The 115,343-nt window shown below is 39.7% G+C and carries 101 protein-coding genes and 1 tRNA gene (1 of these 102 running past the window's edge); 51 read left to right on the top strand and 51 right to left on the bottom strand.

All coding sequences use genetic code 11. The features are described 5' to 3' along the window. A protein-coding gene (locus ACFSR6_RS13670; protein WP_379079820.1) for a RagB/SusD family nutrient uptake outer membrane protein crosses the window boundary here: on the top strand, positions 1 to 1,023 show its 3' portion. 690 nt of this gene lie to the left of the window's left edge; only the last 1,023 of its 1,713 coding nucleotides appear in the window; the start codon falls outside the window, past its left edge; it ends in the stop codon at positions 1,021 to 1,023. Between the two features lie 447 nt (positions 1,024 to 1,470). Here the strand turns inward: ACFSR6_RS13670 and ACFSR6_RS13665 are convergent, their stop codons facing one another. Both ACFSR6_RS13665 and ACFSR6_RS13660 read right to left on the bottom strand, forming a co-directional pair. Further along, positions 1,471 to 2,805 (bottom strand): MFS transporter, encoded by a 1,335-nt coding sequence (locus tag ACFSR6_RS13665; RefSeq protein ID WP_379079818.1) that lies wholly within the window; start codon positions 2,803 to 2,805, stop codon positions 1,471 to 1,473. A gap of 211 nt (positions 2,806 to 3,016) precedes the next feature. Then, positions 3,017 to 4,351: an APC family permease gene (locus ACFSR6_RS13660; protein WP_379079816.1), complete on the bottom strand. Its 1,335-nt coding sequence runs from the start codon at positions 4,349 to 4,351 to the stop codon at positions 3,017 to 3,019. A gap of 364 nt (positions 4,352 to 4,715) precedes the next feature. On the opposite strand from ACFSR6_RS13660, the gene ACFSR6_RS13655 reads away from it, so the two are divergent. Further along, positions 4,716 to 6,584, top strand: coding sequence for a DNA topoisomerase IV subunit B (locus ACFSR6_RS13655; protein ID WP_183768223.1), 1,869 nt, complete (start codon positions 4,716 to 4,718; stop codon positions 6,582 to 6,584). Between the two features lie 179 nt (positions 6,585 to 6,763). Here ACFSR6_RS13655 and ACFSR6_RS13650 read toward each other — a convergent pair whose 3' ends face one another. The 3 genes from ACFSR6_RS13650 to ACFSR6_RS13640 are packed head-to-tail and all read right to left on the bottom strand — an operon-like array spanning position 6,764 to position 15,081. After that, positions 6,764 to 7,786 (bottom strand): YihY/virulence factor BrkB family protein, encoded by a 1,023-nt coding sequence (locus ACFSR6_RS13650; protein ID WP_379079814.1) that lies wholly within the window; start codon positions 7,784 to 7,786, stop codon positions 6,764 to 6,766. 7 nt (positions 7,787 to 7,793) lie between these two features. After that, positions 7,794 to 10,106 carry a translocation and assembly module lipoprotein TamL gene (gene tamL / locus ACFSR6_RS13645; protein WP_379079812.1) on the bottom strand — a complete coding sequence of 771 codons (2,313 nt, stop codon included), beginning with the start codon at positions 10,104 to 10,106 and terminating at the stop codon, positions 7,794 to 7,796. Beyond that, positions 10,090 to 15,081, bottom strand: a complete 4,992-nt coding sequence (locus tag ACFSR6_RS13640; protein WP_379079811.1) for a translocation/assembly module TamB domain-containing protein — start codon at positions 15,079 to 15,081, stop codon at positions 10,090 to 10,092. Before ACFSR6_RS13640 ends, tamL begins: the two co-directional genes overlap by 17 nt. 149 nt (positions 15,082 to 15,230) lie before the next feature. On the opposite strand from ACFSR6_RS13640, the gene ACFSR6_RS13635 reads away from it, so the two are divergent. From ACFSR6_RS13635 to ACFSR6_RS13610, 6 genes are all read left to right on the top strand, one after another. After that, positions 15,231 to 15,719 (top strand): cytidine deaminase, encoded by a 489-nt coding sequence (locus ACFSR6_RS13635; RefSeq protein WP_379079809.1) that lies wholly within the window; start codon positions 15,231 to 15,233, stop codon positions 15,717 to 15,719. A gap of 472 nt (positions 15,720 to 16,191) precedes the next feature. Further along, positions 16,192 to 17,877, top strand: coding sequence for a PNGase F N-terminal domain-containing protein (locus tag ACFSR6_RS13630; RefSeq protein ID WP_379079807.1), 1,686 nt, complete (start codon positions 16,192 to 16,194; stop codon positions 17,875 to 17,877). 201 nt (positions 17,878 to 18,078) lie between these two features. Continuing rightward, positions 18,079 to 20,886: a DNA gyrase/topoisomerase IV subunit A gene (locus ACFSR6_RS13625; protein ID WP_379079805.1), complete on the top strand. Its 2,808-nt coding sequence runs from the start codon at positions 18,079 to 18,081 to the stop codon at positions 20,884 to 20,886. 11 nt (positions 20,887 to 20,897) lie between these two features. Then, complete coding sequence (locus tag ACFSR6_RS13620; protein ID WP_379079804.1) at positions 20,898 to 21,296, top strand: hypothetical protein; 399 nt, start codon at positions 20,898 to 20,900, stop codon at positions 21,294 to 21,296. A 287-nt stretch (positions 21,297 to 21,583) separates the two neighbouring features. Further along, positions 21,584 to 22,210 (top strand): nicotinamide riboside transporter PnuC, encoded by a 627-nt coding sequence (gene pnuC / locus ACFSR6_RS13615; protein ID WP_379079802.1) that lies wholly within the window; start codon positions 21,584 to 21,586, stop codon positions 22,208 to 22,210. Positions 22,211 to 22,222: 12 nt separating this feature from the next. Further along, on the top strand, positions 22,223 to 23,314 hold the full coding sequence (locus ACFSR6_RS13610; protein ID WP_379079800.1) for an acyl-CoA dehydrogenase family protein: 1,092 nt from the start codon (positions 22,223 to 22,225) through the stop codon (positions 23,312 to 23,314). Here the strand turns inward: ACFSR6_RS13610 and msrA are convergent, their stop codons facing one another. The 7 genes from msrA to ACFSR6_RS13575 all read right to left on the bottom strand — a co-directional run bounded on the left by msrA (position 23,315) and on the right by ACFSR6_RS13575 (position 28,213). Then, positions 23,315 to 23,857, bottom strand: a complete 543-nt coding sequence (msrA, locus tag ACFSR6_RS13605; protein ID WP_379079798.1) for a peptide-methionine (S)-S-oxide reductase MsrA — start codon at positions 23,855 to 23,857, stop codon at positions 23,315 to 23,317. It lies immediately after the preceding gene. A 198-nt stretch (positions 23,858 to 24,055) separates the two neighbouring features. Then, positions 24,056 to 25,105 carry a hypothetical protein gene (locus ACFSR6_RS13600; RefSeq protein WP_379079796.1) on the bottom strand — a complete coding sequence of 350 codons (1,050 nt, stop codon included), beginning with the start codon at positions 25,103 to 25,105 and terminating at the stop codon, positions 24,056 to 24,058. 88 nt (positions 25,106 to 25,193) lie between these two features. Continuing rightward, complete coding sequence (locus tag ACFSR6_RS13595) at positions 25,194 to 26,075, bottom strand: class I SAM-dependent methyltransferase (protein ID WP_379079794.1); 882 nt, start codon at positions 26,073 to 26,075, stop codon at positions 25,194 to 25,196. Continuing rightward, positions 26,076 to 26,462, bottom strand: coding sequence for a type II toxin-antitoxin system VapC family toxin (locus tag ACFSR6_RS13590; protein WP_379079793.1), 387 nt, complete (start codon positions 26,460 to 26,462; stop codon positions 26,076 to 26,078). After that, positions 26,462 to 26,707 carry a type II toxin-antitoxin system VapB family antitoxin gene (gene vapB, locus ACFSR6_RS13585; RefSeq protein ID WP_379079791.1) on the bottom strand — a complete coding sequence of 82 codons (246 nt, stop codon included), beginning with the start codon at positions 26,705 to 26,707 and terminating at the stop codon, positions 26,462 to 26,464. Before vapB ends, ACFSR6_RS13590 begins: the two co-directional genes overlap by 1 nt. Positions 26,708 to 26,726: 19 nt before the next feature. Next, entirely contained in the window at positions 26,727 to 27,479 is a 753-nt protein-coding gene (locus ACFSR6_RS13580; RefSeq protein WP_379079790.1) for an ABC transporter ATP-binding protein, read from the bottom strand. Beyond that, a complete protein-coding gene (locus ACFSR6_RS13575; RefSeq protein ID WP_379079788.1) occupies positions 27,479 to 28,213 on the bottom strand; it encodes an MlaE family ABC transporter permease in 735 nt (244 codons plus the stop codon). Before ACFSR6_RS13575 ends, ACFSR6_RS13580 begins: the two co-directional genes overlap by 1 nt. A gap of 146 nt (positions 28,214 to 28,359) precedes the next feature. On the opposite strand from ACFSR6_RS13575, the gene ACFSR6_RS13570 reads away from it, so the two are divergent. The 6 genes from ACFSR6_RS13570 (at position 28,360) to ACFSR6_RS13545 (ending at position 35,303) form a co-directional block, all read left to right on the top strand. Continuing rightward, entirely contained in the window at positions 28,360 to 29,049 is a 690-nt protein-coding gene (locus ACFSR6_RS13570) for an SDR family oxidoreductase (RefSeq protein ID WP_379079786.1), read from the top strand. 19 nt (positions 29,050 to 29,068) lie between these two features. Next, a complete protein-coding gene (locus ACFSR6_RS13565; protein WP_379079784.1) occupies positions 29,069 to 29,758 on the top strand; it encodes a PspC domain-containing protein in 690 nt (229 codons plus the stop codon). 5 nt (positions 29,759 to 29,763) lie between these two features. Further along, positions 29,764 to 30,741 (top strand): LiaF transmembrane domain-containing protein, encoded by a 978-nt coding sequence (locus ACFSR6_RS13560; protein ID WP_379079782.1) that lies wholly within the window; start codon positions 29,764 to 29,766, stop codon positions 30,739 to 30,741. A gap of 111 nt (positions 30,742 to 30,852) precedes the next feature. Further along, on the top strand, positions 30,853 to 31,464 hold the full coding sequence (locus ACFSR6_RS13555; protein ID WP_379079780.1) for an RDD family protein: 612 nt from the start codon (positions 30,853 to 30,855) through the stop codon (positions 31,462 to 31,464). 347 nt (positions 31,465 to 31,811) lie between these two features. Further along, a complete protein-coding gene (ispG, locus tag ACFSR6_RS13550) occupies positions 31,812 to 33,791 on the top strand; it encodes a (E)-4-hydroxy-3-methylbut-2-enyl-diphosphate synthase (RefSeq protein ID WP_379079778.1) in 1,980 nt (659 codons plus the stop codon). Between the two features lie 237 nt (positions 33,792 to 34,028). Beyond that, positions 34,029 to 35,303, top strand: coding sequence for a mechanosensitive ion channel domain-containing protein (locus ACFSR6_RS13545; protein ID WP_379079776.1), 1,275 nt, complete (start codon positions 34,029 to 34,031; stop codon positions 35,301 to 35,303). 126 nt (positions 35,304 to 35,429) lie between these two features. Here ACFSR6_RS13545 and ACFSR6_RS13540 read toward each other — a convergent pair whose 3' ends face one another. Further along, positions 35,430 to 36,254: an alpha/beta hydrolase family protein gene (locus ACFSR6_RS13540; RefSeq protein ID WP_379079774.1), complete on the bottom strand. Its 825-nt coding sequence runs from the start codon at positions 36,252 to 36,254 to the stop codon at positions 35,430 to 35,432. A 274-nt stretch (positions 36,255 to 36,528) separates the two neighbouring features. Then, on the bottom strand, positions 36,529 to 36,912 hold the full coding sequence (locus ACFSR6_RS13535; protein ID WP_379079769.1) for a DoxX family protein: 384 nt from the start codon (positions 36,910 to 36,912) through the stop codon (positions 36,529 to 36,531). Between the two features lie 138 nt (positions 36,913 to 37,050). On the opposite strand from ACFSR6_RS13535, the gene hemA reads away from it, so the two are divergent. From hemA to ACFSR6_RS13455, 16 genes are all read left to right on the top strand, one after another. After that, positions 37,051 to 38,277: a glutamyl-tRNA reductase gene (hemA, locus tag ACFSR6_RS13530; RefSeq protein WP_379079767.1), complete on the top strand. Its 1,227-nt coding sequence runs from the start codon at positions 37,051 to 37,053 to the stop codon at positions 38,275 to 38,277. Between the two features lie 363 nt (positions 38,278 to 38,640). Continuing rightward, positions 38,641 to 40,221, top strand: a complete 1,581-nt coding sequence (hemC, locus tag ACFSR6_RS13525; protein ID WP_379079765.1) for a hydroxymethylbilane synthase — start codon at positions 38,641 to 38,643, stop codon at positions 40,219 to 40,221. A 190-nt stretch (positions 40,222 to 40,411) separates the two neighbouring features. Next, on the top strand, positions 40,412 to 41,380 hold the full coding sequence (gene hemB / locus ACFSR6_RS13520) for a porphobilinogen synthase (protein WP_379079763.1): 969 nt from the start codon (positions 40,412 to 40,414) through the stop codon (positions 41,378 to 41,380). A 147-nt stretch (positions 41,381 to 41,527) separates the two neighbouring features. Beyond that, on the top strand, positions 41,528 to 42,898 hold the full coding sequence (gene hemL, locus ACFSR6_RS13515; RefSeq protein WP_379079761.1) for a glutamate-1-semialdehyde 2,1-aminomutase: 1,371 nt from the start codon (positions 41,528 to 41,530) through the stop codon (positions 42,896 to 42,898). Between the two features lie 101 nt (positions 42,899 to 42,999). Further along, positions 43,000 to 43,866, top strand: coding sequence for a sensor histidine kinase (locus ACFSR6_RS13510; protein ID WP_183768277.1), 867 nt, complete (start codon positions 43,000 to 43,002; stop codon positions 43,864 to 43,866). 8 nt (positions 43,867 to 43,874) lie between these two features. Further along, complete coding sequence (locus ACFSR6_RS13505) at positions 43,875 to 44,579, top strand: response regulator transcription factor (RefSeq protein WP_379079759.1); 705 nt, start codon at positions 43,875 to 43,877, stop codon at positions 44,577 to 44,579. Then, positions 44,579 to 45,094: a hypothetical protein gene (locus ACFSR6_RS13500; RefSeq protein WP_379079757.1), complete on the top strand. Its 516-nt coding sequence runs from the start codon at positions 44,579 to 44,581 to the stop codon at positions 45,092 to 45,094. Before ACFSR6_RS13505 ends, ACFSR6_RS13500 begins: the two co-directional genes overlap by 1 nt. 202 nt (positions 45,095 to 45,296) lie before the next feature. Then, complete coding sequence (gene hemE / locus ACFSR6_RS13495) at positions 45,297 to 46,322, top strand: uroporphyrinogen decarboxylase (RefSeq protein ID WP_379079755.1); 1,026 nt, start codon at positions 45,297 to 45,299, stop codon at positions 46,320 to 46,322. Between the two features lie 45 nt (positions 46,323 to 46,367). Beyond that, the gene (locus ACFSR6_RS13490) at positions 46,368 to 46,601 is read left to right on the top strand and encodes a hypothetical protein (RefSeq protein WP_379079753.1); all 234 of its coding nucleotides are present in this window, start codon (positions 46,368 to 46,370) and stop codon (positions 46,599 to 46,601) included. After that, a complete protein-coding gene (locus ACFSR6_RS13485; protein WP_379079751.1) occupies positions 46,601 to 47,347 on the top strand; it encodes a hypothetical protein in 747 nt (248 codons plus the stop codon). The genes ACFSR6_RS13490 and ACFSR6_RS13485 overlap by 1 nt, the downstream gene beginning before the upstream one ends. Then, positions 47,344 to 47,904 carry a CopD family protein gene (locus tag ACFSR6_RS13480; RefSeq protein ID WP_379079749.1) on the top strand — a complete coding sequence of 187 codons (561 nt, stop codon included), beginning with the start codon at positions 47,344 to 47,346 and terminating at the stop codon, positions 47,902 to 47,904. The genes ACFSR6_RS13485 and ACFSR6_RS13480 overlap by 4 nt, the downstream gene beginning before the upstream one ends. Positions 47,905 to 48,093: 189 nt before the next feature. After that, entirely contained in the window at positions 48,094 to 49,251 is a 1,158-nt protein-coding gene (locus tag ACFSR6_RS13475) for a hypothetical protein (RefSeq protein ID WP_379079747.1), read from the top strand. A 356-nt stretch (positions 49,252 to 49,607) separates the two neighbouring features. Next, a complete protein-coding gene (locus ACFSR6_RS13470) occupies positions 49,608 to 50,177 on the top strand; it encodes an RNA polymerase sigma factor (protein WP_379079746.1) in 570 nt (189 codons plus the stop codon). After that, positions 50,158 to 50,919: a hypothetical protein gene (locus ACFSR6_RS13465; protein WP_379079744.1), complete on the top strand. Its 762-nt coding sequence runs from the start codon at positions 50,158 to 50,160 to the stop codon at positions 50,917 to 50,919. The genes ACFSR6_RS13470 and ACFSR6_RS13465 overlap by 20 nt, the downstream gene beginning before the upstream one ends. A 65-nt stretch (positions 50,920 to 50,984) precedes the next feature. Continuing rightward, entirely contained in the window at positions 50,985 to 51,800 is an 816-nt protein-coding gene (locus ACFSR6_RS13460) for an outer membrane beta-barrel protein (protein ID WP_379079742.1), read from the top strand. Positions 51,801 to 51,978: 178 nt separating this feature from the next. Then, positions 51,979 to 52,971 carry an ABC transporter ATP-binding protein gene (locus ACFSR6_RS13455; protein WP_379079740.1) on the top strand — a complete coding sequence of 331 codons (993 nt, stop codon included), beginning with the start codon at positions 51,979 to 51,981 and terminating at the stop codon, positions 52,969 to 52,971. Positions 52,972 to 52,984: 13 nt separating this feature from the next. Here the strand turns inward: ACFSR6_RS13455 and ACFSR6_RS13450 are convergent, their stop codons facing one another. Continuing rightward, on the bottom strand, positions 52,985 to 53,398 hold the full coding sequence (locus ACFSR6_RS13450; protein WP_379079738.1) for a hypothetical protein: 414 nt from the start codon (positions 53,396 to 53,398) through the stop codon (positions 52,985 to 52,987). Positions 53,399 to 53,533: 135 nt separating this feature from the next. Between ACFSR6_RS13450 and ACFSR6_RS13445 the strand changes: the two genes are divergently transcribed. Continuing rightward, on the top strand, positions 53,534 to 54,094 hold the full coding sequence (locus tag ACFSR6_RS13445; RefSeq protein WP_379079736.1) for a DUF4230 domain-containing protein: 561 nt from the start codon (positions 53,534 to 53,536) through the stop codon (positions 54,092 to 54,094). Positions 54,095 to 54,247: 153 nt separating this feature from the next. Here ACFSR6_RS13445 and ACFSR6_RS13440 read toward each other — a convergent pair whose 3' ends face one another. The 16 genes from ACFSR6_RS13440 to ilvE all read right to left on the bottom strand — a co-directional run bounded on the left by ACFSR6_RS13440 (position 54,248) and on the right by ilvE (position 71,076). Next, complete coding sequence (locus tag ACFSR6_RS13440) at positions 54,248 to 54,598, bottom strand: cupin domain-containing protein (protein WP_379079734.1); 351 nt, start codon at positions 54,596 to 54,598, stop codon at positions 54,248 to 54,250. Between the two features lie 170 nt (positions 54,599 to 54,768). Continuing rightward, entirely contained in the window at positions 54,769 to 56,019 is a 1,251-nt protein-coding gene (ilvA, locus tag ACFSR6_RS13435; RefSeq protein ID WP_379079732.1) for a threonine ammonia-lyase IlvA, read from the bottom strand. 230 nt (positions 56,020 to 56,249) lie between these two features. Continuing rightward, complete coding sequence (locus tag ACFSR6_RS13430) at positions 56,250 to 57,410, bottom strand: 2-isopropylmalate synthase (RefSeq protein WP_183768304.1); 1,161 nt, start codon at positions 57,408 to 57,410, stop codon at positions 56,250 to 56,252. A 10-nt stretch (positions 57,411 to 57,420) separates the two neighbouring features. Further along, entirely contained in the window at positions 57,421 to 58,512 is a 1,092-nt protein-coding gene (gene leuB, locus ACFSR6_RS13425) for a 3-isopropylmalate dehydrogenase (protein WP_379079730.1), read from the bottom strand. A 4-nt stretch (positions 58,513 to 58,516) separates the two neighbouring features. Further along, a complete protein-coding gene (locus ACFSR6_RS13420; RefSeq protein ID WP_379079728.1) occupies positions 58,517 to 59,977 on the bottom strand; it encodes an ATP-binding cassette domain-containing protein in 1,461 nt (486 codons plus the stop codon). Then, the gene (gene leuD / locus ACFSR6_RS13415) at positions 59,977 to 60,561 is read right to left on the bottom strand and encodes a 3-isopropylmalate dehydratase small subunit (RefSeq protein WP_379079726.1); all 585 of its coding nucleotides are present in this window, start codon (positions 60,559 to 60,561) and stop codon (positions 59,977 to 59,979) included. Before leuD ends, ACFSR6_RS13420 begins: the two co-directional genes overlap by 1 nt. Before the next feature lie 121 nt (positions 60,562 to 60,682). Then, positions 60,683 to 60,985, bottom strand: coding sequence for an antibiotic biosynthesis monooxygenase family protein (locus ACFSR6_RS13410; RefSeq protein WP_379079724.1), 303 nt, complete (start codon positions 60,983 to 60,985; stop codon positions 60,683 to 60,685). A 97-nt stretch (positions 60,986 to 61,082) separates the two neighbouring features. After that, positions 61,083 to 62,495: a 3-isopropylmalate dehydratase large subunit gene (leuC, locus tag ACFSR6_RS13405; RefSeq protein WP_183768314.1), complete on the bottom strand. Its 1,413-nt coding sequence runs from the start codon at positions 62,493 to 62,495 to the stop codon at positions 61,083 to 61,085. 109 nt (positions 62,496 to 62,604) lie between these two features. Beyond that, positions 62,605 to 64,086 carry a ketol-acid reductoisomerase gene (ilvC, locus tag ACFSR6_RS13400; RefSeq protein ID WP_379079722.1) on the bottom strand — a complete coding sequence of 494 codons (1,482 nt, stop codon included), beginning with the start codon at positions 64,084 to 64,086 and terminating at the stop codon, positions 62,605 to 62,607. A 103-nt stretch (positions 64,087 to 64,189) separates the two neighbouring features. Then, entirely contained in the window at positions 64,190 to 64,651 is a 462-nt protein-coding gene (locus tag ACFSR6_RS13395) for a DinB family protein (RefSeq protein ID WP_379079720.1), read from the bottom strand. A gap of 7 nt (positions 64,652 to 64,658) precedes the next feature. Beyond that, a complete protein-coding gene (locus ACFSR6_RS13390; protein WP_379079718.1) occupies positions 64,659 to 65,036 on the bottom strand; it encodes a glyoxalase superfamily protein in 378 nt (125 codons plus the stop codon). A gap of 116 nt (positions 65,037 to 65,152) precedes the next feature. Then, complete coding sequence (ilvN, locus tag ACFSR6_RS13385; RefSeq protein WP_379079716.1) at positions 65,153 to 65,791, bottom strand: acetolactate synthase small subunit; 639 nt, start codon at positions 65,789 to 65,791, stop codon at positions 65,153 to 65,155. Positions 65,792 to 65,830: 39 nt separating this feature from the next. Next, positions 65,831 to 67,579, bottom strand: coding sequence for a biosynthetic-type acetolactate synthase large subunit (gene ilvB, locus ACFSR6_RS13380; RefSeq protein WP_379079714.1), 1,749 nt, complete (start codon positions 67,577 to 67,579; stop codon positions 65,831 to 65,833). Positions 67,580 to 67,600: 21 nt separating this feature from the next. Continuing rightward, positions 67,601 to 68,167, bottom strand: a complete 567-nt coding sequence (locus ACFSR6_RS13375; RefSeq protein ID WP_379079712.1) for an ORF6N domain-containing protein — start codon at positions 68,165 to 68,167, stop codon at positions 67,601 to 67,603. A 47-nt stretch (positions 68,168 to 68,214) separates the two neighbouring features. Then, entirely contained in the window at positions 68,215 to 69,897 is a 1,683-nt protein-coding gene (ilvD, locus tag ACFSR6_RS13370; RefSeq protein ID WP_379079710.1) for a dihydroxy-acid dehydratase, read from the bottom strand. A gap of 288 nt (positions 69,898 to 70,185) precedes the next feature. Then, the gene (gene ilvE / locus ACFSR6_RS13365; protein WP_379079708.1) at positions 70,186 to 71,076 is read right to left on the bottom strand and encodes a branched-chain-amino-acid transaminase; all 891 of its coding nucleotides are present in this window, start codon (positions 71,074 to 71,076) and stop codon (positions 70,186 to 70,188) included. 690 nt (positions 71,077 to 71,766) lie between these two features. On the opposite strand from ilvE, the gene ACFSR6_RS13360 reads away from it, so the two are divergent. Continuing rightward, entirely contained in the window at positions 71,767 to 72,729 is a 963-nt protein-coding gene (locus ACFSR6_RS13360) for an alpha/beta fold hydrolase (protein WP_379079706.1), read from the top strand. 66 nt (positions 72,730 to 72,795) lie between these two features. Here the strand turns inward: ACFSR6_RS13360 and atpC are convergent, their stop codons facing one another. Both atpC and atpD read right to left on the bottom strand, forming a co-directional pair. Next, a complete protein-coding gene (gene atpC, locus ACFSR6_RS13355; RefSeq protein WP_121950542.1) occupies positions 72,796 to 73,041 on the bottom strand; it encodes an ATP synthase F1 subunit epsilon in 246 nt (81 codons plus the stop codon). An 81-nt stretch (positions 73,042 to 73,122) separates the two neighbouring features. Continuing rightward, positions 73,123 to 74,625: a F0F1 ATP synthase subunit beta gene (atpD, locus tag ACFSR6_RS13350; protein ID WP_113950938.1), complete on the bottom strand. Its 1,503-nt coding sequence runs from the start codon at positions 74,623 to 74,625 to the stop codon at positions 73,123 to 73,125. Between the two features lie 161 nt (positions 74,626 to 74,786). Between atpD and ACFSR6_RS13345 the strand changes: the two genes are divergently transcribed. From ACFSR6_RS13345 to ACFSR6_RS13330, 4 genes are all read left to right on the top strand, one after another. Continuing rightward, on the top strand, positions 74,787 to 75,695 hold the full coding sequence (locus ACFSR6_RS13345) for an SDR family oxidoreductase (RefSeq protein ID WP_379079703.1): 909 nt from the start codon (positions 74,787 to 74,789) through the stop codon (positions 75,693 to 75,695). An 85-nt stretch (positions 75,696 to 75,780) separates the two neighbouring features. Further along, a complete protein-coding gene (locus ACFSR6_RS13340) occupies positions 75,781 to 76,245 on the top strand; it encodes a redoxin domain-containing protein (protein ID WP_379079701.1) in 465 nt (154 codons plus the stop codon). 99 nt (positions 76,246 to 76,344) lie between these two features. Beyond that, positions 76,345 to 76,418 (top strand) — tRNA-Arg (locus ACFSR6_RS13335). A gap of 436 nt (positions 76,419 to 76,854) precedes the next feature. After that, positions 76,855 to 77,649 carry a hypothetical protein gene (locus tag ACFSR6_RS13330; protein ID WP_379079699.1) on the top strand — a complete coding sequence of 265 codons (795 nt, stop codon included), beginning with the start codon at positions 76,855 to 76,857 and terminating at the stop codon, positions 77,647 to 77,649. Positions 77,650 to 77,811: 162 nt separating this feature from the next. Here ACFSR6_RS13330 and ACFSR6_RS13325 read toward each other — a convergent pair whose 3' ends face one another. From ACFSR6_RS13325 to ACFSR6_RS13310, 4 genes are all read right to left on the bottom strand, one after another. Further along, the gene (locus ACFSR6_RS13325) at positions 77,812 to 80,913 is read right to left on the bottom strand and encodes an efflux RND transporter permease subunit (RefSeq protein WP_379079697.1); all 3,102 of its coding nucleotides are present in this window, start codon (positions 80,911 to 80,913) and stop codon (positions 77,812 to 77,814) included. 107 nt (positions 80,914 to 81,020) lie between these two features. After that, positions 81,021 to 82,079, bottom strand: coding sequence for an efflux RND transporter periplasmic adaptor subunit (locus tag ACFSR6_RS13320; protein ID WP_379079695.1), 1,059 nt, complete (start codon positions 82,077 to 82,079; stop codon positions 81,021 to 81,023). Positions 82,080 to 82,088: 9 nt separating this feature from the next. Then, entirely contained in the window at positions 82,089 to 83,342 is a 1,254-nt protein-coding gene (locus ACFSR6_RS13315) for a TolC family protein (protein ID WP_379079693.1), read from the bottom strand. A 198-nt stretch (positions 83,343 to 83,540) separates the two neighbouring features. Further along, the gene (locus ACFSR6_RS13310; protein WP_379079691.1) at positions 83,541 to 83,984 is read right to left on the bottom strand and encodes a hypothetical protein; all 444 of its coding nucleotides are present in this window, start codon (positions 83,982 to 83,984) and stop codon (positions 83,541 to 83,543) included. Between the two features lie 701 nt (positions 83,985 to 84,685). Between ACFSR6_RS13310 and ACFSR6_RS13305 the strand changes: the two genes are divergently transcribed. Both ACFSR6_RS13305 and obgE read left to right on the top strand, forming a co-directional pair. After that, on the top strand, positions 84,686 to 85,261 hold the full coding sequence (locus ACFSR6_RS13305) for an adenylate kinase (protein ID WP_379079689.1): 576 nt from the start codon (positions 84,686 to 84,688) through the stop codon (positions 85,259 to 85,261). A gap of 163 nt (positions 85,262 to 85,424) precedes the next feature. Next, on the top strand, positions 85,425 to 86,420 hold the full coding sequence (obgE, locus tag ACFSR6_RS13300; RefSeq protein WP_379079687.1) for a GTPase ObgE: 996 nt from the start codon (positions 85,425 to 85,427) through the stop codon (positions 86,418 to 86,420). Between the two features lie 74 nt (positions 86,421 to 86,494). On the opposite strand, the gene ACFSR6_RS13295 is transcribed toward obgE, so the two are convergent. From ACFSR6_RS13295 to ACFSR6_RS13250, 10 genes are all read right to left on the bottom strand, one after another. Then, positions 86,495 to 86,914 (bottom strand): thiol-disulfide oxidoreductase DCC family protein, encoded by a 420-nt coding sequence (locus ACFSR6_RS13295; RefSeq protein WP_379079685.1) that lies wholly within the window; start codon positions 86,912 to 86,914, stop codon positions 86,495 to 86,497. Further along, a complete protein-coding gene (locus ACFSR6_RS13290) occupies positions 86,899 to 87,720 on the bottom strand; it encodes a hypothetical protein (RefSeq protein ID WP_379079683.1) in 822 nt (273 codons plus the stop codon). Before ACFSR6_RS13290 ends, ACFSR6_RS13295 begins: the two co-directional genes overlap by 16 nt. Positions 87,721 to 87,727: 7 nt before the next feature. Then, the gene (locus ACFSR6_RS13285; protein WP_379079681.1) at positions 87,728 to 88,279 is read right to left on the bottom strand and encodes a hypothetical protein; all 552 of its coding nucleotides are present in this window, start codon (positions 88,277 to 88,279) and stop codon (positions 87,728 to 87,730) included. A 54-nt stretch (positions 88,280 to 88,333) separates the two neighbouring features. Beyond that, complete coding sequence (locus tag ACFSR6_RS13280; RefSeq protein WP_379079679.1) at positions 88,334 to 88,636, bottom strand: hypothetical protein; 303 nt, start codon at positions 88,634 to 88,636, stop codon at positions 88,334 to 88,336. A 276-nt stretch (positions 88,637 to 88,912) separates the two neighbouring features. After that, entirely contained in the window at positions 88,913 to 89,566 is a 654-nt protein-coding gene (locus ACFSR6_RS13275) for a response regulator (protein ID WP_379079678.1), read from the bottom strand. A 126-nt stretch (positions 89,567 to 89,692) separates the two neighbouring features. Then, the gene (locus ACFSR6_RS13270) at positions 89,693 to 90,490 is read right to left on the bottom strand and encodes a sensor histidine kinase (RefSeq protein WP_379079676.1); all 798 of its coding nucleotides are present in this window, start codon (positions 90,488 to 90,490) and stop codon (positions 89,693 to 89,695) included. Further along, on the bottom strand, positions 90,474 to 91,136 hold the full coding sequence (locus ACFSR6_RS13265; protein ID WP_379079674.1) for a hypothetical protein: 663 nt from the start codon (positions 91,134 to 91,136) through the stop codon (positions 90,474 to 90,476). Before ACFSR6_RS13265 ends, ACFSR6_RS13270 begins: the two co-directional genes overlap by 17 nt. A gap of 14 nt (positions 91,137 to 91,150) precedes the next feature. Continuing rightward, the gene (locus tag ACFSR6_RS13260) at positions 91,151 to 91,645 is read right to left on the bottom strand and encodes a hypothetical protein (protein WP_379079673.1); all 495 of its coding nucleotides are present in this window, start codon (positions 91,643 to 91,645) and stop codon (positions 91,151 to 91,153) included. A gap of 184 nt (positions 91,646 to 91,829) precedes the next feature. Then, entirely contained in the window at positions 91,830 to 92,576 is a 747-nt protein-coding gene (locus ACFSR6_RS13255; protein ID WP_379079671.1) for a YdcF family protein, read from the bottom strand. A gap of 99 nt (positions 92,577 to 92,675) precedes the next feature. Further along, a complete protein-coding gene (locus tag ACFSR6_RS13250) occupies positions 92,676 to 93,041 on the bottom strand; it encodes a YtxH domain-containing protein (protein ID WP_379079669.1) in 366 nt (121 codons plus the stop codon). 186 nt (positions 93,042 to 93,227) lie between these two features. Here ACFSR6_RS13250 and ACFSR6_RS13245 point away from each other — a divergent pair, with 186 nt between their 5' ends. The 3 genes from ACFSR6_RS13245 to ACFSR6_RS13235 all read left to right on the top strand — a co-directional run bounded on the left by ACFSR6_RS13245 (position 93,228) and on the right by ACFSR6_RS13235 (position 95,616). Continuing rightward, a complete protein-coding gene (locus ACFSR6_RS13245) occupies positions 93,228 to 93,608 on the top strand; it encodes an OsmC family protein (RefSeq protein ID WP_379079667.1) in 381 nt (126 codons plus the stop codon). An 87-nt stretch (positions 93,609 to 93,695) separates the two neighbouring features. After that, entirely contained in the window at positions 93,696 to 94,949 is a 1,254-nt protein-coding gene (locus tag ACFSR6_RS13240; RefSeq protein WP_379079665.1) for a DUF2130 domain-containing protein, read from the top strand. 190 nt (positions 94,950 to 95,139) lie between these two features. Then, complete coding sequence (locus ACFSR6_RS13235) at positions 95,140 to 95,616, top strand: acyl-CoA thioesterase (RefSeq protein ID WP_343523192.1); 477 nt, start codon at positions 95,140 to 95,142, stop codon at positions 95,614 to 95,616. 213 nt (positions 95,617 to 95,829) lie between these two features. Here ACFSR6_RS13235 and ACFSR6_RS13230 read toward each other — a convergent pair whose 3' ends face one another. From ACFSR6_RS13230 to ACFSR6_RS13215, 4 genes are all read right to left on the bottom strand, one after another. Then, positions 95,830 to 97,581, bottom strand: coding sequence for a HAMP domain-containing sensor histidine kinase (locus tag ACFSR6_RS13230; RefSeq protein ID WP_379079663.1), 1,752 nt, complete (start codon positions 97,579 to 97,581; stop codon positions 95,830 to 95,832). A 665-nt stretch (positions 97,582 to 98,246) separates the two neighbouring features. Further along, positions 98,247 to 98,378, bottom strand: coding sequence for a hypothetical protein (locus tag ACFSR6_RS13225; RefSeq protein WP_379079661.1), 132 nt, complete (start codon positions 98,376 to 98,378; stop codon positions 98,247 to 98,249). A gap of 446 nt (positions 98,379 to 98,824) precedes the next feature. Next, on the bottom strand, positions 98,825 to 98,956 hold the full coding sequence (locus ACFSR6_RS13220) for a hypothetical protein (RefSeq protein WP_379079659.1): 132 nt from the start codon (positions 98,954 to 98,956) through the stop codon (positions 98,825 to 98,827). A gap of 143 nt (positions 98,957 to 99,099) precedes the next feature. Further along, positions 99,100 to 99,621, bottom strand: coding sequence for an NADPH-dependent FMN reductase (locus tag ACFSR6_RS13215; RefSeq protein WP_379079657.1), 522 nt, complete (start codon positions 99,619 to 99,621; stop codon positions 99,100 to 99,102). 180 nt (positions 99,622 to 99,801) lie between these two features. Between ACFSR6_RS13215 and ACFSR6_RS13210 the strand changes: the two genes are divergently transcribed. From ACFSR6_RS13210 to ACFSR6_RS13165, 10 genes are all read left to right on the top strand, one after another. Then, positions 99,802 to 100,605: a ParA family protein gene (locus ACFSR6_RS13210; RefSeq protein WP_379079655.1), complete on the top strand. Its 804-nt coding sequence runs from the start codon at positions 99,802 to 99,804 to the stop codon at positions 100,603 to 100,605. A gap of 7 nt (positions 100,606 to 100,612) precedes the next feature. Beyond that, positions 100,613 to 101,521, top strand: a complete 909-nt coding sequence (locus tag ACFSR6_RS13205) for a ParB/RepB/Spo0J family partition protein (protein ID WP_183768387.1) — start codon at positions 100,613 to 100,615, stop codon at positions 101,519 to 101,521. Continuing rightward, on the top strand, positions 101,521 to 102,231 hold the full coding sequence (locus ACFSR6_RS13200) for a DUF5683 domain-containing protein (RefSeq protein WP_379079653.1): 711 nt from the start codon (positions 101,521 to 101,523) through the stop codon (positions 102,229 to 102,231). Before ACFSR6_RS13205 ends, ACFSR6_RS13200 begins: the two co-directional genes overlap by 1 nt. 117 nt (positions 102,232 to 102,348) lie before the next feature. Further along, on the top strand, positions 102,349 to 103,083 hold the full coding sequence (gene dapB / locus ACFSR6_RS13195; RefSeq protein WP_379079651.1) for a 4-hydroxy-tetrahydrodipicolinate reductase: 735 nt from the start codon (positions 102,349 to 102,351) through the stop codon (positions 103,081 to 103,083). 149 nt (positions 103,084 to 103,232) lie between these two features. Continuing rightward, complete coding sequence (gene lepB, locus ACFSR6_RS13190; protein WP_379079649.1) at positions 103,233 to 104,426, top strand: signal peptidase I; 1,194 nt, start codon at positions 103,233 to 103,235, stop codon at positions 104,424 to 104,426. Positions 104,427 to 104,571: 145 nt separating this feature from the next. Beyond that, positions 104,572 to 105,762, top strand: a complete 1,191-nt coding sequence (locus ACFSR6_RS13185; protein ID WP_379079647.1) for an ROK family protein — start codon at positions 104,572 to 104,574, stop codon at positions 105,760 to 105,762. Between the two features lie 124 nt (positions 105,763 to 105,886). Continuing rightward, positions 105,887 to 109,153 carry a SusC/RagA family TonB-linked outer membrane protein gene (locus ACFSR6_RS13180; protein WP_379079645.1) on the top strand — a complete coding sequence of 1,089 codons (3,267 nt, stop codon included), beginning with the start codon at positions 105,887 to 105,889 and terminating at the stop codon, positions 109,151 to 109,153. Between the two features lie 19 nt (positions 109,154 to 109,172). Further along, positions 109,173 to 110,765, top strand: a complete 1,593-nt coding sequence (locus ACFSR6_RS13175) for a SusD/RagB family nutrient-binding outer membrane lipoprotein (RefSeq protein WP_379079643.1) — start codon at positions 109,173 to 109,175, stop codon at positions 110,763 to 110,765. A gap of 55 nt (positions 110,766 to 110,820) precedes the next feature. Further along, positions 110,821 to 112,242: an alpha-L-fucosidase gene (locus tag ACFSR6_RS13170; protein ID WP_379079641.1), complete on the top strand. Its 1,422-nt coding sequence runs from the start codon at positions 110,821 to 110,823 to the stop codon at positions 112,240 to 112,242. A gap of 2 nt (positions 112,243 to 112,244) precedes the next feature. Then, complete coding sequence (locus ACFSR6_RS13165; RefSeq protein WP_379079639.1) at positions 112,245 to 114,923, top strand: glycoside hydrolase family 3 N-terminal domain-containing protein; 2,679 nt, start codon at positions 112,245 to 112,247, stop codon at positions 114,921 to 114,923. The last annotated feature ends 420 nt before the right edge of the window (positions 114,924 to 115,343 follow it).

Raw genomic sequence — 115,343 nt, 5'->3', positions numbered from 1 at the left:
TTATATCAAAAGAAATACCCTGAAGCTTACGATTTGTTGAATGCCGTAATTTTGGCAAAACCATCCCTGATTGATATGCCCTATTCGGATAACTTTGATATTACCAAAGAAGACGGACCAGAAACCATTATGTCTGTGCAACATTCTGTTGGAACAGATGGCACCGGGGGCGATAATGGCAATGTAGGCGATATGCTTAACTTTCCGTATGGTAATGCCCCGATTAACTGCTGCGGTTTCTTCCAGCCGACTATAGATTTAGCCAATTCATTTAAGGTTAATGCGGCAGGTTTACCGCTATTAGATGGCAGTTACCGGAATAATCCATATAAATCTGATTTTGGATTAACCGGGGCAGACAAAGCTAACTATGCAGTGGATAAAACTTTGCCTTTGGACCCAAGAATAGAATCGACACTGGGAAGACGAGGTGTTCCATACCGAGATTGGGGTTTAATGCCTGGCGATACATGGATTCGTGATGCCAGTAATGGAGGCCCCTTCCTGGCCGTTAAAAATACCATTGATGCTGCTCAGATTTCGAGCGGGACAGCACCTGGCAATACCAATGTAACCGGACTGAATGTAAACCTGATCCGTTTGGGCGATGTTTACCTGATGGCGGCTGAATGTGCGGTCGAAAAAGGTGATTTAGACAGGGCCTTAACATTGGTGAATGCCGTGAGGGCAAGGGCGGCCAAAATAACGCCACAATCTATAAACGGGGCACCTGCTGCAGCTTATAAAGTTAGCCCGTATGTGTCATTTCCAAATGATACCTATGCCAGAAACGCGGTACGTTTTGAACGCAGGTTAGAATTAGCCATGGAAGGCCACCGGTTTTTTGACCTTGTGCGTTGGGGCATAGCCAAACAAACTCTCGAAAGTTATTTTGCTTTTGAAGGGAACTACTTCAGCTATTTAAAAGGCATTACCATCGAAGCCAGAGATGATTATTTCCCTTTACCGCAGGATCAGATCGATAGGAGTAAGGGGCTGTTAAAACAAAGTCCTGGATATTAGTTTGTAAATGAGTGTATTACGGCGGAGCGATGTTTGTGAGCATTGCTCCGCTAATGTATTTTTACGCTATGAGTATACTAAGTTTTGATGTGTTTTATGCGGTTAAAATCATTTTAGCAGATCCCGCATTTCTTTGCCATCCTATCGGGATGGAGTGAACCTACGGTACTCTTATTTTTTAGCAAGCAATTGGAGTATTCTCCTTTAATATGGATTAGGTGGCTGAAATATTGCTGCTACCAGTAGTAAAATAAACCCGACCAACAGCGTTATCCCGATTTAAGAATGGTTTAACTTACAGTTTTACTTTATCGGGATTAAGCAAAGGGCGGGACTGCTGTAACCTAAGCAGCACAGAAATTGCTTTCCAAAAAAAAATCAGAACTGTGAATAATACAGTAACTGCTTGGCTAAGGATCTTCGGTTGTTTATTCTTCCGGCTCTAGACTATTTCTCCTCTTTAAACCTGCTAAAAACCAACAGCGCAATTAAACAGAGCCCAAAACCTACCACGCCGTTTAACCTTAATCCATAATCATTGCCGGGATCTTTGCCATAAACGGTAAGCATGGCGAAAATGGCAATGCCCAATGTTTGGCCGAGTTTTACAAAAAGGTATTTCACGGCAAAGAACATTCCTTCGTGGTTTTCACCTGTTTTTAAAGTATCTTTCTGGGCAATATCGGCCAGAATCGCTGTGGGTAAAATGCCAAGTGCCGCTAGGGGAAAAGAGGCCGATAATACCAGCATATAAATCTGTGTGTACGGACCAAAGGGTAATTTACCTAAAAAGAAAATGGTCACAAAGATTAAGCACAACACACCAAAGGCAAGCAATACAAAAGGTTTTTTACCAATTTTAGCAGAACCAAAATTAACTAGTGGATAAAACAACAGGGAAGCCATAACCATGGCACCCATAAATTTACCTCCTTCTGATTCCGGTAAACCCAGTAAAACAGTACAAAAGAATAATAAACCGCTCGATATAATGCTCAATGCGGTATAAAAGGCAAAATCAGATATTAAGTAATATTTAAAATTGCTGTTTTTAAAGGTACTTTTAATTGCCGGCCACAAAGGCACATGCGTAGGTTTAGCAACTGAGAATTCCTTTTCGTTGATGAAAAAAATGGGCAATAACATCATCAGACCAGATAAGGCACATAAACCCCAAATTGCAGTCTGGATGGCTTCACTGCGGTTGGCTACATGAAAATGGGCTTCAACCAGATCGGCAAAGTTATTGGTACAGGCTGATAAAATAATCCCGATTACAAAGCCCACCTGTTGGTAACTGGACAGCTTAACTTTCTGTTTTGGTGTATTGGTTACTTCGGCCAGTAAAGCATTATAAGGAATAATATAGGTAGTAACCGATATGAAAAATAAGCAAAGCGTAATGGTTAACCACCAGGCATTATGCAGGCTTTCTGTTTTTTGGATAGGGTAAAAAACCAGTCCGCAGAAAAGCATTGCCGGAACAATAGCCCATTTCATAAAAGGCATCCTGCGGCCGTTTTTATTGATGCTGGCATCGCTTTTAGACGCAATAAAGGGATCGTAAATGGCATCTACCAATCTGCCCGAGGCAGCAATAATAGAAAGGATATTAAATGCACCCAGTAAAACAAGCTGTGGCACCAAAGGAGGCAAGCCGGCATTACTAGGCGGCAGATAGAAATAGGGAAGCATAACGATGATAATATTGGTCATCGTGCTCCAGCCAATCATACCGGCAGCATAAGCAATTTCTTGTTTTGGCGAGAGTGTTTTGTTCATTGAAAAACTTAAAATTAATTCATTTCTTTTTTTGAAAAGCAGGTTCCTGTGTTTATAGGTTCAATCAGCCCTGCTTTCCATTTTATTTCGCTTCGCTTCATGTTCATTCCAATCAGGTTTATTGACTAAGGCCTGTGGTCCAAACTTAAAACCCTATTCGCTATGCAGAGCAGCTCAAAGGTAAATCGTCAGTTTCAAATAAAATATACCTTTATTTTTTAAGCCATCTGCTCACAAAATAAATCGCCAGAAAGCCGATAAAAATATATAAACCATTTAATGCAGCATCGGGATCGTCGGCGTAAATGCTCAGGGCCACAAAAGTATAAGCGGCAATAAATATAATAGGCAATATAGGATATAAAGGCACAGTATAGATGGTTTTTTTATCAAGATGTGCAGTTCTTTTACGCAGAATAAAAATGGTGGCTGCCGAACTGGCCATGCTAATACTTTCTAAAAAGATGGTATAGTTTAAAATCTTATCAAAAGTTTTGGCATAGAAAATAATCACCACGGCAACAACAGTAAAAACACTCAGGCTTAAGGTTATGACTTCCGTTTTTTTATTCATACGGCTGAAAATCCTGGGTAAGGCACCTTCTTCACCCATAGCAAACATTGCCCGCGGGTTACTCAGCAAGTTTACATTAACATAGCCCATTACCGAGAAAAAAATAATAATTGAAAGCACATTAAAACCTGCTGGTCCGAATATTTTGGCGGCCAGTATAGCTGCTATACTTTCTGCCGATTTCAGTTCTTCGAAACCAATAACCTGAACATATATGTAATTAATGGCCAGGTACAGGATAACAATTATGGTTAAACCGATAATAATTGCCCGCGGAATTACCTTTTTGGCTTCTCTAACCTCGCCGCCAAAATTGATGGTTTGGGCGTAACCCGCGTAAGAGAAAGAAACGGCAATTAAGCAAAGACCAAGCGCTTTGCCATAATTGGTCCAGTTGGGTGATGTACCGTTTATGGCTTTAAAAACCGGAGTAGTAGTTTGGGTGTTCCCGACAAAAAATATGGCACAGATAAGGGTTAGAATCATCCCGATTTTAATAATCGTTAATACATTCTGGGTTTTGGAACTGGCCTTTAAACCCAGCAGGTTAATGAAATAAAATACCAGGATAGTAGTAATGGCAATGGCCACCCGGTAGGTTTCGTTTTGCATGGCCGGGGGTAGAATAATCTTGCTCAGGTACTCCGCCCCGATAATGGATATGGCGGCTACCGATGCGGCGCTCGAAATAATAACAATGCAGTTAATGGCAAAGGCAATGGAAGGATGATAGGCTGCTGAGAATATTTTGTAATAACCACCGGTTACCGGAAAACGTGAGCCGATTTCGGCATAGGTTAATGCCCCGCAAAAAGCTACAAAACCTCCGATGAACCAGGCAAGGTAAAACAACTCCGGAATTTGCGCCTTGGCGGCCACATTTACCGGTGTGCGGAAAACCCCCATGCCAATAACCAGGCTTACCACAATCATGGATAAATCGAATAGCGAAAGCTGCTTTTTCTGTTGCATGAATAAGGATATTTAAATTTAAGTGATGAAGATAGGGAAATTATAAGGTAGATGATGTAAAAAGGAAAATGAAGAATATTAACGATTGGTTATTTATCACTAAACTATAAACCATTAAACATCATGTGATCTACCGGTCCATTATCCATTTTCATATTCCAGCCTCCATGTTTGTATGTTGAAACTTTCTTTTGCTTGCCTCGCAGAATAAATCTATTATTGTATAATATTTCTGAAAACTGTAAAAACAGCATCAGATCTATTCCTACAAAAATTATCAATTTGATTAAAAAGTAACTGGGCCACTGGGCGCTGTTGCAGTATAGCCCGAAACGGGTTTTGATTGATAAACAGATAACACATTATGGCAGAAGTAATTTATAACGACGACAGTATCCGCTCATTGGATTGGAAAGAGCACATCAGGTTACGTCCGGGTATGTATATCGGTAAACTTGGTGATGGCTCGGCACAGGATGATGGCATTTATGTTCTGTTAAAGGAAATTGTAGATAACTCTATCGATGAGTTTGTGATGGGGACGGGAAAAACCATCGAAATTACACTATCTGAGCAAAAGGTAAATGTTCGCGATTATGGCCGGGGTATTCCATTGGGTAAAGTGATCGATTGCGTAAGTAAAATCAATACCGGTGGTAAATACGATAGCAATGCCTTTCAAAAATCTGTTGGTTTAAACGGGGTAGGTACCAAGGCCGTTAATGCGCTTTCTACCAGTTTTACCGTTCAATCGTACCGCGATGGAAAAACTAAAAAAGTAGAATTTTCTAAAGGCGAAATTGTAAACGAAAATCCGGTAATCGATACCACGCAGCGTAATGGTACGGCGATTACTTTTTATCCCGACGAAAGTATTTTCAGAAATTACCACTACATTCCTGATTTTGTAGAGAGCATGGTTTGGAACTATGTTTTCTTAAATACAGGTTTAACCATAAATTTCAATAACCAGAAATATTTTTCGGAAAGAGGTCTGTACGACCTGCTTTCTAAATTTAATAAGCCGGAGGAAATCAGGTACCCGATCATTCACATGGTTGGTCCCGATATCGAAATCGCCATGACCCACGGTCAGCAGTACGGCGAAGATTACCATTCGTTTGTTAACGGACAACACACCACACAAGGCGGAACCCACCAGGCAGCTTTCAGGGCGGCAGTGGTGAAAACTGTCCGTGAGTTTTTTAAGAAAGAGTTTGAGGCATCGGATGTTCGCTCGTCGATCATTGCCGCCATTTCTATCCGTGTGCAGGAGCCGGTATTCGAATCGCAGACCAAAACTAAACTGGGTTCACAAAACATGGGGCCTGAAGGGCCATCTGTAGCTACTTTCATTAACGATTTTGTTAAAAAAGAACTTGATGATTACCTGCATAAAAATCCTGATGTTGCCGATGCCTTATTAAAAAGGATTATGCAATCGGAACGCGAGCGTAAAGATATTGCGGGCATTAAAAAACTGGCTAACGACAGGGCTAAAAAGGCTTCGTTGCACAATAAAAAACTTCGCGACTGCAAGGTTCACTTCAACAGCACGCACGAAAAACGTTACGAAACCACTTTATTCATTACCGAGGGGGATTCGGCTTCCGGCTCAATCACCAAATCGCGTGATGTAGATACCCAGGCGGTGTTCAGTTTAAAGGGTAAACCGTTAAACTGTTACGAGCTGACCAAAAAAGTGGTATACGAAAATGAAGAGTTTAACCTGCTGCAGCACGCCTTAAATATTGAGGATGGCTTGGATGGCCTGCACTATAACAATATCGTAATTGCTACAGATGCCGATGTGGATGGTATGCACATCCGTTTGCTGATGATGACTTTCTTCCTGCAGTTTTTCCCCGATCTGGTAAAAGCGGGGCATGTTTATATTTTGCAGACACCACTTTTCAGGGTGCGTAATAAGAAAGAAACGATTTATTGTTACAGTGATGAGGAGCGTAAAAATGCAATAGAGAAATTGGGCAATAAACCTGAAATTACACGCTTTAAAGGACTGGGAGAGATTTCGCCGGATGAGTTTGGCCTGTTTATCGGAAAAGACATTCGCCTTGATCCTGTAATTTTAAAAGATCAGACCATTAAAAGCCTGTTAGAATATTACATGGGTAAAAATACACCAGACAGGCAGCAGCATATTATCAAGAACCTGCGTATCGAGAAAGATGAGGTGACGGAAGAGCCTAAGGTAATTACAGAAGTAGCATAATAATAGAGTCAGGTTTTTTAAACCTGACTTTTTAGTGTTACGTCACACTGAATTTATTTCAGGGGCTCTCGATCATTAGATGCTGAAATAAGTTCAGCAGGACGATCATGGATGAGATAAATTTCTTTACTGGTCGATGAGATACCAACCAATAGGATACGTTGGCACAATTCTATTTACTATTTTGGCAGGTTAACCGTATCTTCAGGGTGCTGCGGAGGTAATACATCCACCTTTTTCTCTACAATGGTAATCTTGGTAAATACAGCATACTTACTTGGCGATATGCCGCCGTCGAATTTTTCGGCGTAGGCTTGTGTAAATTCTGCCCCAAAATAGAGGATGATAGAAGTATAGTAAATCCACAGGAGGATAATGATAATAGAGCCTGCTGCACCAAATGCCGAAACGGTACTTCCTTTTTCGATATAGATGCCTATTAAATATTTGCCCAGACTAAACAACACGGCAGTAAATAAAGCGCCAATGATGGCCGATTTCCATTTGATATTTACATCTGGCAGTACCTTAAAGATTATGGTAAATACTGCGGTAACCGCCGAAAGTGTGAGCGCATTGTTTAAAATGTAAATAAGCAGGGCCATGGTATCATTGGCAACAGGGATCACATCCTCTACTTTGCTCTCCGAAATGAGTGAAACCAGTTTATCGCCAAGTCCTACCACAATACTGTTAATCACCAATGAAACAAGCAGCAAAAAGCCCATCGATACAATGAGTGAGAAAGAAAGTAACCGGTTGGTAAGCATTTTGATCCAACCCTTTTTAGGCATGGCTTTTACTTTCCAGATCAGGTTAATACTGTCTTGTATTTCAATAAAAATAGCGGTTGCACCTATAATTAAAGTACCAATACCGATAATTAAACCGATGGTAGACTGGCCTGTTTTATTCGCATGGTCAACAAAACCCTGTATCTGGGTAGCTGCAGGTTTTCCAACCAGTTCGGTAACTTCCGTAAAAAACTTGTCTCTGGTTTGCATTTTATCGCCAAAAAACAAAGTAGCGGCCGAAAGTACAATAATAATAAGCGGTGTAAGTGAAAAGATGGTGTAATAGGCTAGCGAGGCACTTAATTTCATTACCCGATCTTCCATAAAGCCTTTACCAGCAGCTATAAAGAGGTGATAAATGGCAACAAAAAAATATTTGATTTTATGTAATACTCTTGTTCTTTTCATCTTAAAACTAGAACGGATATCCTATCCCAATATTAAAAATTAAATTTTGCCTGCGCCAGTCTTTATTTCCAAAATTTATATCGTTAAATACCCAGCGTTGTCCTTCCGGTAAATACGGTTTACGTACGGGAAAGGCCACATCCAGGCGTACTACAAAAATGCTGGCATCAACTCGTAAACCTGCCCCTGTACCCACTGCAAGTTCGTTCAGTGCATTTTTAAGTTTAAAGCCTGATCCAAGTCTGGCCGTTTCCGGTTTGCCAGGTTCTCCCAAATCTTCTTTCCTAAGCCAGATATTACCTGCATCTACAAATAATGCGCCATAGAGGATACTTACAATTTTAAAACGGAGTTCTGAATTAAGCATCAGCTTAATATCACCACCCTGATCGGCAAAAATGGCATCATCCGGAACCTTATAGGTACCCGGACCCAGGGTGCGGGCTGGGAAAGCCCTTACATCATTGCTACCACCGGCAAAAAACTGCCTTACAAAAGGTAGCGATGTGCTGTTGCCATAAGCAAAGCCATAACCTAAATTTAAGCGGTTGGCCCAGATCAGTGTTTTGGTAATTTTATAATAATCCCTTAAATCGGCCTCCGCCCTGATAAACTGGTTGAGCGGGGTATTAAAAATGGTCCGTTTCCCTTCTTCATTTTTGGAGGTAAACAATCCCCAAACATTTCCGCCGGTTTCTAAAGCCCCATAAAAATAGGTGTTATTCCGGCGGTTATCTTCCATCTGGTTGGTATAGGTGAAGTTGTAATTGCTGCCGACGATAAACTGGTTTTCTAAAGTTGATCTTAAGAGAGGATTTTTAAAAAAAAGGGTGTCTCTGGTATTGCTATCAGGAAACCCTGTTGATACGTAACTAATCGAAATCGGGTTAAAATTATGCTCCTTATACTGGTTTTCCTTAAAGTTATAACCATACTCCCCTTTGATGGCATGTAAGGTATATTCAGAGCCCCTGTTCAGCATCTGGTATGAAAGGGAAGTAATGGTTCTCGGAATAAAGGCATTGGTGCTATTCGGTTTGTAAAAAGGAACAATTAACCTCGGGAAGGTTAGCTTTCCTTCGGCCGTAAACGACAATGAATTTTTGCCCAACGAGGTTCCTTTGGTCTGTGTTTCAAAACCACCGCTCACACTGATATCAAGCTGTTCGGCATTTCTGAACAGGTTGCGCGTGGTTTGGGTAACCTTCACTTCAGAACCTACAAAATTATTCGATTTACTGGTTCCGGTAACGGAGAAAGAAAGCGAGTTTTTCTTTAAAGGGGTTAAATAAATATTCAGGTCAAGCTGGTTGTTCCTGAAACTATCTACCGGTAAAAACTCGGCCCTTACATCCTGAAACGCACCCACATTTACCATCCGGTTTAACGATTGGTTATGGTCTCTGCGGTTGTAAGCTTCACCTTTTTGAAAAAACACCAGGCGATCAAAAAGTTTAGGTTTAAAGGTATTGCGGTTGTCGTAAATGTTAAAATCGTTATATACCTGGGGTTTTAGTTTTCTTAAAACACTATCTCTCCTCAAGGAATAATTAGGGTAGATATTGATATTTTTAATGGTATAGGGTTTCAATGCAGCATCAGGAGCAATATCTTTTACCTTTAAGGTTACATTTACCAGGTTTTTGCCTATGGTACTGTCAACCTGTATAATTAAATAATCAGGACTGAAATAAAAATAACCGATTTCTTTGAGGTCGTTATCAATCCTGATCCGCTCGTTTTTATAGGTATCAATATCGTAATAGTCGCCAACCTTTAGCAAAGTTTTATCTTTATTGGCATTGATGTTTTGTGTTAAAACACCGGTATCGGGCGGAAAGGTTACCCGATTGATTTTATAGCGTTGCCCGGTAACGGCGGTATAAATGGCCTTACCCTTTTTATCTTTAACTACGGTATCGCCAGTAACATTGGCCTGCAGGTAGCCTTCGCTAATGAGGTAGCTGGTTAATACATCGTTGTTGTACTTCAGTTTTACATCATTCAGCAGCACGGGGGCCTCTCCCTTTCTGCGCAGCCAGTTCCTGAAGCCTTTGGGCTTTTTAGGCTCACCTGCCAGGTTGTAAAGGCCAAGTTTGAATTTGATCCCTAAGATAGAGCTGTTGGGGCGTGGCCTGGTTTTCGCTTCAAGGTCGTTTTTAATTTGCTTTTCGTTATCAATTTTGCCTGAAGAATCGGGATTGATTTTTACTTCGGCACCCGTGTACAAAATCTGTCCTGGTTTTAAAGATTTGGTACTGCTGCAAGCCCAAACTAAACAGGCCAATACAAATAAAAGTGGTCTAGTTAGTTTTTTCATCCTGTGCTTTCTGTTCAATGTTTCTTATTCTTCTGATTCGTTTCTTCTGGAATATCTCTCTAAATTTATTGTAATCTACCACAAGGGTAAAGCCTAATCCGGTTTCGATAATCTGACCTTGTACAATAACATCGTTCTGGTTACGGCGATAAGCCCTTAAGCGGTAGCGCCCATCGGCCGAGAGGGCATATTCTACATTCACATTTCCGGCTATATTGGTCGATTTTTCTCCTGCAGCCTGTGGACCTTCCAGGGCAAATGAACTACCTACAGTAACCGTTAAGCGATCGTTCAGTAATTTTTTAGATAAGCCCACTTCTAAATCGGTTTTTTGTTGCATCGAACCGGTTGAGTAATCTTCTGATGAGTTTACCCCGAAGTTGAGGTTTACACCCTGTATTAAATCGGAGGTTAAGTTATTGAGCTGCTCGGTTAAAAGCTGGCTTACACTCGAACGTGCGAGGGTAGAAACCCCTCCACCTCCACCGGCCAGACTCTGAAACGGATTATTGGCAATAAACCGGTTTAAGGCCAGCAAGGCAAAAACCTGTTTGTTCAGTTCACTCTCATCGCGGTTTACATTAATCAGCTTAGTGTACACCTGACCGCTCAGGGCGCCACGCTCGTTTTCAGGTAAATCGAGTTTAAATGAAATGGTGGGTTTTAACAGTTCGCCTTTCATCATTAAATAAACCTGAAAAGGTAATTTCGTTCTGGCTTCATAAAGATCTGGCTGATTAAGCAAATCGATGGGAGCGGCATTTACTTCGTATAAAGCGGTGATGTTAGCATTGGCTGATGTAGGCTCACCAGTCCAGATAATGGTACTGCCCTTAACCAGTTTAAATTCTTTTTTAACCACAGCCAGGGTAAGGTTGTACGAACCATCAACAATTTCGTAACGGCCTGTCATGCTGATTTTACCGCTGGGATCCATCGTCACATTTAAATCGGCATCGCCCTTAACGTTCAGGTTATCGCCATTGGCCGGATCTACCACTACGTTAAGTTCAGCTTCAGGATCTATATTTACTGAAGCAACCAAATTTAAACCTTTAATAGGTGCCTTGCTGATACTGTCTACTTTCAATGCTCTTTTACCATTAAACGGCGGTGCGTCTTCATCTATAAACTGAACAATGCCTTCCTGATCGATGATGGATGGATCGTTAGCCGGCAGGGCAAAGAAAAATTTGGTTCCCTTGTTTACCCTGATGTTCATGTTTACATCGGGTTGGTTAAGATCACCGCGCACTTTAATGTTGCTGGTTAAGAAAACCGTTCCGTAAATCATGTCGTTATCTGCTGCGGTCGAATTCAGCGCCCTGAAATTATTGGTTTTGATATCCAGGCCGAAACGGTAACTTTTAAAATCGCTTGTGTAAACTTTTCCGTTAATGGTAGCTTTCTGGTTTAAAGAATCGATTAGCGTAAAATTGTTAAAGCTAACCCCTTCTTCGGTGAATGAAATCTTCTCGTTTGGCATCCGGAAATAAGAATTTACGTAAGCTACATTAAAACCAGCGTTATTGAAGGTTAAATCGCCCAATATTTTTGGTGCTGTTAATGCCCCCTTAACAGTTAATGCCCCGGTTAAGGTACCTGTACCTCGTTTAAGCTGACCTGCTGATAAACTTTCAATGTTTTTCATTTCAATCTTATCGATATTAACAGTCAGGTCAAGCGCGCTCTGGGGAGCGGTGTAATAAAAACCATTGACCCGAAGTTCATGCACACCTGTTAAGGCTACATTCACCTCGAAGGCATTTTCGGTATTGTTGTTTACGGCTAAACGTAAAGTGCCCAATTCGTCTTTTTGGTAGCGCAGCCGATCGATAGTCAGGTTGGCCTCAAATTTTGGGGTTGTTGCCAGGTCTTTCACATTGGCAGTACCATTTAGACGGCCGCCTACCAAAGTGGTATCGGTTTCGGCAAATTTAGTAAGTGTTTCCAGTTGGAAATCCTTAAACTCAACCGCTAAAGGTGCATTTGGCTCGGTAGGGTTGCTGTTAATCGCAAGCGATTGGCCGCTGTTGCTGATCTGAAACTGGTTGACCAAAATTCCCGAAGCGCCAAATTGGATGTAATTGTCTTGCGAAACCACCCATTTCTGGTAATCGAGCAGGAGTTTTTGCGGGTCGAGCGTGAATTTAAAATCTTTGTTAATCGATTGGAAATTGCCACCAATTACATATTTGTTTTTACGCTGCCTGTCGCGTAAGAAAACATTTATACCTAAATTGTTGTTAGCAGCATCGCCATTTACTTCTGTATTAAAAAGTGCAACAGATGGACTTTGTAAGCTTTTAACTGTTAAGCTGTAATCTAATTTATTATTATCGTTATTGATATTTAAAACCGTGGTATCTACTTTGAAATCGCCATATACTACCTGCGGGAAGTTACCCTTAATCTGCAGGCTGTCTTTCTGGGTATCAATTAAGCCATAAAACTGCGATTGTTTAAACACAGTTAATTCGGGCACAAAGCTCTTTAGCAGTTTTGAATCGTAGATACGTACAAAGAACCTTAAACGCTGATCGGGAACTTTGGTAACCGTACCGAAAGCGTAATATTTGTTTATTTCGTTAATAATGGCATTACTGACCTTGGTTAGCTGGTATTTGCCATCAATTTTGGCCGATAGGATTTCCGATTTCAGCGTGAGTTCATTTTCCGTAGCCGTACTTTTGGCACGTACAAAAATGGTATCTACATTAATTCGCTGTTTATCTTTAACTACCTGCAGACCGGTAACATCAACTGATCCATTTAAATAATCGGCATCGGCAGTAGCTAAATCTACTTTAATCAAACCAGCCGCACTCAACACTGTAGGGCTAAAGTTTAAAGCCTGCAGGTTAAGCTGCTTTAAATTTAAATCGGCTTTTACACTTGGGTATTTACCAGCCAGGTTAACTTTTGCATCAAGGGCGAAATTGGCATTACTATCAGGCATGCTGCTTTTTACTGTTACATTCTGGTTGGCATAGGTACCGGCTACGTTTAAGTTGCGGTAGGTATATTTATTGTAATAAGCGCTTAACACTTTTGCATTAAACTTCGCATTAATTTTTTTGGGGTCTAAACCAGTACCCGCTACCCGTGCTTTTGCTGAAACACGACCTAGTTTAGGTTGCATTTTTAACAAACGGCCTACATTAAAATTGTTCAGGCTAACATCGGCCTGGTAACTTTCTCGGCCTTTAGGACCTTTCATTCCTGCCACAACATTGGCACCGCCCATATCTGTTAGGATATTCATGTTGGTGTTAAAATCAGTCATCGATCCTTTAAAATTACCTTTTGCATCGATCACATTGGGTAATTCGAGAGTAGGAGGGAGCGATTTTTTAGGAACAGCCACCAGGATATCACTTTTGGTAACGTGTAATTTCTTGATGTTTAAATCGAGAAAGGTTTTCTTAACATCGGGCAATCCTTTTGCCTTTCCGCTAATGTCAATCTGCGTGTTTTTTAATCCGCTAATTTGTAAACTCGGAATGTTTAGGTTGTTTAAATAGCCATTAACATCAGCATGGAGCTTTATTTTTTCGTTGCGATAACTGGCCGGAACTGCATCGCTGAAATAACCTGCATCTTTTAAACCAATGGTGGTATTTTTAAAGGCCAGGTTAAGTTTTACCCGTTCGGGATGTTTGGTGAGGTCATCCATTGAAGTAAAATTAAGCTCGGTAGCATTATCGATGGTCGTATTCGGGGTTTTGAGCACAAAATTGCTCAGTTTAATCTGCTTGTCGTTATACACCGCATCGCCTTTAAGCTCGTTTAGTACAAAACCGCTTTTTTCTTTTAACGAGCCATTTTTAACATTGGCTTTTATGCCGGCTGCGCTATAAGTTACATTGCTGGCACCTAAATTTAGCCCGGCAATTTTGAGGTGGTTAAAATCCATTACCTTTGGTGCTGGTTTAGCGCCAAGGTTGTCAAATTGTACATCATTATTGGCCAGACTAATGTTTTTAATAATTAGTCCAAGTGTCGATTTCTCGGGTAACACCGTATCCTTTACTTTTTTTAAATCGTTACTGGGTGCTGGCTTGAAGGCAAAAAGAATATTCGACTGGTTTAAATGTGCATCATCAACGGCATATTGACTGTTGGTTAAGTCAACCTTGAGGTTAACCAAGCCGAGGTCGTTAACATCTGCAACCGCCCTGGTGGTCGAAACCTGGTCGTCGTAATTGACTTTTACCTTGCTGAAAACAAAATTCTGTACTTCTATTAAAGGCAGTTTACCCTGTTCTTTCTCGGTACTGTCTACACTATTGGTGATGTGTTGCACCAGTTGGGTTAAGGGTTTTTGCTGCAAATACCGTAAAGAAGTATTGGTTAAGCTTAGCTCCTTAATTACGTAGTGTTGGTTGGCGAGGTCGAAATCCTTGATTTTGGTTTTAAAAGCACCAAGGTAAAGTTTAACGTTATTGCCGGCCACATCATCACGGTAGGTGAGGCCTATATCTTCGAATGAAATCCGGTCGACTGAGAATTTTAGGGTTGAGGTCGTATCTTTCTTTACTTTCTCCTCGGGTTTTTTCTGGTCGCTGGCAAAGGCGTCAACCAAAAAAGAAAAATTGAATGTAGTGTCGGGATTAATGCGTTTAACATTGGCCCGTATGTTTTTAAGCTCGATGTTGTTGACTTCAACTGTATTTTTTAAAAGTTTAAACAAGCTAATGTCGACTGCCAGTTTTTCGGCATATAATAAGGTATCACCCTTTCGGTCTTCGATATAGAATTTATTTAATACAACATCTTTAGGCAGTGCAATCTTAATGCTTTCGAGGCTAACTTCGGTCTTGGTTTTGGTTTTGAGGTAATTAATGGCCTTATCCTTAACAAAATTTTGAACGGCTGGAATATTTAAAGATAATGCTAAACCGACCACTAATATGATAATGGAGGCAATGAACCACAGTAAAATTTTGAAACTTTTGCGTACGTATTTATTCAAAGCTAAGCCTGTTTGGTGTTTTTATAAATGTTAAGAGCATGCCATTAAAATTAATTTTAAGGCACTTTTTACTAAAATAATACAAAAAATAACTTAAATTGTTCGCCCGTTATAAAAATTTAACATTGGCGGCGCAAAAAAAGTTTAAAATGAATTCAATAAATCTAAATATATCTTTTGAACAATACTCAGGTATTGATGAATTAACAGAAAAAGACCGCACATTGTGTCAGCAGGCCGAGCAAGCTTTAGCTACCTCATATTCTCCTTATTCTAAGTTTAGGGTGGGGACAGCCATTCGCCTGGCTTCTGGCGAAATAGTTTTAGGCAGCAACCAGGAAAACCTGGCTTATCCATCAGGACTTTGTGCCGAACGGGTAGCGCTTTTTGCTATCGGTACTAAAAATCCAGAAGCAGTGATTGAAAGTATGGCCATTACCGCACAGACTGATCATTTCGAGATTTTAAAGCCTGTTACCTCCTGCGGAGGTTGTTTACAGGTGATGATCGAGTTTGAACGCAAACAACAAAGCCCCATTGAGGTGATTTTTTATTGTTTAAATGGTGAGATATTGAAAGTACCCAGCGTAAAAAGTTTATTGCCCTTTGCCTTTGCTGAAGATAGGTTGGAGCGGTAAGATGGAGCGTCATTTCGAGCCAAGTGCAACGAAGTCGAGAACCCGAAGGCTCAGCGAAGCTAAACCTATCTCGAAATAGATCTATTCCTGCCCGTTACAGTCTGGCTTGGTGGTACCGATCCTTTAGCAATTGGATCGGGCCGCCGTATTTTTTGAAAATGAGCGTTCTGTATTTCATAGGTGCTTTCGTCCCGCCATCGCTTTTAGTACTCGTTTCATTGCACTTCACTGCGGGCTAATCGCTCTGTCAGGTTTATTTATAAAAGTTTTGCTCTGGTTGGCACAATAGAGCCTTCAATATTGTGCGGGTAAGCATTTCGCTGCTTTTGAGTTGATATGAACCGTAATTAACCGTGGATTCAATATGGTGAAAAGAGCTCTTAATTTTAAAATCTGCTACGCAAGGCTTACTTCACACTCCCGACCCCCGGACCTCAGACTTTTATTCCCTATATTTGGTTTTTTAGCCACTATGAAACAGGTATACATCCTCATTTTTTCGGTTTTTATTTCACTTAACCTTCAAGCCCAGGGCACACTTAAAAGCAATGGAGCTTATAAAATTACTTATTTCCGCTCTGCCGATGGCAAACCCAAAGAAGATCGCAACGCTACGGTGGTAATTGCCACTGCCACACAGAATTTAATCAGTAATGCCAGTATTCTGGACCATAAGGCCAAATATCCCTACGAACAAAGCCTGGTAACCAAACCCGCACTGCTTTTATATCAGGTAGCTAATCTGAGCACGGGCAGCCAGCTGGCAACGGTTGATAGTACCGCTATCGGCAAACAGGTTTTTGAATACGGTAACGAAATAAAGGTAATAATGGGGTATACCTGTAAAAGAGCCACCATTGTAGTTAACTCCAACCGGATAGATTTGTGGTATACTGTTGAAGCAGGAATAAAAGCCGCACCTACGGTTTTAGGCCAAAACCTGGGTTTAGTGTTAGAGCAGGTACGTAATGGCAATAGCTTTGTTACCGCAACTAAAATTGAAAAGGTTAAAAATGTAAACACGATTGATTTAACCAAAATAAATGCAAACCTGAGCGATGGATTAACCTATAAAGATTTGTTGTGGAAAAGCAGGTTTACCACGTTGAATGTATTTAATAACGAAATCATCAACTTTGTTGATAAGCCTCAATCAAACGATTCGGTTTTTCGTTTTGCAGGTGGAACGGTGATTGCAAGGAAGGTGAAATTTCCGGCTTACCCAGGCAGCCCAAATGTTTTTGTCGATTTAACCGAGCAATCGAATGGCGATGCTTACGACCGGACAGGCTCGGTGTTTGTAATCCCGACAGATAAAACCATCAGCCTGATGGATGCCCTGAAGAGTTCGGTAAAAGAACTGCCCGTTTACGATAATGGCAACGGGAAAACGTACCAGGGGGTTGTAGCTACGGCCAATTATAACCCGGTAATTGAACTGATGCGCTTTTTTACACCTTTTGGTGTAGGGAAATACAATACCTTAAAGTTAAAAGATAAAACCTGGGCCGAAAAAGTATATTACCGTCAGGATATTTCTGAGCTCTTTCCTTTAGTAAACGGAAAAGAAGCATGGGTAGCCGTTTTTATCGGTAATTATGATAAAGGCGGGCATAAAGTTTCGATGAACATCACGCTGCACAACGGAAGCCAAGAAGAGCGTAAAAAAGAGGTTGTTATGCCATTGTTCAATTCGACCAATGTAATGGAAATGGCCGGACAAGAATATGCCACCATGTTTAGCAGTGAAAAAGGCCTGGAGGTTTCCTTTACCCTCAATAAAGATCTTAAAGATGCCAGGTTGCGTTACATTACCACAGGTCATGGGGGCTGGGGTAATGGTGATGAGTTTGTACCAAGGAAAAATACCATATGGCTGGATAATAAGGAGGTTTTTGCTTTTACACCATGGCGTCAGGATTGCGGTTCGTATCGCTTATCAAACCCTGCATCGGGTAATTTTGAAACCGGGCTCTCATCATCCGATTTAAGCCGCTCTAACTGGTGCCCCGGCACGGTGACTAACCCGAACTGGATTAGCCTGGGCGATTTAAAAGCAGGACAGCATACCATTAAAGTTACGATTCCGATGGGCAAGCCCGAAGGTTCGAGCTCAAGCGCCTGGAATGTTTCGGGCGTATTGCTCGGTACGGAGTAAACAAGTTATCATAACTCATCTGTTGTCAGTCTGAGCCTGTCGAAGGCTTTTAAGATTTAACCAGATTATTTGAGGTACTTATTGTGCATGAATAATTTTTTGTCATCCTGCGCGCAGTAGAAGGATTGAAATGTGAATAACCTGTCTTCATTCTGTGCAATCATTTTTATTATATTTACCGCTGCCAATTTTTGTATATAAATGAGTGAAGAACTAGACCCAAACATCAACGAAGAACACAAACATACCATAACACCAATTAACGGTTTATATGAAAACTGGTTTCTCGATTATGCGTCTTATGTAATTCTGGACCGGGCAGTTCCACACATTAACGATGGATTGAAGCCTGTTCAACGCCGTATTATGCACTCGTTAAAAGAGATGGATGACGGGCGCTTTAACAAGGCTGCCAACGTAATTGGTAATACCATGAAATATCATCCACATGGTGATGCTTCTATCGGCGATGCGATGGTACAAATCGGGCAAAAGGACCTGCTGATTGATATGCAGGGGAACTGGGGAGACCCGGTTACGGGCGATAGCGCTGCTGCTCCCCGTTACATCGAAGCCCGTTTATCGAAATTTGCCAATGAGGTGGTTTTCAATCCCGATACTACCGAGTGGCAGTTAAGTTACGATGGACGTAATAATGAACCCGTTACCTTACCGGTTAAGTTCCCGCTTTTGCTGGCCCAGGGTGCCGAAGGTATTGCGGTGGGATTAGCCACCAAAGTAATGCCACACAATTTTGTCGAATTGTTGGACGCCTCAATGGAAGCATTACGCGGCGTACGCCCGAATATCCTGCCAGATTTCTTTACAGGCGGTATGGCCGATTTTTCGAATTATAATGAAGGTCAGCGTGGCGGTAAAATTCGCGTAAGGGCAAAAATTACCGAAAAGGATAAGAAAACGTTGATCATTAGTGAGGTGCCTTTCAGTACCACTACCGGTTCCGTTATCGATAGTATTTTATCTGCTAACGATAAAGGAAAGATCAAAATCAAGAAAATTGAGGATAATACTGCGGCTAACGTAGAAATTGTAGTGCACCTGGCACCGGGTATTTCGCCTGATGTGACCATTGATGCGCTTTATGCTTTCACGGCCTGCGAGGTTTCCATATCACCCAATACCTGTATCATCCAGGATGATAAACCACACTTCTTAAGTGTGAACGATATCCTGATCGAAAATACCAAACACACCAAAGGCTTACTTAAAAAAGAGCTTGAAATCCGTTTAAATGAATTGCAGGAGAAAATATTCTTTAGTTCCCTGTTAAAGATATTTATCCAGGAGGGGATGTATAAAAACCCTGAGTACGAAAATTCGAGCAATTTTGAAACGGTTGTAGAGGTTTTACACAGGTTGTTCGAGCCTTTTAAACCCTCGCTTTACCGCGAAATCCAACCCGAAGATTTTAAAAAACTGATCGATAAGCCAATGAGTAGCATCACCCGTTTTGATGTGAAAAAGGCCGATGAGCAGATGAAAAACCTGGAAGATGAAATTAAAGTGGTTAAAAACCATTTAAAACACCTTACCGATTACGCCATTGCCTGGTTTCAGAAACTCAAAGATAAATACGGAAAAGGACGGGAGCGTAAAACAGAAATCCGCCTGTTTGATCGGGTTGAAGCTTCTAAAGTTGCCCTGGCTAACGTAAAATTATATGTAAACCGCGCCGATGGCTTTGTGGGCTCAGGTTTACGTAAAGATGAATTTGTAGCCGATTGCTCGGACATTGATGAAATAATTGTTTTCCGCGAAGACGGGAAATGCATCATTACCAAAGTGGCCGATAAAACCTTTGTGGGCAAAGGCATTATCCATGTGCAGGTATTCAAGAAAAACGACGAGCGTACCGTTTATAACATGGTTTACAAAGATGGCGCCAGTGGAACATCCTATATTAAAAGATTTTCGGTTGTGGGGGTAACCCGCGATAAGGAATACGATTTAACCAAAGGATCAAAAGGTTCGAAAGTGTTGTATTTTACCGCTAACCCGAACGGGGAGGCTGAAATTATAAATGTGGCTTTAAAACCGCATTCTAAACTGCGTAAGCTGCAGTTCGATCTTGATTTTGCCGAAGTAGCCATCAAAGGGCGAGGTTCGCAGGGTAACATTGTATCGAAATATCCGGTTAAAAAAATCATTTTAAAAAGCAAAGGGGTTTCTACCTTATCAGGACTTAAAATCTGGTACGATGATTTGTTAAAACGCCTGAATGTTGATGCTCGCGGTAAATACCTGGGCGAATTTGATGGCGACGACCGCATTTTACAGGTACACAAAGACGGTTACTATGAACTGAGTTCATTCGATCTAACGAATCATTTTGACGATAACCTGTTGCTGATCGAGAAGTTTGATCCCGAAAGAATCTTTGCAGCAGTACATTTCGAAGGTAAGGCGCAGAACTATTTCATTAAACGTTTTGCATTCGAATTGCAGGCTAACGGTAAGAAAACGATCTTCATCAGTGAGGAGCCGAAGTCGAAATTATTGCATTTAACAGGTAACCCCGCTGCCAAAATTATAGTCGATGTATTAAAAGGTAAAACACAGGTTCCGGAAACCCTTGAACTTGTACTGGCCGAAATGATCGATGTTAAAGGGTTAAAGGCTAATGGTAACCGCTTATCGCCACACGATGTGCAAAAGGTTGTATTAGAAGAACCGGAGATTGAAGAAGAGGAAGTAGAAGAAACACCGGCTGAAGGTGATAACGAAAGCAACGACGGAGCGGCAGATACCGCTGAAGAGGCAAATGAATCTTCAGACACAACAGAAAAGGTTACTGATGAGCCGGCTGTAGAGAAAGTGAAACCAAAATTTGAGCGTACCGAAGCACCTGCACCTAAAACAGAAAAACCTGCAGCAGCCGAACCAGAAGCACCAAAAGCTGAAGAAAAACCCGTAAAAAAAATAGATTTCGAAATTACTAACCCTGATGACATCGATATTGATGATAAGGGGCAAATTGGACTGTTTTAGATTTTATGGATATGAGGCTGGTTTTATTATTATTTCTTTCAATTTCCACAGGTTCATTTGCTCAAGACCAAGTAGCGGAGAAAACGGTGCAGAATTTTTTAGTGCAATTTAATGCCGCCAAATACGACCAGATTTATAGTACACTTTCTGCGGACTATCAAAAAAAGTTATCCAAAGAGAATATGGTTAAATATTTAGACTATATCCATGGGATGGTTCGAGGATTTAGGTCCGCCACGTTCAAAACTCAAAAAGGAAAAGAATTTATGTATTTTTTTATCTGTAGGGATAAAGAGATAAATGCTGATTTTCAGTGTGTAATTAATGCTGATGGTAAATTTGAATATTTAACATTTAAAAGAATAGGAGGAAAAGGGGATCCACCTCCTGTTGATAACATGAAACAATAATATTGCAATTATACCGATCTAGCATTTTTAAAACTATATTTGCCGTGCTCAAAGGGGTGCTAATTGGTTTAAAATCTTTTTAAATCAGTTTGCTGAGATTACACCCATTTAGAGGTTTAAGGTAAAAGGCTTAAGGTAGAAGGTTATTAACCTTAAACCCTACACGATTAACCTTCCGCCTTTAATGTACCTGATGCGGATAATACCGACGTAGGAAAGAGGTTAGCGTTTACCGTACTGTTTCGCCCTGAAAGCAGTTTTCAATAATTTTTAGCAAAATGTTGTAAATGAATTTTCAGGATTGGTTTAAGCTTTTTCAGGAGCAGATTATACATACCTCTTTTATCGAATGGCTGGCTGTGGGTTTTGGCGTAGCTGAGGTTTTACTGGCCAAAAAGAACAGCATCTGGCTGTACCCAACTGGTATCATTTCTATCCTCTTATCCATGTTCCTGCTGTTAAACGTGAAACTATATGCAGAAACGCTTTTAAGCATTTACTACCTGGTAATGAGCGTGTATGGCTGGATCATCTGGAAGAAAAGAAAACAGGAAGCCGAAAACCAGGTATCGTGGTCAAATAATAATGAATTAACCATTGCAGTGCTGATTTCAGTAATTGGTTTTGGCGTATTATTTCTGGTATTAAGGCATTTTACCGATTCGGATGTACCACTTTTCGATGCTTTTGTTTCAGCTACTGCCTGGGCAGGGATGTGGTTACTGGCCAAACGTAAAATAGAAAACTGGATTTTCCTCAATATTTCCAACATCGTAGCTATCCCCTTATTGTTCCATAAAAAACTGCCGCTAATGGCCTGCTTAACTACCTTTCTATTTACAGTGGCCATTTTTGGTTTCTTTGACTGGAAAAAAATCATCAACAAAAGCAGGCTTAAATTGGCCCAATCTTAAAGCAGGAATACAATGGATGATACCTTAACCCTTAACTGGCAGGAAAAAGTTGCCAAATATGCCGCCCTTTCTGAAGAAATGGGCAAGTTGCATCCCGAAATATTAGCACTGGCCTACCAGGAAAACTGGTTCAAACTTTTTGTGCCTGAAGTTTATGGAGGCGCCAATAAAAAACTTCCTGAAATTCTGCGTTTAGAAGAACAACTTGCCGAAGCTGATGGGAGCCTTGGCTGGACCGTTACTTTATGTACCGGTGCGGGATGGTTTGCAGGCTTTTTAGATCCTGAACTGGCAATCGAAATTTTTGCAGACAGGGAGGTCTGTTTTGCAGGCAGTGGTGCAGTTGGTGGCGAGGCAATTAAAACTGAAACCGGCTACCGTATAAACGGGCAATGGAACTATGCCAGCGGCGCCTTGCATGCCACTGTATTTACGGCCAACTGTTTCCTTAAAGATGAAAACGGCAACGATATTCTGGATGAAAAGGACGAACCCGTTATCAAATCATTTATCCTGAAAAAGGCAGAAGTTCATATTTTACCTGGTTGGTCTTACTTTGGTTTAATAGCCACAGGTAGTCATGCTTTTGAAGTAAAAAACCTTGAGGTACCCGAAAACAGGACTTTTACCATTAATGAGGGCATCCAACTAACAGATTCGGGCTTTGATTATCCCTTTTTACAGCTTGCCGAAACAACTTTGGCCGTTAACAGCCTCGGCATGACCAACCATTTTATCCGGCTGGTGGAAAAATCTTTTCATGCCCGTTCCAGCATGAAGAGATTTACCGAAGCGCAGATCCGGTTTTTTACAGCCGAGTTAAACCGCTGTAAAAATGAAGTACAAACCTTGCGTGAGCAGTTCTTTACCGCATTTGATAAATCGTGGATGGAGTTAATGGATAATGGTCAAATAAGCGATGTTAAGCTAGTCAAAGTTAGTGCAATCAGTCGTAAATTGGCTCATACCTGTTGGCGCATTGCAGGTATTCTGTTTCCGTACTGTGGTTTGGAGGCGGCCAAAAAAGGATCGGAGATTAATCGGGTATGGAGGGATATACACACGGCCAGCCAGCACGGCCTGCTTACATTTGAGGTTTTTTAATTATTCAAGTAACTCCGGTTTAATTTTCGCTCTGAAATCAGCAGCAAATTTATTCAGTTTTGGCTGTATCACAAATGCACAATATGGTTTTCCCTGATTGTTGCTAAAATAGTTCTGATGATAGTCTTCTGCCTCATAAAATTCAGCTGTTGGTGAAACCTCCGTCATAATAGGCTTATCGAAAATATTTTGTTGCGTTAAGTCCGCTATCATTTTCTCCGTCTGTTTTTTCTGATCTTCGTTTTCATAAAAAACTACCGAACGGTATTGCGTACCAACATCATTACCTTGCCTGTTCAAGGTGGTTGGATTATGGGTTTTAAAGAATACCAACAGAAGTTCATGGAAAGAAATAATACTTTCATCGAATTCGATTTGGATCACTTCTGCATGGCCGGTATTTCCATTGCAAATTTCCATATAGGTAGGATGTTTCAAATCTCCTCCCATATAGCCTGATGTAACCTGACTTACTCCATTTAACGTTTGAAAAACGGCTTCGGTGCACCAAAAGCAGCCTCCGCCAAGTGTAGCTGTTTGCATATCCTACATAAATAATAGTTTAGTTTAATCTTAATGTCAAAAAAAGACATTTTTTTGATATTAAAGACTAGCTTGATAGCGATTATTCCTGTAAGTTTTAAGTAGGCAATGTTCTACAGGCGGTTAGCACTGATCTTAATAGTTTTTCTAACCAAGGGGAAATGAAAAAGCCTGTAATTACAATTACAGGCCTTAAATTTATTGATATTGAATATATATCGGTTTTGGGGTAAGCTTTAGCAGCTCTTCTGGTGTCATTAAACGTTTAGGCTCTTTTTTAAGGTCGTTTTTGTAAAAGAGTTTAAAACCTGTAAACTGAACCGGTTCTCCCTGAACAAAATGGCGGTAAGTTCCTTTTTTCAATTCCGGTTCGCCCCATCCATCCATGTGTACCACAACCTGTACTTCGGGACGGAGTTTAATATTTGCAGCGTTAGTTACCATTTTTTTCGTAAAGCGGTGCAATACAAATACTTTTGGAGGCAGATTGTGTTTTTTTACAATATCGGCCAGGTATTGGGTTACATAATTTACGTCAGCAGCATCATAAGTGCCTATTTTTTTGCCCGGCAGTGAACCATCTTTCATCGAAAATTCTGGGTCGATCCCTAAATGTACGTACGGCAGTTCAAGGTATTTTTCAATACGTGGCAATTCTGCTTTTATGGTACTTAAAGCTACCTGGAGATCTAAAAATACGATGGTATTAGGTTGCATTTTGGCAATTTTTAAAACAGAATCGATCTGTTTATCGCCCATCCTGTTGATGTATTTTCCATCTTTTCCGGGTGTTCCACTGGCTACCGCGGCAATATAGTGTAATCCTGGTTGCACCGGGGTGGTCGGATCAGCCTTTTCCCAATGCTTTACTTCGGCATTTAAACGTTGCCACATTTCCTTAGGCGCATATTCGCCAAGTGCACCCATTTTTTTTGAGTGCAGGTTTCCATAATAAACAACAATACGTTTAAAAGGCAGAATGGCTCCGGCCAAAGGATAAGGTTGTTTTTTTACCGGCCATTTTCCGGTTGTATCTCCATTGGCCAATTTTTTTACCAACGAATCGTAAAGCTTCGGATCAACAGGTTTCATTACGTTTGCTGTTGAGTCTGTTTTCTTTTTAGTAGTATCAGATGAGAAGATTTTACCAATGCTGCTTCTGCCTTTACCGTCTGAATTGCAGTTGGCGAATAAGCTGATTGCGGCAAAACCAAGTATTATGGTGCCTGCTAATTGAGGGAATTTCATGGATATATTTAGATAATTAAATTTAGCTTTTTCCGAACCGATGAAAGTAGGACGGAAATTTGATAGTTTAAAATAAAGTAATCAACATTTACACATTACAGAACTTGCCGAAAACACCCAAAGGTAATTTTATGCCCGAAGTAGCCTGTAAATAAAGTTCTCCCGTTTCGAGATTCTTAACCGAAGGAAAAGAAGTGCGGATTAAGTTGTCGACAATTACTGATGAAAAACCAAGTGAATAGGTATTTAGAATAAGGAAATGTTCTTTTTCGTCCAATAACTGTACTACATCCTGCATCATTTCCTGGATATGGTCTTCGAGTTTCCATTTTTCGCCATTAGGGCCGTGGCCATAAGCCGGTGGATCGAGGATAATACCATTGTATTTTTTGCCTCTTTTGAGTTCCTTTTTCACAAACTTCAGGGCATCTTCTACCATCCAGCGGGTATTTTTCAGGCCGGAAAGCTCCTGGTTTTCATTGGCCCATGTAACTACCTGTTTAATCGAATCTACGTGGGTGGTTTCTGCGCCAGCAGCATTGGCAATTAGAGATGCTGCACCGGTATAAGCAAATAGGTTTAAAACCTTGGGTTGCGGCGTTTTAAATTTTTTGATTGATGATGAGATAAAATCCCAGTTAACGGCCTGTTCAGGGAAAACCCCAACATGTTTAAAAGAAGTTAAGCCTAAACGAAGTTTAATGGCCACTTCGTTGTTTTTATACTCTACATGCCAACGATCGGGGATAGATTGTTTTTTTTTAATCCATTCGCCTGAAGTAGCCGAACGGCCCCTGAAAGTAATGTTGGCCGCTTTTTTCCAATCCTGTTCTGAATATTTTTTTTTCCATACCGCCTGGGGTTCAGGACGGATAAGGATTACATTTCCAAAACGTTCTAATTTTTCAAAATCCCCGCAATCAATCAGTTCATAATCTTTCCAGTGGGTGGGGGCTAGTAATTGTATCATTTATTTAAATAACTTTAAATTTGGATAACCTTTGATGTATTGATCATCAGTTATCAAGGTTAAATCATTTGTTAGTGCTTGTGAAATAATTAATCTATCAAATGGGTCTTTATGTATTATAGGCAATGTAGAATAGGTAACAAAATCACTTTTAGATGGCTGGAGTACTTCTACACCGTGCTTCTGAAGCAGTTGATAGATAGAATTAATATCATCTTTTAACTTTAGCTTTCCAATATTAAGCTTGATTGTAATTTCCCAAATGCTTACTAAACTTATATATTTTTCTGAATCAGTATTATTAATGATATCAATTACTTTTTTTGAGATAGAATTATACCCATTGATAAAAAATAAAAAAATATGTGTGTCTAATAAAAAATGCATTACATGTAATCCTTTAGTTCATCTAATGGCTCATTAAAGTCATCAGAAATATAAAGAATTGTACCCTTTGCGGCACCATATAAGCTTTTTGGTTCTTCAACTACATTTGTTTTTTCACTTTCCGCTTTAGGAAAACTTTTTGAATGTTTGGCTTTTAAAAAATCAATAAAATCTTCTACCTCTTTTACCATGCTTTTTGGTAAGGTTTCCAATTTGTGAATGATATTTTTTGTAACCGTAGTCATATACAAATATACGATTTTCTTAAAACTTATCTTTTGCGGCTTTCATGAAGCGGCTGGCGAATACGAAATCGTTCAGTTCCTGAATATCAGTATGGGCTATTTCCTTATTGCTACCTTCCCAGAATTTCTTTCCTTCATGCAAGAACAAAATATAATCACCAATACCCATTACTGAGTTCATATCATGCGTTACCACAATGGTGGTCGTTTTATATTCTTCGGTAATTTCTTTGATCAGTTCATCAATTACGATTGAAGTTTTTGGGTCCAGTCCTGAATTGGGTTCATCGCAGAATAAATATTTGGGGTTCATGGAAATGGCACGGGCTATACCCACACGTTTTTTCATACCACCCGATAATTCAGCCGGGAATAACTTGTTTTTGCCTGCAAGGTTAACACGTTCAAGGCAAAAATCAACCCTTTCGAGTTTTTCTTTCCGGCTTTGATCAGTAAACATGTTTAATGGAAACATAATGTTTTCTTCAACAGTCATACTATCAAACAGGGCAGATCCCTGAAATAACATGCCGATTTCTTTACGTACTTCGATGCGCTCCTCGTAAGTCATCGGGGTAAAATCACGGCCATCATATAATACCGAACCCGAATCAGGTTGGTGTAAACCCACCATGCATTTAAGCAATGTTGTTTTTCCGGAACCAGAACCACCGATAATTAAATTGGTTACGCCTTCTTCAAACTGGCCGGAAATACCTTTTAATACTTCATTTCCGGAGAAGGATTTATGGATGTCTTTAATTTCGATCATTACAATAACAATTGGGTCACGATATAATCGCAAGCTAAAATAGAAATACAGCTAATTACAACAGCCCTTGTACTGGCCTGAGAAACTTCTAAAGCACCGCCACGAACATAGAAACCTTCGTATGCCGGAACAGATGTGATGATAAAGCCAAAAACAAATGCCTTTACCAGGGCAACCGTAATGGTATAAGGATTAAAATCAGTGGTAATACCCTGCATATATTCGGCTGGTGTTACTGCCCCTGAAACCGAACCGCCAATATAGCCACCTGTAATACTTAAAAACATAGATATAATAACCAGCATTGGTACCATGGTTATGCCCGAAATAATTTTCGGGAGAATTAAGTATCCCGGTGCATTTATACCCATAATTTCCAGGGCATCAATCTGTTCAGTAACGCGCATCGAGCCAATTTCTGATGAAATGGCCGAGCCTATTTTTCCTGCCAGTACAATTGCACTGATGGTTGGACTTAACTCTAAAATACTCGAGTCGCGGTTTACCGAGCCGATAATGGTTTTAGGTATAAAATCGCTAACCAGCTGGAAAGCAATTTGTAAAGTCATTACCGCTCCTATAAAGGTAGAAATAATGGCAATCAGGCCTAAAGAGCCTACGCCAACATAATCCATCTGTTTGGCAATTTCTTTCAGGTATATTTTCAGTTTTTCCGGCCTTCTGAATACAGACTTGAGTAGCAGGATGTATCTGCCGAAATTAGTAAAATTCATTCCGTATATATTTGCTTAATTTAAATGATCGTTCTATACTACTACAAAGAAACAATAAAATTTTGTCGCTCTTTGCTTATTACAAAAATATTCGTGGTTTTGAATATAATTATGGTTTTTTGTTAACAAAAATTAAACCATAAATAATGAAAGCTGTAATAACCGGATCAACTAAGGGAATTGGTAGGGCCATTGCAATTAAATTTGCCCAAAATGGGTACGATTTAGTTTTAGTAGCAAGGGGTTTGGATGAACTTGAAAAGTTTCGAAAAGAATTAATTCCTTATGGGAATACTGTTTTTATCCAGGCGGCCGATTGTTCAATTAAAGAAGAAGTGTATGCTTTTTTAAATTCTACGGCTATAAATTTTGAGAATGTAACTGTTTTGGTAAACAATGTGGGGACATTTTTACCTGGCAGCTTGCTCGATGAAGATGACGAAACCTTCGAAAAGCAGCAGTATTTAAATGTGAACGCCAGTTATTACATCAGTAAATTTTTTGGAAAAAAAATGCGCTCGGCCAAACGGGGGCATATATTTAACATCTGTTCGGTAGCCAGCAAGGCGCCTGTAAAAAATGGTGGCAGTTATAGTGTAACAAAAGCAGCGATGTTAAGTCTTAATCATGTATTGCGGCAAGAGTTAGCCCCTCATAACGTTAAAGTTACAGCGTTTTTGCCAGGCTCTACTAAAACTTCATCCTGGGAAGGAACAACAATCCCCGATGAAAAATTTGTACAGCCTGAAGATATTGCAGAAACTTTATTCACCATTTTAAACTTAAGTAAAGGTGTAAACGTAGATGAAGTTTTAATTACTCCGCTCGATTTTTAAACACAAAATGAACAACGTTATGGAAAAGAAGCTTTTTAGAAACGAACACGATAAGATGATTGCCGGTGTAGCTTCGGGACTTGCAGACTACATGCAGGTTGAGGTTACCATAATTAGATTATTGTTTGCATTATCAGCCATATTTATGGCAGGAGGTGGCTTAATTGCCTATATAGTAATGTGGATTATTGTTCCGGTTAATGACGATCCGGCTGCAAGATTCTCTAAATTTAACGACTATTTTAGCAAGAAAAACCCAAATGCGCAACCATTTGGAACTGCCGATCCTTTTGCGGGATCAGCAAACCAGAACTGGACACAACCTGTTGATGGTGGAGAGAAAACACCGTTTGAAACACATGCCGATTTTGCAAAATTTAATAAACCCAACGATACCGGCCGAACCATAGGTGGTTTAGTGCTATTGGTTGTGGGATGTTTTTTCCTGATGCGCGAAATGGATTTCATACCCGATTGGTTTAGTATCCGTAACTTATTCAGGTACATGTGGCCATTGATATTTATAGCGCTGGGTATCAGTATCATTGCCAAATCAAAAAGAAAAAACGATTGGACAGCTTTTCAGAATCAACAGCAGGAAGCAGAACAGAAAAAAACTGCCGATTTTTCTGAAGCCGTTGTAGAGAATGAGCCGTCAGCATCGACAAACAAAGATGATCAGTCAACATCCGCTAACCCTCAAGTATAAATAATATGAAACTAGATAGATTAATATGGGGTATCATTCTGCTTTTTATTGGCGGTGTACTTCTACTCGAAAATTTTGGTGTAATCAATTTTTATTGGCGTAACGTTTGGAGCTTTTGGCCTATATTCCTGATCATTGCAGGTTTAAATATCCTTTTTAACAGGAACAATTCACAAACAGGCAGTGTTATTTCCATTGGTGTTTTAGTGTTGGCCTTGTCCTTCCTTTTTTATAAAGGACAGCAGGTTCCAGAACATGGTAACTGGTGGGGCCGTCATTTTAAAAAAGATGTTGATATTAATATTGACCACAATGATGAGGATAACGACGATGATAATAACGATTCTTCCTATCACCAGTTAAAATTATCAGAACCTTTTGTAACGGCTGATAACGCTAAAAAAACGGTGCTGAATATTTCAGGCGGCGGTATCTCATTCAAGCTCGATGGAGAAACTTCTTCGTTAATTGATGCAGATGTTAAAAGAAGGCGGGGTAATTTCTCTTTGAAAAAACTTGTTACCGATTCGGCAACCGTACTTACTTTCAGTATGGACGATAAAAAAGGTAAATGGAATTTTGGAGATAACGGTAATGAGGTAAACTTTAAATTAAACAAAGAAGCTACCTGGGATGTATTGATGAAATTGGGCGCCGGAGAAGCCAACTTCGATTTTTCTCCTTACAAGGTGCGTACTTTCCGCTTTGATGGCGGAGCTGCTGCCCTTGATATTAAAGTTGGCGATTTATTGCCCATCACCGATGTGGTTGTAAAATCAGGAGTGGCAGATGTTAAAATTAAAGTGCCTAATGGTGCCGGCTGCAGGATCAAAACCAAAACAGGTTTATCTGCAAAAGATTTCGATGGATTTGAAAAATTGAGCGATGGCGTTTATGAAACCTCCAATTATAAATCGTCGACTAAAAAAATCTTTATCAATTTAGACGGCGGATTGAGTAACTTTGAAGTGAGCAGGTATTAGGAAGGCAGAAGGTTTTAAGGTGGAGGGTGTAAGGTTAAAAACGCAATATGAACTTTGCTGTTAATAAAGCCCTGATCCTGCAAACCCTAAATACAAGCAATCCCAATTTAAATGAATCCTGATCAATACACAGTTGTAATTAATGGTAAACCGCAGGGACCGTATAGTTTAGCCGAACTGAAAGATTTGAACATCAGTGCGAATACCTTTGTACGCAAACCCGGAATGGACGATTATAAAGAAGCTCACGCAATACCCGAATTGCGTGAGTTTTTGGGTTTTAGCTATCAAAAAACCGCGCCCCAATATTTTGCTGCTTTCGATCAGCGTTTACTCGCTTCGGTAATCGATCATTTCATCATTTTTGGGTTTTACACCGTTATCATTTTAACAAGTTATATTTTTATCGAAGGGAAAGATCAGCGCATTATGGCATTTTTGGTGCCGTTCCCCTCCATATTTATTGTTAAACTTATTTATGGCAGTATTGCCGAAGCATCTAAAAGCCAGGCTACCATCGGTAAAAAACTGCTGAATATTAAAGTAACCGATTTAGAAGGGAGCCGGGTTTCTTTCGGCATTTCCCTGGTCAGGAATTTTTCGAAAATCTTATCTGTAATCCCGGTTTTTTTTGGCTATCTCTACAGTTTTTTGAACAAGAAGAATCAGTGCTGGCATGATATTGCCGCCAATACGCTGGTGATAAAAGACAGGTTAATTTAAGTTAGAAAAGCAGGGGCAATGCGCCTCTCTTATCGTTAGTCGGGCTGTACACTATATCTTTGGCTAGCCCTGTATTACGCTCAGGCTGAGAGCCAAAGGATGCCGCTTCCATCCCGTTTATGAACTTAGACCGGTGCAATTGGGCCAAACCCACCCACCGTTAAAAAATAAACCCGATTAAAGCGAACACGAGGTGCAATGAAATAAAGCGTTAAGCGGGGCTGCATTTATCAGGCAATGCTGCACCCCTGTTTCAAAAAAAATCAAATGATTCCTTTATAAATCAGCTGATTTAATTACAACATAACAACATCAAAAATTCCAACAATCCTTATCTTTGCACCCAAATGGAAAAAATATTGGCAAAACACGATTTGGCTGGCGGATATTGCAACAGTTTAACAGCTTATTCTAGGTACTTAACCCGCGAGGTAAATATTGGCGATATCGCTTTGGGCGGTCACAACCCGATCCGTATCCAATCCATGACCACTACCGATACCATGGATACCTTGGGCACCGTAGAACAAACTATCCGTATGGTTGAGTCGGGCTGCGAGTATGTCCGTATTACTGCGCCAAGCATTAAAGAAGCCGAAAATCTGGCCAATATTAAAAAAGAACTGCGTTTACGCGGTTACAATGTTTCATTAATTGCTGATATCCATTTTACACCAAATGCAGCTGAAATGGCAGCCCGCATTGTTGAAAAAGTGCGTGTTAACCCCGGTAATTACGCCGATAAAAAGAAATTCGAAAATATAGAATATACCCAGGATGCTTACAATGCAGAGCTAGACCGGATTTACAAAAAGTTTATCCCTTTGGTAAAAATCTGTAAAGAATACGGTACGGCCATGCGCATCGGGACCAACCATGGTTCCCTTTCCGATAGGATTATGAGCCATTATGGCGATACGCCGCGTGGGATGGTCGAATCGGCAATGGAGTTTATCCGCATGTGCGAAGATCAGCAGTATTACAACCTGGTAATTTCAATGAAAGCCAGTAACACCCAGGTAATGGTACAGGCTTACCGTTTGCTGGTCGAAACCATGGCTAAGGAGGGGATGAATTACCCTTTACATTTGGGGGTAACCGAAGCCGGTGACGGAGAAGATGGGCGAATTAAATCGGCAGTTGGGATTGGCACTTTACTGGAAGATGGATTGGGCGATACCATCCGTGTTTCTTTAACGGAAGATCCCGAATTTGAAGCACCGGTAGCCAAGGCTTTAGCCGATCGATACTCGAAAAGGAGTTCGGAACCTGGAGTTAAGAGTTTTGAGTCGCCTATAATGTTCCCAACTCCCAACCCCCAGCTCCCAACTTACAGTCCTTACGAATACAACCGTCGCACTACCAATCCAGTACAACATATCGGAGGGCACCACCACCCGGTAGTGATGATCGATGTTTCTAAAGAAAATTTAAAAGACCCTTACTTTTTAAGCGCTGTGGGGTATAACTATAGTGCGGGTTTAGATAAATACAATCTGGCCGATCAGGCATGTGATTTAGCTTATTTAGGCGATAATCTGCCTTCTTTTTCTTTTCCGGGCAATTTAAAACAAGTTTACAATTATGCTACCTGGTTAAAATTAAAAGACAGGAATAACTGCCACCCTTTATTTTCATTCGAAGAATTTAGCCAAGCTGAGATTAAAGACGAGGTCTTAAATTTTGTAGAGGTTGATGCCCAAACATTCCAACATTTTAACATTCCAACATTTCAACCTAACGTTGTTTTAATCCTAAAAACCTCTTCAGCCCACGGAATGGCTGAGCAAAGGGCGTTTTTTGTAGGCCTTCAGGCGCAAAACATCCAGGTTCCGGTAATTATAAAAAGAACTTACCAGGATGCTGATGCCGATCATTTAATGCTCTACGCAGCGACCGATCTTGGTGCTTTGCTTACCGATGGTTTTGGCGATGGCGTATGGATTGACGCAGAAGGACAAAACCTTTCATTAATCAATTCGACCAGTTTTGGGATTTTACAGGCTACCCGTACCAGGATCAGTAAAACAGAATATATTTCGTGTCCGAGTTGTGGCCGTACCCTTTTCGACCTGCAGGAGACTACTCAGCTGATCCGTTCGCGTACCGATCATCTGAAAGGGATAAAAATAGGGATCATGGGTTGTATTGTAAACGGACCAGGCGAAATGGCCGATGCCGATTATGGCTATGTTGGTACCGGGCCGGATAAAATTACCCTATACCGCGGCAAGGAAGTAGTAAAGAAAAATGTAACTACTGCTTATGCCTTAGATGAACTGATCGACATCATCAAAGGCGATGGGAATTGGGTAGAAAAGGTTTAATCAAATTATCACCCGGCTGCGAGCTGTGGCTGTGTTGTCACTGGCCGCAATACGGTCATTCTGAGCGCAGCGAAGAATCGACATGCTATAGCTCCGAATTACATACTATTGCGTCATTATTGTAGCATAGTTTTAACAGCAACGCTATCCCCACAGCAGATTCTTCATAGCATTCAGAATGACAAAAAGAATGGAATGCCATTTAATTTTCTAACCAATAAATCTTAAATTGCTTTGATGAATATCCTCGAATTTCAATACCTGTTTAATGAGCTAAGAAACTGGTTGGCTGCTAAGGGCCTTGCAGGTAACGAACTGGTTTATGCTTATTTTTTTATCGGATTGGCTGGTGTTATTTTATTTCTGTTTATCACCATTTTTGTAACCAGACAGATTTTTATCGTAGTGGTAAAAAGCGCCAAAACCAAATCTGACTGGCAGAAAGCATTGTTCGAGTTCCGTGTTTTTAGGACAATTGCTTTAATATTTGGTGCTTATATCATTTATAATGTTGTTCCCTATCTTTTTGTCTATTTTAAAAATTGGCACTTCTATGCCTTGATTTTTGCTAAAATCTACATGGTTTTGGCGGTAATGTTTGCCATTAATGCATTCCTGAATGCGGTGGTTTCCATCATGGAATCATCAAAGAAATATGCCGATAAACCTATAAGAAGTTATAAACAGGTAGCCAAAATTGTATTTTATATTGTTGGTTTTGTGCTTATTCTGTCCATTATGTTAAACGAATCACCATTGTATATTTTTGGTGGTTTCGGTGCGGTTACTGCGGTTTTTATCCTTGTTTTCAGGGATCCCATTTTGGGTTTTGTAGCTTCGGTACAGATGAGTGCCATCGATCTGGTTCGGGTGGGCGACTGGATTACCGTAGAAAAATATGGTGCTGATGGCGAAGTAACCGAAATTAATTTAACCACCATAAAGGTGCGCAACTGGGATAAAACTGTGACCATTGTGCCGAGTTATGCCATCGTGAGCGAATCGTTTAAAAACTGGCGAGCTATGGAAGAAAGTGAGGGCAGGAGGATTAAACGACACATCAATATCAAAATTTCGAGTATTAAATTCTGTGATGAAGAGTTGATCGGAAGACTACAGAGCATCGATTTTTTGAAAGATTACCTCAAAGAAACACAACAATTTATCGAACGCTATAATGCCGAAAATACAGTAGACCCTAATAATCTGGTTAATGGGCGCCACATGACCAACATCGGAACTTTTAGGGTTTATGCGGAAAAATACCTCGAAAGCAATCCGCATATTAATAAGGAACTCACCTTTATGGTGCGCCAGTTACAGGCCACAGAAAACGGATTGCCTATTGAGATTTATGTATTCTCGAAAGAAAAAGGCTTGAAACGTTTCGAAGAAGTGGCAGCAGATATTTTTGACCATCTATTGGCTGCGGTGCCCTATTTCGACCTGGAAATTTTTCAAAGCCCCAGCGGAAGCGATATGCGTAATTTTGTAAGAAGAGGGGATGATTAGAATTTGTTGTCATTCTGCGCGCAGCGAAGAATCTGCTCATGGATGTCCCGTAATAAAAGCGCATGCCCCATTTACAGGCAGTGTTTTGTAAGCCACAGATTCTTCGTTGCTCAGCATAACAAGAACCTACTCTCCCAAGAACAGTAAAACCTTTTCACAAACCTTAAACAAAAGTGGTGGTAAAGTTTCGCTGGTATAAGGTTGTGTAGCGCCATAAACATGGTTAGCTCCTTCAATTTTTACCAATCTGCTATTTGCGTTGGCTTCTGCCAGGGTTTGAGCAGTTTCAAAAGGTACATTTACATCATCATCGCCGTGGATAATCAACCACGGAATATTTACCCGTTTTGCTGCTTCTAAAATATTCAATGTTGCTGTATTTTCTTCAAAATCTTCCAACAAGGTTACGTTTAAAGGCATTTGCTCTTTTGTACGGGCATTGGTGACGAATATTTTACCATTCTTTTTCCATTCTGCTTCCTGCTCTTTTTTCCACAGGCTGGCAAAATCTCCAATGGCACTCCAGGTAACCAGTTTATTGATCCGTAAATCGTTTGCAGCTGTTATAATCGATAAACCACCTCCACGACTGTGGCCAACTAGGTTTACTTGCGTGTCTTTACCATAAGCTTTTTCAATAAAATCGAGTACTGCATTTAAATCGAAAAGCTCTTTCGATACGGTATTGCTGGCAAAGGTATCTAGATCAGTCACATCTTTAGGATCATCAACCGGTACGCCACTATGCGACAAATTAAACTTAACGTAACGGTAGCCATTATTGGCAAAATACCTGGCCACTAAATTATGGGCGCCCCAATCTTTAAACCCTTTAAAACCGTGTACAAAAAGTACGATAGGTGTGTTTGGATTTTTTTCGTCAAAAGTAATATCTCCTATAATTAATTTTCCGTCAGAACCGCTAAGGCTAAAATTGCTTTGTGTAATCATAATTTATGGGAATTGGTATAAAATAATAAACCTACGAAATCTAATTTTGTTATATGTTTTATGCAATGAATAGATGATATATTTATAGTGCATGATGCGGGGAACCATTAATAGAACCAGAACAAATGTTATTTAAACCCGATAGCAGTGGAAATACCTTTTGGTGCAGGTTTTCGGCAGGCTCAGACTGACATTCACAAAAAGATTGCAACGAATAGCGGGGACTAACCTAAAAATGAAATGCTGGCTATGCTTTTCAAAATAAAAAAAATCGTTAGGCTGTTTTTTTGTAATAATATCCTGCCCAACCCATAAAAAACAATTGAAGTGGCAACCTCAGCCATGCAATTACCGGTGTGATCAATATTTCCCCCAGCTTAAACGGCGCCATCTGGATCATGTAGATATGAACCGGTAAAAAGGCGATCAACATCATTATTATGAGTATTGCGGCAAGCCTTCTGGTCTTTTTAAACAGCAATAAAAACCCTGAAACAATTTCCAATATTCCAGAAAAATAAATTAAAAAGCCAGGAGCAGGCAACCATTTTGGCATCATTACGTAATATACTGCAGTGGATAAAAAGTGGTTACATCCAGCCAGAACGTAAAAAAGGGCATAAACCCAAAGAAAAATTTTATAGATTGATCTGCCCATCTTGATCGGTATATGATTTAATCTTAGAAAGTTGCTATTTAAAACCGTTCTAAATTGATGTAAATTACAGGTTAATGACAGTGACATGCCTTCACCGTGTTACTTTTGTATCCCGATAATAGTTAATAACGGAAGCACTTGGAATATTTAAAAGTAATAGCTTTTACGCATCACCACATCGACCTGAAATCTTTAGGGAAATTAGTTATTTGTGAGCAAAGTTTAGATAGCAGGTTGAAAAAGGTTCAAGTAGAACTTCCCGTTAGCGAAATTTTCTATATTGGAACCTGTAACCGTGTTGAGTTTGTTTTCCTTACCAAAGAGAAAACTGACAAGGAATTTGTAACCAAATTCTTAACCGTTTTAGATATGGGGTTGCCTCCTGAGTTTATGGAGCGTTTTCTTGATAACGTTTCTGTTTACGAAAATGAAGAGGCCTTTAATCATTTGCTCAGAACATCATGCTCTTTAGAGAGTTTGGTAGTTGGAGAAAAAGAAATTCTTGCGCAGATCCGTAAAGCTTATGAAAACTGCCGCGATGCCGGATTTACCGGCGATTACATGCGCATGATTATGGATCGTGTGGTTAAAACCGCAAAAGAAGTTTACACGCATACCAATATATCAAAAAACCCCGTTTCGGTGGTTTCATTGGCGTACCGTAAATTAAAAGAATTAAATATGTGTGGTAACTCACGTATATTGATTATCGGTGCCGGCGAAACCAATCAGAATATTGCAAAATACCTTAATAAGCATAAATACTCTAATTTTTCGATTTTTAACCGTACACTTTCTAAAGCCGAATCTTTGGCTGAAGAGCTAGGTGGTAAGGCTTATCCTTTAGCGGCACTTGAAGATTTTAATGAAGGATTTGATGTAATTATTACCTGTACCGGTTCTACCGAGCCGATTATTACCGAAGCATTATATGCTAAGCTATTGAATGGCGATCATGGCAAAAAAGTAATTGTTGATCTTGCTGTGCCCAACGATGTTACCCCTGCCGTGATACACAATAACCCGGTACATTATATCGAAGTAGAATCGCTGAAAGAAGTGGCTCGTAAAAATATCCAGGAACGCTATAACGAACTGGTTCACGCAGAAGAGATCATCAGTAACAACATTACCGAATTTTTCTCTGTATTGAAACAACGGCGTATAGAACTGGCCATGCAGGAAGTGCCAAGAAAGATTAAGGAAATTAAGAATACCGCTATTAATGGCGTTTTCGCTGATGAAATTAGCCAGATGGACGATGCCTCGCGCGAAGTTCTGGAGCGTGTAATGAATTACATGGAGAAAAAATACATCAGCGTTCCAATGGTAATGGCCAAAGAAATTTTGGTGAACCAATCTTAACTCACCGCAAAGATCGCTAAGGGCAGGTGCAAAGAATACCAAACTTAGTTTTTATCATCCTTTTTCTGTCATCCTGAATAAAATGAAAGATCTCTCATTGTTAGTCAGTACCTTGATCTTATATTTCTTATATGGTTCAAAGAATGGTGGTGATGCAAGCTGGTAACATTTTACACCACGGATAATGCTTTCGGAACAGCTTCTTCGCTGTCTTCAGAATGACAAAAAGTTGCGATATCTATTTACATAATGTCACAGAAATCCCTTTAAATACCTTCTCTGTAACCTCACTGTCTCATTTTTAAACAATTCATGGTATAAACCACGAATTAACTTAAATTTGTAACTCATTTAACCTTTATAGTGAAGAAATTAACCATCGGAACACGCGGTAGCGACCTGGCATTATGGCAAGCAAATCATATAAAAGATGAATTGGCCGCCATTGGAATTGAAGCAGAAATAAAAATCATCAAAACTCAGGGCGATAAAATCCTGAATTTAAGATTGGATAAACTGGAAGGTAAAGGCTTTTTTACCAAAGAACTGGAAGAAGAGCTTTTGGGCGGAACGATTGACCTGGCTGTACATTGCCTTAAAGATTTGCCGACTACACATCCTGAAGGATTGATAATTGCTGCTTTGCCACCAAGGGAAGAAGCAAGCGAATACCTGTTGATTTTAAAAGATTGCGTAGATGTTTCTCAGAAATTGTCGCTGAAAAAAGGAGCAATGGTGGGCACTTCATCTAACCGCCGTAAAGCCCAGTTACTTGGGCTACGCCCCGATTTAGAGGTTGAAGATTTGCGCGGAAATGTACCCACCCGTATCCAAAAACTCCGTGATGAAGATTACGATGCCATCCTGATTGCAAAAGCAGGAGTTAAACGCTTAAACCTTGATGTAAACGATCTACATGTAGAAGAATTAGAAACCACTGAGTTTATCCCTGCTCCGGCACAGGGCGCTTTGGCGATCCAGATCCGGGAAAACGATACTGAGCTTTTTGATGCACTACAAAAGCTGCACGATCCGGATACTGCCGAAACTGTAACTGTAGAACGTAAGGTTTTAAACCTTTTTGAAGGCGGTTGTCATATGCCGCTAGGCTGTTACTGTAAAAAAGAGAATGGAAAATTCGAAATTTGGACTTCGAAGGCAGAAACTGCTGATGATTTCCCGGAACGTTTGTTTTTACGCGCAGAAAGTACAGAAGGTTTGGCAGAGAAAATTGTTGACAAGTTTAGTAAAGATAGAAAGAAGCCTGCTAAAGTTTTTATTTCGCGCGAAATTGGCGAACATAGTTATTTTCGAAGAGCATTAGAGAATAACAATATTGAAATAGAAGGCCGTTCGTTAATCCGTACATTTCCGATAGTAACGGTTTTAGATCAGTTTATCTTGAGGCATGTAGACTGGGTTTTCTTCAGTAGCCGTAACAGTGTCGAATATTTTTTCAACTTAAAACCGGTACTGCCTAAGAAAACTAAATTTGGTGTAGTGGGAAGAGGTTCCGAAGATGCCTTGCGTAAATTCGGGCATATAGCCGATTTTGTTGGCGAAAGCGGTGATATTACAGAAGTTGCCGAAGATTTTGCACAATTGGTCGGCGGTCAGCAAGTACTGTTCCCAAGAGCACAGGATTCTTTGCAGTCTATCCAAAAATCATTACCGGCTGATGCTAAAATAATCGATCTGCCAATTTACGAAACGGTAATCGAAGAAGACATCGATCAAAGTTATGCCGATGTGCTCATTTTTACCAGCCCATCAAATGTTGATGCGTATTTCGCCGACAATTTGTTGGAACCAGGTCAACAGGTAATTGCCATAGGTAATTCTACCGGGAAGAAATTTGATGAAATGGGCGTGAAATACGCTTTGCCATACTCGCCGGATGAAATTGGATTGGCCGAAGCGGTATTTGGTATAGAGATGAGGTAGGGTTTGAGTTAAAAGGTTTAAGGCGTAAGGTATAAATACTTGAATATTAATGCCTGGTACTGTAATCTTGATGCTAAATCTAAAATCCAGTGTAATCACATCCCGAAGGAAAGAATAAAAGATATTCAGGACTTGGTACTCGATATTAAAATCGTGATACTTTAAGCCTCGATACTAAATAAAATAATATATGTTAAATCGTCCGCGTAGATTACGGAAAAATCCGTTAGTGAGAGAGATGGTAGCCGAAACCCGGTTATCGAAAGATATGTTTGTATACCCTTATTTTATAGTGCCAGGCAGTAACGTTACACATGCCGTTGATGCCATGCCTGGGGTTAACCATTATTCGGTTGATACACTGGTAAAAGATGTGGAGGCGGGAATGAAAAAAGGGCTCAACAAGATTATGCTTTTTGGTGTTGGCGATGAAAAATCGGAAGATGCAAAATCTGCTTACCACGATCATTCCTTAGTGCCAACAGCGGTGCGCGAGTTGAAAAAGCAATTCGGCGATGATTTATATGTAATTACCGACGTTTGTGTTTGTTCTTACACCACGCATGGTCATTGTGGCATTTTAGAAAATGATTACGTACAGAATGATAAAACGGTTGAGGTAATTGCCAAGATGGCTTTAACACATGCCGAAGCAGGTGCCGATATGTTTGCTCCGTCAGATATGATGGATGGCCGTATCGAAGCCATACGCAACCTGTTGGATGAAAACGGTTTTATAAACGCAGCCATTATGAGCCACGCTACAAAATTTGCTTCAGCTTATTACGGCCCTTTTAGAGAAGCTGCAGATTGTGCACCAAGCAAAGGCGATAGAAAAGCCTACCAGATGGATTTCAGAAACCCACTAGAGGCTTTACGTGAAGCTGCTTTAGATGAACAGGAAGGTGCTGATGTATTAATGGTGAAACCTGGTTTAGCTTATTTAGATATTATCCACCGGTTAAAACAGGATACCAATTTGCCAATTGCCGTTTATAATGTATCAGGCGAATATTCGATGGTAAAAGCTGCAGCCGAACGCGGATGGATAGACGAGCAAAAAGTCGTAATGGAAACCATGCATGCCTTTGCCCGTGCCGGTGCAAGCATCATCAATACCTACCATATTAAAGATATTTTAAATAACAATTGGCTTTAGAGGTGGAAGGTTGAGGGTTTAAGGCTTAGGGTTTTTCCGGCTAATCCAATATTTTCATTTTGTAAGCAACAAATAGGTATTTAGTGTTTTATAAGTTTTGGCTTTTGCCTTAAACCTTAAGCCTTTTACCTCATACCTTAACAAAAGATGTTAGATTCACTAAAAAAAATGTTTTCAGGCAATGAAGCCGATATTCCGGTGAATACAGGTAATAAACCTGATATTTCGAGGGCAAAATCGGCCGAGCTTTATGAAAAATCAAAAACTTATTTTCCTGGTGGGGTAAACTCACCGGTGAGGGCCTTTAAATCAGTTTACGGCACCCCGCTTTTTATTGAAAAAGGCGATGGTTGTTTCATTTGGGATGCGGATGGTAACCAGTTTATCGACTTCTGTGGTAGCTGGGGCCCATTGATTTTAGGTCATAACAACCCAAAAATCAGGGAAAAAGTAGCAGAAGTGATGCAGAACGGCATGAGCTTTGGCGCACCTACAGCTTTAGAAAATGAACTGGCCGAGCTGATTATTAAAAACAACCGTTTTGTTGAGAAAATCCGTTTCACCAGTTCTGGTACCGAAGCGGTAATGTCGGCAATACGTTTGGCGAGAGGTTTTACCGGTCGTGATAAGATTTTAAAGTTCGAAGGTTGTTACCATGGGCACAGTGATTCACTTTTGGTTAAAGCAGGTTCGGGTTTGGTTACTTTTGGCGAAACTTCTTCTGCCGGTGTACCTAAATCTTTTGCCGAAGAAACCATTGTGGTGCCATTGAATGACAAGGCTGCCATTGAACTGGCTTTTGAGCAGTTTAAAGATCAGATTGCTGCGGTCATTATCGAGGGGATCCCGGCTAACAATGGTTTAATTATGCAGGATGAAGCCTATATTCATTTTCTACGTAAAATTTGTACCGACAATGGATCACTTTTAATTTTCGATGAGGTAATTACCGGGTTCAGGGTTGGTTTTGAAGGTGCAGCTGCCCACTATGGCATCACACCAGATATTGTTACTTATGGAAAAATCATCGGTGGTGGTTTACCAGTGGGTATGTACGGTGCACGAGCCGAAATTATGGCGCATATTTCTCCTGATGGCGGGGTGTACCAGGCCGGAACCTTATCCGGAAATCCGGTTGCCATGGCTGCGGGGATTGCAACCTTAACCGAATTGAATAAGCCTGGTTTTTATAAAGATCTGAATAATAAAGCACAGGAATTTGTAGCCAGTATTCAGCGTTTTGCTACAGCGCGCAACTATAAATTTAAGGTATTTACCATTGGTTCTATCTTTTGGTTTGCTTTTACTGATAAGGATAAAATCCAGTCTGCAGATGATATTGATGCCAGCAGCATGGAAAAATTCAAGATTATGCACCGCGAGTTATTGAACAGGGGAATTTATTTAGGCCCTTCGGGATATGAAGTGGGTTTTGTATCTTCAGCACATACAAAGATCGAACTGGAGAAAGCAAAACGCGCTATTTTTGAAGCATTGGATTTGGTATTTAAGAAATAGAGGATATTTAAACACTGAAAGTTAACACTATATTGGTTTGCAGAGAAACAAACCATGGAGAAAAATAACCGGTGTAATCAACCCGAAGGAAAAATCGACGAATGAAAAAATCAATCATCATATTTTACGCATTATTGCTTTATGCGCTCGTTCAGCTCATCTCTTGGGGTACCCTGGTGGTGCGCTTGCAACCCAGCCGCATGACGATGATTATGGGCGAGGGATCGGTATTTTTATTTTTGCTGTGCTTTGGTGGTTATTTTTTACACCAGTCGTTAAAACGCGAAGATAAACTGCGTGAACAGCAACAGAATTTTTTAATGTCGATAACGCACGAGTTAAAATCTCCTTTAGCCGCCATAAAACTTTCTATACAGACCATTGTTAAAAGGGATCTGGATAAAGCGCGCCAGGTATCATTACTTAATAATTCATTAAAAGATATTGAGCGGTTGGACGATCTCGTCGAGAATATGTTGCTGGCCACTAAAATCGAAAACCGTTCATATACTTTTCCGAAAGAAGAGTTTAATTTTTCAGAGCTGGTTTATAAAATTACCGACAGGCTTCAGGTTCACTCTTGTGGCAACGAACAATTGATAAATGCCCATATTCAGCCAAATTTGCAGATCATGGGTGACAAATTTGCCTTATCGTCAGTAGTTACCAATTTAATCGAGAATGCGGTTAAATATTCGAGTCCATGCGATGAGATAAATGTGCATTTAAACAAAGTAGACGGCCATATTCAGTTAAGTGTGATTGATAAAGGACCAGGTATTTCAGATGCCGAAAAAATGTTGATATTTGATAAGTTTTACCGCGTTGGTAACGAGAATGTCAGAAAAGCGAAAGGAACAGGTTTAGGCTTGTTTATTGTGAAAGAGGTTTTACAATACCATGATGCAGATATTACAGTAAAAGACAATCTGCCCCAGGGAAGTATTTTTGAAGTAACATTTAGTTAATCTCAATTATGTCACAAAAATTAAGAATTCTATTGGTAGAAGACGAGGATCACTTGTTAGATGCTATCAAATTAAACCTCGAACTTGAGGGTTATAAAGTTCACGCCGTTAAAGATGGCAAAACCGCTCTTAAAATTTTTAAAGAAGAACGCTTTAATCTGATCGTTTTAGATGTAATGCTGCCTGAAATGGATGGTTTCCAGGTTTGCGAAACAATCCGCTTAGAGAATGCAGAAGTTCCGATTATGTTTTTAACGGCTAAAAACACTTCAGAAGACCGTGTTTTAGGTTTGAAAAAAGGAGCTGACGACTATTTGGTTAAACCATTCAATTTAGAAGAATTAATTCTTCGTGTGGGTATTCTGGTTAAACGTAGTTTAAAACCAGACGATTTAAAAGAATTGAATTCTTACAAAATAGGTGATAAAACAATCTATTTTAACTCTTTCGAATTAAAACATGATGATGGCACCATCACACCGTTAACCAAAAAGGAAACGATGTTATTGAAACTGCTGATTGAGCGAAAAAACGATGCCGTTTCAAGAGAGCAGATTTTAGAAACGGTTTGGAATTATGATGTTTACCCTTCGACCAGGACAATTGACAACTTTATTTTAACGTTCCGTAAGTATTTCGAACCAGATCAGAAAAATCCAGTTTATTTCCATTCTATCCGTGGTGTAGGCTACAAATTTACCGATAGTCATTAATGTACAATAATAAGGGCAGATATGCTTTAATGGCAGTTTTCCTGCTTGCAGCACTGGTCTGTGTTTTTTATAATCAATACCAACTGGCGGCTGTTTCAGGGTTGCTGTTTGCCTTTGTTGTGTGGAGTCATTTTAAGCATAGTTCGGTGCTAATGGCTTCGAAGCATTTCAAAAATAAAGAGTTTGGCAAAGCCAGGGCATTACTGGCCGAGGTGGCAAAACCGGAACGTTTGGCAAAAAACCGGAGAGGTTATTACGAATTTATGCAGGGAAACATGGCATTGAAGGATCAAGACTATGATAAAGCTGAATATCATTTTCAGCTGGCCAGCCGCTTTCCGGTAGGGGGAAAGAATGAAAAATCGTATGTGCTGATCCATTTAGCTAATCTTGCCTTGCGGAAAAAAGACAGGGAAAGAGCAGAAGCTTATACCAAATTGGCAAAAGAACTTGCCGAAACACAACGGTCAAAAGATATTATCGGTAAAATTGAAAAAGAAATAAGTAAGTTATAATACTACTATTGTCATTTTGAACAACGAAGCACCAGTTTAGGAATAAAAAGGTACTTCGTTTTTTTTTTATTTATACCTTTGCGCAATTAAAATTTAGTCGGTTCGTCATGCTGAACCCGTTTCAGCATCTTCCTTGCTTAGGCCCTGATTCTGATATTAAAATCGGAAATGGGTGATGATAACTCGACACCAAATACAGATCATGAAGAATAACCTATTTTTAGACGCAGCATTTTCAAAACAAACCGAACGCCCACCCGTGTGGATGATGCGTCAGGCAGGCCGTTTTATGCCACAATATTGGGAGATAAAAAATAAATACTCCTTTTTAGAAATGTGTAAAACTCCTGAAATTGCCGCTGATGTAACGATGTTGCCTGTAGATTTATTGGGTATTGATGCTGCGATTTTATTCTGTGATATTCTGGTAACCGGCGAAGCTATGGGTGGCGATTTAAGTTTTACCCAGGGTGTTGGTCCGAAGTTTGCCAATCCGGTACGTACAGCAAAAGACATCGAAAATTTAAATGTTGATTGTTTGGATGAGTTAGCGTATGTAGCCGACGCGATTAAGGTTATTCAGCAACGTTTAAATAATAGTATCCCTTTAATTGGTTTTGCAGGTGCACCATTTACCGTAATGAGTTATTTAATTGAAGGAGGTTCTTCTAAAGATTTTAAATTAACCAAGCTCTTTATACATAACCAGCCGGAGCTGGCGCATAAGCTTTTGGCTAAAATTGCAAAAGTAACGGCCGATTATCTGAACCTTCAGATTGCTGCCGGTGTAAATGCCCTTCAAATTTTCGATAGTTGGGCCCTGGCCTTATCGTGGAGTGATTATGAGGAGTTTTCGCACCGTTACATTAAAGAAATTATTGCCAACCTAAACAGAAAAGATATCCCGGTGATTTCCTTCTGTAAAGGAAGTTCTGTTTTTGCCCCAATGATGGCCGAAGCTAAACCAGACGTAATTTCGGTTGACTGGAATGCTGATTTATTGAACATTAAAAATGCGTTGCCAAAGGGCATTGCCGTGCAAGGGAATTTAGATCCACATATTTTATATGCTGATCAAGCAGTGATTAAAGCACAGATCCATAAGTTATTTGAACGCATGCGCGGTACCGAAGGTTTTATCTTCAACTTAGGCCACGGTATTATGCCGGATATTCCTTTTGATAATGTGAAGTATGCCATTGAGGTAGTGAAGGAGTTTAGGTATTAATCAAATCATTTGATTTTCGTATATTAGCTTTATAACTCAAATATTATGACTGTTAAATCATTAGAAGACGAGGATAAATTGCCAATTAAGCAATTAATTAAGGCTGTTAATAAGAAAATGGAAGATGTGCTAAGGGTTGTTGATGCTTTAAATTTGGGTAGAACCGAAGTGAAAGCCGACGGGATATACAGGACGTTTAATAACGGAGAAAAAGTTAAAATAGCTGATGGTAATTTTAAAAGACGAAAGGTTTCTGCAAAAAGAATTAAGCTTTTTTAATGCCTCGAAAGCCTAAATTGAGAATTTTTGCGGGGCCGAATGGTTCGGGTAAAACGACTTTGTTTGATTCTATTAAATCAAGCTATTTCTCAACAAGAATCTTTGTCAATGCAGATTTGCTGGAAGAAGGTTTTAACAGAAAAAACTTTCTAAACTTATCTGATTTCGAAATTGATATTACCAACGCAGATTTTGAATCATTTTGCTTTCAAAGTGGCCTTTTTGTAAAAGCTGGTTTTAATACTACCACTTGGAACCTGGTCGTAAAAGAAAATGTAATTGTTAGAAACACATCAGAACCGGTAACCTACAATTCTTATCATTTTGCCATTATCGCTGATTTTATACGGTATGCTTTAATCAAAAATAGAAAATCTTTTAGTTTTGAAACAGTATTTTCTCATCGTTCAAAATTAGATCTTATAGATTTCGCTCATCAAAATAATTATAAGGTTTATCTCTATTTTATAGGTACAGAAACGCCTAAAATGAACGTTGAGCGTGTAAAAGACAGGGTTTTGAAAGGCGGACATTTAGTTGAAACAGAGAAAATTGAGAATCGTTATTTTTTGACAATGGATTTATTAATTGATATACTTAAGAAGACGGATCAAACTTATCTTTGGGATAACTCTGAAACAAAACATAAATATATTGGCGAAATTAATGAAGGAATATTAGACCTGCAACTTACCAGTATCCCGAATTGGATTGATACATATATTTTGGATAAAATCAAAAAATGATAGAAACCCTATTGCCATATTATTCCTATTTTAAAGCGATACACATTGTATTTGTAATTAGCTGGATGGCGGGTTTATTTTATATTCTTAGTCTTTTTATTTACCATACCGAGGCTAACGATAAACCGGAGCCGGAAAAAAGTATCCTCCAGAAACAGTTTGTTAAAATGGAGGCTACTTTATGGAAAATTATTGCTACCCCGGCCATGATCATTTCGGTTTTGGCAGGTGCATCCATGTTAACTTTAAATTCGGGTTTGCTTCAAGCCGATTGGATGTGGGTAAAGCTAGGTTTTGTTACTGGTTTGCTTATCTATCATTTTATCTGCCAAAACATCGTTAAACAGCTTAAAAACAATCAATATAAACTAAGTAGCTTTCAGTTGAGGCTATGGCGCGAGCTGGCTACTATTTTTATGATCGCCATTGTATTTGTGGTGATCTTAAAAAACGCCATCAATTGGATTTACGGACTAATTGGCATTATGGGCGTTGCCATGGCCATTATGATCGCCGTTAAACTCTATAAAAATTACCGTAAAAAGCGTGGTGAATAAATCTTTTCACAAATAACACCAAGGCACCAAGAATATTATAGGTAATTAAAAGAGTGTAAAAAGCTGTGTGTCTTTGTGCCTTTATGGTCAACTGCACCGGCAACTTTGTTTCCTTTGCGTAAACTTCATTTAATCTTCAGTTAAATAAACCAAAAACTATTCTAAATTTGGGCGATAAAATCCAAGCTCATGTTTACAAACACGGACCTGAAAAAGTCCTTACTACTGATCACTTTTCTTTTCAGTTCTTATTTTGCCTCAGCACAGTTTAATCAATCGGCTTTCGAAAACAGGATCCGGCCAGATAGCAGTTTAACCAACGAAGTTCACTTCAACTTTTACAATTTAAACTATGTCCGTAATTATGAGTACACCAACGATTTTCATGATGGTTATACCTTGTACGGAACACAGTTACAACCTCAGCTGGTATATTATGCACATCCAAATCTGGCCATTACGGCAGGTGCTTTCATCAGAAAAGATTTTGGGCGGAACGGAATTTCCGATGCAAAACCCTTATTCAATGTAAAATACCATAAACGGAATCTCACGTTAATTTTTGGTAGTTTAGAAGGAAACATCCAACATAAGTATATCGAGCCTTTATATGATTTTGAAAGAATTTTAACCACTCCGATCGAATACGGCACGCAATTATTGGTTGAACGTAAGAAATTTACGCTGGATGCCTGGATTGCCTGGCAAAAAATGATCTATAAGGGTGATCCTGCCAAAGAAGAGATCATCGGAGGTTTATCAACAGAAAGTTTTTTAATTAAAAATGACGACTGGAAGTTGAGCATCCCTGCCCAGTTTTTGGCTTTCCACCAGGGCGGCCAGATTGATGTTTTGAAAGAAATTCCGATTACTACCATGTTTAATGGCGCAACAGGTATAAAGTTGCATAAAGACATTAATACCAACATTAAGCAGGTATATACCGATAACTATATTGCGGTTTATAAAGATTTTTCGCCGGATAAAAGAAGGGCTTACCAGGGTGGTTTTGGTTTATGGTTAAATGCCGGGGTAGAAAGTAAATGGGGAAGTTTGGTCGCTTCTTACTGGAAAGGCAATAACTTTATTTCCATTAAGGGTATGCCGCTGTATGAATCTGTTTCTGATAATTTGTATAGTCCGGGCCTGAAGCAGAGCTCGAGAAATATTGTTTCGCTGCGTTATGCCTACCAGAAAGAACTGATCCCGCATTTATATCTTGATGTGCGTTTCGAACCGCATATCGATTTAGATCACACCGATAAACAACTTCAGTTTAACCACTCATTTTTCCTGACCTATAAGCAGGATTTCAAGTTGTTTAAAGTGAAAAAGGATGAGAAGTAAAAGACAATAAAGTGGTTAACTTAAAATTTCAAACCCTGTAGGTTTCAAGAACCTGTGGGGTTTGTTGTTTTTAAACCACCGGCCTGTGTTTCTAAACCCGATAGCAGCGAAAACACGAAGGTGAGGAATCCCGAAGATTCGGGAAGGCTTTGAAGCGAATAGCGGGACTGCTGATCCCGATGAAATACTGCATGTTCATTTTCAAATAAAAATCTATATCTTTCTAAAAAAATTATTTGTATTTTATCTATTTGATAATCAATATGTTATTTTGTTATTTTAACATTATTTAACTTTTTTTCTCACCCCATGCAACCATTGTTTGTAATCTGCCATCTTCTATATACAAACACAAAATGAAATTGACGCGAAGCTATACGATAGACGATTTGATGGAAGGCTGCAAAGCTGGCGACCGGAAGATGCAGGAACTGCTTTACAGGCAAACTGCAGCAAAGATGTTGGCCGTTTGTATGCGCTACGCCAAAGATAGGATGGAGGCAGAAGATGTACTGCAGATGGGCTACATCAAAATTTTCCAAAAAATAAAAGAGTATAGAGGCGATGGCTCTTTTGAAGGCTGGATCAGGAGGGTAATGGTAAATACTGCAATTGAAAGTTACCGTAAAAATTTACGCAGCTTAAATGTAGTTGAAATAGATGAAGCTTATGAACAACCATCAACCGGCTTTGATTTTGGCACTTTAGGGATGCAAGACCTGATGAAGGTAATACAAAAACTGGCAGATGGTTACCGCATGGTTTTTAACATGTACGTAATAGAGGGTTATTCGCACAAAGAAATTGGAGAAGCACTTGGCATTTCGGAAGGGGCGAGTAAATCGCAGTTATCAAGAGCAAGGGCAATATTAAAAGAGGAAATTATAAAAATGGAGGGATTTGGTTATGCAACCTATACAGGATAAAGATTTTGATCAGTTATTTAAAAATGCTTTTGCTGATGCTGAAGTAACACCATCAAGAGATTTATGGAGCAATATAGAAAGTGAAATAACACCGAAGAAAAAAAGGACTGTTCCAATTTATTGGTTATCGGCAGCTGCGGTACTGCTTGTTGCTACCATCGGGATCCTGGTTTACCAGCAGCAGGACGTGGCCGTAAGCAACGGAAAGAAACTGGCAGCTAATACCATTGAAGCAGCTAAGCCTGTAGTAGCGGCACCAATTGTTAAAGATACTTTACCGACTGTTGTTGAACCACTTAGAGATATTAAACCGGTTTTGCAAGCTCAGCCTAAAGCTGTAAATGTTATGGCCAAAACCAAGGTAAAAAAGGAAATAAAACCTGTTATAGAAAAACAGCCAATCGTTACCGCTCCCGAAATGCAGAAGCAGGAAACAATGATTGCTCAGGTTGAAAGCCCTAAGAATGATATCAAAGAAAAAATTGATGCGGTGATACTTTCGCAACCTCAAACGGATATTGTAACCGCAAGCAATGCCACAACTGTTAAAGCTGACGAACCCGTTAACGATAACGAACAAAGCAATAAAGGCATCCGTAATATGGGCGATGTAATTAACATCATTGTTAACAAAGTAGATAAAAGAAAAGATAAATTCATCCAGTTCCGTACCGACGATGATGATTCTTCTCTATCGTCGATCAATATTGGTCCTTTTAAATTTGGGAAACGGAAGAAATAACGGTTATAAGCTGGCATTTTTCAGTTAACAATTTTTACAACATTAAACATAACAAACACACAGATATGAAACGTCTAATATTAACAACACTTTTGGTAAGCGGGCTTGCCGGTGTTATGGCTACAGGTGCTTTTGCACAACAAGATACAGTGGTAAAAGATACTGTGATCAAAAAGAAAGCAAAATACACCATAAATATTGGTGGTGGCAATTTGATCACGAAAAAAACAGATTCTTTGGATAAGGCAAAAAAAGGCCGCTTTGTGGGTGGAGTTACCTTTACCAGGGTTGATTGGGGTTTCTCCAGGTTAATCGATAACGGAAGCTTTAATTTATCACCAAATAACGATTTTTTGGATTACAAAGGTGGAAAAACCAGTACTTTCTCTTTTGATATCTTACAGTTTGGCTACCGTTTTAACCCTAACTTTAAGGTGTATGTAGCCGGTGGTTTCGACTGGACTTTGATCCGTTTGAGAAAAGACATCACCATTGCCAAAAACACGAATGAGTTTGTGTACACCGATCAGTCGCCGGTACATTTTTCTAAAAACCGTTTCTCGAGCAGTTATGTACACATCCCACTAAATTTCGAGTTCCGTACGAAAGAAAATAGTCACGGCAAAAGGTTTTACCTGGTTTTAGGTCCGGAAGTAAGCTTCTTGCTGAACGGAAAGATCAAACAAATCAGTGCTGAGCGTGGCAAAGAAAAGCAGTACGATAGCTATCACTTTCAGTCAGCACGTTATGGTGGTACAGTTAGGTTTGGTTACGGGGGCTTGGGTCTGTTTACCAAATATTATTTCAACGATATGTTTACTACCGAACAGCAGGCTGGTTTAAAGAACATGAGTTTCGGGGTTACTTTTGGGTTAAACTAGCCTCTAAATCTCCTAAAGAAGACTTATTGCACAAATGAACAGATCCTGTTTCGGTTAGGCGAGACAGGATTTTTTATTTAGCAGTTTTTAAGCATTAAACAATGTGTTTAATATGCCTTTGTAATTTTGCTTTCGGCTTTAGTCTTTCTGCTTTAAGCTTATTCACTATCTTTACTGCGTGAGCAATACCTTAATCAGCGTTAAAAATTTAACCAAGCAATATCAGGCAGAACAGGCCGGTGGCATTAAAAATGTAAGTTTCGATATCAACAGAGGCGATGTGGTAGCTATAATTGGCGAGAGTGGCAGTGGAAAATCGACCTTGCTTAAATCCATATACGGACTGTTAAAAACAGATGAAGGAGAAATCTATTTCGAAGATAAGCGTGTTAAAGGGCCAGATGAACAACTGATACCCGGCCATAAGCAAATGAAAATGGTTACGCAGGATTTTTCGCTGAATATTTATGCGAAAGTGTACGATAACATTGCCTCACAGTTATCGAATACCGACCTGAAAACCAAAGCCGAAAAAACTTTGGCCATTATGGAACACCTGCGGATTTTACCGCTCCAGAATAAGAAAATTATCGAACTGAGCGGTGGCGAACAGCAACGTGTAGCTATTGCCAAAGCCATGGTTTCAGATACGCAGGTACTACTTTTAGATGAACCCTTTAGTCAGGTTGATGCCTTGCTTAAAAATCAGTTACGTGCCGATATTAAACGCATAGCAGCCGAAACCGGCGTAACGGTAATATTGGTATCGCACGATCCGGCCGATGGCTTATTCCTGGCCGATCAGCTGTTGATTTTAAAAGGTGGGGAGTTACTGCAGACTGGCAGGCCGGTAGATATTTACCAGCATCCGGCCCATATTTATACCGCCCAGATTTTAGGCAATGCCGTGGTATTACCAGCTGCTGATGCTGAGAAAATCGGTTTAAAAACACAAAAAGAATTTGTGGTGTTCTATCCCGAATGGGCAGAGGTGAGCAATAACTGGAGCAGCAGGCGCTACGAAGTAAAAGATGTGTATTACAAAGGCTTTTATGATGAATTGCTGGTAGAAAGAAATGGTGTAGCCATCCGCGCTATACAGCTGAACAGGGGTGAGCATAAAAAAAACGACTACGTTCAGTTGAACATTAGTCGTTTTTTAGAGTTTTAAATATCGTTAAAGTTTAATTTCCAGCGTAATCTGATGGAATGATCACCACTTTTACTAAAGTATTATAGTTGGGTGGCACTGTAGCTGTCAAATTATTAGTATCCTGAACGTCGAACCTTAAACCGCCGTTGTAAACTTTAAAGCTAAAAGCATTGTAATTAAAAGTGTAAGGTAATTGAATATCGCCATTCGGGTCATTAGGATGTTCGAAATAAACCAATACTCCTTCATCGTCCAGTGTTACTCCATCAATTGCAGATAATGATTTATTTACAGAGTAACTTCCATTGGCGTTACGTAGCCATTCATTTGAATTAATCGTGAAATTATAAGTTTTAGCCCTTAATTCTTGATAAACAGTTTCTTTCTTGCAAGAAGCCAGACCTAGTGTGGCAATGCAAAGCATTAGGATGGTAAGTTTTTTCATGTTGATTAGTTTTTATTTGTGTGTGATTTTGATATTACAAATCTTCTGCCAAAAAATGCCACAATCTATTTATGGATTAATTATTGTACAGTTAGCTATAAATATCAATCGTAAATTTGCATTTATTCTCATCATATGAAGCTCTTTTTTCGCCTTCTGCCCTGGTTAATTTTAGTGGTTGCCGGGTATTTATTTATCTCTAAAAAGTTTAGCATTAATACCTCGGTCGAAAGTAAACACCAGCTTTTGGTAGAAAAAATTGAGGCTATTGGTAAATTGGAACTGGTCCGGTACCAGATCAGCGATGTTTTAGAACATAAAAATAAAACTGATTTTTTGCCCGAAGCGAGTGTTTTATTGATTGTTAAGGCTGAAGCAGTGGGTTGTATCGACCTGACCAAAATTACCAGGGAAGATATCGGTATAGATGCGGACACTGCTGTAGTAAATTTGCCACAGCCAGAAATCTGTTATGTAAAAATAGACCACAAAAACTCGCGCGTTTACGATACCAAAATGGCTTTTTTCCGGGAGGCCAGTCTGGTAGATGAAGCATACAAAGCAGCCGAAAGACAAATTACTGCTGAAGTTAAAAAATCGAGTATTTTAGCGCAGACTAAAATTAATTCAACAACCGTACTTAAGCCGGTTATTGAAGGCTTAGGGTACAAGAATGTGAAGTTTACTTTTGAGTAGGGTTATTGGTTAGGGTTTAGGGGTTAGAAGGGTAGGTTCAGGCATCGTCACCCTGAATTTAGTTCAGGGTCTGGTGAAAGGTATAATATTAAGGCTTCGCAGGTCTGCATGATAGATGCTGAAATAAATTCAGCATGACGATTGATTAAAAATCTATTTCAAAAAATCTTCCCTGTGCGGGTTAAAAACATCAACGAGTAATCCTGCTTTCAAACATAACACACCATGAAATACGTTCGATGGTGCAAAGAATACGTCTCCTTCATTCAACACCTTTTTATCATCGCCCATCGTTACTTCAAAACTTCCTTTGGCTACATAGCTCATCTGTAAATGTGGGTGATTGTGGATGGTACCAATGGCGTCTTTTTCAAATTCCACTTTAACCAGCATCAGGTTGTCATCGTAAGCCATGATCTTGCGTTTAACGCCTGCGCCTAAATCTTCCCAATCGATATCGCTGTCGGAAATTAATGCCTGGTTGCTTAAGTCTTTGAAATTCATTTTTTATAAGTTAGGGCATGTTGAGCCTGTTGAAACACCTACAATTGTCCTTCAAGAGGCTCCAAGATTAACGAATTACTAAATCTATCGTCATCTCGACTGAAACGTAGTGTAATGAAGAGATCTATGCTTCGCTGCATTTCACTCGAAATGACGGATATATTTAATCCTTAAACCAAATACTCAAACAGTGTCTGATCCTGGTTCAGTTCAATAATTTCAAATTTAAAGTCTTTCATGCGTTGCAATAAGCTGGCATAATCGTTTTTATTGGAAAGTTCAATACCCACCAATGCAGGGCCATTTTCTTTATTCGTTTTTTTAATGAACTCGAAACGGGTAATATCATCCTGCGGACCTAAAACTTCGTTCACAAATAACTTTAATGCACCTGGTCTTTGGGGGAAACGTACAATGAAATAGTGTTTCAAACCTTCGAAGAGTAAAGATTTCTCTTTAATCTCCTGCATGCGTTCTATATCGTTGTTTCCGCCACTAACGATACAAACTACCGTTTTACCTGCGATCTGGTCTTTAAGCTGATCTAATGCAGCCACAGATAATGCTCCTGCAGGTTCAACTACAATGGCATCTTCATTATAAAGTTTTAATATCGTGGTACAGATTTTTCCTTCAGGGATCAGGTGCATCTGATCAAGAAGTTCCTTGCAATATTCGTAAGTGATATGGCCGATCCTTTTTACGGCAGCACCATCTACAAAACGGTCTATTTCTTCTAAAGTATAAGGACCGCCGTGTTCCATGGCCGCAACCATAGATGGTGCGCCGAGTGGTTCAACGCCTACCAGTTTTACATCTGGTTTAACGGTTTTCATGTAAGCGCTCACGCCCGAAGCCAAACCACCTCCGCCAACAGGCATTACAATGATGTCTAAATCCGGAAGGTCTTCGTAAATCTCCATTCCAACGGTCGCTTGTCCTTCAATTACTTTTTCATCATCAAAAGGAGGGATAAAAGTAGCTGATTTTTCGGCACTATAGGCCAGGGCTTCTTTCAAACAATCGTCGAAAGTATCGCCAACCAAAACCACCTCTACATTATCGCCACCAAACATATAAGTTTGTTTCACCTTTTGTTTAGGGGTAATTTCAGGCATGAAAATAACGCCCTTAATCCCCATTTTTTTGCATGAATACGCCACACCCTGTGCGTGGTTACCAGCACTTGCACAAACCACACCATTAGTTAAAGCATCCTGCGGCAACGAACTGATTTTGTTGTACGCACCACGTAGTTTGTATGAACGTACAATTTGAAGATCCTCTCTTTTTAAATAAATATTGGCATTGTAATGAGCAGAAAGTCCGGCGTTGAATTCTAAAGGTGTACGTTTTACCACACCTTTCAGTCTTTGAAATGCAGATTGAAAATCCAGTGTTTTCGGTGTTGTTGTATTCATTGTTGTAGTATCAAGTAGAGAAGCAGTATTGCTAAGAATTAAGTATCGAATAGCAAGACTAATATCTCTTATATATTTTTGTAAAGCAGGGTTCGGTGTCCTATCGGTTGCAGCTGTCCTGCTTTACATTTTATTCCGCTGCGCTTCATGTTCATTCCAATCAGGTTTATTAAGCTTAAGTCAATACGTTAAACTAAACGCTAATTGCCTAACCCTAAACCCTCACTGTATTAAGCTAAATGTAAAGCAACCAGTTGATTTAAATCGTGGTCATTAATGCCCTGTTTGCTATCAGCTAAGACCAAAAATTGTTTATAAACAATATCAAGGTGGTCTTTTTCCAATTTATGACCCAAGCGGTCTAAATGGTGTTTTAAAGCATGGCGGCCACTTCTGGCTGTTAATACAATAGTGGCATCAGGGAAACCAACATCTTCCGGTCTGATGATTTCATAATTTTCGCGGTTTTTTAAGAAACCATCCTGGTGTATACCCGAGCTGTGCGAAAATGCATTGGCCCCAACAATGGCTTTGTTAGGCTGTACCGGCATGTTCATCTGGTTTCTCACCGTATGGCTGATATCGTAAAACTGCGTCGCATCAATACTGGTGTTTAAGCCCAGTACTTTGTGTGTTTTTAAAATCATCACTACTTCCTCCATGGAGGTGTTACCTGCGCGCTCGCCAATACCATTAATGGTACATTCTACCTGGCGGGCACCGTTTTGTAAGCCGGCAATAGAGTTGGCGGTAGCTAAACCCAAATCGTTATGGCAGTGAACCGAAATAATGGCATTATCGATGTTTTTAACATTTTCTTTTAAGAAAAGGATTTTAGAACCGTATTGGTCTGGGAGACAATAACCGTTGGTATCCGGAATATTTACTACGGTTGCGCCTGCTGCAATTACAGCTTCGACCATTTTAGCCAAAAATTCGATATCGGCACGACCGGCATCTTCTGCGTAAAACTCGACATCTTCAACATATTTTTTAGCATATTTTACCGCTTCAACTGCACGCGCAAGGATATCTTCGCGGGTACTGTTAAATTTATGTTTGATATGGAAATCAGAAGAACCGATTCCGGTGTGGATACGCGGCCTTTTTGCATAACGTAATGCATCTGCAGCCACATCGATGTCATTTTTGTTTGCGCGTGTTAAAGCACAGATAATCGGGTTGGTTACTGCTTTTGATAGTTCGATTACGCTGTTAAAATCTCCAGGGCTTGATACCGGGAAACCAGCCTCAATCACATCAACCCCTAAAAGTTCGAGTGATTTTGCGATTTCTACTTTTTGGTTTGTATCTAATTGGCAGCCTGGAACCTGCTCCCCGTCACGTAAGGTCGTGTCGAAAATATAAACTTTGTTAGGGTCGTGAATCATAATCTTAGGTTTAGGAGGTGATTAATTTTTGTGATAAGAACTTTAATACCAGTTTCCCCATTTCGGCGGTACCCAAAACTTTAAAACGGTTAGTATTTTGATCGGCAATATCATGTGTTCTAAAGCCTTCTTTCAATACCTGGTCGATGGTATCAACCAATAATTTGGCTTCTTCTTTTAGTCCGAATCCAATTTCTAACATTAATGCGGCAGATAGGATAGAAGCCAGCGGATTGGCAACATCTTTACCGGCAATATCGTGTGCAGAACCGTGGATCGGTTCGAAGAAACCGGTGCTTTCACCAACTGATGCCGAAGCCAGCATACCCATTGAACCTGCAATCTGTGAAGCCTCATCGGTTAAAATATCACCAAATAAATTGGCAGTTAAAACCACATCGAACTTTTTAGGATTTTTGATAAGTTGCATGGCTGCATTATCAATAAACATGTGCTCGGTTTCTACATCAGGATATTGTTTGGCAATTTCCTGAACAGTTTCGCGCCACAGGCGTGAACTTTCCAAAACATTGGCTTTATCTACAGAACATAACCTTTTGTTACGTTGCTGCGCAGCCTGATAGGCTTTATGGGCAATGCGTTCTACTTCGTAGCGGTGGTAGATCATTAAATCTGAAGCCGTGTTTCTGTCTTCAGAGCGTGTTTTCTCACCAAAGTAAACATCGCCGGTTAATTCGCGGAAAAATAAAATATCGGTTCCTCTTAAAATTTCGGGTTTAATGCTCGATGCCTGGAGAAGTTCATCAAATAGTAATATCGGGCGGAGGTTGGCAAATAGCCCCAGTTCTTTACGGATTTTTAACAGCCCTTGTTCTGGCCTAACTTTTAAACTCGGGTCATTGTCGTATTTGGCGTGGCCAATAGCACCAAATAAAATAGCATCGCTTTGTCTTGCTTTTTCTAAAGTTGTATCTGGCAGGGGTTCGCCGGTAACTTCAATAGCCGCATGGCCCATTAAAGCTTCTTCAAAAATAAATTCGTGGCCGAAAATTTCTGCAATTTTTTCTAATGCTGCTTTTCCCCAAGTGGTGACTTCGGGTCCGATACCATCTCCAGGTATTACTAAAATGTTCTTCTTCATTGTACTAAACGTTTTCTAGTATAGTTTCGACGACTTTTACCTCGCCTTTTTCTAACAATATTCTTTTTTCTATGCAGGTTGGCAGCTGCGATTCAAAATGGCCAACATAAATCAGGGTCATCCCATTGCTGCATAATTCATCAACCAGCCGGTTAAAATGCCTCGTTTGCTGTTGGTCTAAGCCCTGGCAAGGTTCATCCAGAATTAACAATTCCGGATTTTTTATAATCGTACGCGCCAGTAATACCAAGCGTTGTTTGCCCAGTGGCAGCGCATTTAATAATTCGTTTTTATTTTCGGTAAGGCCGAAGTAATTTATCAGTTCGTCTACCTGTGTGCTTTTTGTATAAGGCAACTGTTGGAACAAACCTACTGTATCGTAAAATCCGGAGGCGATACTTTGCCAAACGGTGGCAGTTGGATCGAAATACCAATGAAACTCGGGCGAGATTAGACCGATATGCTGTTTAATGTCCCATATACTTTCACCACTTCCACGCCTGTTGCCGAACAAGTAAAGTTCGTTGGCGTAAGATTGCGGATGATCGCCGTTTACGAGGCTTAACAGGGTAGATTTTCCAGAGCCGTTATGTCCCTGTAAAAGCCATTTTTCTCCGGCCTTTACTTCCCAGTTGATATTTTTAAGCACTTGTTTTTCGCCATAGCTAATGTTTACATTAACCATTTTAACAATGTCGTAAGAACTATAAACCGGCGATTCTTTTAAGAAATCAGGGATTTCTATTGAAGGATTTTCAATGTTGTTAGAACTTTCTAAGGCATCTACTTTAACCAGATTTCCATCAATTATCTCGGCAAAAGACTGGATACAGTTTGGTAGTTCGGGATCATTGCATACCAGGATCAGCTGTACCCCTTCCCCGGCAGCCTGATCTAAAAGGATATTCAGGTTTTTGCGTGAGGCAACATCTAAACCGGTGTAGGGCTGATCGATGATCAACAATTGTGGTTTAAGCCACAAAGCTTTAACCAGTTGAAGTTTTTTATGCTCGCCGCTGGATAATTCGATCAATTGCGAACTGGCGAATGTAGAAAAGCCCAAGGCTTCCAATATCGGTTCAACCTGATCTAGATGCAGCCCTTTTTCTTTTCCATAAGAAACCAATTCTGCATGGACGGTTAAGGTTTCTTTAGCCTGCTGACTGGTGTAACGCTGTTGATAATAAAAGTTGGCAACGCCCTCTAAATTCTTGAACTGGTACCAGCTTTCAACGTAAAGCACCTCACGAGGAAGTTTACTCTGTTCGTCAAAATCAATTTCTATGCTTCCCTGGTATGGAACCAGGCCTGCAATGGCTTTTGCAAAAGATGTTTTTCCTGTTCCGCTCTGGCCTCCGATGGCATAGCTTTCTCCAACATTCATTTCCCAATACAAATCCTTTAGCACCGCTTTGTTGTGGTAACTTAAATTTAAATGCTGTATGTAAACGAATGGTTTAAACATTACTTTGCCTGTTCGAATTCTTCAATTAATTTGGTTTGTGCCAGGATAAAGTCGATATCATCGTAGCCGTTTATCAGGCATGATTTTTTGTAAGGATTGATCTCGAAAGATTCTTTAGCACCGGTTTCTACAATGGTAACGGTTTGGTTTTCGAGATCAACTTCAAGTGCCGACTTTGGATCTTGCTCTACGGCTTTAAAAATCTGCGCCAGGAAATCATCACTTACCTGGATTGGCAATAAACCATTATTCAATGCATTGCCTTTAAAAATATCAGCAAAGAAACTGCTGATTACAGCATCAAAGCCAGCATCCTGAATGGCCCATGCGGCGTGTTCGCGGCTACTGCCGCAACCAAAGTTTTTTCCTGCAACTAAAACCTGCCCGCTATAGGTGGGGTTATTCATTACAAATTCTGGTTTTGGCGTATTATCGCCATTATAACGCCAATCGCGGAATAGATTCTCGCCAAAACCTTCGCGGGTGGTTGCTTTTAGAAACCTCGCCGGGATAATCTGGTCGGTATCAATGTTCTCTATGTTTAAAGGCACTACTGCCGATGTTAATTTCGTGAATTTTTTCATGTCAATTAGTATTAAGTAAGGATTATCAAGTAACGAGACTTGTATTCCACTTTATATCTTTATTCTTTAAGCCGTTGCTTAAGGGTGGTGATTTTTATGCCCCACGTTTCTATCCTCCACTTTAAGTCTTACAACGCTCTACTATCTCAAAGTGTTCAACTGTTGGAAAAGGATCATAAAAGTGATGCAATAACCGCTTCCAATCCTGATATGCCGCCGATTGCCTGAAACCTTCAGTATGCGCTTCGAGTGTTTCCCAGTTTACCAGCAAAATATATTTATTTTCTTCTTCTATACATTTTTGAAGCTGGTGTGAAATGTAACCTTTCATTGAAGAAATGATTTTCTGCGCTTGCTGAAAAACTTTTTCAAAATCGGCCGACAATCCGGTTTTTACATTAAGTATGGCAACTTCTAAAATCATAATTTAATTTTTTCGCCATTGCTACAGCATTAAGATTGCTTCGTGCCTCGCAATGACGATTTTTGACTATGGGTTTTAGCCTTAAACCTTCCGCCTTTTAACCTTCTACCTTTTCAAGCATTTCCCTTACGTCGGTAATTTTTCCGGTTACCGCTGCTGCTGCGGCAGTAAGTGGGCTGGCTAATAAAGTACGTGCATTTTGTCCCTGCCTACCTTCGAAATTTCTGTTCGATGTAGATACACAGTATTTACCTGCCGGGATTTTATCTTCGTTCATGCCCAAGCATGCACTGCAGCCGGGTTCGCGTAACTGAAAACCAGCAGCTTCGAAAATCTTATCCAAACCTTCGTTTTTAGCTTGCTGTTCTACTTGTTTCGATCCCGGAACAATCCAAACGGTAACGTTATCTGCTTTGCGTTTACCTTTAACAAAATCGGCAACTTCGCGTAAATCTTCAATACGTGAATTGGTACAGCTTCCGATGAAAACATAATCAATCGGTTTTCCGATCAGCGATGCGTTATCATCAAAGCCCATATAATCTAAAGCTTTTTTGTACGATACTTTTTCGGTTTCGGGCTGTGCTGCGGTTGCAGGGATATGTTCCTGAATACCCATGCCCATACCAGGATTGGTACCGTAGGTAATCATTGGTGCAATATCTGCCGCATCGAAAGTTAATACACTGTCAAATTTGGCATCAGCATCGCTGTATAAAGTTTTCCAGTATGCCAGGGCTTTATCCCATTCTTCGCCGGCCGGAGCAAACTCTCTTCCTTTAATGTAATCGAATGTAGTTTGATCTGGTGCTATTAAACCACCACGTGCACCCATTTCGATACTCATGTTACAGATGGTCATGCGGGCTTCCATGCTTAATGATTCGATTGCCGAACCTGCATATTCGATGAAATAACCGGTACCACCAGCAGCAGAAATCTGAGCAATGATGTATAAGATAATATCTTTTGCACCAACACCCGGACCGAGTTCGCCATTTACCTCAATTTTCATAGTTTTAGGCTTCGATTGCAATAAACATTGTGTTGCAAAAACCTGCTCAACCTGCGAAGTCCCGATACCAAATGCAATGGCACCAAAAGCCCCGTGGGTTGAGGTATGACTATCGCCACAAACCATTGTTTTACCGGGTAAAGTAATACCCAGTTCAGGACCGATAACGTGTACAATGCCCTGGAAAGGATGGCCTAAACCATACAGTTCGATACCAAATTCAGCACAGTTTTTGGTGAGCATATCTACCTGATAACGCGAAAGCTCTTCCTTAATCGGCAATAACTGATTTAAGGTAGGTACATTGTGATCGGCAGTAGCAACCGTTTGTTTCGGGCGGAAAACAGGTAAGCCTCTTTTACGCAAACCATCAAAAGCCTGCGGAGAGGTTACCTCGTGTATTAAGTGTGTATCAATGTATAAAATATCAGGAAACCCTTCCTCACTTTTTACCACATGTGCATCCCAAATTTTTTCTACTAATGTTTTTGACATCTTTGCTATTATTATTTAATGTTTGTCAGTCTGAGCTTGTCGAAGACTTTTTATTTATAGAAACAAAAAGAATTCCTTCGACAGGCTCAGGATAACATGTTTTTTGTTTCTATGCAGTTTTAATTGCTTTCATTGCAGTCATTGCTTTACGCAATGTGGCGCCGATTTGCTCCACCTGGTGCGAACGGATAGCTTCGTTAACCTCAATTAATTTCCTGTTATCTACTGCGCCGTCTTTACCTTCATTAAAGTTTTTACCAACTAAATCGGTGTCTACTTTTTTCATGAAATCACTCAAAAGTGGCTTACAGGCCTGATCGAATAAATAACAACCATATTCTGCGGTATCAGAAATTACACGGTTCATTTCGAACAATTTTTTACGTGCAATAGTATTGGCAATAAGAGGTGTTTCGTGTAACGATTCGTAGTAAGCCGATTCCGGTTTAATACCAGCCTGTACCATGGTTTCGAAAGCCAGTTCAACGCCGGCGCGCACAAAAGCAACCATTAAAGTATAGTTGTCGAAATATTCCTGCTCACCGATTTTAACATCACCTGCTGGTGTTTTTTCGAAAGCAGTTTCACCTGTTTCGGCTCTCCATTTTAACAGGTTTTTATCTCCGTTTGCCCAGTCTTCCATCATGATGCGGCTAAATTCGCCACTCATGATATCGTCCTGGTGTTTTTGGAACAATGGACGCATAATATCTTTCAGTTCTTCCGAAATTTCGAAAGCTTTGATTTTAGCAATGTTGCTTAATCTATCCATCATGGCTGTAATACCACCTTGCTTTAAGGCTTCTGTAATTACTTCAACACCGTATTGAACCAATTTAGAAGCGTAGCCTGCATCGATTCCCTTTTCTATCATTTTATCGAAAGATAGGATAGAGCCTGTTTGCAGTAAACCACAAAGGATGGTTTGCTCACCCATTAAATCAGATTTTACTTCCGCTACGAAAGATGATTTTAATACACCAGCTCTGTGTCCACCGGTACCTACGCAATATGCTTTAGCCTGTGCCAAACCTTTACCTTGAGGATCGTTTTCAGGGTGAACCGCAATTAGGGTAGGTACACCAAAACCTCTAACATACTCCGCTCTAACCTCACTACCAGGGCATTTAGGCGCCACCATAATCACGGTTAAATCTTTACGGATCTGCATACCTTCTTCAACGATGTTGAAACCGTGTGAGTATAATAAAGTTGCACCTTCTTTCATTAAAGGCATAATGGCATTTACCACTGCAGTGTGCTGTTTATCTGGGGTAAGGTTAATTACCACGTCAGCAGTTGGGATCAATTCTTCGTAAGTGCCTACTTTAAAGTTATTCTCGGTAGCATTTTTCCACGAATCTCTTTTACCTTCAATCGCTTCTTTACGCAATGTATAACTAACATCTAAACCGCTATCTCTTAAATTTAAACCTTGGTTTAAGCCTTGTGCTCCGCAACCTACAACTACCAGTTTTTTGCCTTTTAGTGCATTTACGCCGTCTAAAAATTCAGAACTGTTCATGAAGTCGCAAACACCTAATTGGTTTAATTTTTCTCTAAGCGGTAATGTGTTAAAATAATTTGCCATTGTTTTTATTGGTTAATTTCTATTTATTTATCGGGTTTTATATTTTCTTTCTTTCGGTTTGATTACGCTGATTTAGTGATTTCACCGATTCTTCTTTTTTACCTTATACCTTTTTCTTCAACGCATTGGCGTAACCAAAATGTACATTATCATGACCGATTGTGGTAATCAGTACCTCTTCAATACTGTTTAACTGTACACCGTAGGTTGCTGTTAAAAAAGGCGTAATGTTCGCAAACGTTCCTTTTGCATAATCACCTTTAATGGTTTCAATACTCGTTAAAGCTATAGCTTTCAGCTCTGCTACTTCTGCTTCGCTAACCGTATATGTTGGATTCGTGTCTTTTTTGTAAAACTCGTTAAACTTTACAGCGCTTGCATCCGGCCATATACCGGTACGAAAATAGCAAAGTGTTTGTGTGCTCACTACAATGTGGCCAAAGTTCCAGATGATGTTGTTGTTATAACCATCCGGAATTTTATTTAATTGTTCAATTGTTAAGCTATCAACCAACTTAATAAATGCCGTTCTTGAGCTGATAATAAATTCAAATATCTGATCCATTCTGCTGTTATTTTTCTTCTTCTGTTAACGTTTGGTTAAAGATTATTTTGTTGTAAAACGGATCGTTTACGGTTACCGCCCATGTGCCGTAAAATGTTTTTTCCAATCCGGGGCGGTTGTATTTATACTTTTTATCAATAATGGTTTTATGAAACTCTTTCAGCCCGGTACAATCTACAAAGACACCTGCACCCGGAGAACAGTCGCCATGGTGCTCACTTAAATGTAATTCGATACCATTAAGCGAAATCTGCATATAAACCGGGGCATTTTCTTCAAAAGTATGTTCCCAATCTATTTTAAAGCCAAGCCAGTTCACGTAAAACTCAATTGCTTTATCGTAATCGAATATTCTTAAAACTGGTATGGCCTTATTGCATTTCATATTTTTAGTTTACTATTATTGCGAGGCTGGGTTGTGTGAGCTGAAGTAATCTTATTCTGAATTCTTAAAAAGATTGCTCCGGCGTTCCTCCTTGCAAAGACGGATTTATTTTTGGATTACATGGTGAAAATCTTCTGTCCTTTATCTAAAAACTCGTTTTCTACCAGTTCTTCACCCGGTTCGACGGCTTCAAATTCTTTCAGCTTTTCGTGGAAACCAGCGCTATCTTTGATAATGGCAACCCTTGCCGAACGAACAAACTCTATTAATTCGTATGGTTCTAAAGCTTTTACAAGGGCATCAGTTTCTTCGCGGTGACCGGTAACTGCAAAAACCGTATAATCCTTACGGATTACTACCGCGCTGGCGCCATATTGTCTTAATAAGCGCTCAACGGTTACCCTTTCTGCAATTTCGTCGGTAGAAACTTTGTAAAGTGCCAGTTCCTGCCATATAATCTCGTCGTTGGTATTAAAATAAACCTTTAATACCTCGATCTGCTTCTCGATCTGACGGGCCAGTTTTCGTACTACTTCGTAACTTTCCTGGATCACGATATTGAAACGGTGGATACCATCAATTTCGGAAGGGGAGGTATTAAGGCTTTCGATATTAATCTTCCTTTTCGAGAAAATAATCGCAATCCTGTTTAATAAACCGATACGGTTTTCGGCATAAACCGTGATGGTGTATTCCTGCTTTCCGTCAAAGTCGGCTTTTGTTGTTTTATATTCTATTGTATTTTCAGTACTCATGATAATTTCTTTTTAACCTTGGTCTTCTGGCTTTTACCTTTATTTCAATCTGATTTCGCTTACACCCATTCCTTGTGGCACCATTGGGAAAACGTTATTTTCTCTGCCAACCATAACTTCAAGCAGGTAAGAACCTTCATGGTTAATCATGGTTTCCAATGCTGCTTTAAGGTTGGCTCGTTCGTCAACTTTAGCAGCTTCGATGTAGTAAGATTTGGCAAGTGCTACAAAATCAGGGCTGGTAATGTTTACAAAAGAATAACGCTTATCGTGGAATAACTGCTGCCATTGACGAACCATACCCAGGAAACGGTTGTTCAGGATCAGGATTTTTACCGCTGCACCGAACTGCATAATGGTACCGAGTTCCTGAGGGGTCATCTGAAAGCCTCCATCACCTATAATGGCGATAACGGTTTTATCTGGCGCACCATATTTAGCACCAATTGCGGCTGGTAAACCAAAGCCCATGGTACCTAAACCACCGGAGGTAATGTTGCTACGGGTATTGTTAAATTTAGCATAGCGGCAGGCTACCATCTGGTGCTGACCAACATCGGTAACGATTACAGCATCGCCACCACAGATTTCGTTGATGTTGCGCAATACTTCTCCCATGGTCATTTCATCGCCCGTTGGATACAGTTCAGGAGTAATGACCTGATCTATTTCTTGTTGGTTATATTCTTTGAATTTTGCCAACCAGTCTTCATGTTTATTTTCGTTAACTAAATTGGTTAACAGGGGTAATGTTTCTTTACAATCGCCCCAAACGCCAACATCAGCCTTAACATTTTTATCAATTTCAGCAGGATCAATGTCCAGGTGAATCACTTTAGCCTGTTTGGCATATTTATCTAAACGGCCGGTCACGCGGTCATCAAAACGCATACCGATGGCAATTAGCACATCACATTCGTTGGTTAACACATTTGGGCCATAATTGCCATGCATACCCAGCATACCTACGTTTAATGGGTGCGAAGTTGGAATAGCACCTTCGCCCATGATTGTCCAGGCGGCCGGAATTCCAGTTTTTTCGACAAAAGTCTTGAATTCTTGTTCTGCTTTACCTAATATAACACCCTGTCCGAATAAAATAAATGGTTTTTTTGCCGAATTAATCAACTCAGCCGCCTGCTCAATATATTCGATCCTTACTTTTGGTTTTGGAAGATAACTACGAATATGGTTACATTTTACATACTCAGGGAATTCTTCTATCTGGATTTGTGCATTTTTGGTAATATCGATTAAAACCGGGCCTGGTCTGCCACTTTTAGCAATGTAAAAAGCTTTAGCCAATACTTCCTGGATTTCTTTGGCATCAGTAACCTGGTAATTCCATTTGGTAACCGGGGTAGTGATGTTAATTACATCTGTTTCCTGAAAAGCATCGGTACCTAATAAATGAGCGAAAACTTGCCCGGTAATACAAACCAATGGTGTACTGTCTATCTGGGCATCGGCTAAACCGGTAACGAGGTTAGTGGCACCTGGCCCACTGGTTGCAAATACAACACCTACTTCGCCACTTGCCCTTGCAAAACCTTGAGCTGCGTGGATTCCGCCTTGTTCATGGCGGACCAATATATGTTCTAATTTATCGGCATAATCGTAAAGGGCATCATAAATTGGCATGATTGCGCCTCCCGGATAACCGAAAATGGTGGTAACACCTTCTTCAATTAATCCATTCAACAAAACCTGAGAGCCCGTTCCTTTAAAGGTTTTTGAGGTTTCTGCTTTCGCCCCGGTTTGTTGTATTGTTTCTTGTGCAGTTTCCATAGTTATGTTTTTGCGGTTCTACTATTCTTTAATTTTAAACCCAATTCTTTGTCTATCGTTCCATTTTAATTGAGCAATTTTTTCGTCGATCAGATTTTCCATCGCATCGTAAAGCTCATTTAACTGAACATCATGTTCACCAATCCGTTCCTTAATTTCTGTTAATTGTTCGTTTATGTTATTCTGTTTTAGCAAAACCTTCCGAACATCAACAAAGGCCCTCATAATGGCAATATTCATGTTAATTGCCTTATCGCTCTTTAAAACACCACTTAGCATGGCTACACCTTGCTCCGTAAAGGCATAGGGTAGATTACCTCTGTGTTTTTGCGAACCGGTCACAATTTGTGACCGGTTCGTGTTTATGTTGTTGCTTAGCAAACTATCCATTTGTGTAGCAATATCCTGCCACTCATAAGTAGTTAACTGAAACATAAAATCATCTGGAAAACGCTTCATGTTGCGTTTTACGGCTTGATTTAGTGCTTTCGTTTCAACTTCATAAAGCAACGCCAAATCGAAATCTAACATTACTCTTTCTCCCCGGATCTCATAAATCCTGTTCTGAATACTTTTAATTATCTGCATAATCTGTTTTTAGTAATCAAATGAATCGGGGATGATTTTTTTTGATTTTAGTATTCGTCGGTTACGCAACCACTGGCTGCATCCGATACTGTTTTAGCATATTTATATAAAACACCTTTTGTTACCTTTAATGCTGGCTGAACATAGTTCTTTCTCCGCTCGGCGATTACTTCTTCGCTCACTTTCAGGCTGATGATGTTGTTTACAGCATCGATCAGGATCCTGTCTTCATCTTCAACCAGGCCAATTAAACCACCCTTGTATGATTCGGGTGTAATGTGGCCAACCACGAAACCGTGTGTACCACCCGAGAAACGTCCATCGGTTATTAAAGCAACAGATTTACCCAAACCTGCGCCTATAATGGCCGAAGTGGGTTTCAGCATTTCGGGCATACCGGGAGCACCAACCGGACCTGCATTTTTAATCACAATTACATCGCCAGGCTGAACGCGACCACTTGAAATGCCTGCAATTAAATCGTGTTCACCATCAAACACTCGTGCCGGACCTTCAAATTTTTCGCCTTCCTTACCGCTGATCTTCGCTACAGAGCCTTTTTCTGCAAGGTTTCCATAAAGAATCTGTAAATGACCGGTTGCTTTAATAGGTTCGCTTAATTTTTGAACAATTTTCTGATCGTAATCCATAATGGATTTTACATCAGCTAAGTTTTCTGCTACGGTTTTTCCGGTTACGGTAAGACAGTCGCCATGTAATAAACCTTCATCTAATAAATATTTTAGTACAGCAGGGATACCTCCATACTGGTGTAAATCCTGCATTAAATATTTTCCACTAGGTTTAAAATCGGCAAGTACCGGTGTTACGTCACTCATTTTCTGGAAATCATCCTGTGTAATTTCTACACCGATGGCTTTGCCCATAGCGATAAAGTGCAAAACAGCATTGGTACTTCCACCTAGTACGATGATGGCACGGATTGCATTTTCGAATGCCTTTCTCGTCATGATATCAGATGGTTTAATATCTTTTTCCAATAAAACCCTGATGTATTTACCCGCGTCTAAACATTCCTGTTTTTTCTCAGGGCTTATGGCCGGGTTTGAAGAAGAATAAGGCAAACTCATTCCTAAAGCCTCAATAGCCGAAGCCATTGTGTTTGCCGTATACATGCCACCGCAGGCACCGGCTCCAGGGCAGGTATGTTTGATAATGCCCTGATAATCCTCTTCTGAAAGGTTACCGCAGATTTTTTGTCCCAATGCCTCAAAAGCCGAAACAATGTTCAATTCTTCACCTTTGTAATGGCCTGGCGCAATGGTACCGCCATAAACCATAATTGAAGGACGATTTAAACGGGCCATCGCCATAATGGCACCTGGCATATTTTTATCACATCCTGGGATAGCAATTACACCATCGTAATATTGACCACCGCAAATGGTTTCGATACTATCTGCAATTACATCGCGGCTTACAAGAGAGTAACGCATCCCATCGGTACCGTTACTCATTCCATCGCTCACGCCAATGGTATTAAAAACCAAGCCCACTAAATCATTTTTCCAGACCCCAGCTTTGACGTCTTTTGCAAGGTCGTTTAAGTGCATGTTACAGGTGTTACCATCGTAACCCATACTTGCAATACCGACCTGCGCTTTGTTCATATCAGCATCGGTTAAGCCGATTCCATAAAGCATTGCCTGTGCAGCTGGTTGTGTTGGATCTTGTGTAAATGTTTTACTGTACTTGTTTAATTCGCTCATTGTTTAAAATGTATATTCTGGGTTCTGTTAGTTGTAATATTTTGAGGCAAAAAAAAACCGCCTCATTTCGGAGGCGGTTTCGATAGGGTATATTTTATATTATTATACGCAACGATTTCCACCTCTCTTTTGAGAAATGACAATAATTAGGCTGCTAATAATGTTTGTGTTTATATTCATGTCGTCGACTGAACCACAAACATACTAACTTCTTGAATAATGCAAAGAACTATTTAACTGTATTTCTCTATTTTTTCCGCTTCGCGCTCCTGACTTTCAGGATTCCGGTTATATAATTACCTCGTAATTTACTTTTTCCAGTACCAGGTTTTTATAGGCCCTTTGTATAGTGTAGCCGATTGATTCGCGCCATAAAGGGCGGTAAACAATGTCATCAATTGAGGCTATACCGGCAATTTCTGTTGCTGTACCACATAAAAAAGCACTATCGGCATTTTTTAGATCTTCAACAGTGAGCTTTTTTTCGATGCATTCGATATCTAATACTGCACAAAGTTCTTTAACCGTTGCCCTGGTTATACCGGGTAAAATATTGCCTAATGAAGGGGTATATAATTTGCCGTCTTTTTCGAGGAAAATATTGGCGCCTGATGCTTCCGCAACAAAGCCATGCATATCCAATAATAATGCTTCATCATACCCCTTAATGTTAGCGGCAGTAGTAGCTAAAATAGAATTTACATAGTTGCCACTCAATTTCGCTTCCATCGGAGTTGATTTTGGATTTGGCCTCTCGTAATCAGAAATGGTTAAATTTAATAGTTTATTACCTGAATAAGCATCCCATTCCCATGCACAGATTAATATTGAAACGCCGGTAGGTTCGTTCAACTTCATGTTTGGATGGCAAAATACCAAAGGACGGATATAAGCATCTTTCAGTTTGTTCAACTGAAGTAGTTTATAGGTTGCCGCAATTAATTCCTGTTTATCCCATGGGAAAGGAATATTTGCCAGCTGACAGGAACGCTCCAGGCGGTCGAAATGGGCAGCAGCTTTGAAAATGCGGTTACCGTTATGCGTTTTATAGGCTCTAATACCCTCAAAAGCAGCATAACCGTAATGTAGCGACTGCCCATAAAGGTCAGTGCTGCTATTTACAGCCTTTTCAAACTTTCCGTCGAGGTAAATAATCGTATTAGAATTATAGTATTTCATCTGTTTATTTTGTTGTTTTTCAGTCAGATAGGGGCGTTAATGATTAAATAAGCATTTCGTTTTGTTATTTTGGTTTTTTAATCATTGATGCTTCATAATACTGTTGTGTTCTTATTTAAAAAAAAGCGTCCCGTTTATGTCAGGACGCTTTAAATATTCGTTTTATAAATTTATTTAAAAGCTGTCCATCTTCTTCCCTAGCAGGATATCTGCAAGTAGAAGGCTAATTAAAATGACTGGTAAGAGCACAACATTACCTGCTACATTTGTAGCTAATGCTGTTGTAAGTATGTTGTTCTGAACCGTCATGATTATCTTATAGTTTATAAAAACCAATTTAGTTTTTGGTTCATTAATATGCAAGAGAAATCAAAAAAAAGTTAAAACAGAATATAATTCTTATTTTTTGTTGATTTTCGGTATGATATTCTTGAATGGTGTTAAAATGGCTATTTAATGCCGACAGCTGTAGACTAAAAATCAAAACGGTATACGGTATGTTTATTATGCTTGCATTATAAATTTTTGAATATTCTGCCTAAAATGGGCGAAAGCCCTTGGGAAATTGAGAATTCGGAGGGTATTTTGATGTTACTTTTGGAAGTAATATTGAGTCTGTTGGAGGCTGATAATAAGTCTTTTCGCTATTAATTGAAAATAGTTATGTAAATTGATATTAGTAATATTCCTATGAAAATAACAGGTATCATTTTTATTGTTTTAGCTATGCTATTTACCGCTTGTTCTTCGCCAGACCGAAATGTGCACCTGGAAATGAGCAATCAAACTTTTATCACATCCGATAGTATAAAATTGGCAATAAAGGTTGCAGGTAAAGGCCCGGTTTGTATTTATCTGCATGGCGGCCCCGGTCAGGATTTTCTTTCCTTTGAAAAAATGGGAGGTTCGGAGCTGGAGAAATGCCTCACTATGATTTACCTCGATCAAAGGGGATCGGGGCATTCTCAAAATGCCAAAAATTATAGTTTAAACCGTGTAGTTCAGGATATAGAAGAGTTGCGCTTAAAATTGGGTGTTGAGAAAATATATTTACTAAGCCATTCATTTGGAGGTGTGCTGGCTATTAATTATGCATTAAAATATCCAGAGAATTTATCGGGGCTGATTATGGCGAATACAATAGCCCATTTTATGAATCCAGACCAGGTTCGGGAACAAATTGAATACGGATACCGCTTGTTGAATACCGATACGACTATAAATGAAGCGGATTTTAAAAAACTAATTAATGGAGCAGCATTGGTTAGAAAGAAGTTGAGTGCTGCACATCTTGGATATAAATATATTGCCAATAATGTAAATACCATTATTAAAATGGACAGTATCGAAAATTCTTATAGCCGCACATCTGATTTTGGTATGACCCTCTTTATGCCATTGGTTGATAGTACCAAGGTTCAGCGGTACCCTGAATATTTTAAAGACTATGCTTTATTGACGGGTAAAATTAAAACTCCGGCTTTAATCATAACAGGTGCCGAGGATCACGCCGTAGGACCAGATTATTACAAAAAATATAAGTTTGCCGATCAGAAAGTGGTACAGTTGGCGGGTTCGCACATGCTCTATTATGAAAATAATGAAGCATTTACCGCTGCGGTTTGTGGTTTTGTTAAGCAAGAGCAGAAATAAAAAAGCCTCCGGATTTTTAAATCGGGAGGCTTTTTGTTTCGTCATTCAGCATGACGAATAATTAGATTAAGCGATACCTTCGGCTAAAACCACAACTTTGTTATGGATAGCTTCAACTACACCGCCTTTGATAAAAAAGCGCTGCTCGTCGGTTTTGTTTGCTTTTATAATAACTTCTCCATCTTCTAAAGTAGAGATGATAGGGGCGTGGTCTTTTAAAATCTGAAAAGAACCTAAAGTACCAGGAACCGTAACCGCAGTTACTTCACCTTCGAAAACTTTTTTATCTGGAGTTAATATTTCTAAATTCATTTTGAATAGATTTGAGATTTGAGATACAAGATTTGAGACAAAGTCCCTCTCATATCTCATATCTAGTGCCTCACGTCTCTCTTAGTTCGCTTCTGCTAATAATTTTTTACCTTTTTCGATCGCATCTTCAATGCTACCAACTAAGTTAAATGCAGCTTCAGGGTACTCATCAACTTCACCATCCATAATCATGTTAAATCCTTTGATGGTATCTTTAATGTCTACCAATACACCTTTTAAGCCTGTAAATTGCTCAGCTACGTGGAAAGGTTGAGATAAGAAACGTTGAACACGACGTGCTCTTGATACAACCAATTTATCTTCTTCAGATAATTCGTCCATACCCAAGATCGCAATGATATCCTGTAATTCTTTATAACGTTGTAAAGTTTCTTTAACGCGTTGTGCAGTATTATAATGCTCGTCACCTAAAACGGCAGGAGAAAGGATACGCGAAGTAGAATCCAATGGATCTACTGCAGGGTAAATACCTAACTCAGCAATTTTACGTGAAAGTACTGTAGTAGCATCTAAGTGGGCAAATGTTGTTGCCGGAGCAGGGTCAGTTAAATCATCCGCAGGTACATATACTGCTTGTACTGATGTAATTGAACCACGTTTTGTTGATGTAATACGTTCCTGCATTAAACCCATCTCAGTTGCCAATGTTGGTTGGTAACCTACTGCTGATGGCATACGGCCCAATAGTGCCGATACCTCAGAACCTGCCTGGGTAAAACGGAAGATGTTATCAACGAAGAAAAGGATATCTTTTCCTGCACCTTCGCCATCACCATCACGGAAATATTCAGCAACAGTTAATCCTGATAATGCCACACGTGCACGTGCACCAGGAGGCTCGTTCATCTGACCGAAAACCAATGTTGCTTTAGATTCTTTTAATTTTTCGGTATCAACAGCGTTCAAATCCCATCCACCTTTTTCCATAGAATGCAAGAACTCGTCGCCATAGTTGATTACACCTGATTCGATAAACTCACGAAGTAAATCGTTACCCTCACGGGTACGCTCACCAACACCAGCAAATACTGATAAACCAGCATAAGCTTTAGCGATGTTGTTTACCAACTCCATGATCAATACCGTTTTACCTACACCAGCACCACCAAACAAACCGATTTTACCACCTTTAGCATAAGGCTCTAATAAATCGATTACTTTGATACCTGTAAAAAGCACCTCAGTTTCGGTAGATAAATCTTCAAACTTAGGAGGGGTTGCGTGGATAGGGCGGCCATCTGTTTTATCAACTGTGTTGATACCATCAATCGCTTCTCCAACTACATTAAATAAACGACCTTTAATCTGGTCGCCAACTGGCATTTTAATCGCAGCGCCAGTATCAACTACTTTCATACCACGAACTAAACCGTCCGTAGAGTCCATCGAAATAGCACGTACACGGTCTTCACCTAAGTGCTGTTGAACTTCTAAAACAATTTTTTGTCCATTTTCTTTCGTTATCTCTAACGCATCAAAAATTTTAGGTAGATGGGCATCATCAGCAAAGCTAACGTCAACCACAGGGCCGATAATTTGTGCTATTTTTCCTAAGTTAGGCATATCTGTTGTGAGTAAATTTATTACAGTCAATGAATTAAAGCTGTTTACAGGGGCTCCAATTCGGTTGGCAAAGTTAAGTTATTCTTACTGAATTTTAAATATATATTATAAAATTTTTTAATGAGGTTTTAAGAGGTAATTTAGGGGCTTATATCAGCAGTATGAAAACCATTTTAACAACAGGCAGCAATGGCCTTTTGGGACAGAAAATAACCGAAAAAGTTTTAAATGAGGGGCGTGTAAACCTGATTGCTACATCTAAAGGAGTAAACCGGTATCCTGTTAAAAATGGATATGTATATGAAGAAATGGATATACTGGATGCTGAACAGGTAAGGAGAGTTATTGAAAAATACAAACCTGATGCACTTATACATACTGCAGCGATGACGAACGTAGATACCTGTGAAATGAATAAGGAGCACTGTCTGCAGTTAAATGTAAATGCTGTTCGAACACTGTTAGCAATATGTGAAGAAAAGAATATCCGGTTGATTCATTTGAGCACTGATTTTGTTTTTGATGGCCAAGACGGGCCTTATGGCGAAGATGATGCTGTAAATCCGGTTAGTTATTATGGCAAATCGAAGGTATTGGCCGAGGAGCTGATCAAAAATTCAAAAGCAAATTATGCTATTTTAAGAACAATATTGGTATATGGTATCAGTAATGACATGAGCCGGAGCAATATTGTGCTGTGGGCCAAGGGGGCTTTAGAAAAAGCATCACCTATAAATGTGGTGAACGACCAATGGCGCATGCCAACCCTGGCCGAAGACCTGGCCGAGGCCTGCCTGCTGGCTGTTGAGAAAGATGCCAGGGGAATTTATCATATATCGGGTAAAGATTACATGAGTATTGCCGATTTAGTGAGAAAAGTTGCCGAATATTGGAAGCTGGATGATTCGTTTATTAATGAAGTGAGTTCTGCAAGCTTAAATCAGCCCGCTAAGCGGCCTGTTAAAACGGGATTTGTGCTGGATAAGGCAATTAAAGATTTAGGATACAATCCGCATTCTTTTGAAGAAGGATTGTTAGTTTTGGACCAGCAAATGAATAAAGCAAATTAGTTCATTTATTACTGGTTCATTAGGCAGATGATGCAGTAAATTAATTAAAGCAATTAAATATATTTAACTTATAAAAAAAACACAAATGGCATTACAAGTTGGCGATACCGCTCCTGATTTTAAATTATACAGTTCTGAATTAACAGAAGTTTCCCTATCTGGTTTTAAGGGCAAAAAAGTTATTATCCACTTTTTTCCGATGGCTTTTACCGGAACATGTACCGAGCAGTTATGTACCATGAGGGATAATTTTAGCTACTATGAAGGAATTAATGCACAGGTTATCGGTATTTCTGTAGATTCTCCTTTTTCGTTAGGTAAATTTAAAGAAGTACAAAACTACCAGTTCCCATTGTTATCTGATTTTAATAAAGAAGTATCAGCAGCTTATGGTGCTTTTTACGACGAATTTGTTTTCGGATTGAAAGGTGTTTCTAAAAGGGCTGCTTTTGTAATCGACGAAGAGGGAAAAATTGCTTACGCTGAAGTTTTGGAAAACGCAAAAGATCTGCCTGATTTCAAAGCAATTAATGATACATTAAGCGCATAAAACATAATTTGTAAAGAATTATTTTGAGATTTTTTTAAAATTTAATTGGAAATTAAAATATCAAATTATACCTTTGCAGTCCTTTAACGATACGGAAACGCATTCGTAGCTCAACTGGATAGAGCATCTCACTACGGATGAGAAGGTTTGGGGTTCGAATCCCTACGAGTGCACTAAAGGGAAGATTGAAAAATCTTCCCTTTTTTTGTTTATTTAAACAAATGTAATTACCTCATAATTAGGTAATTAATAGTTTTTAACTCTGGGTTGTTAGTGCTCGATAGATACCATTTCGCAGTAAATGCTTGAGCCGAATGCCAGATTAATAATTCCTGATTTCGAATATATTATTTATGGACCTTGATGTGGCTCTTCAGCTATAGCTTAATACCAAACCTGGTATGGGCTTTCTTTACACTGGTTTTATTGTGTTTGGAAAGTTATGGCAGAGCGATACACCTAGGGCTGTCAACGATATAAAGATTAGTTGCATTAATATATTCTTGATTTTATTGCCATGGTAAAGAAAATTTGGTAAATTGTATCACTGATATCGTGATATGGGCTTGAGATGAAAATTAACATACCATTAATATAAAACAAAAAGTTATGAGAAAATTATTTTCACTGGTAGTCATTATGGTTTTTTATATAAACCTGAGTTTTGCTCAAACTACTATACCTGCGCAATCAGGCTCAGCAAAAGCTAAAAAGGGAACTAAAGCGAATGCTAAAAAAGAAACGGAATCAACCAGTGGCGTTAAACTAAAAAAAGACGGCACGCCCGATAAACGTTATGCTTCCAAAACAGAAACAGCCCCTGCTGCTACAAGCAAGGCTGCACCAAGTCCAAACGCGAGTGGAGTAAGGTTAAAAAAAGATGGCACACCTGATAAACGTTATGCCTCTAAAACAGAAGCGGCCCCTGCTGCTGCAAGTAAAGCTGCACCAAGTCCAAACGCGAGTGGAGTGAGGTTAAAAAAAGACGGTACACCTGATAAACGTTATACTTCTAAAACAGAAGCGGCCCCTGCTGCTGCAAGTAAAACTGCGCCAAGTTCAAATGCTGATGGGGTGAGGTTAAAAAAAGATGGCACACCTGATAAACGTTATACTTCTAAAACAGAAGCAGCTCCTGCTGCTACAAGCAAAGCGGTGCCAGTTCCAAATGCTGATGGTGTAAAACTTAAGAAAGATGGTACACCAGATAAGCGTTACAGCGCAGCCAAAGAAAAAGCAGCCCCGGTAGTACAGGCTGAAAATTCAGCCACTACAAAGAATTATACACCTACGGTAGACAGAACACTATCTGGCCCGAATGGAGAGCAGGTAATGACAGGTCCCCGCGGCGGAAAATATTACATTAACAAGAACGGCAATAAAACTTATCTCAAAAAACAATAGTTTAAAATAAACCTATAAGTGAGGATGAACCAAAAAGTGGCTACTATGGTTAGGCAAAATGGTTCGTCCTCGCTCATATTTTTGAAAGTAGCAGAAATTGATTGAAAAGGAGCTATTGAGACAGTGGGAATGTGCAGAATGAAGAGCTATATTTTCTGTATTTTAGTTAAGTCGCTTCTTTTGGAATTTCAATCTTAACTGTTCGATAATGAGGTACATGGCTGGCACTACAAATAAGGTCAGCACCATAGAGCTGGTCAGGCCGCCAATGATTACCCATGCCATCCCGTTTTTGATCTCAGAACCTGCTCCGCTCGCAATGGCAATTGGAAGCATGCCTAAAATCATGGCCAGCGTAGTCATCAATATTGGTCTCAAACGTTCTTTTCCCGCTTCAATCAGCGCAGTTTTTACCTCAAGATGCTTTTCCGCTCTAAGCTGATTCGTGAAATCGACAATCAGGATCGCATTTTTGGAAACCAATCCAAGCAACATAATCATACCTATAATAGAGAAAATATTCAGGGTTTCCATGGTAAGGGCTAGTGCCAGCAGCGCACCTACCAATGCAACAGGAATGGAAAATAATACTACAAATGGATAGACCGCACTTTCGTAAAGTGCAACCATAATCAGGTAAACCAACAGGATTCCGATAACCAGGGCCAGGCCAAGACTGGCGAAGGCATCTCCCTGATTTTTAACATCGCCGAGATATTCAACAGTAATTCCCGGGGGTAATTTAAGTGCGCCTGCCTTTGCTTTTATATCACTGGAAACAGTGCCGGTCGGCCTTCCGGAAACATTTGCATTGACGGTGATAGAGCCCATCCGGTCAATACGCTGGAGGATACTTTCGCCCAGGCCTTGGTTAATCTGAGCAAATTGTGACAGGCTAAAGCTTTGGCCATTGGAATTTGTAAAGGAAAGCCTCCCTACATCTTTCATTGCCGAGCGGTCAAACCGATCCAGGCTTACCAGGATCTCGTGCTCATTGCCCTGCTCCTTAAACTTACTCTTGTTATTGCCGCTAAACGCATTTTGAAGTGACAGTCCTACCTGTGTAGCATTAAGTCCTAAGCGAGACATCTTTTCCCGGTTCAAATGGATCTCAACCTGGGTGATTTGATCTTTTACTGAAAGTTGAACAAATTGCGTACCTGGCACACTGGCCACCAGGCTGCGGTATTGCTCGGCCAATTTCCTTACCATTGTCCGGTCTATACCCTTTATCGCAATTTGGATAGGTATGGAACTGGCATTACCTGTGATTGATTTGGCTGATGAGGTTACTCTTACGCCAGGAATCTGTGCGCTAAGCTTTTGTTGAATTCTTATCCCAAATTCATCAGCAGTATAGTTTCTATATTTTTTATCTTTTAAATTTATCGTTATCTCAGCGCGATTTGTATTGTTATTCGATCCCACAACTCCTCCACTCACAAACCCTATGCTTGAAAATACGTGGTGTACTTCAGGCTGTGACATGATAATCTTTTCTGCCTGTTGCGTAATCATGTTGGTTTGATAAATGGATGCAGAAGGCTCAAGTTCCAAGTTGATCAGAAGTTCACCCTGATCACCCGAAGGAATGAACGAAGCACCAATAAAACCCTTGCCGATTAGCATAAAAGACCCTAAAATTAATAACAGAACTCCAGATAAGAGCCATCTTTTTTTTTGCAGGATGATCTTCAAAAAATGCCCGTAACCAGCCTTTATATCCTCAAGAAGATTTTCAAATGCAGCATTGACACGGTCCCACCAATTTTTTTTGCCCAGGTGTTCGAGTTTTCCGAACCTGCTGGATAACATGGGAGTGACTGTAAAGGATACGAATAAACTCATGAGGGTAGATACGATAACAACGACCGAAAACTCTCTAAGAATGGCCCCGATCATTCCACCGGTGAGGGCAAGAGGTAAAAAGACCACTACATCTACCAGCGTGATGGCGATTGCTGTAAAACCGATTTCATTGCGCCCGTCAAGCGCTGCTTTCCGACGCTCAGTACCCATTTCCATGTGCCGGTAAATATTTTCCAGTACCACGATCGAATCGTCTACCAGAATTCCAACAACCAGCGACATGGCCATCAATGTCATCAAATTCAAAGAAAAACCCATCAGGTACATCACAATAAATGTTGGGATAATGGAGCAGGGGAGGGCCACCATAACAAACATCGAACTGCGGAAACTATGTAAAAAAGCAAGCATTACCAGGCCAACGATAATCACAGCCAAAGCTAGGTCTTCCATAACAGCATTTGCTGACTTGAGTGTATAGGTAGATTGGTCGCTCGATACAATAAAACGTATTCCCTGAGGTTTGTATTGTTTTTCCAGCCTGTTAAACATCGTTTTGATGCCTTTGCTTACATCTACTGCGTTGGCATCGGTCTGTTTAATTACCTGTATACCGATAGAGGGTAAGCCGTTTATGTGATTAACCGCTGTTTCTTTAACATTGGCATCTACTATTTCACCAAGGTCTTCCAAATAAACCGGTCCCATGCCTGCCTGCTGCTTGATCACAGTTTTGGCGAGTTGTTCGAGTGAGGCTATATTGGCGTCGAATTGTATGGCTACTTCCTCGTTCTGTGTCTCGATGAGCCCTGCAGGAAAAGAACGATTTGCATTTGCAATGGCGTCGCTAACCTGGGTAATGTTTAGGCCATAGGCTTTTAGTTTGTTATGACTGATATTTACCTGTATCTGGCGTTCTTCTCCCCCAATTATATTGACCTGCCCTACACCAGTAACATTTTGTAGGATAGGGCGGATCTCCCTATCTACAATGTCATATAATTCCCTGGCTGATAAATTTGCGGTCACGCCCGCCCTGATCACTGGAGTTTCCTCGAGGTTTATTTTATTGACTTTCGGCCGATCGATATCTATGGGCAGATCATTCTGTGCCTGGTCTGCTTTTCGTTGTATATTGCGATCTGCCTGATTTACATCCGTGCCGCTTTTCAGTTGTATAGTGATCTGAGAGACCCCTTGCTGAGAAGTGGCGCTGATCTTTTCAAGGCCTTCTACCGAAGCAAAAGCATCTTCCAGTTTTTTGGTGACAGCACTTTCCACCTCAGCAGCAGAGGCACCAGGATAAATTGTACTTACCGATACTGTTGGCACCTCTACATTAGGTAAAAGTTTATAGCTCAGCTTAAAATAGCTCAAACCTCCAAAAAGGAGTAAGACAGTAAATATGACGATGATGAGCAAGGGCCGCTTGATGGCAATTTCCGCTATAGACATTTTTGAAAAGTTTAATTTTTTGTATACTTTATCGTTTGTTATAAAACAGACTTTAAACAGTGGCTTGGCTTAGCGCGTAGTTTTGAACCTTAAAAATGGCGCTTATATTATTTAGGGGTGCTGACTAGGCTACCGTCTTTCAGGTTAATCTGACCAGAGCTAACTACCTGTTCGCCAGCTTTAAGGCCTGATAGAACTGCAATGAACCCACCCGTTTCCTGTCCGACCCGGATGGTCCGTAGTTTTGCTACACCGTGATCCACTAGGTATACAGCCGGTTTCTGGACACTCTGAGTGATGGCTTCACGCGGAATGACCAATACCGGAGCGGTATTCTTACTTGGAAAATTTACATAGACAAAGGTTCCGGCACGAAGTGACAGCCTGGAGTTATTGTCGACCTGGATTTCGGTCAAAAAATTATTTGCCTGGTCTGCCTGAGGGCTGATAAAGCTCACCCTGCCCACGAATGCTTCGTTGGGGTAAATATCGGTGTTAACCCTGACCTGTTGGCCCTTGCGGACCTGATAGGCTTCGGCTTCGCTTAGGTTTACCTGCACATTAATTTTAGCCAGGTTTACAATCGTTGCAACCTCTGCGCCGGCATTTATAAACATGCCCTGCTCAACAATTTTGGAAGCAATCATACCGCTGATAGGAGCCTTAATTTTCGCATTGCTCATATTTTTTTTTGCCTGCGCAACCTGGTTCAGGGCGCTTGTATAATCCTGTTTCAGGTTATTTACCTGTTCCTGTGTGGCCGCCTGACCTTGAAGAAGTTCAGTATAAGTATCAAGGTCGGCATGTAATTTTGAGGCAATGCTTTGCGCTTTTTCCAATTCCAGCTGTTGCACCCTGGTATCTGCCAATGCAAGCAACTGACCTTCGGCGACCATATCGCCAAGATTAAAATTTACAGCCGATAAGGTACCACTTGCACCTGCCAATACTTTGGCTTGCTTATAGGGGATGAGATTTCCGGTTTTGACGATACCCGTTTCGATTTGCTTATGGATTACTGTAGCGGTTTTAACCGGAATCCGGATATTCTGAGCGCTCTGGGCCCTGTTTTTTTCATTAATGATTTTTTTATTGGAGGATAGCTTAAAAACCATCAAAATCACTAATGCAAACAGTATGATGATGATAACATATTTTTTCTTCATATATAGATATTATAAATCATTATAAAATGTTTTTAAGCTGCCGGCGGCTTTTTCGATTTCCATCCTGGCCTGAAAATAGGCGTACAGGGAGTTGAGGTAATTGTTTTGTGATTCTTTTAATGCATTTTGTGCATTCAGCCATTCGGTGATATTCGTAGTGCCCTTTCGTAGCTGCAAATCAGTAGTATTAAACACGGCCTGGGCCAACCCAATATTACGTCGGTTGTTTTCCAGATTGCTTTGCTCTCTGATTACCTTTGTGTGTGCATTCAGGTATTCAATCTTAAACTTATCCTCATTTATCTTTACCTCTTCCTGTGCATTTAAACTTTTGTACTTTGCCTGGTTATACTGGGCACTACGCTTAAAGAAATCAAAAAAAGGAATGCTGAGTTTCAGCCCTACGGACGAGTAAGGAGTGAGTGTAGAAAATGCAGACCCTGGATGGTCACCAAAGCCAATTGCACCATATTGTGCATAAGCTGTGAGTTTTGGCATCGCGGTAGCCTTAATCCTTTTCTGATCAATTTCCAACAGTTTTGCATTGATCTTTGAAAGCTGAAAATCAATCCGGTTATCCAGGCTTAAATGCCCGGACTCTACCGGATGCTGGGATACCTGGACGAATAACTTTTCGGCCGATATACTGTCCAGTGCCAGCGGCTGGTCAAGCGGATATCCCATTTCAAATTTCAACTGATTTTCGCAGAGAATAAGATTGCTTTCTGCTACCTTTAATTGGGCAAAAGTATTGTTATAATCAACGCTTATCCTGTCAAGATCCTTTTGCAGGAGCACACCCTTTTTAACCTTCAAAGCATTGATTCCCTGCTGTTGTTGATAAGCCTGAAGATTCTCTCCCAATAGGTGTAGCTGTTCACGATAAACGAAAACCTGGGCATAGGCATTTCCTATATTGTAGATGATGGTTTCTTCACTCTGCCTTTCATTTAAGGTAGCCTGTTGTGCATTATAACTATTTGCCTTCAAACCTATCAGTAAAGACTGGTCATAAACCGTCTGGTCAATCCTGGCTGTGTGGTTGGTGTTTATTTTTTTAGTAAAGGCAACCCGAATATCATTGGGGCCGAAAATCCCCCCTGGAATAACCGTCTGCTGAACCTTTAAATTGTTATCCAGGCTACTGTTTATTCCGATACTGGGTAAGTATGCAGCAAGCATTTCCCTGGCTTTTGCATCGGCAATTTTTTTTTCGTTCGTGTAGATCGTCCTGTTTCGGTTATGCTTTAGTCCGTAATCCATGCATGCTTTTAGTGACGATGGCACCTGAGCGGATAAACCAAGCGGAAAACAGGCTAATAAAAGTAATGAATGTCTTGTATGCATGGTATCAGATGTTCTTACAGGTTTTGGAAGTACTATCCCCTGTTTGCGCAGTAGCCGATTTTGAAGGGATCAAAATGATGATTGAAAACACAATGCTTTTACCTGTTTTCATTATTATTTGATGGGATGGATTATGGAATGGGAAAAATCAAAGAGGAATACCTCATCAAATGAATTAAACAGTTGGGCATTTTTCTCGTTGTTTAGTTCACGCGGGTGCTTATCCTTTGTAAAGGAGAGGACCAGCCAGGACTCCTCGTTGAAAATGGCCTTACCATGGTCAGTTTCCGTTGTATGCTGCCCAAATTTGTAAACCCCTGTGTCGTGCAGGTCAACTAGACAGACCTTCGCGCGAATCTCCTCGTCCTGAATGGTGTAAGATGGGTATTGCCGCCATTCAGCTATTTGCATGGAAGGCCTGTAGCATAAAATAAAATGGGAAAGACAGGCCAGAGTACCATGCTCCATGGAGGGAAAAGTTTCCCTTTCTATGTGCGGTTTGGTAGAAATCTTTTTTCGCTCCAATAACCACTGATGCTGTACTGTTTTCGCTTTCATGAAACCAAAGAAAGCTGTTGAAACAGTACTAAACTGCGTTTTTATACCAAATCCCAGAGTTTTTATACCAAATCCCTAATTTGGCAGGTTTAGTTTTTTGGCCAGCTGACTAGTATGAAGGTCAACCTAAGTACTGTCGGTCTTAGCCTGTTATCTATTATGCGCTTCAAAGGGAGGGTGGTATTTTTTTTAGCGGTCTATCTGAATTAATTGTTCAACTGTTTACCCTAGGGGTGCACGATAAAGAGGTTGCATCATAAACAAGTTGTACTAGGCCAAAATACGGCTTTACTGGGCCATACTTTAAAGATGTAAATAATACTTATTTCTTATTACTGTTATTTCTTAACCCTCCCTGCTTGGCGGATAGTTTTTTTAGTTTCCCGTCAGCCTGCAGGATTGTTTATTGCTTTTTAAAATTCAAGAGTATTGTTTGGTTAAAGCAGTTGGTATTTGAAGAATATTCTGTCAAATATGAAAATCGCACAAGATTCTTTTTAGAAGAAGATAAATGTCATTAAAATAGCGCTTTTTTAAATAAATTGTCAATTATAAATGGCATCTAAATTAATAATTATATATTTGCAGCCTTGAAAAGTGAACAATGTCTTGACCTATAATACAGTGTTTTGCATTTTTATTTGGATAGAGCCATAGGAATAAGGCTTTTTAATTTTTTGAAGACAACCTAAACAACTTGAATGCTTAATTTAGTTCTCTTTGGCCCTCCGGGGGCGGGTAAAGGCACCCAATCTGAAAAACTGATTGAAAAATATCAGTTGGTACACGTTTCAACAGGCGATCTTTTTAGAGCACACGTTAAAGGAGAAACCGAATTAGGAAAAAAAGTAAGCCAATTGTTGGCTGATGGGGAATTGGTTCCGGATGCGATTACAATTGCCATGCTTGAAGAAGAGGTAGATAAAAATCCTGATGCAAAAGGATTTGTGTTTGACGGATTTCCACGTACCGTACCACAAGCGGTTGAGCTTGATTTGTTTTTAGCGCGTAAAGGCAGTAAAGTTGCAGGTGTAATTGCACTGGATGTTGATCAGGACGAGCTAACCAAGCGAATTGCCGAACGGCACAAAATAAGTGGCAGACCTGATGATGATGCTGAAAAATTAAAAAAACGCATTTCAGAATACTTTGATAAAACCATCCATGTATTACCTTACTACGAGGAGCAAGGTAAATTGAACAAGGTAAATGGAATCGGTGATATTGAAACCGTGTACAATAATCTTTGTGCTGTAATCGATCAATATAAAGTATAAAGTTCAAGCAGTTACTATTAAGAAAATTGAATCGGGGTTAATTTTATTATCCGGATTATTTCAAAAACATACAAAGAGTTATAATGTTAAAAACGTTATAACTCTTTAATTTTAAAGGAATTGTTGTTTTAACATTCCAGTATTAACATTTCAATATTAAAATATGTCGCAGGGTTCTAATTTCGTAGATTATGTAAAAATCTGTTGCCGTTCTGGTAAGGGCGGGGCAGGCTCAGCACATTTACACCGTGATGTTTTAACCTCTATGGGTGGCCCTGATGGCGGCGATGGTGGTCGTGGTGGCCACATTATCGTTAAAGGCAGTATTCACATCTGGACCTTATTGCACCTTAAATACCGCAAACACATCATCGCAGAAGATGGTGGTGCAGGTGGCAGTTCGCATAAATCGGGCAAACAGGGTAAAGACGAAATATTGGAGGTTCCTTTGGGCACCATAGCCAAAAATGCTGAAACAGGAGAAGTACTTTTCGAAATTACCAAAGATGGCGAAACTAAAATATTAACCCCTGGTGGTCGCGGTGGTTTGGGTAATGCACATTTTAAAAACTCTGTGCAGCAAACACCCCGTTTTGCACAACCGGGTGAGCAGGGACAAGAGGTTTGGAACATTTTAGAATTAAAAGTTTTAGCCGATGTTGGTTTGGTTGGTTTCCCGAACGCAGGAAAATCCACTTTACTTTCTGTAGTTTCTGCTGCTAAGCCAGAAATTGCCGATTACCCTTTTACAACCATTGTTCCAAACCTGGGAATTGTAAGTTACAGGGGCGGAAAATCTTTTGTGATGGCCGATATTCCAGGAATCATTGAAGGCGCATCACAAGGTAAAGGCTTAGGATACCGTTTCTTACGTCATATAGAGCGTAATTCTGTGCTGCTATTTATGGTTCCGGCTGATACAAGCCGCTCAATTAAAGAAGAATACGAAATTCTTAAAAGTGAGCTGGAATCTTATAATCCTGAATTAATGCAGAAACCCCATGTTTTAGCCATTACCAAGTCAGATATGTTAGATGAAGAACTGATGGAAGAAATGAAGCAGGATCTGCCAGATATCCCATCGATATTTATTTCATCGGTAGCAGAAAAAAATATTTTAGAGCTAAAAGATATGCTTTGGAAAGCAATTGAAGCATAATCTTTAAATTTATCTTAATAAGTTGGTTTGCAGAACACCAATACGATATTCTGCAATTACTAAATCGATCGCTTTTAAATTAAAAATTTACTTCTAACCTCTTCTGTTGGCAGCATGCAGCTGTTTGTTTGCCCCAATAAAGCATACCGGTTATTGGCAAATATTTTATACAAGCGGTTTCTTATGCAACCAGGTATAAGATAACCCAGATTAATTAATGGCGACCACCAGGTGCCCAGGTTTTTAAGGATGTATAACACGGCCTCCGATTGGGTTAAAAGTTTATCGCCACTTATTAATACAATACTATTGAGTTCGTTAAAATTAACCTGGTGTTGCTGGGCTAATTCTGATGCTGCCCTGCTTTGCAATGGAGCGAAACTAAATTTGTTTGCCCGGTCGTATACAATAATATAATTGATATAACGGTTGCAAAAATTGCAGACGCCATCAAAAAGAATAATATCTTTCTGCCTGTTTAAAAAAGATGCCATGACATTTGATGGTTAACAAAATAAATTGCCGGATAAGTAGCCATAAAAGCCCAGAAGAATGAGTTCAGTCCCATAATTACCGCGGTAAAAAAATGAAATACAAATCCCCAGATCAGGAAAATAAGAGCAAACTCCCAGGGTAAGAACAAACACAATGGGAATATACTTTCCATAATGATTACATTCCAGCATAAAAAACGGTTTGCTACAGGATATTTCTTTAAAAAGAGTGTAGCTTTTTTAGATCCATAGGTTTTAGTAGAGAAGACATCTTTTATAGCGGTTCCTGAGCGCCACTCTGAAGATACCAGCTTGGCAATACCTGCAACGGTATAAGACAGACAGGCCTGCAGGGCGATGAACCATAATCCAATGTCTCTTAATTTGCTGCTAGACAAAACAGGTAAGTTGCACAAAATCAAAGTAATGATAATTAACATACTCATTTGGTCAGAACCATCGCTGCCGTAGTAGGTCGCCAATGATGCCACCAGTAAACTTGTGCCCAACAAACTGATTAATACCCAGCCTGTTGTGCTCTGTAGCGGGAAAAAGAACAACCCGGCAATGAGTAAACACCTGATGATGAAAAGGGCAGTCAGCCCCGATGCACTAAATAATTTAAAAAAAGGCCTTAAAAGTGATTTTTGATCCTGTTTGGTCCATTTTAGCTGCATTACATTCCAGGATAACAGCCCGTTTGGAGAAAAAATCTCTACTTTTTTAAGGTACTCGAGGGTCGAAATTAACAAACCTACACAGAGTATGAGGAGTACAGTTTGCGATATGTCGTTAAATAAAATCATGGCCAATTTATATTTGATGAAAAACAGATAATAAGATTAATGCCGGTTGGGTTTCTTTTTGATAGCCTGATGACTCGGCCAGCATAAACTGCCGGTAACAGTTCTGCGATCTTTTTTTGTATTGACTAACCGCATGTAATACGATAATATAAGGGGTAGAAAACATGAGCAAATTAAGATTGCCTGTTTTTTCCCGGTAAGAGGGGATGCTGGATACAAGGCTCTGCACCACATCTGATAATATTTTTTTATCCCGTTTTTCAGGGTTCCATAACCACGACCAAAAAGTGCGTTCTTCGGTAATTTCCATTTCCTGCCATTCGCTATAATCAGTCTCTGTTACCTTATCTCTAAACAATAAGTGGTAATCCCTCTTACCGGGATGGGGAGCAAAAAATGTCCATAAGGGGATGAGATTGAAAAGATCTATTTTATACCTGATGAACCAGGATATTTTGGTTTCCCTGAACTGGCACAATACGGTTGCTATAAACCAGCAGGCCAGAAAAACAGTTACTACGATTTCATAAATAACTGTAGGATCTAATTTCGGTATCATAATTTCAAATAGGTTAGAAAAAGTAGGGCACGTATACGTGCCCTACCTAAATTGTTAATGGAATTTTTTGCGAAGTTCGATCAGTTTATCTAAAGATAAACCATTGTTGGCTTCTTTAGCAAGACTGCTGATTTCTTCTTCTTTCAAAGAACTGGCCGCACCAATTGCTTGAACTACCTGGGTAACTACTGGTGTAGCCTTTACGGTTACTTTAACTGCCTGTACCGCAGTACGTGCAATTGCTGTAATAAATAGTGGGGCTGCTGAATTTGATTCAACAATTTCATCGCTCTGTAGGTCGGCGATTAAGGCATCAAGAATTGCTAATTCTGCCTTGGTTAAGCTTGACTTTGCCATTTCGTTTTTTTTTTTGAGGTAAATAAAATAATGTTTAGTGTGCCTGGTTTTGAAGCTTCGTTTGCACAACATAAAGGTCGGTACAGCCATGTTTTTATAACAGCGTGATAATACCTATTCATAAAATAGAGTATTTCTACGTAGTTACTAGGGTAAAAAGTTGCGATGTTTAAGCTAAAACACCGAAATACAAAACCCAGAACGTTTTTGTAGCGTTTTATTCACACGAAATTACCTCGATAAACAGTGTCAGAACTCGTTAAGAGGGGAGAAGGATTATTCTACTACACCATTTTTAATGGCGAACATAACCAAGCCGGCAGTATTGCGTACACCTGTTTTTTCAATCATACGCATCCTGATACCTTCAACCGAACGTGGACTTAAAAAAAGTTCAGTGCCGATTTCTGTGGCAGTTTTCTCGTCGCAGATCATCTTTAATACATCCAATTCGCGTTCAGAGAATTCTATAGTCTGATTCAGCGATAGTTTAATCGGACCTTTAAAGGTAAGTTTTTTTAAGAGTGCCTTGGTTACAATGTCGTTAAAATAGTAGCCGCTTTCATATATCGAATAAATGGCTTTCCTGATTTCTTTTGGGTCGGTATTTTTTAGGAGGTAGCCATTAGCGCCGTTTTCCATCAGGTGGATAATGAATTTAACATCATCATACATCGTTAAAACCAGTATTTTAATGTCATTGGAATATTTTTTCCGGATTAACTTCATGGCTTCAATACCATCCATTAGAGGCATTTTAATGTCCATCACAATCACATCAGGTGGCAGTTCCTCGAGTTTTTGCATAAGTTCCTGCCCGTCCGATGCCTCAAATATCACTTCCAGATTTTTGTCGCGGTTAAAGCCAACCTTTAGTCCGTCTCTGAAAATGCTATAATCATCTGCTATGGCTATCCGTATTTTGGGCATCGTTATTTAATTATGTCTAAAATTAATAATCTTTTATAATAAAATAAAGACATATGTTGCATTAAAATACTACTTATTCGTATTATTTGTTTAAGCTGAGTCGCCGTCATAATATGATAAGCTATCTTAATCAACAGGTATTTTAATCTCGATAAGATAATGATCAGCCTGATGTGAAAATTGGAGTTCAGCTTTAAGCAGGATCATCCTGTTCTCGATATTTTTCAGTCCTAATCCGTCTTTAATGAAGCGCAGCTCCTCAAATTGCACCTGTGTAAGGCCATTTCCGTTATGTGAAATCGTAAAAACCAGGTTATTATTAATATAATACGATTGTATATAGATATGGTTAGCCTTGGCATGTTTGATGATATTATGGATCAGTTCCTGGATAATCCGGTAGATACTGATGTTTTTCTGGCTTGCTTTTGTACAGTGTTCGCCGGTTAAGTTTAAGTCGATTTTAACAATGCTGTTATGGCTAATTTTTCCGCAGAAATGCGAAATGGCTTCTTTTAAACCAAGTTCCTGTAAAATGCTGGAATGGAGATTGTGCGAAATGCCCCTGATTTTATGAATGCCTTCGTCCAGCAAACTTTTGCCTTTCTGGTACATTTCTTTGCTGATCTCGTCACAATCATCAATATTGATTCCATAAAAATGTAGGCTTGATGAACCGAGGATAGCCCCAACTTCATCATGCAGTTCTTCGGCTATGCGGTGCCGCTCAATTTCTTCACTTCTTACAGCCGCTTCTATCAGTTTATTTTTCTGGGCATTTTGTAAAGCTTGCAGATTAAGCCTGTATTGAAGCTTTTTACGCTGCATAAAAATAAAAATAAGGAGTATGCTTATAAATAACATCAGCATGGCCGCAATACCGGCCATTAACATCAGCGTGAACTTATTATTTTCCTGATTCATAAAATCCTTTGGCGATAAATAAGTTGAAAATAATATAAGAGATATTATGCAGGCTCCACAAACTGATAGCAATCTTTTTAAAATGTATGGTAAGCTCGTTGTATAACAGGAATATAAAGAAATTCAGGGCCACAAAAATACCCAGACCTGTAATGATCCAAAAATCGCTGTTGGTAATCCTGGTAGCCACATTCTCATTTATTTTGAATAAATAATATTGAATAACATAGAACAAAAGAAGAATGGCCTCGGTAGAGAGTAAGCGGCTGCTCAATTCCCAGTAATCAAAAAAGTTTTCGAAAAAAGTGAAATTAATGACCAGGAAAACGGTGAAAAATATTGGAATAGCCCTCTTCAGGCTAACTAAAAATGGCTGATCTAAACGGATAAAAAAAGCACTGAATAAATAAAAGCGAACGATTGAATGCACATTGTACAGGAAATTATTTGAATTATAGGCTACAGGCAATATATTTCTGAATTTCCAGATGAGATCTATGGAAAGATTGATCATCAATGCTATCCATACATAAAAAACAACCAGTTTAAGGCGTACTGGTTGTTTTTTAAAAAATAATACGGATAATGGGATCAATAACGCCCATACTTCAGACCAATCAATAATATATTGGAATATTTTAAGCATCTGCGATCAGAATGTTAATGAGCGCTTATGGTTGCCGGAGGCGAAGGATTGGTGAAAATAGGGTCTGTATTATTATCGAAAATTAATTCAACATCTCCGGTATCGATCCTTTTAAAGCGCTTTACGTCATAAAAAACATGTCCACGGTTAACATTCGGGATGAAGACCAGGTAATCTGGTTTGTCGCCATTCACATCTGGAGTGTTAATCAGTAACAGGATATCGGCAAGCGAAATGATATTGTTACTCATTACGATGGAGCCGCTTAAATCCAAAGCGCTATTGTTGTAAACCTCAAGTTTATCAAAATAACTGCTGTACTGGTTACTTGCTGCCATATATGCATAAGCAATAAGCTGTAAAGGTTTGGACGGCTGATCTGTTTCAGGAAAGTAATAGCAAAATACAAATTGGTCAACGCCAGGTGAATTCTGGATTAATGATTGGATTGCGCTGATTTCGTACTTTAACCAGTAAAATTTTTGGGTTTGTTTTTCTTTTGTGAGCATGTTATATATATAGATTTTATGTTATAAAGATATATAAATTCGTATACAAAACATACTTTCTTGTAAAATTTAAAATACTACATGTATCGATAATTCACCATATATATTGTCAGTGTAATAGATTGATTGTTTGTGTGGTTATTATTGGTACGGAAGGTTTAATATGAACCGGTTATTTAGCCGTTTAGTTCCTGATCCGGTCTACAATTAGGCCGATCCACTCTTTAAATAACATTTCCCATGCCCCTAACGAGCCGGCATTTGGAATAAAAAAATCACTAAATACAAATTCGGTGTTTCCAGAAAAATTAGTGGGGTAATAGTCTATTTTTTGCCTGGCCAGTTTATTAAAAATCAACCTTGTCCTGGGTATGTGCCATGCACTGGTAATGACCAATATTTTGGCCTTGGGATTCTTTTTTTCGATGAGTGCCAGACTGTACCTGGCATTCTCGATAGTGTTTCTGCTTTGGTTCTCAATCAGTATGGCAGAATCCGGAATGCCGATTAATTTTAAATATTTTAAGGCCAAATCGGCTTCTTTTACTTTTTTATCAATCAGGTTTGCACTTCCACTGCTCAATAAGATTTGTTTAATATTACCCTTTTTATACAGGGCAATGGCCTGAAATAACCTGTCGCCCGCGCCATTAAAAGCAATTTCGTTATTGCGTTTATTCAGCCCGGAAAAACCTCCAAGTACAATGCCTACATCATAGTGCTGCAATTTGGGATAACCCGCCTCATAGCCGTTTACAATTTTGCCAACAATGAAACCATTGGAGAAAACGAAGAAAATAGATAAGGCACAGATTGTATATCTTTTTCTTAGTTTGGCTTGTTTTGATGTAACTGCAAAAATTAAAAGCACAAAAATCCACACTATGGGCTTAATAAGGAAAAGCAAAATCTTGGAGAGGATAAAAAACATGTTTCGCTATTATCCTGTAAAACTAAGAAATTGTTTAAACGCTAAAGTGGTTTGACCGGTATTAAATTCTCTTATAAGAAAAGCCATTTCTTATATTCTTTACCCTTGTCCTTCCTGTACCTGACCGTTTTCGTGTGCATTTTCTAAAATTTCCTGTACATCCGATTTGCGTTTCTTGGTAACTTTATGTTTGAAATGAGGAACTTCATGTTGAACAATGTCTTCTTCAATGGCCTCTACACCAAATACTTTTTCTTTTAACAGGTTATATTTGTCTTGAAAACCATAACGAAGATTTCTGGCCCCACCTGCAATTTTTCCACGGGTACCCGCTCCGCTATCCGGGGCGAATAAAATACTGATTACTGCGCCCACCGCCAAACCAGCTACTAAAGCAAGTGCCACCTTTGCACTGTTATCCGGTTTATGCTTTAAATATTTTCCAATTAACTTTCTGTATTTCATGATTATGTGGTTTTAAAGTTGAACAATTTGCTTTTAATAATGTTTGATGTTTTTTGATTTTGAAAACAATAACCATAGGTTTTGGATAATGCTCCCCAGGTTCACGATTATTTCAAAAAAAAGACCAGACTTTTACCTAAGTTTAAAGTTAAAGCGCAATATTTGGGCTACTAAAACGAATTTATAATGGTTAAAGCAACAATAAATAAAGAACATTATGCCTGTTCGGTCACAAATGGTTCTCATGATATTATAGTAGATGAGCCTTTAGAGTTGGGTGGAACGCATAAAGGATTTGCACCAAAAGGATTATTAATGGCCTCTTTGGCATCCTGTGTGGCCATTACTTTAAGGATGTATGTGGATAGAAAGGGATGGCCTATCGATAAAATTGAAGTGGAAGTAAACATTGATGCCGAAAATGGCGAAACAATATTCCTGGAAGAGATTACCTGTACGGGGGTACTTACCGAAGAACAGAAAATCAGACTGGAAGAAATCGCATCAAAATGCCCGGTAAGTAAAATCCTGGCTGCTGGTCATGAAATCAGATCAAAAGTGCTTTAGGTAACGATAGTGCAAAACTCCTTTATACAATCATAAAGCTTTAATATCTTTGTAATCTGCAGTGTTCGCTGCGGTAAAAAATAATTTATGCCTACCGAAATAAAATGCCCAAACTGTGCCCATGTTTTTCCGATGGAAGAAGCCATGGCCGAAGATTATAAGAAAGAGTTACGTGAGAAAGCGGCTGCTTATGCAAGGCAGAAAGATGAAGAGTATCAACGTAAACTGCAGGTTTTTGAGTCAGAAAAACAGCAGCAGTTGAAAGCATTTGAAGCTAAACTGGCTGAAGAGAAAACCAAGCTTAAGGATAACTTAGAGGAAAACCTGCGCAAAAGCATTTCGGCCGATTTTGAAACCAAACTGCAGATGCTGGAAGGCAACGCGAAAGAGAATGCCGAAAAACTTAGGCTTGCCCGCGAAAAAGAACTGGATTTTTTACGCCGTGAGGAAAGCCTGAAGGTAAAGGAAGAAGAAATGGAACTTGCTTTTCAACGCAAATTGCAAGAGCAGCGTAATGAGCTGGTAGAACAGATCCGTAAACAGGAGGCAGAAAAAAATAGCATTAAAGATACAGAGCATCAACTGCGCTTAAAGGAATTGGAAAAACAGCTCGACGACCAGAAAAAATTGGCCGAAGAAATGAAACGCAAAGCCGAACAGGGTAGTATGCAATTGCAAGGGGAGGTACAGGAATTGATCCTGGAAGAATTGCTCCGGACCAATTATCCTTTTGATTTGATTGAAGAAGTAGGTAAAGGGGTACGTGGGGCAGATTGTGTTCAGGTAGTGCGCAATCAATTTGGACAGGAATGCGGTAAGATTATTTATGAAAGCAAGCGTACCAAAGATTTTGGCGGCGACTGGATCGAAAAATTAAAGAAAGATATGCGCAGCATGGGCATTGATGTTGCAGTAATCGTGAGTCAGTGTTATCCAAAAGGGATGAACTGTTTCGGGCAGCGTGATGGGGTTTGGATCTGTTCCTTTGAAGAAGTAAATGCTGTGGCTTATGTGTTGCGTGAAGGTATTTTGCGTTTAGCAGGTGCAGTAAAATCGCAGGAAAACCGCGGTGAAAAAATGCATATGTTATACGACTATTTAATGGGTGCAGAGTTTTCTGAACAATGGAAAGCCATTAGGGAAGGTTTTATGAGTATGAAATTATCCATACAACGCGAGCGTGATGCCATGGAGCGTTTATGGAAAGCACGCGAAAAGCAATTGGAAAAAGTATTGTTAAATGCTACCCATATCCGCGGTTCTATTGAAGGGATTGCAGGCAGTGATAGTGTGCAGTTGAGTTTAACAGATGAAGATGATGATACGTTATTATTAGAATAGCCATTGGGTTATTTCCTGCAGATTTCACTGATAATCGCAGAAAAAGGAACCAATTTGCGAAAATCATCTTTAAATCCGTGGGGCTATTTTTGTATACCTTACAGATCATAATGACTGACTGTTAGAAAATATCTTATTTTGTAATATCTTAGCACATACATCAAGACAAGCAATTTAACCCGACATTACCATGCCCAGAACCAAAAATCATATCGAACTGCAATTTTTAAGCGAACCATCTGATGTTAATTATGGGGGTAAGGTACATGGTGGAACGATGATGAAGTGGATTGATCAGGCTGCTTTTGCCTGCGCCTTGCAGTGGAGCCAGACCTATTGTGTAACGGTTTATGTTGGTGGAATCCGTTTTTTTCATCCTGTTCATATCGGGCACCTGGTTAAAATGGAAGCTCGTATTATTTATACAGGTAAAACCAGCATGCATATTGCGGTTGATGCCTTTTCTAAACCGGTAGATCAGGCCGATTTTGTTAAAAACACGCATTGTATTATTGTTTTTGTTGCTGTGGATGACAATGGACAACCGAAGGCAATCCCTGCCTTTAAGCCCAAAACCGAAAAAGAAATTGCCATGCATGGTTATGCCATCAAATTAATGGAACTGCGTAAAAGTATTGATAAAGAAATGGAGCCGTATATCGCATAACTGGTAATGTTTTAGCGAACAATTTTAACCACAGAGAAAACGCGCCGAGAACAAAGTTTAGTTGTTTAGCCATGCCGACATTTAATTCTCTGCGCCCTGTGAAAAACTTCGTTTGCTTTTTGGTAAAATGAAAGAAACTCCGTGCTTCTCTGTGAAAAACCCTTTGCACGTTGTGTTAAATAACATCTCGTTCTCTGTTGGTAAGAACAAAGCTTAAACCACAACCGGCAGGCTAAAACAGAACTTACTGCCTTCGCCCATGGCACTTACCACCCATATTTTTCCGTTTTCGGCTTCGATAAAATCTTTGGAAATAGCCAGGCCCAATCCAGATCCCGATTTATTTTGCCCGTCGGTAGGTACCTGAAAATACCGGTCGAATAGTCTTTTTTGGTATTTTTCTTCGATACCTTTTCCAAAATCGCGCACAGAGAACTCTATAAAATGATCTTTTTGAAAAATATCAATCATTACTTTCGACTTTTCAGAACTATAGCGTAATGCATTCGATAAAAAGTTAACCAGCACCCAGGCCGTTTTTTGGATGTCGGCATTCACATTGGGCAGATTTTTCTCGCAGTTTAGCTCGAGGTTAATGGATTTTTGCGCTGCCTGGAATTTAACTGCATCTATGGCATATTGTACAATATCCTCTGGTTTGGTAAGGGCGAAGGTGAGTTTTAAATTGCCGGTTTCTACCTGCGAAAGATCGAGCAGTTCGCTGGTTATTTTTAAAAGCCTGTCGCTATCTTCTTTAATATGGTTAAGCAGTTCGTGCTGCTCTTCGTTCATTGCGCCTATGCGCTCATCATTAAGCAGTTTCAAGCTCATTTTGATGGATGACAGAGGCGTTTTTAATTCATGCGAAACTGTAGCGATAAAGTTTGTTTTGGCCTCATCCAATTCCTTAAACTGCGTAATGTTTTTCAAAATATAAACGCTTCCTGCCGATTTTGACGAAGCAATTAAAGCTTTTTCTTCCTGTTCTTCGTAATTTGGGATAATAATTTCGCGGTTTTCCAAAAGGAAATAAGACTCTTTCTCATCAGCATAAATTTTTAGTGTATTGTCATCTGTTTCAGGCTTGATGATGCGTTTTAATAGTTCATTTTTCTGCATCAGTTCTGCAACATTCTGTCCGATTACTTTATTTTCATCCAGGTTCATCAGTTTTGCGGCCAAGTGGTTTAAAAATAATACTTCGCCTTTTTCATTTAAACCGATAATGGCGTCTTGCATCTGTGCAATAATGGCTTCTATACGCGACTTTTCTGATTTGATTTTTGATAAATTACTGTTTTCCCATTCGTTTAGTTTAACTACCATACCGTTAAATGAGTGGGCGAGCTCAGTAAATTCGTCGCCATTTTCGAAATGCAGGCGCTGTTTGTAATTTTTACGGCTAATTTGTTTAATGGCAGCACTGAACTCGGCCAGCGGATTAGCCACAAAACCCGGGAAGTTGACGATAAAGGTGAATAGAATAATAAAACTTAAGGTAGCAGCGATCATAATATACAGGTTTGCCCTTGACGAAGCTTCGTTGGCCTGCTCATTCTTATCATAAATGGCTTTCATATTTACCTGTTCTATATTTTGGAGTGCCTGGCGTAAATCTCGAATGCGGTTTGCCTGAATAACTGTTGGCTGTGGGTTTTCCAATGTTTTAAAGGCTGCTTCCAATTGCTGGTAAGCCACTTTTTCACCTTTTTCGGTAATGTTTTTACCTTCATTTTTTAAATTTTCGGTAAAAATGGCCTGTTGCGAGCCACTTAACGGAAAAGAATATTGATCTACAATATTGCGCATAGCAGCAACATAGTTGAGCGATTTGTAGTTGTCTTTAAGGATCACTTTCGATTTATCAGATAGCTCGTTTAAGTAAAAAAGGGCGATCAATCCGAAGGATAAAACGATTATAAAGAGAAACCCGAATCCGAGGCGGAGCTTGGTTTTTATTTTCATGACTTTTTAATTTAACCGCAAAGGGTGGAGAGGTTTTCGCTAAGTAACGCAAAGCAATTTCTCTCATTTTGTGTAAAAATAGCTTATAATTAAATTTATTTCCTGATGAACTAATTTACATAACAAAGGTTAAATAAATAGCATCTGTTTAGCCTGTAGTCAATAGCTATGCCAACAGATTGAATGGTTGGTTAAGTTGTTGTTTTTTAGTTTAATACGGTGTTTTTTGCAATTATGTTAAGCAAAAAACCTTTTCATTTTGGAAAGGTTTTTGTCAAAATGAAATGTGGTTTTTGAACTTCAAAGTACTCTTTTTTGTTCCTAAACCTGATCGGTGCGAACACGGAGTGCAACGGAGTAAAGCAAAGAGCAGGACTAACGATCCCATGAAACACGGGTTTTGCTTTCCGGTATAGGAAGAAAATAATCTTTCTTTTTTTGGAAAGCAGGTTCAGTGGCATTTGGGTTAATGCAATCCCGCTGTACGCTTTACTTCGTGTCGCTTCCATCGGGTTTAGGTGGCCCGGCCGGTAACAATATTTGAGGCTGCAAAGCGCCGAAATACAATGACCTTGAATTATTCTTGCGGTTTATAGCACTGTTCTGTGTACCTAAACCTGATCGACGCGAACACGGAGTGCAACGGAGTAAAGCAAAGAGCAGGACTAACGCTCCCATGAAACACGGGTTTTGCTTTCCAATACAAGAGAAAATAATCTTTCTTTTTTGGAAAGCAGGTTCAGTGGCATTTGGGTTAATGCAGTCCCGCTGTACGCTTTACTTCGTGTCGCTGCCATCGGGTTTAGGTGGCCCGGCCGGTAACAATATTTGAGGCTGCAAAGCGCCGAAATACAATGACCTTGAATTATTCTTGCGGTTTATAGCACTGTTCTGTGTATCTAAACCTGATCGGTGCGAACACGGAGTGCAACGGAGTAAAGCGAAGAGCAGGACTAACGCTCCCATGAAACACGGGTTTTGCTTTCCAGTATAGGAAGAAAATAATCTTTCTTTTTTTGGAAAGCAGGTTCAGTAGCATTTGGGTTAATGCAGTCCCGCTGTACGCTTTACTTCGTGTCGCTTCCATCGGGTTTAGGTGGCCCGGCCGGTAACAATATTTGAGGCTGCAGAAGATGAAAAATTAATCTTAAAAGAAAGATTTTTAAGGTCACGGCACCCTCTTTTGTTCCTAAACCTGATCGGCGCGAACACGGAGTGCAACGGAGTAAAGCAAAGAGCAGGACTAACGCTCCCATGAAACACGGGTTTTGCTTTCCAATACAAGAGAAAATAATCTTTCTTTTTTGGAAAGCAGGTTCAGTGGCATTTGGGTTAATGCAATCCCGCTGTACGCTATACTTCGTGTCGCTTCCATCGGGTTTAGGTGGGCCGGTCTGTAGAGATATTAATGTGTAAAACTCCAAATGTTCCTATGGAACGAAACGCCAATTTGTAATTGGCCACCAAGGAATCGTCCCGAGCGGACGACCTGGCAATCTTCAGAAATAAGCTGTTTTATTAAAAATTGATAAACTTTTCGATCTGCTCGTTGGTGAATTTTATCGTATCAGCCTGATGGAAATTGCCTTCAGCATCCAATTCGGCCTTAATGTTTGGGATATGCAGGCGCAGGGGCAGTATGTTGAGGTGGATATAATGGCAAACGCCGGTAAAATGATCAACCCCGCGGATATTTCCATATTTACCGGAAGAAATGCCCACTAAAGCAGCCTTTTTATCATAAAAACTATCGGGGAAATTAGCGGCATCAATCAGCACTTTTAACACACCCGGATAACTTCCGTTATACTCGGGCATGATGAACAAGAATTTTTCGGTCTGGTTAATCATGTTCTGGATTTCTTGAAAAGCTTCTGATCTTTTGCCATACATATCTGTATTCAAAACATCCACAGGAAGGTGCTCCAAACCGAACAAATTTGTGTCAATACCTTTTTCTTTTAGTTGCTTTTGGTAATATTTAGCAACTTTTAGCGTATTGCTATTGGGCCTGTTGGTAGCGGCTATAATTGTGATCATGGATAATTGTTAATAAGATGTGTAAAACCCAAACACGCTTCTTGCTAAAATTGACATATAGTTTGTATCTTAGCTGATTGTGAAAAAGGCCGTAAACAACGCAAAAATAGAACTTTTTGCCTATTAAAACGCATAAATAACACAGCCCAAATAAACGTTAAGTAAATTTCGGATACATAGATGAGCAAAATTATTGCATTAGCAAATCAAAAAGGTGGCGTTGGTAAAACAACTTCATCTATAAACCTGGCTGCGAGTTTGGCCGTGCTAGAATACAAAACTTTATTGGTAGATGCTGATCCTCAGGCAAATTCGACTTCGGGTATCGGTTTCGACCCCCGGAATATCAAAGATAGCATTTATGAGTGTATCATTAATGATATCGATCCTACATTGGCCATCCAAAAAACAGATACGCCTAATTTAGATTTGCTACCTGCCCACATTGACCTGGTTGGTGCAGAAATTGAGATGATTAACCTGAACAACCGCGAGTATAAAATGAAAGCGGTGCTGGAGAAAATCAAAGATCAATATGATTTTATCATTATTGATTGTTCGCCTTCACTGGGCTTAATCACGATTAATGCCTTAACAGCGGCCGATTCGGTAATTATTCCGGTTCAGTGCGAGTATTTTGCACTTGAAGGTTTAGGTAAACTCTTAAATACCATTAAAATTGTTCAGAACCGTTTAAATACTAACCTGGAGATTGAAGGTATCTTATTAACCATGTACGATGTGCGTTTACGTTTATCGAACCAGGTGGTAGAAGAGGTTAAAACACATTTTAACGAACTGGTTTTCGAAACCATTATTCAGCGTAATACCCGTTTAAGTGAGGCCCCAAGTTACGGTGTATCGGTAATTATGCATGATGCAAACTGCAAGGGTGCCATTAACTACCTTAATCTGGCGCGCGAAATTGTGAAAAAGAACGGTTTGTTAAAAGAAGAAGAAAACATAGGAACAGCAACTTTATAAATTATAAATGACATCTTTTCAGCGAAAAACAGGTTTAGGAAGAGGGTTAAGTGCGCTTTTAGATGATAGCGAATCTGCTCATCCACCGAAACAGCAGGTAAATGCTGTTAGCGAAACCGAGCAGATTGGCAATATCAGTCACGTAAATTTAACTGAAGTTGAAACCAATCCATATCAGCCCCGTACCGAATTTGATCAGGTAGCCTTAAATGAACTGGCCGATTCGATAAAAGTGCAGGGCCTGATTCAGCCGATTACGGTAAGAAAACTGAGTGCCAATAAATATCAGTTAATTTCTGGTGAGCGGAGGTTCAGGGCATCTAAACTGGCCGGTTTAACGCAGGTACCTGCTTACATCCGCAGCGCCAACGACCAGCAGATGCTGGAAATGGCCCTGATTGAAAATATTCAGCGCGAAAATTTAAATGCCATTGAAGTGGCGTTAAGTTTTCAGCGTATGATTGATGAAGTGGGGTTAAAACAAGAACAATTAGGCGAAAGGGTAGGTAAAAACCGTACCACGGTGACCAATTACCTGCGTTTATTAAAACTTCCACCAGCTATACAGGCTTCTATCCGCGACCAGAAAATTAGCATGGGGCATGCAAGGGCCTTAATTAATGTTGATGGTGTTGATAAACAGTTATACATCCACCAGGAAATCCTTGATAAAAATCTTTCGGTACGTAAAGTAGAAGAAATTGTCCGCAACCTGCAGCATATCCCTTTGCCTGCAAGCGAGAAACAAAAAGAAAGAGCGGTTTCTTTTCAATACCAGAAATTGCAGGACGACCTGGCTTCTAAATTTGCTACCCGTGTAAAGTTAAAAGTGAGTCAGAACGGTAAAGGGGCGATAGAAATACCTTTTATGAGTAATGATGACTTAAACCGAATTCTGGAATTATTGGACTGGTAATGCAAAAGACTAAGCTTTTAATACTGGTTGTTGCATTTACATTTCTTTTTGTAAACTTAGCCTCGGCGCAGGTTAAAGATACGGTATTAAAACCTGCTGATACGGCTAAGATTAAATTATCCAAACCGTTAGATACTGCTAAAAAACCGATGACCAGAAGAGATTCGGTGAAAGCTAAGTATGTTAATCCGGGTAAGGTTGCCGGTAGAAAAGCTGTTTTCAGATCGATGATTATTCCGGGTTGGGGCCAATTGTATAATATTCAGATACTTAACGATGGTTACGGCACAAGGGCTGGAAAAAGCCAGTTTTTTCAAAAGCTGTACACTGGTGGCAAAATTGTAGCTATTTATGGTGGCGCCACTGCACTTACTTTATCTCTAATCGATAGCAGGAAGAACTATAAACGTTTCTTGGCAGAGGCACAATACCGGGAGAATAACCCGGGCAAGAAGTTAGATTTAACACAATACAGTGACCAGGGTATTCTCGATGGGAAAAGTTTGTATAAGCGGAATTCGCAGATTGTGTACTTTTCTTACGGGTTACTTTATGCAGCCAACATTATCGATGCCTATGTTGCAGCCCGTTTGCATTTCTTTAATATTGATGATAACCTTTCTTTTAAGGTAATGCCGTCAATAATTAATACCGATTCGATGTATGGCTTAAATTTAACACCTGCATTAAAATTGTCACTTACATTTTAATGCCAAAAATCATTATGACAACCAATATACAGGATATATATTTGAAAATATGATGGTTTGCCGCTAAATAGCTTAGCTTGAGGTAAGAAACAAGAATAGAAACTAAACAATAAACAAATGAAACTTGCGCTTTTAGGGTATGGGAAAATGGGGCAGATTATCGAAAAATTTGCGGTTGAACGTGGCCACGAAATTGTATTAAAAATAACCATTGATAATCAGGAAGATTTAACCCGTGAAAATTTAAAATCAGCTGATGTAGCTATTGATTTTAGCACGCCTGATTCGGTTTTAAAAAATATAGATGCCTGTTTTGATGCCAATGTGCCTGTAGTTGTAGGAACAACCGGCTGGTATGGTAAATTGCAGGAGGTAAAAGACGATTGCGATAAAAGTAACAATACGTTGCTTTATGGGTCTAACTTCAGTATTGGCGTAAATTTGTTCTTTAAGCTTAACCAGACGCTGGCTAAACTGATGAATAATTATCCGGCTTACGAGGTTCAGGTTGAAGAAATTCACCATACTCAAAAACTGGATGCGCCAAGCGGAACCGCCATTACATTGGCTGAAGGGATTGTTGAAAACCTGGAACGCAAACAAGAGTGGTTAAATGAAGTAGTGGGTACAGATGTGGAGCTGTTTCCGAAACCTGAGCAATTGCTGATCGAGTCGCACCGTATTGAAAATATACCAGGTACGCACACCGTAATTTACAGCAGTGAGGTAGATGAGATAGAAATTAAACATACGGCTCACAACAGGGCTGGTTTTGCCTTGGGGGCAGTTGTGGCGGCAGAATGGGTGAGAGATAAAAAAGGATTTTTTAATATTACTGATATTTTTGAGTAAAGTTTAAAGTTCCGAGAGCTGAAAGACCAAAGCTAAAAGACCAAAGCGTAATATAATGTATGAGATCAATTGATCTGTAAAACCATACCAAAAGAAGTACAGATAACAGGGAACCGATTAAATAAATCGCGAAACCAAAAATAAGGTATATGAATTATAAATTCTGGCAACGAAAAAAAGATGCCCCAAAGAAGAAAAAAACTAAAACCCGCGAGTGGTTTGATGCAATTGTTTTTGCAGTAGTAGCAGCAACCATTATCCGCGTATTTTTTATCGAGGCCTACACCATTCCATCAGGTTCGATGGAGAGATCTTTACTTATCGGCGATTTTCTTTTTGTAAGTAAGGTAAATTATGGAGCACGGATACCAATGACACCGGTAGCTTTTCCATTTGCGCACCATACCATGCCCTTAACAACTTCAACCAAGGCTTATTGGGATGGCGTTCAGTGGAAATATCACCGTTTACCAGGCTTGTCAAAAATTAAACGAAATGATGTAGTGGTGTTCAACTTTCCGGAAGGAGATACCGTTGCTGTAGAAAACCAGGCTGAAAGTTATTATGCTTTAGAACGGAGCATGGGCAGGGAGCAGGTTAGAAGTACATTTACCATAGTAGACCGTCCGGTTGATAAACGTGAAAACTTTATCAAACGCTGTATTGGTATTCCAGGCGATGTCATTTCAATGAGCAATGGTATTGCCAATGTAAACGGTAAAAACGAGCCTTTAAAAAATACGGGAATGATGCCCTACCGCATCGAATTTAAAACCATGGATTTTAATTACGCTTCGCTGGATGAATTTAACCTTAACCTGGGTAATACGCCAGCTGTAGCCACTAATACCTATATTGTTGATGCTTCGCCAGAAATTGTAGAAAAACTGAAGACCTTCGATTTTGTAAAATCTGTGACTTTAAGTCCTGATGCTCCAGGACCGGTACAGGGCGGTGTTTTTCCTAACGATCCAAATAGGGTCTGGAACAGGGATAACTTCGGACCGATCAAAATTCCTGCAAAAGGGTGGACCGTTAAAATAGACAGCAATACCATGCCGCTGTATTACAGGGCAATCAGGACTTACGAAGGAAATAAAGTAGAGCAAAAAGCCGGGGTTTGGTATATTAACGATAAGCCGGCCACTACCTATACCTTTAAAATGGATTACTACTGGATGATGGGGGATAACCGTCATAATTCAGCCGATTCGCGCTATTGGGGTTTTGTGCCGGAAGACCATATTGTTGGTAAAGCCCTGTTTGTTTGGATGAGCTGGGACAGTACGGCTTCTTTCTTACACAAAATAAGGTGGAGCAGATTGTTTATGGGCATACATTAAAAATATAATTTCTTAAAAAGGGCGAATAATCGAACATTATTCGCCCTTTTTGTTTTAAGCCGGTTTAGAATTAACTTAAAAAAAAAATTAAAAAGAATTGTGATGTTTTAAAAATATTTTTTAAGTTTGACTATAATCAAACAATATGTCTGTTATAGTGGAGAAAAATCAGCGGCTTAAAGCTGATATTATTAGGCATTTATATTATAAAAAATCGCTGTCACTTACAGATTTAAGTAAGCTGACACAAAAGAGTTTACCGTTGGTTACTTCTGTTGTTAATGGTTTAATTGCAGAAGGGTTTCTTTTGGAAGAAGGTTTTGCCCCATCTACCGGAGGTAGAAGGGCGGCAATGTTTTTAATCAACCCCAAACTGAAAAAGTATATAGTGGCGATTGCCATGGATCAGCTTACTTCCAGGTTAACCATTTACGATCTTTCCAGAAAGATGGTGGCCCCAATTCAATCCCTAGAATTCGATATATCTTCTGAATACAGTAGTGTAGACGATCTTATTGATTTTATCAATAAAAGTATCGATCAATCTCAAATCAGCCGGAATGACATATTGGGCGTTGGCATCGGTATGCCAGGTTTTGTTAACGCAGATGAGGGTATAAATCATTCTTTTCTTAAAGTTAAAGATGGCACTACCCTGCAGAAATATCTTTCTGCAAACATTGCTTTGCCTGTGCATATTGATAACGATTCGAGTTTAATTGCGTTAGCTGAACTAAATTTTGGAGAAGCCATTAATTTAAAAGAAGTAATGGTAGTCAATATTGGATGGGGAACAGGTTTGGGCATGATCATTAATGGAAAATTATACCGTGGTAGTGCCGGGAGTGCTGGTGAATTCAGTCACATCCCCTTATCTGAGAGCGACAATTTATGTTCCTGCGGTAGAAGAGGGTGCCTCGAGGTAGATACCTCCTTGCTCGTTATGGCTAAAAGAGCTGAACAAGCTATTGATGCCGGAGCCGAATCGAGCATGAAAGCTTTATTTAAGGATAAAAGTAAACATCCGGCCGATCACTTTTTAACTGCCGTAACCCAGCAGGATCCTGTAGCCATATCTGTTTTAGCTAAAGCGGTTTTTCAATTGGGTAAAGGGATTGCTACCCTGATTCATCTTTTAAACCCACAGTGCGTTGTTTTAAGTGGCAGAGGTGCTAAAGCAGGCAAAATGTTATTGCCGCCAATCCAACAGGCTATACATGAGTTCTGTATACCCCGCATTGCAGAACAAACCGAAATTAAGCTTTCTACCCTTACAGATGAAGCGGAATTATTAGCTGCGGCAAGTTTAACAATCGAACATCATCAGTTCGACTAAAAAATACAACAACAACAAATAAAATATAAATATTTAACCAAAACCAATATTGCATGACAAGATAAAAAGGCTAAATACAAAGCCACAAATTATTTAAACTAATCTTAAACTAAACTTAAAAAATATGAAAAGAACGTACTTAAAGTGTTTAAGTATATTGTTGTTATGTTTTATAACAATAAGTGCTTTTGCACAGAAGAATATTACCGGTACGGTAAAAGATGCATCAGGACCTCTTCCTGGTGTAAGCGTTTCCATTAAAGGTACAGTGAAAGTAACTCAAACCGATGGTAATGGAAAATTCTCATTAACGGCAAATCCGGGTGAAATATTGGTTTTCACAGCAATAGGTTATGCAAAGCAGGAAATTAGCGTAAACAGTCAAACGGCCATAAATGTTATCCTAACAGAAAGCGCTAACCAGCTCAATGAAGTTAATGTAGTAACAACTGCATTAGGCATTAAGCGCCAGGAAAAATCTCTTGGATATGCTGTAAGCACGGTAACAGCTAAACAGCTAACCGAAGCGGGTAACACCAACTTTGCATCAGCACTTTATGGTAAAGCCGCGGGGGTAAAAATCACAACCGCTCCAGGTGGTGCAAGTAGTGCTGTGAACGTTCAGATCAGGGGTATTAACTCTATTAACTACAATCAGCAACCTTTATATGTTGTGGATGGTGTGATGATCAGAAATGATGGGCAAAACGGTGCAGCAGGAGCAAATAACAATAACTATTGGGATGATCAGCGCGTTCGTGGTAACGGTATTTTGGATATTAACCCAGCAGATATTGAAAGTTTAACGGTACTAAAAGGTGCCAGTGCGTCGGCGTTATATGGTTCTGATGCAGCAAGTGGGGTTGTGGTAATCACGACAAAAAAAGGGTCTAAAAACAGAGGATTAGGTGTTGATTTTAACTATCAGGGTTCAATCGATCAGGTTGCTTTTTTACCTAGATTCCAAAACACTTATGGCCCGGGTTATGATCGCGAAACCAACGTAGCGAATGGTGCAACCGAAGAAGGCTGGATTCCTGATGCCGCTTCTCCTAGTGGTTTCAGACCATACTTTAGAGCTTATGCAAATTTTGGCCCTAAAATGGAAGGCCAGCAAGTGAGATGGTGGGATGGTTCAATCCGTTCATACTCGCCTCAACCCAATAACTACAGAGATGTATACCAAAACGGGTATACTTCTAACGCAAACATTGCAATTTCTAATCAGACAGAAAGTGTTAACTATCGTTTCTCTGCCTCCCGCTTGGATTATAAGGGAACGCAGCCAGGAAATACCGGTAGTAAAAATACCTTTAACTTAAACTCTACAATTAAACTTGCACCGAAATTATCGGCTGATGTAATTGTAAGTTATGTAAACACGATTACCAAAAACAGACCATACCAATTAGGTCAGGTGTTGGGTTCTTTCGGAGGTTTCTTCAGTCGGGCCGAAGATATGGGCTTAATGAAAGAGAAATTCCAAACCAGTAACGGATACAAATACGCAACCTTCGATCAGGTTAACCGCCCCGAGCCTTTCATATTCAACATCAGGGCAACCAATTTACTGGATTTTTATTGGCAACAATTGAAAAACCAGTATGATGAGAATGAAAACAGGTTGTTATCTAGTTTCACTTTAAACTACGATGTTGCTAAGAATTTAAAATTGAGGGGACGTATTGGTAATGATTACACTAGTGCTAAAACCGAAAACCGTCAGTTTACTGAAATACCTAGTGCACTTAACACGAATACAAGTACCGGATCTTATACTACTACCCAAGGACAATATGCTGTACTTTACGGAGATGCCTTGTTAACTTATTCGAACAAAATTGGTGAAGATTTCGGCATCTCTGTAAGTGGAGGTTATCAAGGTAGAAAAGAAACTTATAAAGATTTAAAATCCAATACAAAAGATGGTTTAGTGACAGAGAATTTCTTTGCTTTAGCTAACTCATTTAATGTTCAGGAAACTACTGAGGCGCGTAAAGAGCTACTTAAATATGCTTATTTAGGTTTAGTGAATTTAAGTTATAAGGATTTCTTATTTGCTGAGGGTACAGTCAGACAAGAATATGTTTCTTCACTTCCTCCAGGAAACAATCAATATTCTTACTATTCAGTAAACAGTGGTTTTGTATTTAGTGACCTATGGAAATTACCAAAATTCTGGAGCTACGGAAAATTAAGAGCTTCTTATGGTGTGGTAGGTAATGCTCCTCCTATTTACGAAGCCAATATTTCTTATAAACAAATCTCTTTACAAACGATCAATGGTTCTGTTCCATCTATTGTATCATTATCTTCTTACGGTAACCTAGGCTTAATGCCGGAGAAGAAACATGAAGCTGAATTTGGTTTAGAGACCAGGTTCTTAAATGGAAGATTAGGTTTAGATGTGAGTTATTATAATAATAAAATCAAAAATCAAATCTTACCGCTTGATGTTACATCAACTAATGGTGCTCAAAAACAGATCGTTAACGTAGGTGAGGTAGGTAATAAAGGATGGGAAATCGCCTTGAATGCAACTCCGGTTTCAGGAAAATTCAGATGGGATACCCGTTTAAATTTCTCAACCAATAAATCGAAAGTTAACTCATTGTATGATGCCAATTCTGAGATTAATTTCTATTCTTCAGATCAGGCTACTGCTAAAATTGTGGCAAGAGCTGGCGAAGATTTAGGTAACATTTACATCCGTCCAAGAAAAACTGATGCGAATGGCAATTACTTAATAAACGACGATGGTTACTATGTGATGGATAATTCTACGTATGTTAAAGCGGGCAATATTATGCCAAAAGCGATAGGAGGTTTCTCAAACACGTTTAGCTATGGCAATTTAGCTTTAGATTTTACAATTGACTATCGCTTTGGTGGTAAAATGATTGCGCCTAACCTGAAATACATGCGTGGTGCAGGTATGTTAGAGAATTCAATGGAGTTTAGAGATGCAGCTAACGGCGGTTTAACTTACACCAGCAATGGTAAGACCTATAATGACGGTGTGGTTTTAAAAGGTGTAAACCAAACTACCGGACTGCCAAATACTAAGGTGCTTTCTGCTGCCGACTATTATTTAACTACCTATAACTGGGGTGAAGGCTCATTGACCGAGGGAGAGATCTTTGATAACAATTACATCAAAATGAGAGAGATTGTATTGAGCTATAAAATTCCACCTTCATTCACTAAAAAACTAAAAATTTCTAATGTAAGATTTTCATTGATCGGACGTAACTTGTTTTACATCCACAGAACACTGAAAGATCTGGATCCAGAGGCGCCACTTGGAAACAAATGGTGGTCGCAAGGTGTAGATGTTGGCTCAACAGCTGCATCTAGAAACTTTGGTTTCTCGTTAAATGCAAATTTTTAGCCAAAACAAATAAGATATTATGAAAAAGTTAATCATAAAAGCAAGTTTTCTTCTATTGTCGCTAACTGTTGTGGTTGGTTGCAAAAAGGATATTGATGATAAATTTAATAATCCTGAAAACGTTTTAGATCCGAATTTACCGGGATTATTTACCGGAATGCTCAATAATGATCGTGTAGCCGCAAAATATTGGAATGTGCGTACATTTTTAAGCCAGATGCCAGGAGTGTATGCACAAACTACCTATATTTCTAACGGCAATTCAATTTATCAGCAAAGCGATGGCTACTCGCAGCAATATTGGGATGACTTTTATACTCCAGGTGGTAATGGGAGCGGAACCGTTGCCTTATATAGAGCAATGGAAAAAAAGTTTAACACACTTTCAAGCACCGATCAGGCAGCACAAAGAGTAATTTTACAAGCGGCTAAAGTAGTGATGATTGAACAGGCAGCGAAAATGGTCGATTTATGGGGTGATATTCCTTATTCCGAAGCAGGTAATTTAACCGCTAAAGATTTGATAAAGAATGCAAAGTATGATGATCAAAAGGTACTTTACACTTCCTTTATTTCAGATTTAGCAAATGCAGGTACATATTTTAAGACAGCAACCTCTACAGCTGCATTTGCAAAGGCAGATATTTTATTGAAGGGAGATGTGAATAAATGGGCCAGATATGCAAACTCATTGCGTTTGAGATTATTAATGCGTATCTCTAAAACAGATGAAACAACTGCTAAATCAGCAGTTCTACAAATGTTAAGCGATCAGACTAATTTCCCTCTGGTAGATGGCGGCAATGTCGGTACGTATAATCCAGGTAGCTCTGATATTTTACTGCAACCTTTAACAAATAATACCAATGATTTACATGATGCATTTTTTGAAGGTAGTTGGTACGCAACTGACTATATGTTAAATACCTTAATGGTGCCTGCTAATGACCCTCGTATTCCTGCTATTTATGAAAAATTTGGTGAAACCATTAATGGTAAGTTTGTGCAAAATCCAACTTACAGAGCTATGCCGAATACTTTCACTACTACAGAGCAAGAGACTAATTTCAGAAAATATGCTGTATTAGATTCTGCAACATTTGTTTTCAATATTAAACTGCCAGGAATCCTGATGACTGCTTCTGAAGTTAATTTATTAAAAGCAGAAGCTTACGAAAGATGGGGAAGTACTAGTGATGCAAAAACTGCATATGATCTTGGTTTAAGACAGTCTGTTGCATTCTATTATTATCTTAATAGCGTTAACCCTGGTGCCTATGCTAAAGCTGATGTACCTTCTACAGCAACAGTTGATACTTGGGTAAATGCTTCAACTGCGAGTTATGGTGGAACTCAGACTGACAAACTAGCTAAGATAGCTACCCAAAAATGGGCACATTTTGGTGTTTTACAATCTATTGAAGCATGGTCTGAATACAGAAGAACCGGTTTCCCTGTATTAACTTTTCCAACAAACGGAAAGCAGGTTGGTTTCGAAACGCCACCAACTAGATTGGTTTATCCGGCAAAAGAGAAAACTTTAAATAGTGCAAATTATCAGGCTGTACAGGCTAAAGATACCCGCAAAACTAAAATATTCTGGATGCCTTAATCCTCTTAAATTAAATCCCGGTAGAAACTACCGGGATTTTTAATTATATTAAAATATGAAACTCCGTAGCCTTTTAATTGCTTTTATCTGTTGCATCAATATCGCTTTTGCTCAACGAAATGATATCCTCAAAGAGTCAACGAAATACGAATGGCCAAAAGATGAAGCAGTAAAAAAGAAACTGGAACACTGGCAAGACCAAAAGTTTGGGATGATTATCCACTGGGGCTTATATGCTGTTCCTGGAATTATTGAATCTTGGTCAATCTGTTCGGAAGACTGGATTGACAGAGACAGTACAATAAAGTATGATGATTACAAGAAATGGTATTGGGGATTAAATGAAAAATTTAATCCCACCCAGTTTAACCCCGAACAATGGGCAAAGGCAGGTAAAGACGCTGGAATGAAATACCTGGTTTTTACCACTAAACACCACGATGGCTTTGCCATGTTCGATACCAAACAATCTGATTTTAGCATTGCAAAAGGTCCATTTGCGAATAACCCTAAAAAAGATGTTGCCAAATATGTATTCGATGCTTTCCGGAAGCAGAATTTCATGATCGGCGCTTATTTTTCAAAGCCTGACTGGCATTCGCAATACTATTGGTGGGATAAATATGCTACCGCCAATAGAAATAACAATTACGATATCAGAAAGAATCCATGGCGCTGGAACATGTTTAAAAGCTTTACCCAGAATCAGATTGGCGAATTGATGAACAATTACGGAAGCATCGATATTTTATGGCTAGATGGCGGTTGGGTAAGGCCTTTAGCGTCGGTAAATGAAGAAGTACTATCGTGGGGTGCGCCAATTCCGGAGTGGAGCCAGGACATTGATATGCCAAAAATTGCTGCTTATGCCAGGAAAGCACAGCCTGGTTTAATTATGGTCGACCGTACTGTACATGGCCAGTTCGAAAATTACCAAACTCCTGAGCAGAAAATTCCTGAAAAACAATTGGATTATCCCTGGGAGAGTTGTATGACCTTAGGCGGTGCATGGGGATTTGTCCCTAACGATCAATATAAACCAGCAGCTGAAGTAGTGCATAAACTGGTAGAAATTGTAGCCAAAGGCGGAAGTTTGTTATTGGGTGTTGGGCCAAAAGCGGATGGAACGCTGCCTGATGATGTGATTAAAAAGTTAGAAGAAATTGGGCAGTGGACCTCAAAAAATGGTGCCGCCATTTATGGAACACGCATCACCAAAAACTATCATGACGGGCAAAACTGGTTTACACAAAGTAAAGATGGTAAAACTGTTTACGGTATTAGCTTATTGGATACTAATCCTGTTAAAGAAATTTCGTGGAAAGGCAGCATTCCCAAAAAAGGAACAACCATTACCCTTTTAAGTAATAACCAAAAAGTAAAGTGGAAACTGGTAGCTGGAAAAGTACATTTCGACTTCCCTAAAACGGAGGAGAAAATTGCGCTTGCCTTTTCTTTTACCCCCGAATCAGAGTAAAGATGTTTAACCTCAAAATAAATACTTTTTTAATCACAGCATTATTATTTTCGGCTGGCGTTTCTGCACAAAATAAAAATGTGCAATACCTGCCCTACAAAAATCCTAAGCTCAGTATCGATTTAAGGGTGAAAGACCTGGTATCGAGGATGACGCCTGAAGAAAAATTCTGGCAGTTATTTATGGTACCTGGCGATGTTGATGGCATAGCTAAAGGTTACTACAAAAATGGGATTTTTGGCCTGCAGATCAGTGCCCAATCGGGCGGTGCAGGAGAGGCCCAGCAATTGCTGAGCTACAATACCACCGAGAATGCCTTAACCCTTGCTAAAAAAGTTAACCAGTTACAACGTTACCTGGTAAACGATACCCGGCTGGGTATCCCGATGCTGGTATTTGATGAAGCTTTACATGGTTTGGTACGGAAAAATGCGACCGCCTTTCCACAGTCGATTGGTTTGGCTGCAACATTTGATACCTTAACCATGGCCCGGATAGGCAAACGGATAGCACAGGAAGCTAAGGTTAGGGGCATTAGGGATATTCTGGCTCCGGTAATCAATATGGCCGACGATGTGCGCTGGGGGCGTGTTGAAGAGACTTATGGCGAAGATCCCTACCTGACCAAAGTAATGGGAGCCGCATTTATGACTGCCGTCGAAAAAGAAAATGTAGTGGTAACGCCGAAACACCTTATTGCCAACGTTGGCGATGGGGGCAGAGACAGTTACCCTATACAGAAAACGGAAAGGTTTTTACGCGAAATACACTTTCCTGCATTTGAAGAAGGAGTAAAAAAGGCAGGCATCCGTTCGGTAATGACCTCTTATAACAGCGTAGATGGAACACCTGCAACTTCCAATTACTGGCTTTTAACCAAGACCTTAAAGCAGGACTGGGGGTTTAAAGGTTTTGTAATCTCTGACGCGGGTGCAGTAGGTGGGGCAAATGTGTTGCATAATACTTCAAAAAATTATGCACAATCTACAGTGCAAGCTTTAAATGGTGGACTTGATGTTATTTTTCAGGTAGAATATGAACATTACAAGCTTTTTAAACCACCATTTTTAGATGGAAGTATTCCGAAGGCTCGTATTGACGATGCGGTTTCGAGGGTATTGAGAGCTAAATTCGAATTGGGATTGTTCGAGAATCCCTATGTTTCAGAAAAAGAATCAGAGGCTTCGCTTACTGATTTATCGGCCAAGGCTTTGGCTAAAAAATCAGCTTTAGAATCGTTCGTACTGCTCAAAAACAATCAAAATATATTACCACTAAAGCAGCCTAAAAACATCCTGGTATTGGGACAAGATGCAATAGAGGCCCGTTTAGGAGGCTATAGTGGAACAGGCCAGGGTAAAATCAGCATTTTGGATGGCATAAAATCAAGGGCTGGTAATTTAACCAGTGTAAATTATGCCCAGGGAAGCTTTAGGGAAATTAAAAAGTATACCGTAATCGATTCTACATTCCTCAGCTCAAAAAATGGTAAAGGCTTAACCGGCGAATACTTTAACACCACTGATCTTTCTGGCCAGTCAGTATTAACAAGGACTGATAAACAAATCGATTTCATGTGGACACTTTATTCGCCCAGCGAGAAACTGACCACAGATAATTACTCGGTAAGGTGGCAGGGAGAAATTAAACCGCAAAAAACAGGTACCTACCAAATCGGTTTAGCCGGTAACGATGGCTATCGCTTATATCTGGATGGAAAACTCATTATCGATCAGTGGGAAAAGGCTTCTTATCATACACGTACTGAAAGCTTTAATTTTGAAGCAGGTAAAGCGTATCCCATAAAAGTTGAGTTTAAAGAGCCTAAAGGTAATGCCCATATTAAATTAATCTGGAACTACGGCGTTGAAGATAAGGAAGCACAGGTACTGGAAGAAGCCAAAACAATGGCTAAAAACGCCGATGTTATCGTAGTTGCTGCAGGAATAAAAGAAGGAGAGTTCTTAGACCGTGCCATGCTGAATTTACCCGGCAATCAGGAACAACTCATTCAGGAAATGGCTAAAACAGGTAAACCCATAGTGGTATTATTGGTTGGCGGTAGTGCGATAACCATGGGAAACTGGATCAACGATGCTTCAGCTATCCTGAATGTATGGTATCCTGGTGAGGAGGGAGGAACCGCTGTAGCCGAAACTTTATTTGGCGATTATAACCCTGCTGGCAGACTTCCGATTACTTATCCCGTTCATGAGGCGCAATTGCCACTGGTTTACAATCATAAGCCAACCGGCAGGGGCGACGATTACAATAACTTAAGTGGCGAGCCGCTGTTTCCCTTTGGTTATGGTTTAAGTTATACCACTTTCGAATACAGTAATATCGCATTGGCTAAAAAAGCAATTAACGCGAATGAAGGTACTACAGTAAGCTTTACACTTAAAAATACAGGTACTAAAGATGGTGAGGAAGTGGCACAATTGTATCTGCGCGATATGCTGGCCAGTGTGGCCCGTCCGGTTTTAGAGCTTAAAGGATTTGAACGTGTTAAACTTAAAGCAGGAGAAAGCAAAACCATCAGCTTTAAAATTACACCTGAAATGCTGCAGATGCTTGACGCTAACCTGAAAACGGTTATTGAACCCGGCGATTTCAGGGTGATGATCGGATCATCAAGCCGTGAACTTCATTTAAAAGAAACGTTAACGGTAAAACCATAAAGATAATTCTCAATCCTGTACGGTGGTTATATTGTACATGTTGCCGCAAGACCTGGTTAGTTTTGCGGCTTTTTTATCACCTAATCTATAAAGCCTAGGCAAATAAAGCTGGTCTATGGGGACATCACCAGTAGGTAAAAGTTTGTCATCCCGAGGGATAAATTTATTGGATAAAAATCAATATGATTGACAGCCTCTCACGAGTCGTCATTTCGAGCGGAGTGCAACGCAGTCGAGAAATCTGTCTTTATAGATTTCTCCATTTCGCTACCGATGAAAAATCGACACGCTCTAGTCGAAATGATTGTTATGATAAAAACAAATTTTACGCAGCTATATTATAGTTATTTTTATAGCTGACTTGATTTTTAATAACTGCAGCAATTCTCAATGCTATTTTGTTTCTAACGGCATTAATTA

It is taken from the genome of Pedobacter vanadiisoli (assembly GCF_042684385.1).
GTDB lineage: Bacteria > Bacteroidota > Bacteroidia > Sphingobacteriales > Sphingobacteriaceae > Pedobacter > Pedobacter vanadiisoli.
Note: the sequence above shows the minus strand (reverse complement) of the source record. Positions and strands in the feature narration are given on the sequence as shown.

What these genes read in the sequence shown, in the direction of transcription:
- ACFSR6_RS13665 (WP_379079818.1), bottom strand. Translation starts at nt 2,805, where the DNA reads ATGAACAAAACACTCTCGCCAAAACAAGAAATTGCTTATGCTGCCGGT.
- ACFSR6_RS13660 (WP_379079816.1), bottom strand. Translation starts at nt 4,351, where the DNA reads ATGCAACAGAAAAAGCAGCTTTCGCTATTCGATTTATCCATGATTGTG.
- ACFSR6_RS13655 (WP_183768223.1), top strand. Translation starts at nt 4,716, where the DNA reads ATGGCAGAAGTAATTTATAACGACGACAGTATCCGCTCATTGGATTGG.
- ACFSR6_RS13650 (WP_379079814.1), bottom strand. Translation starts at nt 7,786, where the DNA reads ATGAAAAGAACAAGAGTATTACATAAAATCAAATATTTTTTTGTTGCC.
- tamL (WP_379079812.1), bottom strand. Translation starts at nt 10,106, where the DNA reads ATGAAAAAACTAACTAGACCACTTTTATTTGTATTGGCCTGTTTAGTT.
- ACFSR6_RS13635 (WP_379079809.1), top strand. Translation starts at nt 15,231, where the DNA reads ATGAATTCAATAAATCTAAATATATCTTTTGAACAATACTCAGGTATT.
- ACFSR6_RS13630 (WP_379079807.1), top strand. Translation starts at nt 16,192, where the DNA reads ATGAAACAGGTATACATCCTCATTTTTTCGGTTTTTATTTCACTTAAC.
- ACFSR6_RS13625 (WP_379079805.1), top strand. Translation starts at nt 18,079, where the DNA reads ATGAGTGAAGAACTAGACCCAAACATCAACGAAGAACACAAACATACC.
- ACFSR6_RS13620 (WP_379079804.1), top strand. Translation starts at nt 20,898, where the DNA reads ATGAGGCTGGTTTTATTATTATTTCTTTCAATTTCCACAGGTTCATTT.
- pnuC (WP_379079802.1), top strand. Translation starts at nt 21,584, where the DNA reads ATGAATTTTCAGGATTGGTTTAAGCTTTTTCAGGAGCAGATTATACAT.
- ACFSR6_RS13610 (WP_379079800.1), top strand. Translation starts at nt 22,223, where the DNA reads ATGGATGATACCTTAACCCTTAACTGGCAGGAAAAAGTTGCCAAATAT.
- msrA (WP_379079798.1), bottom strand. Translation starts at nt 23,857, where the DNA reads ATGCAAACAGCTACACTTGGCGGAGGCTGCTTTTGGTGCACCGAAGCC.
- ACFSR6_RS13600 (WP_379079796.1), bottom strand. Translation starts at nt 25,105, where the DNA reads ATGAAATTCCCTCAATTAGCAGGCACCATAATACTTGGTTTTGCCGCA.
- ACFSR6_RS13595 (WP_379079794.1), bottom strand. Translation starts at nt 26,075, where the DNA reads ATGATACAATTACTAGCCCCCACCCACTGGAAAGATTATGAACTGATT.
- ACFSR6_RS13590 (WP_379079793.1), bottom strand. Translation starts at nt 26,462, where the DNA reads ATGCATTTTTTATTAGACACACATATTTTTTTATTTTTTATCAATGGG.
- vapB (WP_379079791.1), bottom strand. Translation starts at nt 26,707, where the DNA reads ATGACTACGGTTACAAAAAATATCATTCACAAATTGGAAACCTTACCA.
- ACFSR6_RS13580 (WP_379079790.1), bottom strand. Translation starts at nt 27,479, where the DNA reads ATGATCGAAATTAAAGACATCCATAAATCCTTCTCCGGAAATGAAGTA.
- ACFSR6_RS13575 (WP_379079788.1), bottom strand. Translation starts at nt 28,213, where the DNA reads ATGAATTTTACTAATTTCGGCAGATACATCCTGCTACTCAAGTCTGTA.
- ACFSR6_RS13570 (WP_379079786.1), top strand. Translation starts at nt 28,360, where the DNA reads ATGAAAGCTGTAATAACCGGATCAACTAAGGGAATTGGTAGGGCCATT.
- ACFSR6_RS13565 (WP_379079784.1), top strand. Translation starts at nt 29,069, where the DNA reads ATGGAAAAGAAGCTTTTTAGAAACGAACACGATAAGATGATTGCCGGT.
- ACFSR6_RS13560 (WP_379079782.1), top strand. Translation starts at nt 29,764, where the DNA reads ATGAAACTAGATAGATTAATATGGGGTATCATTCTGCTTTTTATTGGC.
- ACFSR6_RS13555 (WP_379079780.1), top strand. Translation starts at nt 30,853, where the DNA reads ATGAATCCTGATCAATACACAGTTGTAATTAATGGTAAACCGCAGGGA.
- ispG (WP_379079778.1), top strand. Translation starts at nt 31,812, where the DNA reads ATGGAAAAAATATTGGCAAAACACGATTTGGCTGGCGGATATTGCAAC.
- ACFSR6_RS13545 (WP_379079776.1), top strand. Translation starts at nt 34,029, where the DNA reads ATGAATATCCTCGAATTTCAATACCTGTTTAATGAGCTAAGAAACTGG.
- ACFSR6_RS13540 (WP_379079774.1), bottom strand. Translation starts at nt 36,254, where the DNA reads ATGATTACACAAAGCAATTTTAGCCTTAGCGGTTCTGACGGAAAATTA.
- ACFSR6_RS13535 (WP_379079769.1), bottom strand. Translation starts at nt 36,912, where the DNA reads ATGGGCAGATCAATCTATAAAATTTTTCTTTGGGTTTATGCCCTTTTT.
- hemB (WP_379079763.1), top strand. Translation starts at nt 40,412, where the DNA reads ATGTTAAATCGTCCGCGTAGATTACGGAAAAATCCGTTAGTGAGAGAG.
- hemL (WP_379079761.1), top strand. Translation starts at nt 41,528, where the DNA reads ATGTTAGATTCACTAAAAAAAATGTTTTCAGGCAATGAAGCCGATATT.
- ACFSR6_RS13510 (WP_183768277.1), top strand. Translation starts at nt 43,000, where the DNA reads ATGAAAAAATCAATCATCATATTTTACGCATTATTGCTTTATGCGCTC.
- ACFSR6_RS13505 (WP_379079759.1), top strand. Translation starts at nt 43,875, where the DNA reads ATGTCACAAAAATTAAGAATTCTATTGGTAGAAGACGAGGATCACTTG.
- ACFSR6_RS13500 (WP_379079757.1), top strand. Translation starts at nt 44,579, where the DNA reads ATGTACAATAATAAGGGCAGATATGCTTTAATGGCAGTTTTCCTGCTT.
- hemE (WP_379079755.1), top strand. Translation starts at nt 45,297, where the DNA reads ATGAAGAATAACCTATTTTTAGACGCAGCATTTTCAAAACAAACCGAA.
- ACFSR6_RS13490 (WP_379079753.1), top strand. Translation starts at nt 46,368, where the DNA reads ATGACTGTTAAATCATTAGAAGACGAGGATAAATTGCCAATTAAGCAA.
- ACFSR6_RS13485 (WP_379079751.1), top strand. Translation starts at nt 46,601, where the DNA reads ATGCCTCGAAAGCCTAAATTGAGAATTTTTGCGGGGCCGAATGGTTCG.
- ACFSR6_RS13480 (WP_379079749.1), top strand. Translation starts at nt 47,344, where the DNA reads ATGATAGAAACCCTATTGCCATATTATTCCTATTTTAAAGCGATACAC.
- ACFSR6_RS13475 (WP_379079747.1), top strand. Translation starts at nt 48,094, where the DNA reads ATGTTTACAAACACGGACCTGAAAAAGTCCTTACTACTGATCACTTTT.
- ACFSR6_RS13470 (WP_379079746.1), top strand. Translation starts at nt 49,608, where the DNA reads ATGAAATTGACGCGAAGCTATACGATAGACGATTTGATGGAAGGCTGC.
- ACFSR6_RS13465 (WP_379079744.1), top strand. Translation starts at nt 50,158, where the DNA reads ATGCAACCTATACAGGATAAAGATTTTGATCAGTTATTTAAAAATGCT.
- ACFSR6_RS13460 (WP_379079742.1), top strand. Translation starts at nt 50,985, where the DNA reads ATGAAACGTCTAATATTAACAACACTTTTGGTAAGCGGGCTTGCCGGT.
- ACFSR6_RS13450 (WP_379079738.1), bottom strand. Translation starts at nt 53,398, where the DNA reads ATGAAAAAACTTACCATCCTAATGCTTTGCATTGCCACACTAGGTCTG.
- ACFSR6_RS13445 (WP_379079736.1), top strand. Translation starts at nt 53,534, where the DNA reads ATGAAGCTCTTTTTTCGCCTTCTGCCCTGGTTAATTTTAGTGGTTGCC.
- ACFSR6_RS13440 (WP_379079734.1), bottom strand. Translation starts at nt 54,598, where the DNA reads ATGAATTTCAAAGACTTAAGCAACCAGGCATTAATTTCCGACAGCGAT.
- ilvA (WP_379079732.1), bottom strand. Translation starts at nt 56,019, where the DNA reads ATGAATACAACAACACCGAAAACACTGGATTTTCAATCTGCATTTCAA.
- ACFSR6_RS13430 (WP_183768304.1), bottom strand. Translation starts at nt 57,410, where the DNA reads ATGATTCACGACCCTAACAAAGTTTATATTTTCGACACGACCTTACGT.
- leuB (WP_379079730.1), bottom strand. Translation starts at nt 58,512, where the DNA reads ATGAAGAAGAACATTTTAGTAATACCTGGAGATGGTATCGGACCCGAA.
- ACFSR6_RS13420 (WP_379079728.1), bottom strand. Translation starts at nt 59,977, where the DNA reads ATGTTTAAACCATTCGTTTACATACAGCATTTAAATTTAAGTTACCAC.
- leuD (WP_379079726.1), bottom strand. Translation starts at nt 60,561, where the DNA reads ATGAAAAAATTCACGAAATTAACATCGGCAGTAGTGCCTTTAAACATA.
- ACFSR6_RS13410 (WP_379079724.1), bottom strand. Translation starts at nt 60,985, where the DNA reads ATGATTTTAGAAGTTGCCATACTTAATGTAAAAACCGGATTGTCGGCC.
- leuC (WP_183768314.1), bottom strand. Translation starts at nt 62,495, where the DNA reads ATGTCAAAAACATTAGTAGAAAAAATTTGGGATGCACATGTGGTAAAA.
- ilvC (WP_379079722.1), bottom strand. Translation starts at nt 64,086, where the DNA reads ATGGCAAATTATTTTAACACATTACCGCTTAGAGAAAAATTAAACCAA.
- ACFSR6_RS13395 (WP_379079720.1), bottom strand. Translation starts at nt 64,651, where the DNA reads ATGGATCAGATATTTGAATTTATTATCAGCTCAAGAACGGCATTTATT.
- ACFSR6_RS13390 (WP_379079718.1), bottom strand. Translation starts at nt 65,036, where the DNA reads ATGAAATGCAATAAGGCCATACCAGTTTTAAGAATATTCGATTACGAT.
- ilvN (WP_379079716.1), bottom strand. Translation starts at nt 65,791, where the DNA reads ATGAGTACTGAAAATACAATAGAATATAAAACAACAAAAGCCGACTTT.
- ilvB (WP_379079714.1), bottom strand. Translation starts at nt 67,579, where the DNA reads ATGGAAACTGCACAAGAAACAATACAACAAACCGGGGCGAAAGCAGAA.
- ACFSR6_RS13375 (WP_379079712.1), bottom strand. Translation starts at nt 68,167, where the DNA reads ATGCAGATAATTAAAAGTATTCAGAACAGGATTTATGAGATCCGGGGA.
- ilvD (WP_379079710.1), bottom strand. Translation starts at nt 69,897, where the DNA reads ATGAGCGAATTAAACAAGTACAGTAAAACATTTACACAAGATCCAACA.
- ilvE (WP_379079708.1), bottom strand. Translation starts at nt 71,076, where the DNA reads ATGAAATACTATAATTCTAATACGATTATTTACCTCGACGGAAAGTTT.
- ACFSR6_RS13360 (WP_379079706.1), top strand. Translation starts at nt 71,767, where the DNA reads ATGAAAATAACAGGTATCATTTTTATTGTTTTAGCTATGCTATTTACC.
- atpC (WP_121950542.1), bottom strand. Translation starts at nt 73,041, where the DNA reads ATGAATTTAGAAATATTAACTCCAGATAAAAAAGTTTTCGAAGGTGAA.
- atpD (WP_113950938.1), bottom strand. Translation starts at nt 74,625, where the DNA reads ATGCCTAACTTAGGAAAAATAGCACAAATTATCGGCCCTGTGGTTGAC.
- ACFSR6_RS13345 (WP_379079703.1), top strand. Translation starts at nt 74,787, where the DNA reads ATGAAAACCATTTTAACAACAGGCAGCAATGGCCTTTTGGGACAGAAA.
- ACFSR6_RS13340 (WP_379079701.1), top strand. Translation starts at nt 75,781, where the DNA reads ATGGCATTACAAGTTGGCGATACCGCTCCTGATTTTAAATTATACAGT.
- ACFSR6_RS13330 (WP_379079699.1), top strand. Translation starts at nt 76,855, where the DNA reads ATGAGAAAATTATTTTCACTGGTAGTCATTATGGTTTTTTATATAAAC.
- ACFSR6_RS13325 (WP_379079697.1), bottom strand. Translation starts at nt 80,913, where the DNA reads ATGTCTATAGCGGAAATTGCCATCAAGCGGCCCTTGCTCATCATCGTC.
- ACFSR6_RS13320 (WP_379079695.1), bottom strand. Translation starts at nt 82,079, where the DNA reads ATGAAGAAAAAATATGTTATCATCATCATACTGTTTGCATTAGTGATT.
- ACFSR6_RS13315 (WP_379079693.1), bottom strand. Translation starts at nt 83,342, where the DNA reads ATGGATTACGGACTAAAGCATAACCGAAACAGGACGATCTACACGAAC.
- ACFSR6_RS13310 (WP_379079691.1), bottom strand. Translation starts at nt 83,984, where the DNA reads ATGAAAGCGAAAACAGTACAGCATCAGTGGTTATTGGAGCGAAAAAAG.
- ACFSR6_RS13305 (WP_379079689.1), top strand. Translation starts at nt 84,686, where the DNA reads ATGCTTAATTTAGTTCTCTTTGGCCCTCCGGGGGCGGGTAAAGGCACC.
- obgE (WP_379079687.1), top strand. Translation starts at nt 85,425, where the DNA reads ATGTCGCAGGGTTCTAATTTCGTAGATTATGTAAAAATCTGTTGCCGT.
- ACFSR6_RS13295 (WP_379079685.1), bottom strand. Translation starts at nt 86,914, where the DNA reads ATGGCATCTTTTTTAAACAGGCAGAAAGATATTATTCTTTTTGATGGC.
- ACFSR6_RS13290 (WP_379079683.1), bottom strand. Translation starts at nt 87,720, where the DNA reads ATGATTTTATTTAACGACATATCGCAAACTGTACTCCTCATACTCTGT.
- ACFSR6_RS13285 (WP_379079681.1), bottom strand. Translation starts at nt 88,279, where the DNA reads ATGATACCGAAATTAGATCCTACAGTTATTTATGAAATCGTAGTAACT.
- ACFSR6_RS13280 (WP_379079679.1), bottom strand. Translation starts at nt 88,636, where the DNA reads ATGGCAAAGTCAAGCTTAACCAAGGCAGAATTAGCAATTCTTGATGCC.
- ACFSR6_RS13275 (WP_379079678.1), bottom strand. Translation starts at nt 89,566, where the DNA reads ATGCCCAAAATACGGATAGCCATAGCAGATGATTATAGCATTTTCAGA.
- ACFSR6_RS13270 (WP_379079676.1), bottom strand. Translation starts at nt 90,490, where the DNA reads ATGAATCAGGAAAATAATAAGTTCACGCTGATGTTAATGGCCGGTATT.
- ACFSR6_RS13265 (WP_379079674.1), bottom strand. Translation starts at nt 91,136, where the DNA reads ATGCTTAAAATATTCCAATATATTATTGATTGGTCTGAAGTATGGGCG.
- ACFSR6_RS13260 (WP_379079673.1), bottom strand. Translation starts at nt 91,645, where the DNA reads ATGCTCACAAAAGAAAAACAAACCCAAAAATTTTACTGGTTAAAGTAC.
- ACFSR6_RS13255 (WP_379079671.1), bottom strand. Translation starts at nt 92,576, where the DNA reads ATGTTTTTTATCCTCTCCAAGATTTTGCTTTTCCTTATTAAGCCCATA.
- ACFSR6_RS13250 (WP_379079669.1), bottom strand. Translation starts at nt 93,041, where the DNA reads ATGAAATACAGAAAGTTAATTGGAAAATATTTAAAGCATAAACCGGAT.
- ACFSR6_RS13245 (WP_379079667.1), top strand. Translation starts at nt 93,228, where the DNA reads ATGGTTAAAGCAACAATAAATAAAGAACATTATGCCTGTTCGGTCACA.
- ACFSR6_RS13240 (WP_379079665.1), top strand. Translation starts at nt 93,696, where the DNA reads ATGCCTACCGAAATAAAATGCCCAAACTGTGCCCATGTTTTTCCGATG.
- ACFSR6_RS13235 (WP_343523192.1), top strand. Translation starts at nt 95,140, where the DNA reads ATGCCCAGAACCAAAAATCATATCGAACTGCAATTTTTAAGCGAACCA.
- ACFSR6_RS13230 (WP_379079663.1), bottom strand. Translation starts at nt 97,581, where the DNA reads ATGAAAATAAAAACCAAGCTCCGCCTCGGATTCGGGTTTCTCTTTATA.
- ACFSR6_RS13225 (WP_379079661.1), bottom strand. Translation starts at nt 98,378, where the DNA reads ATGGCAGCGACACGAAGTAAAGCGTACAGCGGGACTGCATTAACCCAA.
- ACFSR6_RS13220 (WP_379079659.1), bottom strand. Translation starts at nt 98,956, where the DNA reads ATGGAAGCGACACGAAGTATAGCGTACAGCGGGATTGCATTAACCCAA.
- ACFSR6_RS13215 (WP_379079657.1), bottom strand. Translation starts at nt 99,621, where the DNA reads ATGATCACAATTATAGCCGCTACCAACAGGCCCAATAGCAATACGCTA.
- ACFSR6_RS13210 (WP_379079655.1), top strand. Translation starts at nt 99,802, where the DNA reads ATGAGCAAAATTATTGCATTAGCAAATCAAAAAGGTGGCGTTGGTAAA.
- ACFSR6_RS13205 (WP_183768387.1), top strand. Translation starts at nt 100,613, where the DNA reads ATGACATCTTTTCAGCGAAAAACAGGTTTAGGAAGAGGGTTAAGTGCG.
- ACFSR6_RS13200 (WP_379079653.1), top strand. Translation starts at nt 101,521, where the DNA reads ATGCAAAAGACTAAGCTTTTAATACTGGTTGTTGCATTTACATTTCTT.
- dapB (WP_379079651.1), top strand. Translation starts at nt 102,349, where the DNA reads ATGAAACTTGCGCTTTTAGGGTATGGGAAAATGGGGCAGATTATCGAA.
- lepB (WP_379079649.1), top strand. Translation starts at nt 103,233, where the DNA reads ATGAATTATAAATTCTGGCAACGAAAAAAAGATGCCCCAAAGAAGAAA.
- ACFSR6_RS13185 (WP_379079647.1), top strand. Translation starts at nt 104,572, where the DNA reads ATGTCTGTTATAGTGGAGAAAAATCAGCGGCTTAAAGCTGATATTATT.
- ACFSR6_RS13180 (WP_379079645.1), top strand. Translation starts at nt 105,887, where the DNA reads ATGAAAAGAACGTACTTAAAGTGTTTAAGTATATTGTTGTTATGTTTT.
- ACFSR6_RS13175 (WP_379079643.1), top strand. Translation starts at nt 109,173, where the DNA reads ATGAAAAAGTTAATCATAAAAGCAAGTTTTCTTCTATTGTCGCTAACT.
- ACFSR6_RS13170 (WP_379079641.1), top strand. Translation starts at nt 110,821, where the DNA reads ATGAAACTCCGTAGCCTTTTAATTGCTTTTATCTGTTGCATCAATATC.
- ACFSR6_RS13165 (WP_379079639.1), top strand. Translation starts at nt 112,245, where the DNA reads ATGTTTAACCTCAAAATAAATACTTTTTTAATCACAGCATTATTATTT.